The sequence below is a fragment of the Bacillus sp. LNXM65 genome, assembly GCF_002998575.1.
Classification (GTDB): Bacteria; Bacillota; Bacilli; order Bacillales; family Bacillaceae; genus Bacillus.
In genome coordinates this window covers 115,343-212,775 of sequence record NZ_PVRB01000008.1, presented here as the reverse complement: position 1 = coordinate 212,775, position 97,433 = coordinate 115,343, and the positions used below count along the sequence as shown (strand labels likewise).

96 protein-coding genes, 1 tRNA gene, 2 pseudogenes, 1 riboswitch and 3 other annotated features (1 of these 103 cut by a window edge) are annotated in these 97,433 nt (G+C 42.3%); of the genes and pseudogenes, 86 read left to right on the top strand and 13 right to left on the bottom strand.

Annotation, left to right across the window (positions count from 1 at the left end; all coding sequences use genetic code 11):
• Together C6Y03_RS16625 and C6Y03_RS16620 are read left to right on the top strand one after the other, a co-directional pair.
• Positions 1-301 (top strand): transposase (locus C6Y03_RS16625; protein WP_142393305.1); only part of this gene is annotated, 301 nt, incomplete at its 5' end.
• Positions 302-528: 227 nt separating this feature from the next.
• Positions 529-1,851, top strand: a complete 1,323-nt coding sequence (locus C6Y03_RS16620; protein WP_106031188.1) for a CBS domain-containing protein — start codon at positions 529-531, stop codon at positions 1,849-1,851.
• Between the two features lie 65 nt (positions 1,852-1,916).
• On the opposite strand, the gene C6Y03_RS16615 is transcribed toward C6Y03_RS16620, so the two are convergent.
• Positions 1,917-2,219: a YtpI family protein gene (locus C6Y03_RS16615; RefSeq protein ID WP_003216665.1), complete on the bottom strand. Its 303-nt coding sequence runs from the start codon at positions 2,217-2,219 to the stop codon at positions 1,917-1,919.
• 147 nt (positions 2,220-2,366) lie between these two features.
• On the opposite strand from C6Y03_RS16615, the gene C6Y03_RS16610 reads away from it, so the two are divergent.
• On the top strand, positions 2,367-3,308 hold the full coding sequence (locus tag C6Y03_RS16610) for a DHH family phosphoesterase (RefSeq protein ID WP_003216520.1): 942 nt from the start codon (positions 2,367-2,369) through the stop codon (positions 3,306-3,308).
• Between the two features lie 51 nt (positions 3,309-3,359).
• Here C6Y03_RS16610 and C6Y03_RS16605 read toward each other — a convergent pair whose 3' ends face one another.
• The 3 genes from C6Y03_RS16605 to ytrH form a co-directional block, all read right to left on the bottom strand.
• Positions 3,360-3,545, bottom strand: coding sequence for a YtzJ family protein (locus C6Y03_RS16605; protein ID WP_003216400.1), 186 nt, complete (start codon positions 3,543-3,545; stop codon positions 3,360-3,362).
• Positions 3,546-3,654: 109 nt separating this feature from the next.
• Complete coding sequence (gene ytrI / locus C6Y03_RS16600; RefSeq protein ID WP_060596986.1) at positions 3,655-4,158, bottom strand: sporulation membrane protein YtrI; 504 nt, start codon at positions 4,156-4,158, stop codon at positions 3,655-3,657.
• A complete protein-coding gene (gene ytrH, locus C6Y03_RS16595) occupies positions 4,155-4,496 on the bottom strand; it encodes a sporulation membrane protein YtrH (protein ID WP_034661856.1) in 342 nt (113 codons plus the stop codon). Before ytrH ends, ytrI begins: the two co-directional genes overlap by 4 nt.
• Before the next feature lie 137 nt (positions 4,497-4,633).
• On the opposite strand from ytrH, the gene dnaE reads away from it, so the two are divergent.
• The 7 genes from dnaE (at position 4,634) to C6Y03_RS16560 (ending at position 15,066) form a co-directional block, all read left to right on the top strand.
• Positions 4,634-7,969 carry a DNA polymerase III subunit alpha gene (dnaE, locus tag C6Y03_RS16590; RefSeq protein WP_106039644.1) on the top strand — a complete coding sequence of 1,112 codons (3,336 nt, stop codon included), beginning with the start codon at positions 4,634-4,636 and terminating at the stop codon, positions 7,967-7,969.
• A 141-nt stretch (positions 7,970-8,110) separates the two neighbouring features.
• Positions 8,111-9,343 (top strand): NADP-dependent malic enzyme, encoded by a 1,233-nt coding sequence (gene ystJ / locus C6Y03_RS16585; protein WP_034661854.1) that lies wholly within the window; start codon positions 8,111-8,113, stop codon positions 9,341-9,343.
• Between the two features lie 304 nt (positions 9,344-9,647).
• Positions 9,648-10,523, top strand: a complete 876-nt coding sequence (gene accD, locus C6Y03_RS16580) for an acetyl-CoA carboxylase, carboxyltransferase subunit beta (protein ID WP_106039643.1) — start codon at positions 9,648-9,650, stop codon at positions 10,521-10,523.
• Positions 10,508-11,485: an acetyl-CoA carboxylase carboxyl transferase subunit alpha gene (gene accA / locus C6Y03_RS16575; RefSeq protein WP_034661852.1), complete on the top strand. Its 978-nt coding sequence runs from the start codon at positions 10,508-10,510 to the stop codon at positions 11,483-11,485. The genes accD and accA overlap by 16 nt, the downstream gene beginning before the upstream one ends.
• Before the next feature lie 341 nt (positions 11,486-11,826).
• Positions 11,827-12,786: a 6-phosphofructokinase gene (pfkA, locus tag C6Y03_RS16570; protein WP_012010865.1), complete on the top strand. Its 960-nt coding sequence runs from the start codon at positions 11,827-11,829 to the stop codon at positions 12,784-12,786.
• A 27-nt stretch (positions 12,787-12,813) separates the two neighbouring features.
• Positions 12,814-14,574 carry a pyruvate kinase gene (pyk, locus tag C6Y03_RS16565; protein ID WP_066030563.1) on the top strand — a complete coding sequence of 587 codons (1,761 nt, stop codon included), beginning with the start codon at positions 12,814-12,816 and terminating at the stop codon, positions 14,572-14,574.
• 102 nt (positions 14,575-14,676) lie between these two features.
• Complete coding sequence (locus tag C6Y03_RS16560) at positions 14,677-15,066, top strand: FxsA family protein (protein ID WP_060596983.1); 390 nt, start codon at positions 14,677-14,679, stop codon at positions 15,064-15,066.
• 25 nt (positions 15,067-15,091) lie between these two features.
• On the opposite strand, the gene ytvI is transcribed toward C6Y03_RS16560, so the two are convergent.
• Positions 15,092-16,210 (bottom strand): sporulation integral membrane protein YtvI, encoded by a 1,119-nt coding sequence (gene ytvI / locus C6Y03_RS16555; RefSeq protein ID WP_106039642.1) that lies wholly within the window; start codon positions 16,208-16,210, stop codon positions 15,092-15,094.
• Positions 16,211-16,310: 100 nt separating this feature from the next.
• Between ytvI and C6Y03_RS16550 the strand changes: the two genes are divergently transcribed.
• The 20 genes and pseudogenes from C6Y03_RS16550 to C6Y03_RS16450 form a co-directional block, all read left to right on the top strand.
• Positions 16,311-16,775: a DUF441 domain-containing protein gene (locus tag C6Y03_RS16550; protein ID WP_007501699.1), complete on the top strand. Its 465-nt coding sequence runs from the start codon at positions 16,311-16,313 to the stop codon at positions 16,773-16,775.
• A 375-nt stretch (positions 16,776-17,150) separates the two neighbouring features.
• Entirely contained in the window at positions 17,151-18,269 is a 1,119-nt protein-coding gene (citZ, locus tag C6Y03_RS16545; protein WP_034661848.1) for a citrate synthase, read from the top strand.
• A gap of 149 nt (positions 18,270-18,418) precedes the next feature.
• Positions 18,419-19,690, top strand: coding sequence for an NADP-dependent isocitrate dehydrogenase (gene icd, locus C6Y03_RS16540; RefSeq protein ID WP_008346060.1), 1,272 nt, complete (start codon positions 18,419-18,421; stop codon positions 19,688-19,690).
• 34 nt (positions 19,691-19,724) lie between these two features.
• Positions 19,725-20,663, top strand: coding sequence for a malate dehydrogenase (gene mdh / locus C6Y03_RS16535; RefSeq protein WP_034661844.1), 939 nt, complete (start codon positions 19,725-19,727; stop codon positions 20,661-20,663).
• Between the two features lie 186 nt (positions 20,664-20,849).
• Positions 20,850-21,578 carry a response regulator transcription factor gene (locus C6Y03_RS16530; protein ID WP_066030564.1) on the top strand — a complete coding sequence of 243 codons (729 nt, stop codon included), beginning with the start codon at positions 20,850-20,852 and terminating at the stop codon, positions 21,576-21,578.
• Positions 21,571-23,313 carry a two-component system histidine kinase PnpS gene (pnpS, locus tag C6Y03_RS16525; protein WP_106038060.1) on the top strand — a complete coding sequence of 581 codons (1,743 nt, stop codon included), beginning with the start codon at positions 21,571-21,573 and terminating at the stop codon, positions 23,311-23,313. Before C6Y03_RS16530 ends, pnpS begins: the two co-directional genes overlap by 8 nt.
• Before the next feature lie 255 nt (positions 23,314-23,568).
• Positions 23,569-26,208, top strand: a complete 2,640-nt coding sequence (gene polA, locus C6Y03_RS16520) for a DNA polymerase I (RefSeq protein WP_060596979.1) — start codon at positions 23,569-23,571, stop codon at positions 26,206-26,208.
• Between the two features lie 28 nt (positions 26,209-26,236).
• Positions 26,237-27,070, top strand: a complete 834-nt coding sequence (mutM, locus tag C6Y03_RS16515) for a DNA-formamidopyrimidine glycosylase (protein ID WP_106039641.1) — start codon at positions 26,237-26,239, stop codon at positions 27,068-27,070.
• A gap of 174 nt (positions 27,071-27,244) precedes the next feature.
• On the top strand, positions 27,245-27,877 hold the full coding sequence (gene ytaF, locus C6Y03_RS16510; RefSeq protein WP_034661833.1) for a sporulation membrane protein YtaF: 633 nt from the start codon (positions 27,245-27,247) through the stop codon (positions 27,875-27,877).
• Between the two features lie 14 nt (positions 27,878-27,891).
• Positions 27,892-28,497, top strand: coding sequence for a dephospho-CoA kinase (gene coaE / locus C6Y03_RS16505; protein WP_106038058.1), 606 nt, complete (start codon positions 27,892-27,894; stop codon positions 28,495-28,497).
• 172 nt (positions 28,498-28,669) lie between these two features.
• Positions 28,670-29,692, top strand: a complete 1,023-nt coding sequence (locus C6Y03_RS16500; protein ID WP_106039640.1) for a glyceraldehyde-3-phosphate dehydrogenase — start codon at positions 28,670-28,672, stop codon at positions 29,690-29,692.
• Positions 29,693-29,926: 234 nt separating this feature from the next.
• Complete coding sequence (speD, locus tag C6Y03_RS16495) at positions 29,927-30,307, top strand: adenosylmethionine decarboxylase (protein WP_003216492.1); 381 nt, start codon at positions 29,927-29,929, stop codon at positions 30,305-30,307.
• Positions 30,308-30,492: 185 nt separating this feature from the next.
• A complete protein-coding gene (locus C6Y03_RS16490; protein WP_034661829.1) occupies positions 30,493-30,879 on the top strand; it encodes a hypothetical protein in 387 nt (128 codons plus the stop codon).
• A 4-nt stretch (positions 30,880-30,883) separates the two neighbouring features.
• Complete coding sequence (nrdR, locus tag C6Y03_RS16485) at positions 30,884-31,342, top strand: transcriptional regulator NrdR (RefSeq protein ID WP_003216720.1); 459 nt, start codon at positions 30,884-30,886, stop codon at positions 31,340-31,342.
• A gap of 102 nt (positions 31,343-31,444) precedes the next feature.
• Positions 31,445-32,869 carry a replicative helicase loading/DNA remodeling protein DnaB gene (dnaB, locus tag C6Y03_RS16480; protein WP_106039639.1) on the top strand — a complete coding sequence of 475 codons (1,425 nt, stop codon included), beginning with the start codon at positions 31,445-31,447 and terminating at the stop codon, positions 32,867-32,869.
• A gap of 17 nt (positions 32,870-32,886) precedes the next feature.
• On the top strand, positions 32,887-33,816 hold the full coding sequence (gene dnaI / locus C6Y03_RS16475; RefSeq protein ID WP_034662053.1) for a primosomal protein DnaI: 930 nt from the start codon (positions 32,887-32,889) through the stop codon (positions 33,814-33,816).
• Between the two features lie 33 nt (positions 33,817-33,849).
• The gene (locus C6Y03_RS16470; RefSeq protein WP_034661822.1) at positions 33,850-34,488 is read left to right on the top strand and encodes a TVP38/TMEM64 family protein; all 639 of its coding nucleotides are present in this window, start codon (positions 33,850-33,852) and stop codon (positions 34,486-34,488) included.
• Positions 34,489-34,548: 60 nt separating this feature from the next.
• Entirely contained in the window at positions 34,549-35,418 is an 870-nt protein-coding gene (gene ytxC, locus C6Y03_RS16465) for a putative sporulation protein YtxC (RefSeq protein ID WP_034661819.1), read from the top strand.
• Positions 35,419-35,461: 43 nt separating this feature from the next.
• Positions 35,462-35,709 (top strand) — a binding site (T-box leader).
• 45 nt (positions 35,710-35,754) lie between these two features.
• Complete coding sequence (thrS, locus tag C6Y03_RS16455) at positions 35,755-37,695, top strand: threonine--tRNA ligase (protein WP_034661816.1); 1,941 nt, start codon at positions 35,755-35,757, stop codon at positions 37,693-37,695.
• A gap of 121 nt (positions 37,696-37,816) precedes the next feature.
• Positions 37,817-37,963: pseudogene (locus C6Y03_RS16450) on the top strand (methyl-accepting chemotaxis protein); the annotation flags it as partial.
• 56 nt (positions 37,964-38,019) lie between these two features.
• Here C6Y03_RS16450 and C6Y03_RS16445 read toward each other — a convergent pair.
• Positions 38,020-38,799 (bottom strand): HAD family hydrolase, encoded by a 780-nt coding sequence (locus tag C6Y03_RS16445; protein ID WP_060596971.1) that lies wholly within the window; start codon positions 38,797-38,799, stop codon positions 38,020-38,022.
• 175 nt (positions 38,800-38,974) lie between these two features.
• On the opposite strand from C6Y03_RS16445, the gene C6Y03_RS16440 reads away from it, so the two are divergent.
• The 8 genes from C6Y03_RS16440 (at position 38,975) to C6Y03_RS16405 (ending at position 44,551) form a co-directional block, all read left to right on the top strand.
• On the top strand, positions 38,975-40,732 hold the full coding sequence (locus tag C6Y03_RS16440; protein ID WP_060596970.1) for a sensor histidine kinase: 1,758 nt from the start codon (positions 38,975-38,977) through the stop codon (positions 40,730-40,732).
• A complete protein-coding gene (locus C6Y03_RS16435) occupies positions 40,729-41,466 on the top strand; it encodes a LytR/AlgR family response regulator transcription factor (protein ID WP_034661809.1) in 738 nt (245 codons plus the stop codon). The genes C6Y03_RS16440 and C6Y03_RS16435 overlap by 4 nt, the downstream gene beginning before the upstream one ends.
• A gap of 137 nt (positions 41,467-41,603) precedes the next feature.
• The gene (gene lrgA / locus C6Y03_RS16430) at positions 41,604-42,047 is read left to right on the top strand and encodes an antiholin-like murein hydrolase modulator LrgA (protein WP_060596969.1); all 444 of its coding nucleotides are present in this window, start codon (positions 41,604-41,606) and stop codon (positions 42,045-42,047) included.
• 14 nt (positions 42,048-42,061) lie between these two features.
• A complete protein-coding gene (gene lrgB / locus C6Y03_RS16425) occupies positions 42,062-42,757 on the top strand; it encodes an antiholin-like protein LrgB (protein WP_106038054.1) in 696 nt (231 codons plus the stop codon).
• A gap of 129 nt (positions 42,758-42,886) precedes the next feature.
• Positions 42,887-43,018: a sequence feature (ribosomal protein L20 leader region), on the top strand.
• Positions 43,019-43,089: 71 nt separating this feature from the next.
• On the top strand, positions 43,090-43,605 hold the full coding sequence (gene infC / locus C6Y03_RS16420; protein ID WP_024718649.1) for a translation initiation factor IF-3: 516 nt from the start codon (positions 43,090-43,092) through the stop codon (positions 43,603-43,605).
• Between the two features lie 24 nt (positions 43,606-43,629).
• Positions 43,630-43,830, top strand: a complete 201-nt coding sequence (gene rpmI / locus C6Y03_RS16415; protein ID WP_003216324.1) for a 50S ribosomal protein L35 — start codon at positions 43,630-43,632, stop codon at positions 43,828-43,830.
• A gap of 31 nt (positions 43,831-43,861) precedes the next feature.
• Entirely contained in the window at positions 43,862-44,221 is a 360-nt protein-coding gene (gene rplT, locus C6Y03_RS16410; protein ID WP_003216409.1) for a 50S ribosomal protein L20, read from the top strand.
• A gap of 63 nt (positions 44,222-44,284) precedes the next feature.
• Positions 44,285-44,551: a DUF1294 domain-containing protein gene (locus tag C6Y03_RS16405; RefSeq protein ID WP_106039638.1), complete on the top strand. Its 267-nt coding sequence runs from the start codon at positions 44,285-44,287 to the stop codon at positions 44,549-44,551.
• 17 nt (positions 44,552-44,568) lie between these two features.
• Here the strand turns inward: C6Y03_RS16405 and C6Y03_RS16400 are convergent, their stop codons facing one another.
• Positions 44,569-44,973: a hypothetical protein gene (locus C6Y03_RS16400; RefSeq protein WP_003216690.1), complete on the bottom strand. Its 405-nt coding sequence runs from the start codon at positions 44,971-44,973 to the stop codon at positions 44,569-44,571.
• A gap of 180 nt (positions 44,974-45,153) precedes the next feature.
• Here C6Y03_RS16400 and C6Y03_RS16395 point away from each other — a divergent pair, with 180 nt between their 5' ends.
• On the top strand, positions 45,154-46,242 hold the full coding sequence (locus tag C6Y03_RS16395; protein ID WP_060596968.1) for a M42 family metallopeptidase: 1,089 nt from the start codon (positions 45,154-45,156) through the stop codon (positions 46,240-46,242).
• A gap of 351 nt (positions 46,243-46,593) precedes the next feature.
• Positions 46,594-48,390: a carbon starvation protein CstA gene (gene cstA / locus C6Y03_RS16390; protein ID WP_106039637.1), complete on the top strand. Its 1,797-nt coding sequence runs from the start codon at positions 46,594-46,596 to the stop codon at positions 48,388-48,390.
• Positions 48,391-48,431: 41 nt separating this feature from the next.
• Here cstA and sspI read toward each other — a convergent pair whose 3' ends face one another.
• Positions 48,432-48,653: a small acid-soluble spore protein SspI gene (sspI, locus tag C6Y03_RS16385; RefSeq protein WP_003216243.1), complete on the bottom strand. Its 222-nt coding sequence runs from the start codon at positions 48,651-48,653 to the stop codon at positions 48,432-48,434.
• A 113-nt stretch (positions 48,654-48,766) separates the two neighbouring features.
• Here sspI and C6Y03_RS16380 point away from each other — a divergent pair, with 113 nt between their 5' ends.
• The 3 genes from C6Y03_RS16380 to pheT all read left to right on the top strand — a co-directional run bounded on the left by C6Y03_RS16380 (position 48,767) and on the right by pheT (position 53,351).
• Positions 48,767-49,510 (top strand): TrmH family RNA methyltransferase, encoded by a 744-nt coding sequence (locus tag C6Y03_RS16380; RefSeq protein WP_066030572.1) that lies wholly within the window; start codon positions 48,767-48,769, stop codon positions 49,508-49,510.
• A 376-nt stretch (positions 49,511-49,886) separates the two neighbouring features.
• Positions 49,887-50,921: a phenylalanine--tRNA ligase subunit alpha gene (pheS, locus tag C6Y03_RS16375; protein ID WP_034661794.1), complete on the top strand. Its 1,035-nt coding sequence runs from the start codon at positions 49,887-49,889 to the stop codon at positions 50,919-50,921.
• 15 nt (positions 50,922-50,936) lie between these two features.
• Positions 50,937-53,351, top strand: a complete 2,415-nt coding sequence (pheT, locus tag C6Y03_RS16370; RefSeq protein WP_106039636.1) for a phenylalanine--tRNA ligase subunit beta — start codon at positions 50,937-50,939, stop codon at positions 53,349-53,351.
• A 40-nt stretch (positions 53,352-53,391) separates the two neighbouring features.
• On the opposite strand, the gene rnhC is transcribed toward pheT, so the two are convergent.
• Entirely contained in the window at positions 53,392-54,270 is an 879-nt protein-coding gene (rnhC, locus tag C6Y03_RS16365; RefSeq protein ID WP_045210067.1) for a ribonuclease HIII, read from the bottom strand.
• Between the two features lie 179 nt (positions 54,271-54,449).
• On the opposite strand from rnhC, the gene zapA reads away from it, so the two are divergent.
• The 15 genes from zapA (at position 54,450) to C6Y03_RS16290 (ending at position 71,341) form a co-directional block, all read left to right on the top strand.
• Positions 54,450-54,707, top strand: a complete 258-nt coding sequence (zapA, locus tag C6Y03_RS16360) for a cell division protein ZapA (RefSeq protein ID WP_012010831.1) — start codon at positions 54,450-54,452, stop codon at positions 54,705-54,707.
• A gap of 7 nt (positions 54,708-54,714) precedes the next feature.
• Positions 54,715-55,248, top strand: a complete 534-nt coding sequence (locus tag C6Y03_RS16355) for a CvpA family protein (protein ID WP_034661786.1) — start codon at positions 54,715-54,717, stop codon at positions 55,246-55,248.
• A 114-nt stretch (positions 55,249-55,362) separates the two neighbouring features.
• Positions 55,363-57,075 carry a DNA polymerase/3'-5' exonuclease PolX gene (polX, locus tag C6Y03_RS16350; RefSeq protein WP_066030574.1) on the top strand — a complete coding sequence of 571 codons (1,713 nt, stop codon included), beginning with the start codon at positions 55,363-55,365 and terminating at the stop codon, positions 57,073-57,075.
• 21 nt (positions 57,076-57,096) lie between these two features.
• Complete coding sequence (locus C6Y03_RS16345) at positions 57,097-59,454, top strand: endonuclease MutS2 (RefSeq protein WP_106039646.1); 2,358 nt, start codon at positions 57,097-57,099, stop codon at positions 59,452-59,454.
• 14 nt (positions 59,455-59,468) lie between these two features.
• The gene (locus tag C6Y03_RS16340) at positions 59,469-59,873 is read left to right on the top strand and encodes a DUF350 domain-containing protein (protein WP_007501637.1); all 405 of its coding nucleotides are present in this window, start codon (positions 59,469-59,471) and stop codon (positions 59,871-59,873) included.
• Positions 59,874-60,035: 162 nt separating this feature from the next.
• The gene (locus tag C6Y03_RS16335) at positions 60,036-60,491 is read left to right on the top strand and encodes an immunity 63 family protein (protein ID WP_106039635.1); all 456 of its coding nucleotides are present in this window, start codon (positions 60,036-60,038) and stop codon (positions 60,489-60,491) included.
• A 101-nt stretch (positions 60,492-60,592) separates the two neighbouring features.
• A complete protein-coding gene (locus C6Y03_RS16330; protein WP_106039634.1) occupies positions 60,593-62,314 on the top strand; it encodes an AMP-binding protein in 1,722 nt (573 codons plus the stop codon).
• A 167-nt stretch (positions 62,315-62,481) separates the two neighbouring features.
• Positions 62,482-63,066, top strand: coding sequence for a fatty acid metabolism transcriptional regulator FadR (fadR, locus tag C6Y03_RS16325; protein WP_003216590.1), 585 nt, complete (start codon positions 62,482-62,484; stop codon positions 63,064-63,066).
• A 26-nt stretch (positions 63,067-63,092) separates the two neighbouring features.
• Positions 63,093-63,872 carry an enoyl-CoA hydratase gene (locus C6Y03_RS16320; RefSeq protein ID WP_060596962.1) on the top strand — a complete coding sequence of 260 codons (780 nt, stop codon included), beginning with the start codon at positions 63,093-63,095 and terminating at the stop codon, positions 63,870-63,872.
• Between the two features lie 31 nt (positions 63,873-63,903).
• On the top strand, positions 63,904-64,677 hold the full coding sequence (locus C6Y03_RS16315; protein WP_060596961.1) for an electron transfer flavoprotein subunit beta/FixA family protein: 774 nt from the start codon (positions 63,904-63,906) through the stop codon (positions 64,675-64,677).
• A gap of 44 nt (positions 64,678-64,721) precedes the next feature.
• Positions 64,722-65,699 carry an electron transfer flavoprotein subunit alpha/FixB family protein gene (locus tag C6Y03_RS16310; RefSeq protein WP_034661772.1) on the top strand — a complete coding sequence of 326 codons (978 nt, stop codon included), beginning with the start codon at positions 64,722-64,724 and terminating at the stop codon, positions 65,697-65,699.
• Between the two features lie 75 nt (positions 65,700-65,774).
• Entirely contained in the window at positions 65,775-67,253 is a 1,479-nt protein-coding gene (locus C6Y03_RS16305) for an alpha-N-arabinofuranosidase (RefSeq protein ID WP_106039633.1), read from the top strand.
• Positions 67,254-67,498: 245 nt separating this feature from the next.
• Positions 67,499-67,813 (top strand): thioredoxin, encoded by a 315-nt coding sequence (trxA, locus tag C6Y03_RS16300; protein ID WP_007501629.1) that lies wholly within the window; start codon positions 67,499-67,501, stop codon positions 67,811-67,813.
• A 139-nt stretch (positions 67,814-67,952) separates the two neighbouring features.
• A complete protein-coding gene (gene uvrC, locus C6Y03_RS16295) occupies positions 67,953-69,725 on the top strand; it encodes an excinuclease ABC subunit UvrC (RefSeq protein WP_060596958.1) in 1,773 nt (590 codons plus the stop codon).
• Positions 69,726-69,787: 62 nt separating this feature from the next.
• Positions 69,788-69,965, top strand: a riboswitch (Lysine riboswitch).
• A 140-nt stretch (positions 69,966-70,105) separates the two neighbouring features.
• The gene (locus C6Y03_RS16290) at positions 70,106-71,341 is read left to right on the top strand and encodes an aspartate kinase (RefSeq protein ID WP_106039632.1); all 1,236 of its coding nucleotides are present in this window, start codon (positions 70,106-70,108) and stop codon (positions 71,339-71,341) included.
• Between the two features lie 163 nt (positions 71,342-71,504).
• Here C6Y03_RS16290 and C6Y03_RS16285 read toward each other — a convergent pair whose 3' ends face one another.
• A complete protein-coding gene (locus C6Y03_RS16285) occupies positions 71,505-71,948 on the bottom strand; it encodes a YslB family protein (RefSeq protein WP_034661763.1) in 444 nt (147 codons plus the stop codon).
• Between the two features lie 280 nt (positions 71,949-72,228).
• On the opposite strand from C6Y03_RS16285, the gene C6Y03_RS16280 reads away from it, so the two are divergent.
• From C6Y03_RS16280 to C6Y03_RS16260, 5 genes are all read left to right on the top strand, one after another.
• Positions 72,229-72,837 (top strand): succinate dehydrogenase cytochrome b558 subunit, encoded by a 609-nt coding sequence (locus tag C6Y03_RS16280; RefSeq protein ID WP_047945318.1) that lies wholly within the window; start codon positions 72,229-72,231, stop codon positions 72,835-72,837.
• Positions 72,838-72,874: 37 nt separating this feature from the next.
• Positions 72,875-74,635 carry a succinate dehydrogenase flavoprotein subunit gene (gene sdhA / locus C6Y03_RS16275; protein WP_012010817.1) on the top strand — a complete coding sequence of 587 codons (1,761 nt, stop codon included), beginning with the start codon at positions 72,875-72,877 and terminating at the stop codon, positions 74,633-74,635.
• A 1-nt stretch (position 74,636) separates the two neighbouring features.
• Positions 74,637-75,401, top strand: a complete 765-nt coding sequence (sdhB, locus tag C6Y03_RS16270) for a succinate dehydrogenase iron-sulfur subunit (protein WP_060596956.1) — start codon at positions 74,637-74,639, stop codon at positions 75,399-75,401.
• Between the two features lie 121 nt (positions 75,402-75,522).
• A complete protein-coding gene (locus C6Y03_RS16265; RefSeq protein WP_034661755.1) occupies positions 75,523-75,984 on the top strand; it encodes an acyl-CoA thioesterase in 462 nt (153 codons plus the stop codon).
• Between the two features lie 78 nt (positions 75,985-76,062).
• Complete coding sequence (locus C6Y03_RS16260; protein ID WP_106039631.1) at positions 76,063-76,782, top strand: biotin--[acetyl-CoA-carboxylase] ligase; 720 nt, start codon at positions 76,063-76,065, stop codon at positions 76,780-76,782.
• A 27-nt stretch (positions 76,783-76,809) separates the two neighbouring features.
• On the opposite strand, the gene C6Y03_RS16255 is transcribed toward C6Y03_RS16260, so the two are convergent.
• Positions 76,810-77,940, bottom strand: coding sequence for a 2-methylaconitate cis-trans isomerase PrpF family protein (locus C6Y03_RS16255; protein WP_106039630.1), 1,131 nt, complete (start codon positions 77,938-77,940; stop codon positions 76,810-76,812).
• 136 nt (positions 77,941-78,076) lie between these two features.
• Between C6Y03_RS16255 and C6Y03_RS16250 the strand changes: the two genes are divergently transcribed.
• The 10 genes from C6Y03_RS16250 (at position 78,077) to C6Y03_RS16205 (ending at position 85,641) form a co-directional block, all read left to right on the top strand.
• Positions 78,077-78,937, top strand: a complete 861-nt coding sequence (locus C6Y03_RS16250; protein ID WP_060596953.1) for a LysR family transcriptional regulator — start codon at positions 78,077-78,079, stop codon at positions 78,935-78,937.
• 151 nt (positions 78,938-79,088) lie between these two features.
• On the top strand, positions 79,089-80,405 hold the full coding sequence (locus tag C6Y03_RS16245) for a CitMHS family transporter (protein WP_106039629.1): 1,317 nt from the start codon (positions 79,089-79,091) through the stop codon (positions 80,403-80,405).
• Between the two features lie 205 nt (positions 80,406-80,610).
• Entirely contained in the window at positions 80,611-80,835 is a 225-nt protein-coding gene (gene gerE, locus C6Y03_RS16240; protein WP_003184172.1) for a spore germination transcription factor GerE, read from the top strand.
• Positions 80,836-80,984: 149 nt separating this feature from the next.
• A complete protein-coding gene (locus tag C6Y03_RS16235) occupies positions 80,985-81,425 on the top strand; it encodes a MarR family winged helix-turn-helix transcriptional regulator (protein WP_003216546.1) in 441 nt (146 codons plus the stop codon).
• A 7-nt stretch (positions 81,426-81,432) separates the two neighbouring features.
• Positions 81,433-82,251, top strand: coding sequence for a glutamate racemase (gene racE, locus C6Y03_RS16230; protein ID WP_106039628.1), 819 nt, complete (start codon positions 81,433-81,435; stop codon positions 82,249-82,251).
• Positions 82,252-82,352: 101 nt separating this feature from the next.
• A complete protein-coding gene (locus tag C6Y03_RS16225; RefSeq protein ID WP_106039627.1) occupies positions 82,353-83,414 on the top strand; it encodes a GerMN domain-containing protein in 1,062 nt (353 codons plus the stop codon).
• A 151-nt stretch (positions 83,415-83,565) separates the two neighbouring features.
• Positions 83,566-84,294 carry a ribonuclease PH gene (gene rph / locus C6Y03_RS16220; RefSeq protein WP_060596912.1) on the top strand — a complete coding sequence of 243 codons (729 nt, stop codon included), beginning with the start codon at positions 83,566-83,568 and terminating at the stop codon, positions 84,292-84,294.
• A 10-nt stretch (positions 84,295-84,304) separates the two neighbouring features.
• Complete coding sequence (locus C6Y03_RS16215) at positions 84,305-84,907, top strand: XTP/dITP diphosphatase (protein ID WP_181185471.1); 603 nt, start codon at positions 84,305-84,307, stop codon at positions 84,905-84,907.
• A 14-nt stretch (positions 84,908-84,921) separates the two neighbouring features.
• Positions 84,922-85,446 (top strand): YfcE family phosphodiesterase, encoded by a 525-nt coding sequence (locus C6Y03_RS16210; RefSeq protein WP_106039626.1) that lies wholly within the window; start codon positions 84,922-84,924, stop codon positions 85,444-85,446.
• A gap of 121 nt (positions 85,447-85,567) precedes the next feature.
• A tRNA-Arg gene (locus C6Y03_RS16205) sits at positions 85,568-85,641 on the top strand.
• Between the two features lie 154 nt (positions 85,642-85,795).
• Here the strand turns inward: C6Y03_RS16205 and C6Y03_RS16200 are convergent.
• Positions 85,796-85,983: pseudogene (locus tag C6Y03_RS16200) on the bottom strand (hypothetical protein).
• Positions 85,984-86,215: 232 nt separating this feature from the next.
• On the opposite strand from C6Y03_RS16200, the gene C6Y03_RS16195 reads away from it, so the two are divergent.
• The 11 genes from C6Y03_RS16195 to C6Y03_RS16145 all read left to right on the top strand — a co-directional run bounded on the left by C6Y03_RS16195 (position 86,216) and on the right by C6Y03_RS16145 (position 93,437).
• The gene (locus C6Y03_RS16195) at positions 86,216-86,395 is read left to right on the top strand and encodes a hypothetical protein (RefSeq protein WP_060596909.1); all 180 of its coding nucleotides are present in this window, start codon (positions 86,216-86,218) and stop codon (positions 86,393-86,395) included.
• A 336-nt stretch (positions 86,396-86,731) separates the two neighbouring features.
• A complete protein-coding gene (locus C6Y03_RS16190; protein ID WP_106039625.1) occupies positions 86,732-87,184 on the top strand; it encodes a DUF4241 domain-containing protein in 453 nt (150 codons plus the stop codon).
• Complete coding sequence (locus C6Y03_RS19680) at positions 87,165-87,374, top strand: DUF4241 domain-containing protein (protein WP_060596907.1); 210 nt, start codon at positions 87,165-87,167, stop codon at positions 87,372-87,374. The genes C6Y03_RS16190 and C6Y03_RS19680 overlap by 20 nt, the downstream gene beginning before the upstream one ends.
• Positions 87,375-87,544: 170 nt before the next feature.
• Entirely contained in the window at positions 87,545-88,015 is a 471-nt protein-coding gene (locus C6Y03_RS16180) for a hypothetical protein (RefSeq protein ID WP_106039624.1), read from the top strand.
• An 18-nt stretch (positions 88,016-88,033) separates the two neighbouring features.
• Positions 88,034-88,369: a DUF4288 domain-containing protein gene (locus tag C6Y03_RS16175; RefSeq protein WP_060596905.1), complete on the top strand. Its 336-nt coding sequence runs from the start codon at positions 88,034-88,036 to the stop codon at positions 88,367-88,369.
• A gap of 275 nt (positions 88,370-88,644) precedes the next feature.
• Entirely contained in the window at positions 88,645-88,794 is a 150-nt protein-coding gene (locus tag C6Y03_RS16170) for a teichoic acid D-Ala incorporation-associated protein DltX (RefSeq protein ID WP_024427820.1), read from the top strand.
• 14 nt (positions 88,795-88,808) lie between these two features.
• The gene (gene dltA, locus C6Y03_RS16165; RefSeq protein ID WP_106039623.1) at positions 88,809-90,314 is read left to right on the top strand and encodes a D-alanine--poly(phosphoribitol) ligase subunit DltA; all 1,506 of its coding nucleotides are present in this window, start codon (positions 88,809-88,811) and stop codon (positions 90,312-90,314) included.
• Entirely contained in the window at positions 90,311-91,495 is a 1,185-nt protein-coding gene (gene dltB, locus C6Y03_RS16160) for a D-alanyl-lipoteichoic acid biosynthesis protein DltB (RefSeq protein WP_106039622.1), read from the top strand. Before dltA ends, dltB begins: the two co-directional genes overlap by 4 nt.
• Before the next feature lie 21 nt (positions 91,496-91,516).
• A complete protein-coding gene (dltC, locus tag C6Y03_RS16155) occupies positions 91,517-91,753 on the top strand; it encodes a D-alanine--poly(phosphoribitol) ligase subunit 2 (RefSeq protein WP_024423191.1) in 237 nt (78 codons plus the stop codon).
• On the top strand, positions 91,753-92,919 hold the full coding sequence (dltD, locus tag C6Y03_RS16150) for a D-alanyl-lipoteichoic acid biosynthesis protein DltD (RefSeq protein ID WP_066030583.1): 1,167 nt from the start codon (positions 91,753-91,755) through the stop codon (positions 92,917-92,919). Before dltC ends, dltD begins: the two co-directional genes overlap by 1 nt.
• Before the next feature lie 95 nt (positions 92,920-93,014).
• On the top strand, positions 93,015-93,437 hold the full coding sequence (locus C6Y03_RS16145; protein WP_034661711.1) for a YkvA family protein: 423 nt from the start codon (positions 93,015-93,017) through the stop codon (positions 93,435-93,437).
• A gap of 81 nt (positions 93,438-93,518) precedes the next feature.
• Here C6Y03_RS16145 and C6Y03_RS16140 read toward each other — a convergent pair whose 3' ends face one another.
• Positions 93,519-94,562, bottom strand: coding sequence for a lactonase family protein (locus C6Y03_RS16140; RefSeq protein WP_066030584.1), 1,044 nt, complete (start codon positions 94,560-94,562; stop codon positions 93,519-93,521).
• A gap of 432 nt (positions 94,563-94,994) precedes the next feature.
• On the opposite strand from C6Y03_RS16140, the gene ilvE reads away from it, so the two are divergent.
• Both ilvE and ilvB read left to right on the top strand, forming a co-directional pair.
• Positions 94,995-95,909, top strand: coding sequence for a branched-chain-amino-acid transaminase (ilvE, locus tag C6Y03_RS16135; RefSeq protein ID WP_003216381.1), 915 nt, complete (start codon positions 94,995-94,997; stop codon positions 95,907-95,909).
• A gap of 8 nt (positions 95,910-95,917) precedes the next feature.
• Positions 95,918-96,164, top strand: a binding site (T-box leader).
• Positions 96,165-96,286: 122 nt separating this feature from the next.
• Positions 96,287-97,433 carry the 5' portion of an acetolactate synthase large subunit gene (ilvB, locus tag C6Y03_RS16130; RefSeq protein WP_106039621.1) on the top strand. 578 nt of this gene lie beyond the right edge of the window, so 1,147 of the gene's 1,725 nt are visible here — the first part of the coding sequence; the start codon lies at positions 96,287-96,289; the stop codon falls past the right edge of the window.

Here is a 97,433-nt window from a genome sequence, read left to right as displayed (position 1 = left end):
CGTATCGTGTCCTTTCCTTGAGAGCTGTACAAGATCGAAAAATCATCAAAAAGTGATCTCAAGACATGTATGGGAGGAACACAAAGAAAAGATCAGACAAAATCGTCTGTCTGCCTCTGGAAAAGAGATATATATAAAAAGAAAAGAAAAAATAGAGCGAAGCTTTGCAGATTCAAAACAACTGCACGGGCTTCGCTACTGCCGGTTGAGGGGAAAACAAAACGTGAGTGAGCAAGTGCTTCTCACAGCTGCCTGTCAAAACATGAAGAAGATTGCCACACACCTAGCGAAGCTAGGCTAGGTGTGTGGGAGGCCTTTTTCATTAAATCTCATCCATCATAATTACGATGAAAATAAAAAAGATTGTAGAAAAACATGAGTTTCTCTACAATCTGAAAGCCGGCATTCCAATGCCGGCTTTTTTTGTTTACGTGTATCGTGCTGAAAAAGACAAATTGCTATTAAAAGCCTCCTGCCCTTATAATGAAACATAGATGAAAACGCTGAAAACAAAAAGGGTGAACGGGATTGGCGACAAAGCATGAACAAATTTTATCGTATATTGATTCATTAGATGTTGGAGAGAAAATTTCTGTCCGGCGTATTGCGAAAGAAATGAAAGTGAGTGAAGGGACCGCTTACCGGGCCATCAAGGATGCTGAAAATAAAGGATTCGTCAGTACCATTGAACGAGTTGGTACCATTCGGATTGAACAGAAGAAAAAAGAAAATATTGAAAAGCTGACATATGCAGAAGTGGTCAATGTTATTGATGGACAGGTGCTTGGAGGACGAACGGGCTTACATAAAACATTAAACAAATTTGTCATCGGTGCGATGGAGCTTGATGCGATGATGCGCTACACGGCAGCTGGAAACCTGCTGATTGTCGGAAACCGGATCAATGCACACAGACAAGCATTAGAGGCAGGAGCAGCTGTGCTGGTCACGGGCGGCTTCTCAACAGATGATGAAATCATTCAGCTCGCAGATGAGCTTGAGCTGCCGATCTTATCGACAAGCTACGATACATTTACCGTAGCAGCTCTCATAAACCGAGCCATTTATGACCAACTCATAAAAAAAGAGATTGTGCTTGTGGAAGATATTTTAACGCCGATCGAACGAACGGTGTATTTATCACCAGAGGATAAGCTTGAAAAATGGTATGAAAAGAATTATGAAACTGGCCATGGCCGTTTTCCGGTCGCAGACGACCAAATGAAAATTCACGGAATCCTCACCTCAAAGGATATCGCGGGGCATGACCGCTCTACACCGATTGAAAAGGTGATGACGAAAAATCCGCTGACAGTCATTGGAAAAACCTCTGTCGCCTCTGCTGCTCAAATGATGGTATGGGAAGGCATTGAGGTGCTGCCAGTCGTAGATGATTATGCGAAACTAATTGGGATGATCAGTCGTCAGGATGTGCTGAAGGCGCTTCAAATGATTCAAAAGCAGCCGCAGGTCGGCGAAAAACTGGATGATGTTGTCTCAAGAGGCTTTAAAGATACCGATACAGATAAGCCAAAGGCAGATGCTGTGTATCAATATGAGGTCACACCCCAAATGACAAACCAGCTTGGAAACATTTCATATGGAGTGTTCACGCAAATTTTAATTGAATCCGCCAACCGCTTCTTAAAGTCTCATAAAAAAGGGGAGCTGATTGTCGAAAGTCTCTCTGTCTACTTCTTAAAACCGGTTCAAATGGAATCCACGATACAGATCAAGCCAAATATTTTAGAAGTAGGACGCAAGTTTGGAAAGCTGGAAGTGGAGGTTTATCATCAATCGAATATCGTTGGTAAAGCGATGCTGATGGTGCAGCTCATGGAGAGAGGATAATCGTAAAGGCGATGATGAAAAAGACAAAGGGCTAAAATAAACATCATTTTAGCCCTTCTCTCTTATTATGCGTGATCTTTTTCGCCTTCCTTTAAAAAGAGCGGAAGGTAATGCTTGTAGGCTTTATATCCAGCCCACGTACTGCCGATACCGACAGCAACAAAAATAAATCCAATGACAAATGCGAGTGACGAGCGGTTTAAAAATAATTGATTCACACCGAAGAGCAGGACAAAGCAGCCAAGTGCCATACTGGATTTCGCCGACCAGAATTTCTTTTCGACTGGACGGTTCGTACGGACATTCTTTGCTTTGTAGTATAAATAAAACATGGCAGAACAAATAATAAACACAATCAAAACAAGCATGTGCCAAGCCTCCATTGTAAGTGGTTACAACCCTATTTTAAACGTAAATAGGCTTGCTTACTAGAATAAATTGTCTATTTCTCACTTTTCCGTCAGGATAGATTATGATTTAATAATAAAAAGAGTATCGGATAAGAAGGAGTTTTTATGAAAAAAGAACTGATTAGAACCATATCATTATATGACACCATCATCATTCATAGACATGTAAGACCAGATCCAGATGCGTATGGATCGCAGTGCGGCCTTACGGAAATCTTGCGTGCCACCTATCCAGAAAAAAATATTTATGCGACAGGAACCCCGGAGCCATCCCTTTCATTTTTGTATGAACTTGATGAGGTGCCGGATGACGTGTACAAAGATGCCCTTGTCATTGTCTGTGATACAGCCAATCAAGCAAGAATTGACGATCAGCGCTATTCAATGGGCGATAAGCTGATGAAAATTGACCATCATCCAAATGAAGATCCGTATGGTGATTTGCTTTGGGTGGATACAGAGGCAAGCTCTGTGAGCGAAATGATTTATGAATTGTATTTAGAGGGGAAAGAAGAAGGATATCAGCTGAATACAAAGGCGGCTGAACTCATTTATGCCGGCATTGTAGGAGACACAGGCCGCTTCCTTTTCCCAAACACGACGAAAAAGACACTCAAATATGCTGGAGAACTTATTGAATATCCATTTTCATCTTCAGACCTTTTCAATCAATTGTATGAGACGGATCTGAATGTCGTGAAATTAAATGGCTATATTTTTCAACATATTTCTTTGTCAGAGAATGGGGTCGCCTCTGTTTTCATTAAGCAGGATATTTTGGAATCGTTCCAAACAACAGCGCAGCAAGCCTCACAGCTTGTTGGGACACTTGGAAATATTGCAGGGATTAAGGCATGGGTCTTTTTTGTGGAAGAAAACGATCAGATTCGTGTTAGATTCCGCTCGAAAGGCGTCGTCATTAATACCATTGCGAAAAAATATCATGGCGGCGGCCACCCGCTTGCAGCTGGTGCGTCTATTTATGATTGGGCCGTGGCAGATGAGATTTTGCGTGATTTAGAAGAAGTATGTAAATCATCATCATGAGAGAGGGGGGCTTCAAGTCCCCTCTCTCTTTTTTTGTCATGGAGAAAAGGGTTACTTGCATACAGGGATAAACCAGCAGCCGATGTCAGTTGAATCTTCATAGGCTTGGAGATTTTGATGCTTTAATTCTTTTTTAATTAAATGAGCCATCATTTCTGTCTCAGCATAAGCGCACATACCGTCTTTGATCCGGCTTGCTTTGTCTCGTGCCATTTGACGATAGCTGTAAACCTCCATTGTCCTCACCTCTTTCTGTTTTAGATCTCGTTCTACTTTTAGTGTATAAAAATAATGAGGGAAAAGCGATCATTGAGGGCAGAAATTCATAAAAATTCCACATGATCATTTATTCAGCAAATGAAATGCGCACTTCAAGTGAAAGCTTCGTATAAATCGTCAGCTCTGTCACTTTGGCGCGGTATGCCTTTTCCCGAATGGTATATTCTTTGTTTTCCACCGTCCGTTTTAATAATTCCTTTGTTTTATAGACACTTTCAATATCCTTTGTAATGACCTCTGAGATATCCTCTTTGACCTGATCTTCAAATTTCAGTGTATCTGGCTCTGGGATTTTATATTGCTCACGATTGACGAGATGGACATCTACGCTTTGGATCAGCAGCCGTTTCTTATTATCCTCATTTAACTTATGCAAATCTTCCCGATAGAGTGTGATTTGTTCTTTCAGACTGTCCATATGGTGCTGCTGGCTTCTAAGCTGTGTCACCTGCTTTTCCTGAAAGGTTCCGTATGTAAAGAGGAAAATGAGCCAGCTCACAATCGCGCCAAACATCATCCCTGCAAAAAAACGCTGCCAGCCTGGACGTTTGTACAGCTCCGGCACCCTCATGATGACACATGCTCCTGTGTGAGCCACGTAATAATGAGATAACCTGTTTGCGCACCGCCCATGGCAGAGACAATTAATAAAATCTGCTTGAAAATATCACGCGTGTTCCCTTCGAAAATGCCTCTTTCAAAGCTATAAACGGCATCAAAAGTTCCACCGATAGCTGCGACAAGCGCCCAAATCTTTAAACGGTTGGCAAGACTCGTAATAATGGATAAAGGCGGCTGACCAGATAAATAAGCACCAACACCACCTATGATGGCACCGCCCAAAATGACCCCAAGAGCAATAAAATAACAGCTAATAAAATTCGGAATAAAAGCTTCCTTCACATCCATTGTGTCCACCTCACTCTATTCAATATATGGTGTGTGCGGGACAAGTATGAACGGACAGAAAAGAAAGAACATTTGTTTCTCACCGCATCGCGTTTTATAATGAAAGAATGACTTTAGACGAAAGGAGTGGATTAAGCATGTCTTATGTTCATCTTCAGGTCCACAGTGGATACAGCTTATTAAGCAGTGCGGCAAAAGTAAAGGAGCTCGTGCTGAAAGCAAAGGAACTTGGCTGCAAGGCGCTCGCTCTTACCGATGACCATGTGATGTATGGAACGGTTGAATTTTATAAGGAATGTAAAAAACATGGCATCAAGCCGGTCATCGGTTTAACAGCTTCTGTCTTCATAGATGAACAAGAGACAGAGTCTTATCCCTTGGTACTCCTTGCCAAAAACAATGAAGGCTATCAAAACTTGATCAAAATCAGCAGTGTGCTGAAATCAAAATCAAAAGCTGGACTGAAAGAAAAATGGCTGAAAAGCTATCACCGCGGGCTCATTGCCATTACGCCAGGCGCTTCTGGCTACATTGAAACGCTGCTTCAGCATGATCAGATAGAAGAAGCGCATGATGCGGCGAAACAATTGAAAGATATTTTCGGTGAGGGACATGTGTACATCGCACTTCAGCCATTTCAGCAAGACGAATCGCTTGCCGGTAAACTCAGGGACGTCTCAAAAAGTGCGGAGATTCCTCTTGTTGCGACGGGAGATGTCCACTATATCAATCGAGAAGACAAAACCGCCTATACGTGTTTAAAAGCCATTAAAGCAGGGCAGCAGCTGTCAGAGATTGAGGAAGACCGAGGAGAAAAGCATTTCAGAACCCTTGAAGAAATGAAGGAATGGTATGCGCAAGGTGAGGAGCTGCTGACAAGAACGGTGGAGATCGCAGACCGCTGTGAAGTCGATTTAAATCTTGGGCAGACAAAACTCCCTTCCTATCCGACTCCTGATCAATCAACAGCAGATCAGTTTTTACGCAAAGTGTGCGCAGAAGGGATGAAGCAAAGAAAGATTGCTTCAAATGATACGTATGTGAAAAGACTTGAGTACGAACTGAGCATTATCCAAAAAATGAATTTCAGTGATTATTTTCTCATCGTGTGGGATTTTATGAAGTATGCCCATGACCAAGGCATTGTCACAGGGCCAGGACGGGGATCTGCAGCAGGGTCACTTGTTGCGTATGTATTGTTTATTACAGATGTTGATCCGCTCCGTCACGGTCTGTTGTTTGAGCGTTTCTTAAATCCTGAGCGAATCAGTATGCCAGATATTGATATTGATTTCCCCGATACGAGAAGAGATGAAATCATTTCTTATGTAAAAGACAAATACGGAGACATGCATGTGGCACAAATTGTCACGTTTGGAACACTTGCAGCAAAAGCAGCCTTAAGAGATGTCGGACGTGTGATGGGGATTGATTCAAAGGCAGCGGACCGTCTTGCAAAGCTGATTCCGTCAAAGCCAGGAACGACGCTGAAAGAAGCGGTGACTGCATCCCCTGAATTAAAAACGATGCTCCAGCAATCCGAGGAGCTTCGAAAGGTCTTTCAAACCGCTTTAAAGGTTGAAGGCTTGCCAAGACATACCTCGACACATGCAGCCGGCGTTGTGCTGAGCGAGGAGCCGCTGACAGAGGTCGTTCCAATTCAAGACGGCCATGATGGTGTGTATTTAACGCAGTATGCGATGAATTATTTAGAAGATCTCGGACTTTTAAAGATGGATTTCTTAGGACTAAGAAACTTAACCTTAATTGAATCCATTAAAAACCAGATTGAAAGACAGGAAAACGTCCACATTAACTTTAGTGACATTTCATATGAAGATCAGAAAACATTTGAATTGTTATCAGCGGGAGATACAACTGGGATTTTCCAGCTTGAATCACAAGGAATGCGTCAGGTGCTGAGACGCCTGAAGCCCTCTAGTTTAGAAGACATCGTGGCGGTCAATGCCCTCTACCGTCCAGGTCCAATGGAGAATATCCCGCTCTTTATCGACCGAAAGCACGGCAGAGTCAAGGTCTCTTATCCGCATCCTGATTTGTATGACATTTTAAAGGACACATATGGGGTTATCGTCTATCAGGAGCAAATCATGCTGATTGCGGCGAAGATGGCAGGCTTTCAGCTGGGCGAGGCAGATCTATTAAGAAGAGCAGTTTCGAAGAAGGATAAAAAGGTCCTTGATGAAGAGCGAAGCCATTTTGTTGAAGGATGCCTAAAAAAGGAGTATCCTGTTAACATTGCAAATGACGTTTATGACTTAATCGTCAAATTTGCAAACTATGGTTTTAATAGAAGCCATGCTGTTGCATATAGCATGATTGGCTTTCAGCTTGCTTACTTAAAAGCGCATTATCCGTTATATTTTATGTGCGGACTTTTAACGAGTGTGATTGGAAATGAAGACAAAGTCGCTCAATATTTCTATGAGGCAAAGGAAAAAGGGATATCTGTGTTGAAGCCTTCTATTAATAAGAGTGAATTTCCATTTACGGTTGAAAAAGGGGAGATCCGCTACAGCTTAAGAGCGATCAAAAATGTCGGAGTGTCAGCTGTAAAGGATATATACAGGGCAAGACAGGAAAAGCCGTTTGAAGATTTATTTGATTTTTGCGCAAGAGTATCAGCAAAGAGTGTCAACCGAAAAACGATTGAAGCGCTCATTTTTTCAGGGGCGATGGATGAGCTTTATCCAAATCGTGCTTCGTTATTGGCATCAATAGATATTGCATTAGACCACGTGTCATTTTTAAATCCAGATGATCAACTGGACTTTCTGGGGGATACAACCTTCTCCATTAAGCCAAAATATGCGGAGATAGAAGAACTGCCGCTTGTCGATCTCCTGCAATTTGAAAAAGAGGCACTTGGGTTATATTTATCAAATCATCCTGTACAAACGTACCGAGATCGCTTAAGAGAGAATGGTGCAGTGGAAATCATCAGACTTTCTTCCTATATAAAGCGAAAGATCTCAATGGGTGGTCTTTTGACAAAAGTGAAATCGATTCGGACAAAAAATGGACAATCGATGGCATTTGTCACATTTGGGGATGAAACGGGAGAAATGGAAGGCGTCGTCTTTCCAGAGCAATTTAGAAAGCTGTCCCCCTTACTTGAGGAGGGCGCCATGCTTTATGTTGAAGGCAGAATAGATGTCAGAAATGACAGCAGCCAAATCATCGTGCAAGAAGCCGTTCTGCTTGAAGAGATGGGCACACAAAGAAAAGAGTCTGTCTACATTCGGGTGAAAGAAGAAAACCATACGCAGGAACTGCTAGAGCAAGTAAAGCGGGTGATCTCGATGCACAGCGGAGAAGCAGATGTCTATTTGTATTATGAGAAGCAAAAAAAGACAGTGAGACTTCCAGATGCATACAAGGTTCATGCAGATCATGCTGTGATTTTCCAGTTAAAAGAGCTGCTCGGTGAACAAAACGTTGTGATTAAATGATGACAAATCACCTGAATATGTTTTACAAATTCACCTATTGTGTTATCATTTTAAAGATTCTGTGTATTTAAAACTGCCAGTATGTGCTTATCAACTTAGCAATTCATTAAATCATTTTCCACTTGAAGGAGTGTTCTACACATGTCATTAAGAGAAGAAGCATTACATATGCACAAAGAGAATCAAGGCAAACTCGAATCAAAATCAAAAGTACAAGTGAAAAATGCAAAAGACTTGAGCTTGGCTTACTCACCTGGTGTTGCAGAACCATGTAAAGATATTTATGACGACACAAGCAAAGTGTATGATTATACAATGAAAGGCAATATGGTCGCTGTTGTCACAGACGGAAGCGCTGTTTTAGGGCTTGGTAATATTGGGGCAGAAGCATCTCTACCAGTAATGGAAGGAAAAGCTGTATTATTCAAAAGCTTCGCGGGCGTTGATGCCTTCCCAATCGCGCTTGCGACAAACGATGTAGACAAAATCGTTGAAACAGTAAAGCTTCTTGAGCCAACGTTTGGCGGTGTCAACCTTGAAGATATTGCAGCTCCAAACTGCTTCATTATCGAAGAGCGCTTGAAAAAAGAGACAAACATTCCAGTGTTCCACGATGATCAGCACGGAACAGCGATTGTCACAGTAGCAGGACTTGTAAATGCCCTGAAACTGTCTGGAAAATCAATGTCCTCCATCAAAGTGGTGGCAAACGGCGCTGGAGCAGCGGGAATTGCGATTATCAAGCTTCTATATCATTTCGGTGTACGTGATATCATCATGTGCGATACAAAAGGCGCAATTTACGAAGGCCGCCCGAACGGTATGAATACAGTGAAAAATGAAGTCGCTAAATTCACGAACCAAGACCGTAAAGAAGGTTCATTAGAAGAAGTCATTGAAGGCGCAGACGTCTTCATCGGGGTTTCAGTAGCAGGCGCTTTAACAAAAGAAATGGTTGGAAAAATGGCAAAAGATCCTGTCATCTTCGCTATGGCGAATCCAAATCCAGAGATCATGCCAGAAGATGCACATGCAGCAGGTGCAAGTGTTGTAGGAACTGGCCGTTCTGACTTCCCGAACCAAGTGAACAACGTACTGGCATTCCCAGGAATTTTCCGCGGAGCATTAGATGTACGTGCAACTCACATTAACGAAGAAATGAAAATTGCAGCCGTTGAAGCGATTGCTTCTCTTGTTTCAGATGAGAAATTGTCAGCTGAATACGTCATCCCTGAACCATTTGATGCACGTGTAGCACCAGCGGTAGCAAAAGCGGTAGCAAAAGCAGCAATGGAAACTGGCGTTGCAAGAATCAAAGTCGATCCAGAAGCAGTCGCTGAAAAAACAAGAAAATTAACGATTATCGGCGAATAATCAATTGGAAAAGTGTGCACGTTCTTTCTGAAATTGGAGGAAAGACGTGCACCATTTCCTCTCTTACGCGAAAATTTTTTCATCCGGAATGATATTTTTTTGTAGACGTTCACAATTCACATATATCAACTGCTCAGCGCCCCAAACACATACTCATTTCTCATCAATTCCCCATTGAAAAAATTGAATGAAGGATGACAGCGTTTGACAAAAAAAGTACAATAGTTTCGGTACAGTTATGACATGTCCTATAATAGTGGATGTGCGTGTAAAGAAAAAACCCTTCAAAAAGGGAGGTAGTCATTTGTCAATCAAAAATATTTTCAGTAAAAAGAAAAAATATGCATCTGTACCCTCTGAACAGGCAAGCCAAGATGTGCCTGAAGGCATCATGACCAAATGTCCGCAATGTAAAAAAATAATGCTCACCAAAGAATTAGATAAAAATTTACGTGTTTGCATGAATTGCGGCAGACATTTGCAAATGAATGCAAAGCAGCGTATTGATAGCCTTGTAGACGAAGGCACATTTGAAGAATTTAACGGGCACCTGATCTCAGAAAACCCGCTCGGATTCCCAGGCTACGAAGAAAAGCTTGAGAAAGACAGAGAAAAAACGTCTTTGAATGAAGCCATTGTCACAGGTCAAGGTGAAATTGAAGGCCAGCGTGCTGTGATCGCTGTCATGGATGCCACATTCCGTATGGGCAGCATGGGCTCGGTTGTTGGTGAGAAGATCACACTGGCGATTGAGAAAGCAAAGGCGGACAAGGTGCCATTTATCATCTTTACTGCATCGGGCGGAGCGAGAATGCAAGAGGGGATCCTCAGTCTCATGCAGATGGCAAAAACAAGCTCAGCATTAAAACTGTTCAGCGAGGACCGAGGTTTGATTATCTCTGTGATGACCAACCCGACAACTGGCGGTGTATCAGCTAGTTTCGCCTCTCTTGGTGATTACAACTTTGCAGAACCTGGTGCTTTAATTGGGTTTGCAGGCCGTAGAATCATTGAACAAACAATCCGTGAAGACCTGCCAGAGGACTTCCAAACGGCTGAATTTTTGTTGAAGCATGGACAGCTGGATGCTGTCATTCATCGTGCAGAGATGAAAGAAACACTAGGCCGAATCTTAGCATTACACAGCACAGGAGGTGAACGAGAGTGGCTGGAGAACTAGAATTTGAAAAACCTGTCATTGAACTTCGAGCGAAAATTGATGAACTGAAAAAGTTCACACAAAACTCTGAAATGGATTTAAGTGCAGAAATTGAGCGCCTTGAAACACGTCTGAGCAAGCTTGAAGCAGACATTTATACAAATTTAAAGCCGTGGGACAGAGTGCAAATTGCTCGTCATGCGATGCGTCCAACAACTCTCGATTACATTCAAGAGCTGTTTGACAACTTTTTCGAATGTCATGGTGACCGTTTCTATGGTGATGATGAAGCCATTGTTGGAGGAATCGCCACGTTTAAAGGGCTTCCTGTCACAGTCATTGGCCATCAGCGCGGAAAAGACACAAAAGAAAACTTGCGCCGTAATTTCGGAATGCCTCATCCAGAAGGCTACCGTAAAGCGCTGCGCTTGATGAAACAAGCAGATAAATTTAATCGCCCGATCATTTGCTTTATTGATACAAAAGGAGCTTATCCTGGGAAAGCAGCTGAAGAACGCGGACAAAGTGAAGCAATTGCGAAAAACCTATTCGAAATGGCAGGACTTCGTGTACCGGTTGTCTGTATTGTCATCGGAGAAGGCGGAAGTGGCGGCGCACTAGGCTTAGGCGTAGGAAACCACCTATACATGCTAGAGAATTCAACGTATTCAGTGATTTCACCTGAAGGTGCAGCAGCACTGCTCTGGAAGGACTCATCACTTGCGAAAAAAGCTGCAGAGACAATGAAAATTACCGCTCCAGACCTAAAAGAATTAGATATTATAGATGATGTTATTAAAGAAGTGCAAGGTGGAGCACATCGAGACGTGAAACAACAAGCAGCCTACATTAAAAAAACATTAAAACAGTCACTTACATCTTTGCTCAAACTAACACCTGAAGAACTAGTCGAACAAAGATATCAAAAATACAAAGCAATCGGGAAAGTATCGGTTGAAAATCAATATATTGGGGTAAACTAAATAAACGTACAGCCTTTTTGGCTGGCGTTTATTTTTTTCATCCTTTTTCATGAAAACCGTCCTCATGTAAGCGCTATTTGAAAATAATTTTCTTTTGTTTTCATAAAATTTGAAACGTCTGAAAACCTTGATATGATAAGCTTTAGAAGGATCGATCTTCCTCGTTTTTGAAAGAATTGCTTTCATGACTTTCTTAACTTTTGTTTAAAAACGGTTTATTTAATTGTATAATAAGTACGGTTTTAGAAATACGTATTGAAAACATCCGGTTTTGCTCATGATTGTTTTCAAGCAGTGGAAATGGTATGTTTAATTCATATATGGTCTCTGAGGTGAAAAAGATGAAGCGTATAGGAGTTTTAACGAGCGGTGGGGATTCCCCAGGAATGAATGCAGCTGTGCGCGCAGTTGTAAGGAAAGCGATTTACCATAATGTTGAAGTTTACGGTATTTATAATGGATATTCAGGTCTAATTAACGGTAAAATTGAGAAACTTGAAATAGGTTCAGTTGGCGATATCATTCATCGTGGAGGAACAAAACTTTACACGGCAAGATGCCCTGAATTCAAGACAGTTGAAGGTCGTGAAAAAGGCATTGAGAACTTAAAAAAATTCGGTATTGAAGGACTTGTTGTGATCGGCGGAGACGGTTCATTCATGGGAGCGAAGAAATTAACTGAGCTTGGTTTTCCATGTGTAGGTGTCCCGGGTACAATCGACAACGATATCCCAGGTACTGATTTCACTATTGGCTTTGATACAGCACTGAATACAGTCATTGACGCCATTGATAAAATTCGTGATACAGCCACATCTCATGAACGTACATACGTAGTGGAAGTAATGGGAAGACATGCTGGTGATATTGCTCTTTGGTCAGGTCTTGCAGGCGGAGCCGAATCTATTTTGATTCCTGAAGCAGACTATGACATGGATGAAATTATTGCGAGGTTAAGAAGAGGGCACGAGCGCGGCAAGAAGCACAGTATCATTATCGTCGCAGAAGGCGTAGGCAGCGGTGTTGAATTTGGTAAGCGGATTGAAGAGGAGACAAGCCTTGAAACCCGTGTATCTGTCTTAGGACATATTCAGCGCGGAGGTTCTCCAAGCGCATTTGACCGAGTACTGGCAAGCCGTTTAGGAGCATACGCAGTAGAACTTCTTCTTGAAGGAAAAGGCGGACGCTGTGTGGGCATTCAAAGCAACGAACTCGTTCACCACGATATTTTAGATATCTTAGATAAAAAACATACAGTCGATCAAAATATGTACCGACTTTCACAAGAGCTCTCTATATAAAACGAGAAGACCTTAGGAGGAACAGTAATGAGAAAGACAAAAATCGTTTGTACAATCGGTCCAGCAAGTGAAACCATTGAAAAGCTGACTGAATTGATTGAAGCAGGAATGAATGTAGCCAGACTAAACTTCTCTCATGGAGATTTTGAAGAGCATGGTGCACGCATTGAAAACATTCGTAAAGCAGGTAAAACATTAGGCAAGGACATTGCGATCCTTCTTGATACAAAAGGTCCAGAGATCCGTACACGTACAGTTGAAAACGGCTCAATTGAGCTAGTCGCTGGTGCAGATCTTATCGTGAGTATGGAAGATATTGTTGGAAATACGGAAAAAATTAGTGTGACGTATGAAGATTTAATTCATGATGTAGAAGTGGGCTCAACGATTCTATTAGATGATGGTCTTATTGGTTTAGAAGTGAAAGAAATTAACATGGACCGCAAAGAAATCGTCACAAAGGTCATGAATACAGGCACGCTCAAAAACAAAAAAGGTGTAAACGTACCAGGTGTAAGTGTGAACCTGCCAGGTATTACAGAAAAGGATGCCAATGATATTCTGTTCGGAATTGAACAAGGCGTCGATTTCATCGCTGCTTCTTTTGTTAGACGAGCTTCTGATGTCCTTGAAATTCGTGAGCTTCTTGAAAAGAATAATGCAGCTGACATTCAAATCATTCCTAAGATTGAAAACCAAGAGGGTGTTGATAACATCGATGAAATCCTTGAGGTATCAGATGGTTTGATGGTTGCGCGTGGAGATCTTGGTGTAGAGATCCCGGCAGAAGAAGTACCGCTTGTTCAAAAAATGCTGATCAAAAAATGCAATCGTTTAGGCAAACCTGTCATCACAGCTACCCAAATGCTTGATAGCATGCAGCGTAATCCTCGTCCAACTCGTGCGGAAGCAAGTGACGTGGCAAATGCCATTTTTGATGGCACAGATGCGATTATGCTTTCTGGTGAAACAGCAGCAGGAACATATCCAGTGGAAGCTGTACAAACGATGCATAACATTGCATCACGTTCAGAAGATGCACTCAACTATAAAGCAATTCTTTCTCGCAGAAGCGAAGAAGTAGAAGTCAGCATTACAGATGCCATCGGTCAATCTGTTGCACATACAGCGATGAAGCTTGACGTGGCAGCGATTGTGACACCTACGGAAAGCGGTCATACAGCGAGAATGATTTCAAAATATAGACCAAAAGCACCAATCGTAGCGGTCACAGCAAACGAATCAGTAGCAAGAAAGCTGTCTCTCGTATTCGGTGTATTTGCAAAGAGCGGATCAAAAACGACGTCTACTGATGAAATGCTTGAGAATGCAGTCGAGAAGTCGATCGAAACGGGCTATGTGAGACATGGCGATTTAATCGTCATTACAGCTGGTGTGCCAGTTGGTGAAACAGGTACAACGAACTTAATGAAAGTATATGTTGTTGGTGATATCATTGCGAAAGGTCAAGGAATTGGCCGTAAATCTGCATTTGGACCGGTTGTCATTGCACAAAGCGGAAAAGAAGCAGACGAAAAAATGTACGATGGGGCGATTCTTGTCGCAAACTGTACAGACCGTGATATGATGGGTGCTTTAGAAAAAGCATCTGCCTTGATCACTGAAGAAGGCGGCTTAACAAGCCATGCAGCAGTCGTTGGACTCAGCCTTGGTATTCCAGTGATTGTGGGTCTTGACAGCGCAACAACACTGCTAAAAGAAGGCGAAGAGATCACAGTAGATCCGGCACGCGGAGCGATCTACAAAGGCCGAGCAAGCGTCCTTTAAATCATACACACGAGGGGAGTTATCTGACTCCTCTCTTTTTTTATGTTACACTAAAAAAAGTAAAACAGCTTTCGATGAAAGATACCCCATGAGGTGATATGGTTGAAAAAATATTTGCTACTATTATTGATTCTGTTCCCTGCAGTGGAAATCAGTTTATTTTTAATATCAAGTAAAATCATTGGCATTTTGCCAACGATGCTGATGATCGTGCTCACGAGTGCACTAGGTGCTTATTTTGCAAGAAAGCAAGGAATCGAAGCTTTTCAAAAAGTGCAGAGAGATTTACAGTATGGTAAAATGCCAGGCATAGCGATTGTCGATGGTTTTTGCATTCTGATTGGCGGTCTGCTGCTGCTCATTCCCGGCTTCTTATCGGATATCATTGGTGCACTGCTACTCATTCCGATGACGAGAAAGCAAATCAAGCCGCTCTTTGAACGCTGGCTTAGAAACATGTCTAATCGCAATCGCTATACGATTATTCGCTAAAGAGACCTTGAGCTCAAGGTCTCTTTTACTTTTGCATGCCGTACCGAATGTATTGATAGATATCTCTAAAAACACCTGCATTACGAAATGCCTGCCACACGACAAGGGAAGCAGGACCAATGACAAGTCCAAGAAAACCAAAGCATTTTAACCCGACAAATAATGCCACAAGCGTTGCTAAAGGATTAAGCCCAATGGACTTGCTTAAGACTTTTGGCTCTGAAATTTGTCTTTGAATGAGCACGACAATATACAAAATGCCGAGCCCGATAGCGAGTGAAAGATTTCCTGTCATAGCGGAGTAAATGATCCAAGGCAGAAAAACAGTACCGCTCCCGATATAAGGAAGTAAATCGACAAACCCAATACATAAAGCAATGACAAGGGCATGCTCGACTTTTAAGATGATCAGACCAATGACGACGAGGCCGATGGTCATAGCAACAAGCAGAAGCTGCGCCTTCATAAAACCGGTAATGGCTTTTTTGATTTCAGATAAAATGGCGCGTGTATGCTGCATCCATTTTGCGGGAAAGATACGAGAGCCATATTTTTTTAACGTAAACCAATCTTTCGTGATAAAAAAAGTCGCCAGTGCAGAAAACAAAAGGGTTGCGGCTGCATCAGGCAAAAGACCTAAAAAAGCCGGGATAAGCTCGAGCGTTTTTGAAAGAAAAGTCCCTATTTTTGCGGCAGCTTCATCGCCTAGCGCTTGGATTTGTCCTAAAATCGATTCCTTTTGACCTGCTTGAAGCGTATTAAATTGGGCGGTGACATCATGGTACAAAGGCAGAATCTTATCTGTAAAAAACCGTTCGACAATACCAATCATTTGATCAAGGTGTCCAGGCAGAACCTTTGCTAAATAAGCACTTCCTGAAATGATTTCTGCTACTAAGAGTGTGATGAAACCGGCTGCTGCCACTAAAAAGAGCAGTAGTACAATGACTACTACAATTCCTCTCGGCATTCCGGTGATCTCTTCTATTTTGCATACGGCAGGATGAATCAGGCAGGATACAATAAGTGCAATCCAAAAAGGATATAAAAACGGAAAAGACTGATATAGAAAGACAACCGCAATTACAGCAATGCTGATCATCATCAAACTTCGCAGAAAAATGGCCATATAGGCGTGATTCACACAATCCCCTCCAAAAAACAAGCATGTCCGATACTTCATTTTATTCAAAAAGATTAGTAATATGAAAAGGTCGCAATAAAAAGAAAGGAAGGGGCGGCGTATGTTTACTCAAGCAAATTTATTTTTGGTTCTTTTACTCGTTATTGCACTTATTGCAAAGAACAATTCATTAATTTTAGCGGTTTCTGTGCTGATTGCGATTAAGCTGATTGGTTTGGATCAAAAAATTTTCCCGGTTCTCCAATCAAAAGGCATCAATTGGGGTGTCACCGTCATTACAATTGCTGTGCTTGTTCCTATAGCAACAGGTGACATTGGATTTAAGCAGCTTGGAGAAGCCATGAAATCTTCTTATGCTTGGATTGCACTTGGAGCGGGTATATTAGTAGCATTAATCGCAAAAAACGGTATTGTGCTACTCGAAAATGATCCGCATATCACGGCAGCGCTTGTGTTCGGGACAATTTTGGCAGTCAGCTTATTTAAAGGTGTAGCTGTCGGTCCGCTGATCGGAGCAGGAATTGCTTATTTGGCGATGCAGGCTGTGAAATTTTTCAGCGGTTGAAAAGAGAGTGGTTCATGCCACTTTCTTTTTTATTTTTTTCTTGCGTGAGCTTTTGCAAAAAAACATAATTAAATATAATAAAAGAAGCAAAATCCCTTTATTCCATGCCTTATATGGAAGACTGGAAAAAAAAATATCAAAAAAAATTATAGTTAAACATTTAACAAATGTCTGATTATTGTTTATAATGGGAATAGGCTTAATTTTGAACTCATTGATCACACAAGAGATATGAGGCTAAAAGCGCTCTAACCGTATAGGTAAATGTAAGCATTTTCTTTTCTGAACCTGCCGTCTTATTCGGATTGGATAGCGCTTTCAAAAAGCGAGAATTCTGCAACGAAGGGGAATCTTTTTAAAAAGGGGAGATTGAACATGACAGCAACAAGAGGTCTTGAAGGTATTGTGGCAACAACTTCATCCGTAAGCTCAATTATTGATGATACTCTTACTTATGTAGGGTACAATATCGATGATTTAACTGAAAAAGCTACATTCGAAGAAATTGTCTACCTGTTATGGCACTTAAAGCTGCCGAATGAGCAAGAGCTGAGTGAGTTAAAACAGCAGCTCAATGAAAATGCTCACATTCCGCAAGAAATCATTGAGCACTTTAAATCGTATTCGCTGGACGGGGTTCATCCAATGTCTGCGATTCGTACAGCGGTATCCTTACTAGGTTTACTCGATGACGAATCAGAGATTATGGACAAAGAAGCGAATTACAGAAAAGCCATTCGTTTACAGGCGAAAATTTCTGGACTAGTCGCTACGTTTTCACGCATTCGAAAGGGACTTGAGCCTGTACAGCCAAAAGAAGAATACAGCTATGCTGCGAACTTCTTGTATATGCTAAATGGCGAAGAGCCGTCACCAGTAGAAATTGAGGCAATTGATAAGGCACTCATTCTACATGCGGATCATGAATTAAACGCATCGACATTTACAGCACGTGTATGTGTTGCTACACTATCAGATATCTACTCTGGTGTAACAGCGGCTATCGGTGCGCTGAAAGGGCCACTTCATGGCGGAGCCAACGAAGGCGTGATGAAGATGCTTTCAGAAATTGGCGAAGTTGAAAACGTAGATTCCTATATTCATGGTAAGCTAGAGAAGAAAGAAAAAATTATGGGCTTTGGCCACCGCGTATACCGTCAAGGTGACCCGCGTGCAAAGCATCTAAAAGAAATGAGCCAGCGTTTAACAAACCTCACTGGCGAGCCGAAATGGTATGAAATGTCTGTTCGCGCAGAGGAAATCGTGACATCAGAGAAAAATCTTCCACCAAATGTTGATTTTTATTCTGCATCTGTATATCACAGTCTTGGGATTGATCATGACTTATTTACACCAATTTTCGTGATCAGCCGATTCTCTGGATGGATTGCTCACATTCTAGAGCAGTATGACAACAACCGTCTCATCCGTCCAAGAGCTGACTACATTGGACCTGATCTTCAAACCTTTGTTCCGATCAGTGAAAGAGACTAATGTTTATAGAATAAGCGGGGGCTGATCCTCAGGAAGGCCAATCAGCCTCTATATCAACAAAAAACGAATCACGTGAAAAACTTCTTCGCTTGCAGACATCAAGCCAAGAAGTTTCAAATATTCACTACATAACCTGGGAGGTAATATCATTGTCACAAGGCGAAAAAATTACAGTTACTGGCGGCGTATTGAATGTACCAAATAATCCAATTATCCCGTTTATCGAAGGGGACGGAATCGGTCCTGACATTTGGAAAGCAGCATCAAGAGTACTTGAAGCAGCTGTAGAAAAAGCATATAAAGGTGAAAAGCAAATCACTTGGAAAGAAGTATATGCAGGTGAGAAAGCTTACAATAAAACTGGAGAATGGCTTCCTGAGCAAACACTTGAAGACATTCGTGAATACTTAATCGCGATCAAAGGACCACTGACAACACCAATCGGCGGAGGAATCCGTTCATTAAACGTGGCACTTAGACAAGAGCTTGATCTATTCACATGCTTACGTCCAGTTCGCTGGTTCCAAGGCGTACCTTCTCCTGTGAAACGTCCAGAAGACACAGATATGGTCATCTTCCGTGAGAACACAGAAGATATCTATGCTGGCATCGAGTATGCAAAAGGATCAGACGAAGTGAAGAAGTTAATTGACTTCTTGAAAAATGAATTAGGTGTAAACAAAATCCGTTTCCCAGAAACGTCAGGTATCGGAATCAAGCCAGTTTCTGAAGAAGGAACTTCTCGCCTTGTCAGAGCGGCTATCCAATATGCAATCGACCAAGGCCGTAAGTCTGTGACGCTTGTTCACAAAGGAAACATCATGAAATTTACAGAAGGTGCCTTCAAAAACTGGGGCTACGAAGTGGCTGAAAAAGAGTTTGGCGACAAGGTCTTTACATGGGCACAATATGATCGTATTGTAGAACAAGATGGAAAAGATGCGGCAAACAAAGCGCAAAGTGAAGCAGAAGCTGCTGGCAAAATTATTGTCAAAGACAGCATTGCAGATATTTTCCTTCAACAAATCCTAACTCGTCCAGCTGAGTTCGATGTTGTGGCAACAATGAACTTAAACGGAGATTACATCTCTGATGCTCTTGCAGCACAAGTTGGTGGAATTGGTATCGCACCAGGTGCGAACATCAACTACGAAACAGGACACGCTATTTTTGAAGCGACTCACGGAACAGCACCTAAATATGCTGGTCTTGATAAAGTGAATCCATCTTCTGTTCTTCTATCAGGCGTGCTTTTACTTGAGCACCTTGGCTGGCAGGAAGCAGCTGATCTAGTGATTCAATCTGTTGAAAAAACAATTGCATCAAAAGTCGTCACTTACGATTTTGCTAGATTAATGGATGGCGCAACAGAAGTGAAATGTTCTGAGTTTGCTGACGAGCTCATCAAAAACTTGTCTTGATTCTTAAACTTTAAAGTTAAAGGGGAAAAAGGAAATGGCAAACAAGCGTAAAAAAGTATCTGTCATCGGAGCAGGCTTTACTGGAGCAACTACAGCATTTCTAACGGCTCAAAAAGAATTAGCGGACGTCGTATTAGTCGATATCCCGCAGCTTGAGAACCCAACAAAAGGGAAAGCACTTGATATGCTGGAAGCAAGTCCTGTTCAAGGCTTCGATGCAAACATTACAGGAACTTCTAACTACGAAGATACAGCCGGTTCTGATGTCGTGGTCATTACGGCGGGAATTGCAAGAAAGCCGGGAATGAGCCGTGACGATCTCGTGTCAACAAATGAAAAAATCATGCGCAGTGTGACACGCGAAATCGTTAAATATTCTCCAGAAGCCATCATTGTTGTGTTAACAAACCCTGTTGATGCAATGACGTATGCAGTTTATAAAGAATCAGGATTACCAAAAGAAAAAGTCATTGGACAATCGGGCATTCTTGATACAGCACGTTTCCGTACGTTTGTTGCTCAAGAATTAAACCTATCTGTTAAAGATGTGACGGGCTTTGTACTTGGTGGACATGGCGATGATATGGTTCCTCTTGTTCGTTACTCTTATGCAGGCGGTATCCCGCTTGAAACATTGATTCCAAAAGATCGAATTGATGCAATTGTTGAAAGAACGAGAAAAGGCGGCGGCGAAATCGTGAACCTATTAGGTAACGGTAGTGCATATTATGCTCCTGCTGCTTCACTAGTCGAAATGGTTGAGGCGATCCTTAAAGATCAGCGCCGCGTCATGCCGACGATTGCTTACCTTGAAGGTGAATATGGCTACGAAGGCATTTACCTAGGTGTACCAACAATCGTAGGTGGCAACGGTCTTGAGAAGATCATCGAGCTTGAGCTGACAGAAGAAGAAAGAAGTCAGCTTGACCGTTCTGTTGAATCTGTTAAGAATGTCATGAAAGTATTGTCTTAATATGAATAAAAAAGAAGGCTTCTCTCATGAGGAGTCTTCTTTTTGTTTACAAAACAAATCTTGTCGAAATTTTAAATTGTCCTCTTGTTAAGCTTTCGTTAAAATGAAAGAGAAAGCATGACTTCTCGCTTTTCACATAAGATACAAAAAACGGATGCAGGGGAAATCACTAATTGGAGGCACAACATGAATAAAAAAATATTAGTTGTGGATGATGAAGAATCGATTGTAACACTTCTAAGCTATAACCTTGAAAGAGCGGGCTATGATGTCGTCACAGCAAGAGACGGGGAAGAAGCGCTTGAAAAAGCAGCAAGTGAACAGCCTGATCTCATTGTATTAGATTTAATGCTTCCGAAGATGGACGGCATTGAAGTGTGCAAACAACTGAGAATTCAAAAAATGATGTTCCCTATTTTAATGCTGACAGCAAAGGACGATGAATTTGATAAGGTGCTAGGCCTTGAGCTTGGAGCCGATGATTACATGACAAAGCCATTCAGTCCTAGAGAAGTGGGTGCTCGGGTAAAAGCCATCTTGAGAAGAGCACAGCAATCTCAGCCTGCCCCCACGCAAGAGGAGAAGGAAGAGATCATTGCAGACCAAATCAAAATTGGTGAACTGCGCATTTTACCAGAACACTACGAAGTCTATTTCCAGGAAGAACGTCTAGAGCTCACACCAAAAGAGTTTGAACTGCTGCTTTATTTGGCGAAGCATAAAGGACGTGTCCTCACGCGTGATTTATTGTTAAGTGCCGTTTGGAATTATGACTTTGCAGGTGACACTCGTATTGTGGATGTCCATATTAGCCACTTGCGGGACAAAATTGAAAAGAACACGAAAAAACCAACATACATTAAAACGATTCGCGGCTTAGGCTACAAATTGGAGGAGCCAAAGTCAAATGAGTAAAATTAGAACCCGTCTGTTTTCGGGACTCATTTTTCTCCTTTTTATTGTGTTTGTGGCACTTGGTCTTTTCTTGGACCACATGTTCCATGTTTTCTATGAAACCAAATTAACGGAACGAATGGAAAAGGAATCGAGCTTCCTAATGTCTTCCATGAATGGTGACGATCTGAAGGCGAAGCAAAACAAGGAGGTCCTCCATCAGGCAAAGCAGCATTTTGATATGAATGCGTCGATTGTGGACCTGAAGGGGAATATCATACATACAACGGGTCAAGCAGAACAAAGGGCCATCATTCGAAACACGCTGAACAATGAACGTCTCCAAACAAAAGGGGTCGTCATTGACGATGAGAAGGATGCGCTGTTTCATTATGCTGTCCCGATCCTGAAACAAAACGAACCAGCGGGTTATTTATTTCTCCATGCGTCATACGAGCCTTTAAATGAAATTGACGGTCAGCTCTGGCTTGCATTAGCCTTTTGTCTTGGCTCGGCGATTATCATCATCGTTTTCTTTGGGTACCGCATGTCGATGAAATATGTGAAACCAATTGATTATGCTACAAAGGTAGCCAAACAGCTGGAACGCGGGAACTATGATACGAATAACTATGAAGAGTTGATGATTGAAACAAGTGAACTGAATACTTCCATGAAGCGTTTGGCAGGAAGTCTTCAAGAAATGACAAGTGCCGGTGAAATGCAGAGAGACCGGCTGCAAACGGTCATTGAAAATATTGGAGCGGGGATTATTTTGATTGATAAGATGGGTTATATCCACCTAGTCAATCGAACCTTCCGCAAGCAGTTTAAGGTACAAAAGCACATTTACATGCACAAGCTGTATCACGAAGCGTTTACACATGAAGAGATTATCGAATTAATTGACGAAATTTTCATGACAGAAACGAAGGTGCGGAAGTTTTTACGTCTAGCCGTTGACATTGAACGCCGCTACTTCCAAGTGGATGGTGTACCCATTTTAAGTACAGACGATGAATGGAAAGGAATTGTCCTCGTGTTTCATGACGTGACAGAAACGAAGCAGCTGGAGCAGATGCGAAAAGACTTTGTTGCCAATGTGTCTCATGAGTTAAAAACACCGATTACATCGATTAAAGGATTTTCTGAAACCCTTCTTGATGGCGCAATTGATGACAAAGAAGCACTGACAGAATTCCTTTCTATCATTTTAAAAGAGAGTGTCCGTCTAGAAACATTGATTCAAGACTTACTTGATCTTTCTAAAATTGAGCAGCAGCAATTCAAGCTGAATATTCAAGAAGCCAATGCGACAGAAATCATCCAAGAGATTCAAGTGCTGTTAAGTCAAAAGGCTACAGAAAAAGGCATTCAACTACATGTGCGTGTCCCAAAAGAACCGGTCTATGTCATGGCAGACCCGCTAAGGTTAAAGCAAATCTTCCTCAATCTCGTCAATAATGCCCTGACCTATACACCAGAGGGAGGAAGTGTTACCATCTCAGCAAGACCGCGGAAAGGTGCCTATGAATTTGATGTAGCAGATACAGGAATCGGCATGAAGAAAAGCGAGATTCCAAGAATATTTGAGAGATTTTATCGAATTGATAAAGATAGAAGCAGGAATTCAGGCGGTACAGGTCTTGGTCTAGCCATTGTCAAACACCTTGTGGAAGCGCATGAAGGAACGATTTCTGTCCACAGCAAACAAGGTAAAGGGACGACTTTTACAGTGAGTCTGAAATCGACTTAGAGAAAAAAAGGAAAGTCACGTTAAAATTTACATGATCTTTACAATGAATTCATGTTTTGTTAAACATTCATTGATAGGATGAATAGGAACCCCTTCATCCAAGGAGCCAATTTTGGAAGGACGAAAACACTTGTTGTTTTCGTCCCTTTTTTATGCAGGCTCGACTATTTTCTTTTCAAAATAAACTTTGATAAAATGAAGATACAATGTGTGAAAGAGACGGCTGAGATGGCTCAGCCGATGGAGGATTAAAACATGACAGACAAAAAGAAATTAGTGTTAGTGGATGGAAACAGCCTCGCATATCGAGCCTTCTTTGCTTTGCCGCTATTATCAAATGATAAAGGCGTACATACAAATGCTATTTATGGATTTGCGATGATCTTAATGAAGATGCTGGAGGACGAGAAGCCTACCCATATGCTCGTCGCATTTGATGCGGGAAAAACAACGTTCCGCCACGAGACATTTAAAGAATATAAAGGCGGAAGACAAAAAACTCCGCCAGAGCTATCAGAACAAATGCCGTTCATCCGTGAACTATTAGATGCCTATCAGGTGAAAAGGTACGAGCTTCCTCAATATGAAGCAGATGATATTATCGGTACATTGGCTGTCGAGGCAGAAAAAGACGGCTTTGAAGTCAAAATCTTCTCAGGAGATAAGGACTTAACACAGCTCTCAACAGATCATACGACAGTGGCTATTACGAAAAAAGGCATCACAGAAGTAGAATATTACACACCTGCTCATATTGAAGAAAAATATGGCCTGCGACCAGATCAAATCATTGATATGAAAGGGCTGATGGGAGATTCCTCAGATAATATCCCAGGCGTCCCAGGTGTAGGCGAAAAAACAGCGATTAAATTGTTAAAGCAGTTTGAAACAGTTGAGAACCTGCTTGAACATATTGATGAAGTGAGCGGGAAAAAGCTAAAAGAAAAACTTGAAGAATATAAAGAACAAGCAGTCATGAGTAAAGAGCTGGCGACGATTCTTGTAGAAGCACCTATTGATGTGTCAAGCAAAGATTTGGCATATGAAGGCCCTCACATGGATCAAGTGATCTCTCTTTATAAAGAACTGGGCTTTCAAACGCTGCTAGAGCGTCTAGGAGAAGCACCAGAAACAGATGAACAGGTCGAAGTAGATGCATTAGAAGTGAAAAAAATGACAGCTGTAACGGACGACATGCTGACAGATCATGCAGCCCTTGTGGTAGAACAGCTTGGAGATAATTATCACGAAGCGGATTTGATCGGTTTTGCGATCCATAATGAAAATGGTGCGTTTTTTATCACGAAAGAAGATGCGCTTCAATCAGAAGCATTTAAAGAATGGGTACAGGATGAAACAAAGAAAAAATGGGTCTTTGATTCAAAAAGAGCAGTTGTCGCCCTGAGATGGCATGATGTCGATCTAAAAGGTGTCGATAATGATGTTCTGCTCGCTTCCTATGTCGTCAACCCGCAGAAATCATATGAGGACGTCGCGAGTGTAGCGAAGGAATATGGTCTGAATATCGCTCTTTCTGATGAAAAAGTATACGGAAAAGGAGCAAAGCAGGCGATTCCACCTGAAGATGAACTGAAAGAACATCTTGGACGAAAAGCAGCGGCGATCTCAGCCTTGCATGATTTAACACTTGAAGCATTAGAAAAAAATGATCAGCACGAACTGTATGAAGATTTAGAGCTGCCACTTGCTCTCATCTTAGGTGAAATGGAATCTCTTGGAGTAAAGGTAGATATAGAGCGCCTAGAGAAAATGGGTGAAGAATTAACGAAAAAACTCAAAGAATATGAAGAAACCATTCACCGCTTAGCAGGAGAAACGTTTAACATCAATTCTCCTAAACAGCTTGGCGTCATCCTATTTGAAAAATTAGGTCTGCCGATTATCAAGAAGACAAAAACAGGCTACTCGACGTCTGCAGATGTGCTTGAAAAGCTTGAAGATAAGCATGAAATCATTCGGTCCATTCTGCACTACAGACAAATTGGAAAGCTGCAATCGACCTATGTAGAAGGGTTAATGAAAGTTACGCGCAAGGATACACATAAAGTGCATACAAGATTTAATCAAGCACTCACGCAAACAGGAAGATTAAGCTCAACAGATCCGAATCTTCAAAACATCCCGATTCGTTTAGAAGAAGGACGGAAAATTCGTCAAGCATTCGTTCCTTCAAAAGAAGGCTGGCTCATGTTTGCAGCAGACTATTCACAAATCGAGCTGCGTGTGCTCGCTCATATTTCACAAGATGAGAATTTGATCGAAGCGTTTACGCAAGACATGGACATTCACACGAAAACAGCGATGGACGTGTTCCATGTCTCAGAAGAAGAAGTGACTTCCGCTATGAGAAGACAAGCCAAGGCTGTAAACTTCGGTATTGTATATGGAATCAGCGATTATGGACTTTCTCAAAACCTTGGGATCACAAGAAAAGAAGCAGCCGCTTTTATCGAACGCTATTTAACAAGCTTTAAAGGCGTGAAAACCTATATGGAAGAAATCGTCCAAGAAGCGAAACAAAAAGGCTACGTCACGACGCTTCTCAAACGCAGACGGTATATCCCGGATATCACAAGCCGTAATTTTAATATCAAAAGCTTTGCAGAACGAACAGCCATGAACACACCGATCCAAGGCAGTGCAGCTGATATTATTAAAAAAGCGATGATTGATATGGCGCGAAGGCTCAAAGAAGAAAACCTGCAGGCAAATCTTTTATTACAGGTGCACGATGAATTGATCTTCGAAGCGCCGAAAGAAGAAATCGCCATCCTTGAAAAGATTGTTCCTGAAGTCATGGAAAACGCACTTCAGCTTGATGTGCCGCTAAAAGTTGATTTTGCTTCAGGTCCATCTTGGTACGATGCGAAATAAATAATAGAGAGAAAAAGGAGCGAGGAGCATGCCGGAATTACCAGAAGTTGAAACCGTCCGGCGCACTCTCAAGCGGTTAGTCGAAGGAAAAACGATTGAAACGGTCGATATCAAATGGCCAAACATCATCAAACGTCCTGGGGAGCCGGAAGAGTTCGCAAGAAGAATGGTAGGAGAAACCATACAAACCATTGAAAGAAGAGGAAAGTTCCTCCTCTTTCATTTAGACCATTATGTGATGGTCTCCCATTTAAGGATGGAAGGGAAATACCGTGTACATGAAGCGCATGAGCCTTATGATAAACACGTACACGTCGTCTTTACGTTTACAGATGGTACTGAGCTTCGGTACCATGATGTGCGTAAATTTGGCACGATGCATTTATTTCAGCCGGGTGAAGAGGAAAAGGAACTCCCGCTTTCTCAGCTGGGATATGAACCATTTGATGAACAGTTCACTCCTGAGTATTTATGGGAGCAATTGAAAAAAACAACCCGCGTGGTTAAAACAGCACTGCTTGATCAAAAGATTGTCGTAGGACTTGGTAACATTTACGTAGATGAGGTCCTGTTTAAATCAGGTATTCATCCAGAAACGAAAGCGAATCAGCTCAGCCTGAAATCCTGCAAAGTGCTTCACAAACAGATCATCGATACGCTTCAAGTAGCGGTAGATGCGGGAGGAAGCACGATTCGTTCTTATATCAACTCACAAGGAGATATTGGAACATTTCAGCTGCAGCTTCTTGTATATGACCGGCGGGGAGAGCCTTGCCAAACATGCGGAAGCATCATCGAGAAAACAGTGGTCGGAGGGCGCGGCACGCACTTTTGTATGACCTGCCAAAAACGTCCTCAATAAAGTTTAGCCATGAGCATGCTTCCTTTTTGCTATGCATACGATAAAAAACATTCATTTTTCAGCAAGGTGTAGACTGACACACAGCCCACCTGCTCTTCATATAGTGAAGAAGAGTCTAAGGACGCCTAGAGACTCTTGATCATCGTTGCATGAACAGAAAGGAAGAGTTCAGGTATGATTTCGATTTCGCTCCTGTTTTTAGCTATTGCAGTCAGCATCGACAGCTTTTCTGTAGGCTTTACGTATGGGCTTCGCAAAATGAGGATCCCATTTAAAGCCATCGTCATTATTGCATGCTGCTCAGGGATTGTGCTGCTCATTTCTATGCTGATTGGCAGCCTGCTGACGACATTTCTCCCTGTCTCAGTGACCGATAAACTGGGGGGAGGCATTTTAATTGCCATTGGCCTTTGGGTCCTGTATCAATTTTACAAACCAGCGAAAGAGCGTGATTTGCTTCTTCATGAAAAGACATTGCTCAATGTGGAAGTACAATCGCTTGGGCTTGTCATTCACATTTTAAGAAAGCCGACAAGTGCAGATATTGACCGATCTGGGACGATTAATGGAATGGAAGCGGTACTTCTTGGAATTGCTTTATCCATTGATGCATTTGGCGCAGGGATTGGCGCAGCGATTCTTGGCTTTTCTCCAATTGTTATGAGTATCACGGTGGCAGTGATGAGCTCACTTTTTGTGTGTATCGGGCTGCGTGCCGGTCATTACTTGGCAAATTGGCGCTGGATCAATAAACTCGCATGCTTACCAGGGCTTCTGCTCATATTAATTGGGGTTTGGAAGCTGTAAAAGGAGGAAATCAATTGACGCTTGTCATTGGATTAACAGGCGGGATTGCTAGCGGAAAAAGCACAGTCTCGCAGATGATAAAAGAGCAGGGCATTCGGGTTGTGGACGCAGATGTGATTGCAAAAGAAGCGGTCTCCAAAGGAACATCCGCCCTTCATCATATCGTTCAAACCTTTGGTGAGGGTGTCCTCCTGCCAAATGGAGAGCTGAACCGGCAGGAGCTGGGAGCCATTATTTTTTCTAATGAAGAGAAACGAAAGCAGCTGAATGCGATCGTTCATCCAGAAGTGCGAAAGGAAATGCTCAGGCAGCGAGATGAAGGGATCAACAGCCAAGAAACATTCGTTGTCCTTGATATCCCGCTTTTATTTGAAAGTCAGCTGGAAAGTCTTGTCGACCGGATCATTGTGGTGTATACAACACCTGAATTGCAGCTATCACGACTCATGAATCGAAACGACCTCAGTGAGGAAGAAGCGCTGAATCGGATTCACTCTCAGCAGCCCCTTGGAGAGAAATGTAAAAAAGCAGACCGCGTGATAGAAAACACACAAGATCTCGCTTTTATCAGAAAGCAATTGCAGAACATATTAAATGAATGGGAACATACAGATAAGTAAGAGTACATACACGTACTCTTCTTTTTTTATGCTTTATTCTTATTTCCTTTGAAAAGAACAGCCCTTTTTAGAAAATATACGTTTATATACTGGCAATTACATTCTAATGTGATATACTAATTTCATAAATAAATTTATTGAGTATAACACATAATAGAGGAGTGACCTGTTCATGAAGGTAAAAGCAGCGATCAATGGGTTTGGCAGAATTGGACGCATGGTCTTCAGAAAAGCAATGCTTGATGATCAAATTCAAATTGTAGCGGTGAACGCAAGCTATCCTGCCGAAACGCTAGCACATTTAATTAAATATGACACAAATCATGGACGTTACGAATGCGATGTGACAGCAGAAGATGACGCACTGATTGTAAATGGGAAAAGAGTGCTTTTGCTCAATGACAGAGACCCAAAGCAGCTTCCATGGGGAGAGCTTGGGATTGATATCGTCATAGAAGCAACAGGGAAATTTAATTCAAAAGAACAAGCGATGGGCCATATAGATGCAGGAGCGAAAAAGGTCGTACTCACAGCTCCAGGTAAAAATGAAGACATTACAATTGTGATGGGTGTCAATGAAGATGATCTTGATCCTGAAAAGCACGTCATTATTTCAAACGCATCTTGTACAACAAACTGTTTAGCACCAGTTGTTAAATTGTTAGATGATGAATTCGGCATCGACAACGGCTTAATGACAACGGTTCATGCGTATACAAATGATCAAAAAAATATCGACAACCCGCATAAGGATTTGCGCCGGGCAAGAGCGTGTGCCCAGTCCATCATTCCAACTACGACGGGTGCCGCTAAAGCGCTTTCTTTAGTGCTGCCGCACATGAAAGGGAAATTGCATGGACTTGCACTGCGCGTGCCAGTTTCCAATGTATCGATGGTTGATCTTGTCGTCGACTTGAAAAAAGATGTCACAGCAGAAGAAGTAAATGCAGCCTTCTCAAATGCATCAAAAACTTCTCTATCCGGTATTTTAGATTACACGGATGAGCCGCTTGTTTCTACAGACTTTAACACGAACCCTTATTCAGCTGTCGTGGATGGACTGACAACGATGGTGATGGAGGATAGAAAAGTAAAAGTTCTTGCATGGTATGACAATGAATGGGGTTATTCATGCAGAGTGGTGGATCTTGTGAGGTTTGTCGGTTCGCAGATGAAAGAGCTTTCTGCTGTTTGAAATGAAGAAGACGAACGTCCCTTTTCAAGAAATGAGAGAAAATCCCACTAAAAACACAGCTTGCAAAATGGGTCTAAACAAAGTATACTATTTTTCGTGAACTTCTTGTTCGCAGACTCATTCGGGTATACTTAAAGGGTTAGGACCTCTTTGGACTAACTTTCCCCCGTGGTATATGTCCGGTCCGGCTGCTTAGAACTTCACTCTTTCATTCTTGTTTAAGGGGGGTCCATGATGGAAACAATCGGACGTCACGTTATCTCCGAGCTATGGGGATGCGACTGTGATAAACTGAACGACATGGATTTTATTGAAAAAACGTTTGTAAACGCAGCTTTGAAATCAGGAGCTGAAGTAAGAGAGGTTGCTTTTCACAAATTTGCACCTCAAGGAGTAAGTGGAGTTGTCATTATTTCTGAATCTCATCTGACAATTCACAGCTTTCCTGAACATGGTTATGCGAGCATAGATGTTTATACTTGCGGCGACCTAGATCCGAATATCGCAGCAGATCATATCGGAGATGAATTAGGTGCCGAAACAAGAGAAAACATCGAAATTCCTCGAGGCATGGGACCTGTACAAGTGAAACAGGCACAAGCCAAAGCACTGTAAACATAAAAAAGATTGCAATGGGAGCTGGCCAAAAGCATTGAAATGCCTTTGTGTTATGCTCCTTTTTATATTTGTTTGATATACAAAATCCAACATTCCCCAACTTGTCTATACTTTTGTTCTAGGAAAACAAAGGTTTTTTTTATAAAATAAAGAAGAGGCATTATGGCAAAGGGGATACGTATATGACTTTAGGACAAAAGTTCAAACGGTTCATGTCAAACCATACAGAAACATCTGACGAGCATCCAGTGTCAGAACTGAAAAGCCATTACTACAAAACGACGAATGCACAAGTTTTTCAAGCGGTGGAAGCCATGCTTTCCCGAAACGATTCCTATCAAGTGACATCTGTTTCAGCAGAACGAGGTGAAATCAGCGCAAACATCAGAATGCCGAAAAAAGCCTTTCTCGTAGCGACTGTCATTTCAATTCGTCCTTTTGAAACAGCTGTCGATTTTAATGTGACAACAGAAACGGTCCTGCCAACAGATTTTGGTTATAGTCAGAAGGCCGTTTTGTCTCTTTATGATGAACTAGACAAACAACTTCCAAGAATAGATCGGAGCTGATGAAATGAAATGTCCCACATGTCAGCACCTTGGCACAAGGGTGCTTGATTCAAGACCAGTAGATGAAGGGAAATCCATCCGTCGTAGAAGAGAGTGCGAAAGCTGCCAGTATCGCTTTACGACGTTTGAGAAATTAGAAGAATTACCGCTGATTGTGGTGAAAAAAGAAGGGATTCGAGAAGAATTCAGCCGCGAAAAGATGCTGAGAGGACTCATTAAAGCGTGTGAAAAGCGTCCTGTTGCTTTAAAGCAGCTGGAGGATGTCTGCTTTAATATCGAAAAAGAACTGCGTAATCAAGGCATGTCAGAAGTGAAAAGCGAGCTTGTAGGTGAAATGGTGATGGACGAGCTGGCAAAAATTGATGAAGTGTCTTACGTCAGGTTTGCCTCAGTTTACCGGCAGTTTAAAGATATCAACGTCTTTATTGATGAATTAAAAGATTTATTAAAGAAAGAACGCTAAAAAAGAGCTGAAGATTCTTCACGCTCTTTTTCCTGCGTAAAGCGTAAAACGCAAAAAGGGTGTACAATAGAAACAATTGCAATTCATGGGGAGGATCAGCATATGACAGAGCATTGGAAGGAAGTGCTAGCCGTCGATCCGTATGTCGTCAAAAGCGCTTCATTGCTCGGTGACATCGATAGACAGCTCATTACTCTTTTATATCAGCCGCTTATAGGCATGTCCGCTTTCAGCTTATATATGACGCTGTGGGGAGAGCTGGAACAAAATCGTATGTGGGGGAAACCCGCACCTCATCGGCAGCTCATGGTCATGCTGCAAACGAATTTAAATGATATTTTTGAGGAACGTTTAAAGCTTGAAGCGATTGGTTTACTCCGCACATATGAACAGGAAACGGAAGAAGGCAGACTGTTTACATATGAGCTTGTGCCGCCGCTAAGACCAGATGAGTTTTTCCAGGATGGTATGCTGAATGTCCTGCTGTACCATCGTGTAGAGAAAGCAAAATATAAGCAGCTTCGTGATTATTTTTCTTATCCAGGTGTTCCTGCAGAGGCAAAGAACATCTCGCGGTCGTTTGAAGAAGTCTTTCACGTATTGCAGCCAGGTGAACGAAGGATGACAGAAGAAATCAATCAGGCGTCGTCACTTGATCAGGGCTATGAATATGTGACCGTTGGATCGAGTCAGCCGGCTCCGCTCTCAGACGATTCCTTTGATTTCGATCTATTGCTAGCGGGCATGTCTGATATGATGATTCCAAGAAAGGCTTTGACAAAGCAGGTGAAAGAAACCATTAAGAAGTTAGCCGTTGTATACGGCATCACCCCGCTTCAAATGCAAAATATTGTAGCAGGTGCCTGCGGTTCGGATCAAATGATCTCAACAGAAGAGCTGAGAAAAGCCGCAAGAGACTGGTACCAAATTGAATACAGAGGCGAGCAGCCAAAACTCATTGATCAAAAACAGCCGAGACACTTGCGTCAAGATGCTTCAAAGGCGCCAGTGGCAGATACGCCAGATGCGAAATTGATTGAAAAGCTCGATCATATTTCGCCTAGGGAGCTGCTAAAAGATATGGCTGACGGCATTGAGCCAACGTATGCCGACTTAAGAATTGTCGAAGATATTATGCTCGAGCAGCAGCTAGAGCCAGGTGTCATGAACGTTTTGATCTACTATACATTACTGAAAACAGATATGAAGCTGTCGAAAACATATATGCAAAAAATCGCCGCTCATTGGGTGAGAAAGAAAATTAAAACCGTAGCGGCAGCCATGAAAATTGCCAAAGAAGAGAACAAGCAAATGACAGAGTGGGCGCAGCAGAAAAAGCAGCGCAGCACATATGGATCAGGGAAAGTTGTTCGAGAAGAAAAGCTTCCTGACTGGATGAAAGAAACTGAAACGAAAGAACAGCCGGCAAAAGAACAAACAGACAGTCTGTCGACAGAAGACCTCGAACGAGAAAAAGAAAAACTGTTAGATCAGTTTAAAAATATGAAAAAGTACAATGCACATTAAGGTGAGGTGAGATGGGGATGAAACCGATCGGTCGTTCATTTGAACAGTTAAAAGGACGAGTAGATTTTCGTGTGAGATACAATCAGATTAAAGAGAGTGTGTTATCTGATGAAGATGTAAGGGCCTTTTTACAGGAGCATCAAGAAGAAATACACGAAGACATGATCAATCGTAGCTTGAACCGGCTTTTTGAATATGTGCAGCAGTCGAAGGGCTGTTCATATTGCTTAGATGAAGAGAACGTCAATGCGATTTTAGACGGGTATCACCCGAAGCTTGTGATCAAAGGTCAGAGTATTGATATTGAATATTCCCCCTGCCCAGTCAAGCTGCGGCTCGATAGACAGAAAAAACAGCAAGAGCTTATGAAAAGCATGTACATTCCGCAAAATGTTCTTCAAGCGACGTTCACTGATCTGAACGTTGTGGGAAGACAGGAAGTCATTCAAAAAGTAGGTCAATTCCTGCAAAGCTATGATGAGACGGGCAAAGGGAAGGGCTTATATTTACACGGAAAGTTTGGAGTAGGAAAAACGTATATTCTGGCAGCCATTGCGCAGCAGCTAGCGGAGAAGGAATACCCATCTCTCCTAGTGTACGTGCCTGAATTTGTGAGAGAGTTAAAAAATTCGTTAGCCGATCATACACTGGAAGCAAAGCTGAACATGGTCAAATCCACCCCTATTTTAATGCTTGATGATATTGGGGCAGAGTCGATGACAAGCTGGGTTCGAGATGAACTGCTCGGAACGATCTTACAATACCGTATGGCAGAGCAGCTGCCGACTTTCTTCTCTTCTAATTTCTCACCAAGTGAACTGAAACATCACTTTACGTACTCACAGCGCGGGGAAAAAGAAGAGGTCAAAGCCGCTCGTTTAATGGAACGGATTCTTTATTTAGCAGAGGCAGTCTTGCTCGAAGGAGAAAACCGCCGTCATTTATAAAAGCGTCTATCACCTGAAGGAGGAGCAAATGAAATGAACAAAAGAAAATGGCTGCTTTTTCTCGTGATTGCAGGTCTCGCTGCTTTACTTTGGTGGCTGAACAAACAGCACCTTCAGCTGGCGCCGAAAGATGTGAAGAATTGGGTGCTTCAATTTGGGCTGCTGGCTCCCTTTGTTTTTCTGTTCTTATCTCTTTTTCGCCCGTTTGTTCTCGTCCCACTTACGGTCTTTTCGCTGGCAGCAGGTTTAGCATTCGGCAGTGTTCTTGGGACGATTTATGCCCTCGTTGGTGCTACCGCCGGAGCAACAGGCTCCTTCCTGCTTGCCACAACCTTTCGTGCAAAAAAGAAAGGCAGAGAATCAAGCAGCCGGAAGCTGAGAGCGGTGACATCCCGCATTCAGGAGCATGGGTTTCTTTATATTTTGTTATTGCGTATTGCCCCGATCCATTTTGACTTTGTCAGCTATGCGGCAGCAGTTTCACGTGCGAATTATCGTGCATTCACGGCAGCTACTTTTTTAGGCTTAATACCGGGTACAGTTGCATTAAATGTCCTTGGCTCAAGCTTTGTCAGCGGCAATTATGCCGCCTTAGTGATCGTTTGTTTGATTTATCTGATCTTTATCTCCGTTCCGCTCATTTTAAAAAGAAAGATGCCTGATTTATTTTAGGCGTCTATTTTTTATGTTTTCCCCATATATATGTAACAGATGTCGTTAGGGGGGACAAACATGCTTGAAATAATCTTTGAAGATGAATATGATACCGCCGCTTTTTTACATCTTGCTGAACACTTGGACAGTCGGCATCACATGTCAATTCAACAAGGGAAAGACCGGCTTCTCATAGAGGCGAAGGAATCAGAAGAAGGACTTGAGCCCATTGTGCGGCCATTACTGGTTCACTTTTTTTTGGAATGCAAAGAAAATGAGCGCATGCGCAGCATCCTTGAAAACACCTATTTATTTAAAGATCCTGAAGAGCAGCACCAAATTCTTTCAATCGCCCACAGTATTATGAACGGGGATTTAGATGATATTCCCGGCATTCATCAAGAACCGTCAAGAGAAGCCCTGTTAACAAAGGAGCTTGAGACCATTTCTTTACAGCAAGGTATTTTTTCAATTGGTTCATTTATGACATTTAGACTGTCAGAGTATGACAGGAGGCTGAAGAACTATGTTGAAGTCTCCATTGAAGAATACAAAATGGAACAAGAATATCAAAACTTCATTCAATCCCTTCGAGACTATGTGATGGCAAGAGAACCTAAGCTCGAAAAAGTACATGTTGTGCATCAGGACCGCCTGATGATTTGGGAATTTCGGTACGCTTCTGAGCGTGATCAAAAACAATACATAGACAGACAGTTTGTAAGAGAGCATCCAATGTATATTGATTCGCAGCTGATTGCACCACTCGTATCCATAGCGCCGCAAAAGATTGACCTATTTACAAATGATACGGGTCACTCGATGGTGCAGACCATTCAAAATATTTTTCAAGAAAGGGTCGAGGTATTCCCGGCTCATTCATTTCAAGAACAGAATGTTCAATTTGTACATGACCATTTGGAACAGAAAAGTGAAAAGCTTTCTTGATTTTCACGAAAAAACGTTTTATAATACGGTGTAACTTCATACAGAGACCGTATTGATAAGGACATGAACAAATGAACACCCGCTTAAAGAGAGGGAAGCCGCGGCTGAAAGCTTCCTAGCAGAGGACCATTTGCTTTACCACCTTTGAACATCAGCTGTGAACTTTTTAGTAATGGCTGACGGGAATTCCCGTTATCGAACCACAAGCCGTGTTTGCTTATGAAAACGTAAGCTGCAAATACGGGAAAAAGGGTGGAACCACGATTCCGTTTATTCAACCTCGTCCCTTTCCAGGGGGCGGGGTTTTTATATTGCCAAAAAAAGGAGTGACCAGAGATGTCAGAACAAATTCAACTTACATTTCCAGATGGAGCAGTCAAGGAGTTTGACAAAACAGCTACAACAGAAGACATCGCGGCATCAATTAGCCCGGGCCTAAAGAAAAAAGCGCTTGCCGGTAAATTGAACGGCAAAGAAATAGATCTGCGTACGCCACTATTAGAAAGTGGAACAATCGAGATCATCACAGATAAAAGTGAAGAAGCACTCGACATTATGCGCCACAGCACAGCACATTTGCTAGCACAGGCGATCAAACGTCTTTATGGAAAAGAGCATCATGTCCAGTTTGGCGTAGGTCCTGTGATCGAAAATGGTTTCTACTATGATGTCGACATCGATGTTGCCATCACACCTGAAGACTTACCTAAGATTGAAAAAGAAATGAAAAAAATCATTAACAGCAATTTGCCAATTGAGCGAATTGAAGTAACAAGAGAAGAAGCGAAAAAACGCTTTGAAGCGATTGGTGATCAATTGAAGCTTGAGCTGTTAGAGGCGATTCCAGAAGGTGAAGCCGTGACGATTTATGAGCAGGGTGAATTCTTTGACCTCTGCCGCGGCATTCACTTGCCATCAACAGGGAAAATCAAAGAGTTTAAGCTGTTAAGCCTTGCGGGTGCATACTGGAGAGGTGACAGCAACAATCAAATGCTTCAGCGTATTTACGGTACAGCTTTCTTCAGCAAAGAAGATTTAAATGAGCACTTACGCCTGCTTGAAGAAGCGAAAGAACGCGATCACCGTAAACTAGGAAAAGAGCTGAAACTGTTTGCGAACTCTCAAAAGGTAGGTCAAGGTCTACCGCTTTGGCTGCCAAAAGGCGCAACGATCCGCCGTGTTATTGAGCGTTACATTGTCGATAAAGAAGTACGTCTTGGTTATGAGCATGTGTATACACCAGTTCTTGCGAATGTCGAATTGTATAAAACTTCAGGGCACTGGGCGCATTATCAAGAAGACATGTTCCCAGTGATGGAAATGGATAACGAAGATCTTGTTCTTCGTCCTATGAACTGTCCGCACCATATGATGATTTACAAAAACGAGCCGCATAGCTATCGTGAATTGCCAATTCGTATTGCAGAGCTTGGTACAATGCACCGCTATGAAATGTCAGGTGCTTTATCCGGCCTTCAGCGTGTTCGCGGGATGACATTAAACGATGCACATATCTTTGTTCGTCCAGATCAAATCAAAGAAGAGTTCATTCGTACAGTTCGCTTAATTGAAGAAGTGTATCAAGACTTTGGCTTGAATGACTACACATTCCGCTTATCTTACCGTGATCCAGAAGATACTGAGAAGTATTTCGACGATGATGCGATGTGGAATAAAGCGCAATCGATGCTAAAGGATGCAATGGACGAGCTTGGTCATGATTATTATGAAGCAGAAGGAGAAGCGGCATTTTATGGTCCGAAGCTTGATGTACAGGTCAAGACAGCTCTTGGAAAAGAGGAGACATTGTCTACTGTACAGCTTGACTTCTTACTACCAGAGCGTTTCGATCTCACTTATATCGGAGAAGATGGCAAGCATCATCGTCCGGTCGTGATTCATAGAGGTGTTGTCTCTACAATGGAGCGCTTTGTTGCCTTCTTAATTGAAGAATACAAAGGAGCCCTTCCAACATGGCTGGCACCTGTACAATTCCAAGTCATCCCGGTTTCACCGTCTGTCCATTTAGACTATGCGAAAAAAGTACAAGAACGTTTGCAGCTTGAAGGCCTTCGTGTAGAGCTTGACAGCCGTGATGAAAAGATTGGATACAAAATTAGAGAAGCGCAAATGCAAAAGATCCCGTACATGCTAGTCGTCGGAGATCAAGAAGCAGAAAATGGCGCTGTCAATGTAAGAAAATACGGAGAGCAAGATTCAGAAACAATGGATCTTGAAGCCTTTGTGAAACATGCAGTAGCAGAAGCGAAAAAATAATCCTTTCAATGAAGCAGTCAGTGATCTTTCTCTTGAGATCACTGGCTTTTTCTTATGGGAAAAAATTTTCCACTGGTGATCCAGTTTCTTGAATGATACGTTTGGAAAGTACGAAAGTATGGTCAGCAGCGGAACGAGCCGGGCCAAGACAACGGTGTTTACAAATCGCGATCTTGTAAAGCAGGCAAGCGAGGAATTTATGAATGTAGTTAGGAGAAGCAGCCACAGCTTAGACAAGCAAGCGCAAAGTCTAGCCGCCATTGTGTAGTTTGAAAACACAAAAACACCCAAACTCGTTAGGAGAAGGGTGTTTTCTCTTTTGTTCTATTTTAATATATCAAACAATTCATGTAAGTCTTTGATTTCGTAATCTGGCGTTACATCTGTTTCATTCTTTTTGCCATGTCGATTGATCCAAACGGTTTGAATCCCAGCGCGAGATGCCCCAAGAATATCTGTTTTTGGATTGTCTCCAACCATGATCACATCGTCTTTTGTTAGATTTAACAGCTGAAGGCAGTGCTCAAAGATGCCAGGGTCAGGTTTGCCTTTCCCGTAATCTCCTGAAATCACAATTTCATTAAAATAAGGTGCAAGCTCAGGAACACCTGCCAGTTTTTCCTTTTGAAGACTAGGATCTCCGTTTGTTAAAAGGAGCAATTCATAGCTGCCTTTCAGGCGGTCTAAAACAGGATACGTTTCTTCATAGACAAATGGACGTTTTCTCCGCTCGGCTGCAAAGAAATCAGCCAAATATTGTCCAAATGCCTCATCGTCAATTCCTGCTTCTTTTAAGCCATTTGTCCAAGCGTTCTTGCGATACTCTGGTGCAAGGGCATTCAGCTTTTGAAAGCCTTCGCTAATCGGTTCACTAAAATTTGACCACAGTCCTTCGAAAGGATTAATTCCGATCATGACAGTATAATCATATGTTTCATAGGACGAATACAGCTTTCTTGCTTCTTCACGTACAATCTGTTCAAATGTTGCTGGATTCAGTCCATATTTCTTTTCCGCTTCGCGGCATGTTTCCTGGAAAGTTGTGTGAATGCTTTTTTCATCCCAAAGCAAAGTATCATCTAAATCGAAAAATACGGCTTTCATGATCTTCTCCCTTGTTATGTATGTGTTACCTTCAATTGCAAGTGACGGCTCATGTTCATTTTACAATAGAAGATGAGGGCAATAAAGAAAAGATTTGAGAGATCTTGGATCATTGACCGCACATGATAGAATAGAAAGACAGTAGATATAACATACATCAATTGAGGTGGCCGGTTTGCTTCATTTAATTATTATGATGATCGAGCGTGTGGGGATCATCGTTATTTTAGGGTTTGTGCTTGCCCATGTGAAGGGCTTTCGCAATCTATTGCTTCATAATGAAGGGTTTCGAAAAAAGGCAGTCCTTGTCTTTATTTTTGCTTCTTTTAGTATTATCAGCAATTACACAGGAATTGAAATCCAGCAGCAGATGGTCATGAATCATGAGTTTTCCTATCATCTTGGCTCATCAAGCTCGATCGCCAATACGAGAATCATGGGGATCGAAATGGGCGGATTGATAGGAGGGCCGTTTGTTGGCATTGGTGCAGGGCTTCTAGCTGGGCTTCATCGCTATTCATTAGGAGGGAGCACGGCACTCAGCTGTGCGATTTCTTCGATTTTAGCCGGTGTGATTGCAGGCTATGTCGGCAGCAGGTTTAAACGGAAGAATCGAATGGTGACACCTCGCCAAGCCGCACTTTTTGGTGTGGCAATGGAATCCTTGCAGATGATCATTATCCTTCTATTTGCAAAGCCATTTGCTGATGCTTGGGGGCTTGTGAGTATTATTGCCCTGCCGATGATTTTTGTGAATGGAATTGGCAGCTTTATCTTTTTATCGATTTTACAGTCAGTCATTCGGCAAGAAGAGCAGGCAAAGGCGATGCAGACACACCGCGTATTTTCGATCGCCGATCAAACGCTGCCTTTTTTCCGCCAAGGGTTAAATGAACAGTCATGTAAAAGTGTGGCGGAGATCATTCATCGATTAACAGAAACAGATGCGGTCTCCTTAACCGATACAGAAAAGATTTTAGCGCATGTCGGTGATGGGACGGATCATCATATTCCATCGAAAAGCCTAATTACAGGGCTGTCGAAACAAGTATTGATGAGCGGCAAAATTATGAAGGCGCATTCGAAAGACGAAATCAATTGTTCAGTCACTCATTGCCCGCTTCAAGCAGCGATTGTGCTGCCCCTCACCTCCAATGGTCAAACGATCGGAACATTAAAAATGTATTTCAATTCTCCGGTCGGATTAAGCAGGGTGGAAGAGGAGCTTGCAGAAGGCTTGGCGATGCTGTTCTCCACACAGCTTGAACTTGGAGAGGCAGAAACCCAAAGCCGCCTGCTGAAAGATGCAGAGATCAAAGCGCTTCAAGCGCAAGTGAATCCGCACTTTTTATTTAACGCCATTAATACCATCTCTGTTTTGTGCAGAACGAATGTAGAGATGGCAAGGAAGCTGCTGCTGCAGCTGAGTATTTATTTCCGGTCTAATTTGCAAGGCGCCCGCCAGCTGCTGATTCCGCTGCATAAAGAAATTCAGCATGTAGAGGCATATTTGTCGCTTGAACAAGCGAGGTTTCCAAATAAATACCATGTGGCCTTTCAAATTGAAAAGGAGCTGGAGCAGGTGATGATTCCTCCATTTGTGCTTCAGGTGCTTGTTGAAAACGCAGTGAGACACGCTTTTCCTAAACATCAAACGAGTTGTGAAGTCGTCGTTTCTGCTTTGATGAAAGATGGGCATGTTTATATGAAAGTGACTGATAATGGACAGGGAATCGAGAATGACAAGATGGCTCAGTTATTAAAAGCGCCTGTTGAATCCAAAGAAGGAACAGGTACGGCTCTTTTTAATTTAGATCAGCGGTTAAGAGGGATTTTTGGCAGACAAGCCGCTTTATCCATTCATAGCGGCCAAGGCACTGACATCTCATTTCGCATTCCAATGGACTATGTAAAAAAGGATGATTTTCGTTGATAAACGTATTAATCGTAGATGATGAAGTGTTAGCAAGAGACGAATTAAAATACTTATTACGCAGAACGAAAGAGGATGTTCAAATAGAGGAAGCAGAAAATATAGAATCAGCTTTTGACCGGATGGTGGATCATAAGCCGGACCTGCTCTTTTTAGACATTGATTTATCTGGTGAGAATGGATTTGATATTGCCAAAAGGCTCAACCGGATGTCTGATCCGCCAGCGATTGTATTTGCGACAGCCTTTGATCAATACGCGCTGAAGGCGTTTGAGGTAAGTGCGCTTGATTACTTAACGAAACCATTTGATGAAGAGCGGCTTTTGCAAACGATCCAAAAGTTTAAAAAGTGGAAATCTGTTGAGACGCAAGAGCACCAGCTGTCAGATGAGAAAATACCCCATCAGCAAAAATTAGCCATCTCTGTCGATGACTCAATTGTCATCCTGCAAGTTGAAGAGATCATGTATGTAGGGCTCAGTGAGGGGAAAAAGGTCGTGAAAACAAAGGATCACATGTATGAGGTCACAGAACCGCTTGTGGTCATTGAAAAGAAACTGCCTGAGGCTTACTTTATGAGGGTTCATCGAAGCTATATCGTGAACACCTCTCATATGAAAGAAGTACAGCCGTGGTTTAATTCGACGTATAATCTGCATATGACAGACGGGTCGATCATTCCTGTCAGCCGCACTTACGCCAAAGAACTAAAGAAGTCGCTCCTGCTAGAGTAGGACGGCTTTTTTTGTTTGTATTTCAATACTCGTTTTCTGCATTTCATTCATTGAATCCGGCGAGTTTGGTTGTAAACGCTTCATTCATTTATTTCATGCCGTATACTGAGGGCAGTCGAAGAAAGAGGTGAAGGGGCATGAGTGCCACTAAAGTATATGGATTTCTATCTCAAGCATTTATCTTTGCAACCGTAATGTTCGTTTCTAATCTCATTTCAATGTATTTACCAATTCCGATGCCTGCATCTGTGATTGGTCTGGTTCTATTATTTGTTTTGCTGACAACGAAAATCGTCAAACTGGAGCAGGTGGAGCAATTAGGTACATCATTGACAGGGCTCATTAGCTTTCTATTTGTTCCCTCTGGTATCTCGGTTATTCAATCACTAGGTGTCATGCAAGAAGTAGGTGTGCAAGTCGTCGGTGTCATTATCATTGCAACGATTATGTTACTAGCAGCGACAGGGCTATTCTCGCAGCTTCTCATGCAATTATCAGAAAAACCACAGAAACATAAAGAGACAAAGGAGAGCAAATCGACTCCTTCTCATTCTAATAAACCAGCTTCAAGTACGCATTAAAGGAGGAAAGCAAGATGGGTACAAGTACGATGAGTCCTTATTTTGGTATAGTCGTCTCATTAGTCGCCTTTGGAATCGGTACATTCTTATTTAAAAAATCAAAAGGCTTCTTCTTATTCACACCACTTTTTGTGGCGATGGTGTTAGGCATTTTATTTTTGAAAATTGGCGGTTTTTCCTATGCAGATTATAATGAGGGCGGCAAGATTATCAAGTTTTTCTTAGAGCCTGCGACCATTGCTTTCGCTATTCCGCTTTATAAGCAGCGCGCATTGCTTAAAAAATATTGGTGGCAGATTTTATCCGCTATTTTTGTAGGGTCACTTTGTTCCATTACGATCGTGTATGTCGTAGCAAAAGGGATTCATCTTGATACGGCTGTAATGAAAAGTATGCTTCCGCAAGCAGCGACGACAGCGATTGCTCTTCCAATTGCAAAGGATATTGGCGGAATCGCAGATATCACAGCCTTTGCGGTCATATTTAATGCAGTCATTGTGTATGCACTAGGTGCTTTCTTCTTAAAATGGTTTCGAATTAAAAATCCAGTGGCAAAAGGGCTTGCACTCGGTACATCAGGACATGCACTTGGCGTCTCTGTTGGGATTGAGATGGGTGAAGTGGAAGCAGCCATGGCAAGTATCGCCGTTGTGGTCGTAGGAGTTGTGACCGTCATTGTCATCCCAATCTTTATGCAATTCATTCTTTGATGGTGTCATTGTTTTGAAAAAGCCTTGCCCAATTCGTTTAATCATGCTAAAATGAAAAAGTTGTTTCAAGAGTTCGGTTACTTGACGGACAAATGAAAATTGTGTAGAATAATTAACGAATTGAATAGATATCACAAGCAGAAGCACCCGCTTCTCACCTGATTGACACGTGTTTGTAGTTGACAGGTTGACCGTACATTTATTTTTTCATGCAAATGTTCGCAGTGTGGGTGTTTTATATGCCCACACTTTTTGTTTGCCTGTAAAACATACAACGAAATGGTCAAAATGAATTGTGAACTCAATTCAAAATCTCATGGAGGTGGCTCACTATTAGCAAAGATCAATTAGTTAATGAAGGTATTCGTGCGCGTGAAGTTCGTTTGATCGGACAAAATGGCGATCAGCTGGGGATTAAAACCCGCCAGGAAGCTCTGGAAATTGCTACGAAAGCCAATCTTGACCTTGTGTTAGTTGCTGCAAATGCAAAACCACCTGTTTGCCGAATCATGGACTACGGTAAGTTCCGATTCGAACAGCAGAAGAAGGAAAAAGAGGCACGTAAGAATCAAAAAATCATTAGCTTAAAAGAAGTTCGGTTGAGCCCGACAATCGATGAACATGATTTTAACACGAAGCTCCGTAATGCAATCAAATTCCTTGAAAAGGGCGATAAAGTAAAAGCTTCTATCCGCTTTAAAGGCCGTGCGATTACGCATAAAGAAATCGGACAGCGCGTGTTAGACCGTTTCTCTGAAGCTTGCGCTGAAGTAGCAACAGTAGAAACAAAACCTAAGATGGACGGACGCAGCATGTTCCTCATGCTTGCACCAAAAGTCGAAAAGTAAAGTAACAGAGGGAGGAAACATCCAATGCCAAAAATGAAAACTCACCGCGGATCTGCTAAACGTTTCAAAAAAACAGGTTCTGGTAAACTTAAACGTTCTCATGCGTACACAAGTCACTTGTTCGCTAACAAATCTACAAAGCAAAAACGTAAATTGCGTAAGAGCGCAATCGTAAGTGCTGGAGATTTCAAACGTATCAAACAACAACTTGCAAACATCAAGTAATTTGGAATAGGAATCATAGGAGGGAATTACAATGCCAAGAGTAAAAGGCGGAACTGTGTCGCGTCAGCGTCGTAAAAAGGTTCTTAAATTAGCAAAAGGTTATTTCGGTTCAAAACATAGATTATACAAAGTAGCAAACCAACAGGTGATGAAATCTGGAAACTACGCTTTCCGTGACCGTCGTCAGAAAAAACGTGACTTCCGTAAACTATGGATCACTCGTATCAATGCTGCAGCTCGTATGAACGGTCTTTCTTACAGCCGTTTAATGCATGGCCTAAAGCTTTCTGGTATCGAAGTAAACCGCAAAATGCTTGCTGACCTTGCTGTGAATGACCTAAGTGCATTCAATCAGCTTGCTGATGCTGCAAAAGCACAACTAGACAAGTAAGTCATATAAAAGATCATTCCGTCGAGGGGTGATCTTTTTTGCTCATCATGTGAGGTGAAATGAATGAATATCGCGTTGATTGTGCTGCTGATCTTGGTAAATGGCTATGGTTTCTTTCTCATGGGAGAGGACAAGCGCAGGGCAAAAGCGCATAAATGGAGAATTTCAGAGGCGCACTTATGGAGTGCTGCCGTGCTTTTTGGGGCTGCTGGATCGTATCTAGGGATGCAGTATTTCCGTCATAAAACAAAGCATCCTGCCTTTCAAATGGGCATGCCTGTGTTAATCATGGTGCAGTTGATCATATTAGGATATATAAAGTTCATCTGAAAAAGGAGCAGACGCCATCAAGACGGCGTGTCTGCTCCTTTTTTTTGTTTGATTTTTTTAATGGGCTGATCCCAATCAATTTTTGTTTGAGGATAACGTTCGATAATGTTTTCCTCCAATTTTTCAAAGTCTTCTAATGTAAATTCACTTAGCTTCTCGGGTGACTCTGTCCAAACGTAAATGGAGTGGACAAACAGAGGATGATCCTTAGAAGGAACATGCTTCTCCCCTTCAAACAAGACACCTTTATAGACGAAATTAAAATTTTTGCGCGCATTTTGCTGTTCGTCCATAAAATAAAAGCCTTCTTTTAATTGTGCTTGTTTCAGCTTTCTTCTCGGATTTGAGAAGAATTTTACCGCCATGTAGAAGATGTAGACAAGCAGTGCAACAAGAGCAAGTCTAATGAGGATTACAAACATGACAGGATGCACCTCCAATATACCGTTATCTGATGTACTACGAATGAAAAGCCCAAAGGTTTCAACTTTTTTTAAAAAAATATTTCGTTAAACGAAAAAATATTCATAAAAAGATCGTATTGAACGAAAGAGGTTTTGTATAATAAGAATGCACCATGAAGATAAAGGAGGATAAATGGAATGACAAAGCTAGATCAAACATTAACTATGCTGAAAGACCTAACGGATGCAAAAGGGATTCCAGGAAATGAACGTGATGTCAAAAAAGTCATGCAGACATACATAGAATCATATGCAGATGAAGTCTCTAGTGACCGCCTTGGCAGCTTAATCGCTAAGAAGGAAGGAAACGCAAACGGACCTAAAATTATGCTCGCTGGTCACTTAGATGAAGTAGGATTCATGGTGACAAAAATTGATGACAAAGGCTACATTCGCTTCCAAACAGTCGGCGGCTGGTGGTCACAGGTCATGCTCGCGCAGCGTGTCACCATTGTAACGAAAAAGGGAGACATTACAGGTGTGATTGGCTCAAAGCCGCCGCACGTCTTGTCACCTGAAGCTCGAAAAAAATCGATTGAGATTACAGATATGTTTATTGATATTGGTGCATCAAGCAAAGAACAGGTAATGGAGTGGGGCGTTCTGCCTGGAGATCAAATCGTTCCTTATTTTGAATTTACAGTGATGAATGATGAAAAAATGCTCCTTGCAAAGGCATGGGACAACCGTATCGGCTGTGCAGTAGCGATTGATGTCATGAAGAACTTACACAATGCTCAGCATGAGAATATTGCTTACAGTGTTGCAACTGTACAAGAGGAGGTTGGCCTGCGTGGTGCCAAAACAGCAGCGGCTACGATCCAGCCTGATATTGGATTTGCCATTGATGTTGGTGTAGCAGGAGACACGCCAGGCATCACTGAAAAAGAAGCAACAAGCAAGCTTGGCAAAGGACCAACGATTGTTGTATTTGATGCTTCGATGGTATCCCATAAAGGGCTTCGGGATTTTGTTGTCCAAACAGCGGATGAATTGAACATCCCTTATCAATATGACTCAATGCCTGGCGGTGGGACAGATGCTGGCGGGATCCATTTAACAGGTCATGGCGTGCCATCACTATCTATCGGGATACCAAGCAGATATATTCATACCCATGCAGCGATGATTCACCGAGATGATTATGAAAATGCAGTGAAGCTTTTAACAGAAGTGATCAAAAGACTTGATCAAAAAACGGTTGAGCAGATCACGTACGGTTCTTAATAGGTAAGCCTTTCCTCAGTATAGGGGAAAGGCTTTTTTATTCCTTTGAATTTCCCAGGAAATGAACGTTGTTTTTTGATTACGGTCAAAAGAACTGTTTTTAACAGAAGAAGAAAAAATATTCTAGTGAATAAGGCACATGTGATCTGGCTTTTATTTTTGTAAGATGAAAGCAATAAAAAGGACAGAGCCTAAAGAACGCCCTGTCAAAAGAGAGTTTATGGAAGTAGGTGAAGCTATCTTAAGAATAAATATATTATTCCTATTTGTCAACTTGGTTTTAAAAGAAAGAAAAATCAATCAATTTATGTTATATTTGTAACAAATTGTTTGTGCGAAGGGGATGGTTAAATGAATGCGGTTACAATTGTCATAGGATCTATGTGTATTTTAGCGATTGCCTATCGTCTTTATGGCACATTTATGATGGTCAAGGTATTAAAGGTGACAGACGATCATCCTACACCGGCTCACACATTAGAGGACGGGAAAGATTATGTGCCAACCAATAAATGGGTCACATTTGGGCATCACTTTGCTGCGATTGCAGCTGCCGGTCCGTTAGTGGGTCCGATTTTAGCCGCACAATTTGGGTATTTACCGGGTCTCCTTTGGCTGTTAATTGGCGCAGTGATTGGCGGAGCTGTACATGATCTTGTCGTCTTATTTGCGTCGATGCGAAAAAAGGGGAAATCATTATCAGAGGTAGCAAAGGAAGAGCTAGGACCTGTAGCAGGATTTTGTACAGGGCTTGCGATGCTGTTTATCATTACGATCACAATGGCAGGACTGTCTATGGTTGTGCTTCATGCATTAGAACGTAACCCTTGGGGGACATTTGCAGTCGGAATCACGATTCCAATTGCGATGGGGGTTGGTCTTTATTATAAAAAGACAGGCAATTTAAAACTGGCCACAACTGCGGGATTTATTTTGCTGATGGTTGGTGTATTCCTTGGACCGAATATTCAAGGAACGGCACTTGGTGATCTTTTAACACTTGATACAAAAACGCTTGCTCTTGCCCTGCCGATCTATGCTTTTTTTGCTGCGGCATTGCCGGTTTGGCTGCTGCTCGCACCGAGGGACTATTTAAGCAGCTTTATGAAAATAGGTGTTTTTATCGCATTGATTGCTGGAATTTTTGTCGTCAATCCAACGATTCAATTCCCAGCCTTTACGGAGTTTGTGAATGGAGGAGGTCCTGTTTTAGCTGGTCCTGTCTGGCCGTTTATTTCGATTACTATTGCTTGCGGGGCCATATCTGGTTTCCACGCATTTGTTGGATCTGGGACAACGCCTAAGATGCTTGACCGCTGGAGCGATATGAAGCCTGTCGCTTTTGGCGCAATGCTAGTAGAATGTCTAGTTGGCATTATGGCGTTAATTGCCGCTACGGCTCTTCATCCAGGAGATTATTTTGCGATTAACAGTACGCCAGAAGTGTTCCGAACGCTCGGGGTGAGTGTCGAGAACCTTCCGCAGCTGAGTAAGGAAATTGGTCTTGATTTAGAAGGAAGAACGGGTGGAGCTGTGACATTAGCTGTAGGGATGGCGTATATCTTTACGGGAATTCCGTTCTTTAGTCATTTGGCGTCTTATTTTTTCCAATTCGTCATTATGTTTGAAGCTGTCTTTATTTTAACCGCTATTGATGCTGGAACGCGTGTGGCGCGATATTTGATTCAAGACTTCTTTGGCGAAGCATATAAACCGCTTAAACGAAATGACTGGGTAACTGGGTCGGTGTTTGCAAGTGCGCTTGCTTGTTTTATGTGGGGATACTTGCTTTACTCTGGAGACATCGGGTCTATTTGGGCATTGTTTGGTGTATCGAATCAGTTAATGGCATCAGTCGGATTAATCATCGGGGCAACCGTTGTATTAAAAATTGCAGATAAAAGGCGATATATGCTGACTTGTTTAATTCCACTTGCCTACTTATATGTGACAGTGAATTATGCGGGCTATTGGATGGTAGCAAATGTATACCTTAATCCTGAGGCATCAGGTTACAGCGTGCTGAATGCGGTGCTGTCAATTATCATGCTGATCTTAGGATTTGTGATCATTGTGTTTGCAATTAAAAAATGGGTCGACATTTGGCGTGATCCAGCACTTCGGATGGAAACACCGATCACTGGCTAAATGAAAAAGCCGGTTTGCTGTGATAAGCAAACCGGCTTCTTTTATTGCTGCTGATGAGGCTTTAAGCCTTGCTCTAGTGTCTCGAGGATCTCGTTCTTCTCGTTTTCTGATGCTTCTTGCCATAGCACCTCGAACAACACGCCAAGGCCTGGCAGCATTTTTTCCTCGCCGCTTTGAATAGCATCTAAAATCGTATGTTCAAGCTGCTCTTGATTATGGCCAGTGATATTTTGAATGACTGCGCCTCTTAAATTAAAATCCATTGCCCACACTCCTTTTTTGATGGTAATAGCCCTATTCTGTCTCAAAGACAGGTTTATTATGTAGTGTGCATGAGATATAATAAATTCATGATATTTAAAGGAGTTAAAATCGCTTGAAATATATAGAATCAGCTAAAAACACAAACATCAAACAGTGGAAAAAGCTCCATACGAAAAAAGAACGTACGAAAACGGGGCTGTTTCTCGTTGAGGGAATACACTTAGTCGAAGAAGCATTGAAGAGCGGAGTTGTGAAAGAATTAATGGTCACATCGCCTGATAAGCTTCCTTCTCATATCGATCCTGACATTGAACTTTATGAACTGAGCGAAGAAGCCTTTTCTGCCATGACCGAAACGGAAACGCCTCAGCACATCGCGGCGGTTTGTACAGTTCCTGTATTTGAAGAAAAGAAGTATGAACGACTTCTTCTGTTAGATGCAGTGCAGGACCCAGGAAATCTAGGCACACTCATTCGGACAGCAGATGCCGCTGGTCTTGATGCTGTAATCTTAGGTGATGGAACAGTCGATGCGTTTAACGGAAAAACGCTCCGTTCAGCACAAGGATCGCATTTCCACCTGCCAATTTTAAAGCAAACCCTTCAGCAGGCAATACAAGCATGTAAGGAGCAAGGCATACCTGTATACGGAAGCGCCTTGAAAAATGCGAAAGCGTATAGAAGCGTAACGGCAGAAGGTCCTTTTGCATTAATTGTTGGCAATGAAGGAGCAGGGATTGACCAAGAGATTCTGCAAATGACAGACCAGAATTTATATGTGCCGATGTATGGTCAGGCAGAATCATTAAATGTGGCTGTTGCAGCAGCTGTTCTCGTCTATCATTTGCGTGGATAGTGTTGCAACATGCGCTTATTTTCACTATAATGAAACTAATATTTTAAAAACCATGATAGAGGAAGATTGTTTCAAGGAGCGTCCTTATAGGGAGAATGCATCGTAGACTGAAAGTGCATTTAAGGAATGCTGAAACAGGAATTCACCTCTGGAGTTGTCACCGGGACCGCAAGCTTTGCGTAAAGGTGAACCGGATTCGTTTGATTCCGTTATGTCAATGAAGCTTATTCGCACATGCATTTGTGCTCAACAAGGGTGGTACCGCGACCACAACTCGTCCCTTCTTTTTTAGAGGGACGGGTTTTTTTATTGTCTTCAAACGATCAAACAGCCGTTTATCCAGGCGGTTTTGTATATCAAAAGGAGGATTACACTCATGCAAGAAACGTTAAAACAGCTTGAAACAGAGGCGATAGCGAAGGTTGAAGCAGCTAGCTCGCTCAAAGAAGTTAATGACATTCGTGTTCAATATTTAGGGAAAAAAGGCCCGATCACAGAGGTGCTTCGCGGAATGGGCAAGCTCTCCGCAGAAGAAAGACCGAAAATGGGCGCACTCGCAAACGAAGTAAGAGAGCAGATTGCAAATGCCATTGCTGAAAAAAATGAGCAGCTGGAAAAAGAAGAAGTGAAGAAAAAACTTGCATCTCAAACGATCGATGTCACATTGCCAGCAAGTCCAATCAAAATGGGGGCAAGACATCCATTAACGATTGTTGTCGAAGATATTGAAGATTTATTTATTGGTATGGGCTATACCGTTGAGGAAGGTCCTGAGGTAGAAACGGATTATTATAACTTTGAAGCGCTGAATCTTCCAAAGGAGCATCCAGCACGTGATATGCAGGACAGCTTCTATATTACCGAGGATACACTGATGAGAACACAAACGTCACCAGTTCAAGCACGTACACTCGAAAAATATAAAGGACAAGGTCCTGTGAAGATCATCTGCCCTGGGAAAGTATATAGACGAGACAGTGATGACGCGACTCATTCACATCAATTCATGCAGATTGAAGGCCTTGTTGTCGATCACAATATTAGCATGAGTGATCTAAAAGGAACGCTTGAGACAGTCGCAAGAAAAATGTTTGGTGAAGATCGTGAAATTAGACTCCGTCCAAGCTTTTTCCCATTCACAGAACCATCTGTCGAAGTGGATGTGTCTTGCTTTAAATGCGGCGGAAAGGGCTGTTCTGTATGTAAAGGAACAGGATGGATTGAGATTTTAGGAGCAGGGATGGTTCATCCAAATGTCCTGAAAATGAGCGGATTTGATCCAGAAACTTACCAAGGCTTTGCTTTTGGAATGGGTGTTGAACGTATTGCGATGCTAAAATACGGCATTGATGATATTCGCCATTTCTACACAAATGATATTAGATTCACAAAGCAATTCAAGCAGGACTAAGAGGAGGAAATCAACATGTTTGTTTCATATAAATGGTTAGAAGACTATGTCGATTTAGAAGGCATTCAGCCGGATGAATTAGCAGAAAAGATCACAAGAAGCGGAATTGAAGTGGAAGCCGTTGAATATAAAGGAGAAGGCATTAAAGGGGTTGTCGTTGGACATGTCATTGAGCGTGAACAGCACCCAAATGCGGATAAATTAAACAAATGTCTTGTTGATATCGGCGAAGACGCTCCAGTGCAAATTATTTGCGGGGCTCCGAATGTGGATAAAGGACAATATGTGGCCGTCGCAACGGTTGGCGCAGTCCTTCCAGGGAACTTTAAAATTAAAAAAGCAAAGCTGCGTGGCGAAGAGTCTCATGGCATGATTTGTTCTCTGCAAGAATTAGGCGTAGAAAGCAAACTCGTACCAAAGGAATATGCAGAAGGCATTTTTGTTTTCCCAAATGACGTCAAACCCGGAGATGATGCCCTTCAGGCACTTCAATTAGACGATGCAGTACTTGAGCTTGGTTTAACACCAAACCGTGCGGATGCCCTGAATATGCTAGGTGTTGCCTATGAGGTTGCAGCCATTTTAGGGAAAGACATCAAACTTCCTGATACAGCACATGACACCTCTTCAGAAAAAGCAGCAGACTATATCTCTGTGAAAATTGAGGATCAAGAAGCAAATCCACTTTATGCAGCGAAGATCATTAAAAATGTAAAGGTTGGACCAGCACCGCTTTGGATTCAAACAAGATTGATGAATGCAGGCATTCGACCAATTAACAACGTCGTCGATATTACAAACTTTGTACTGCTTGAATACGGTCAGCCGCTTCATGCATTTGATTATGACCGCTTTGGTTCAAAGCAGGTGGTCGTACGTAAAGCGTCTGATAGCGAAATCATTCAAACACTGGATGAACAAGAACGTACATTGTCATCAAAGCATCTAGTGATCACTAATGGGACGAAAGCGCACGCTGTAGCAGGCGTCATGGGCGGTCTTGAATCTGAGGTGCGTGATAAGACGACAACGATTCTTTTAGAAGCGGCATATTTCAACGGTCAAACGGTCCGTCAAGCATCTAGAGACTTAGGGCTTCGCAGTGAATCAAGCACACGATTTGAAAAAGGACTTGACCCGCAGCGTACAAAACCTGCAGCCGAAAGAGCAGCGCAATTGATCAGTCTCTATGCAGGTGGTGAAGTGCTAAGCGGGACTGTGGAGGAAAACCACCTTGAAGCAAGTATGAATGTCATCCACGTATCAACTGAGCGTGTGAATAAGGTGCTTGGCATGAGCATTTCAAAAAAAGATATGATGCAAATTTTCAACAAACTTGGTTTTACAGTGGGCGAATCAAATGACGTTCTTGTCGTAACGGTTCCTTCTCGTAGAATGGATATCACGATTGAAGAAGACCTCATTGAAGAAGTTGCCAGATTATACGGCTATGATAATATTCCGTCTACACTGCCTGCGACAGCTGGTACAGTTGGCGGTCTCACGCCGTACCAAGTGAAGCGCAGGAAGGTCAGACGTTTCTTAGAAGGCGCAGGTCTTTCTCAAGCGATCACGTATTCATTGACAAATCAGCATAAGTCTACAGCTTTTGCACTGAATCCAGCTTATAAAACGAGACTTTCCCTGCCAATGAGTGAAGAACGAAGTGTGCTCAGACAAAGTCTACTGCCAAACTTACTGGATTCTGTTGCATATAACTTGGCAAGACAAGCTGATTCCTTTGGTTTTTATGAAACGGGTTCTGTGTTCTTAGCAGAAGCTGAAGGAGAAAAACCAGTGGAAAAAGAGCATGTGGCTGGTGCGTTGACAGGCTTATGGCACAAAAATCTTTGGCAGGGCGAGAAAAAAGCCGTCGATTTTTATGTAGCAAAAGGAATTGCTGAAGGTCTGTTCGAAAAGCTTGGTGTATCAGACCAAATCACATATGTTCAAGCAGAACGTGAGGGTCTTCACCCAGGCCGTACAGCAGATGTTCATTTAAATGGAAAAGTGATTGGGTTTGTTGCTGCTCTCCATCCAGTCATTGAAAAGGAATTAGATTTAAAAGAAACATATGTCTTCGAGTTTGATTTAACAGATGTGATGACGTCTGAATCGAAGGATATGAAATATACAGCGATTCCGAGATTCCCTGCTGTGACAAGAGATATTGCACTTGTTGTAGATCAGCATATCTCAAGCGGACAGCTGGAGCGGGTCATCTATGAGGCAGGCGGGGATTTATTGACAGACCTATCCGTCTTTGATGTGTATGAGGGTGAACATATGGAAGAAGGCAAAAAATCCGTTGCATTCTCTCTCCAATATTTAAATCCGGAGCAAACATTGACAGAGGAAGAAGTGACGGCTGTTCATACAAAAGTATTGAAAGCATTAGAAGATACGTATCAAGCCGTCTTGCGCGGTTAAAGAAAAAAAGAGCTATGGCCTTATGGGCCTTAGCTCTTTTTTATAACCATTTTTTCGCTTTTTGTGTGTTGGCAAAATGCAGCTTTGTAAATTGACGTAAAGCATCTTCGCCGTGCAGCTTGATGAGCTTCGCTGCCGCCTTGTCCACATGAGGACCGGCTCCTTTTGGAATGTCAAAGCCTGCTGCTTTTGACAACTTATCCATTTCAATTAAAAAGGCGTACCTTGCAATAATGGAAGCCGCAGCAACTGACAAATGAATGCCTTCTGCTTTTGTGCTAAAGTACGTCCGCTCCCGAATGATTTTTTTCCCTGCAAGATGCTTGAAATAAATGCCCGGTTCTGCAAATTGGTCAATCAAAATAGCTTCGGGCTGCTTCCCGTCTAGTTTTTCTAGCACAGAGGTAATGACTTGGTTATGAAGCAGCGCCTTCATTTTTCCTTGACTCATGCCCTTTTCCTGCATCGCATTGTACTTTTCATTTCGGAGCACGAGAAGGCTGAACGGAATGGTTTTGATGAGATCTTTGGCAATATTGATAATCTGCGGGTCCTTTAGACCTTTTGAGTCTTTTACGCCAAGCTCTTTCATGAGAGCAAGCTGGCTGGCATCAACATAGGCGGCACAGACCGTCATCGGTCCAAAATAATCACCTGTTCCTACTTCATCTGAACCGATGACGGACATAGAAGCAATTCCTGACGGCGGACTGTATTTTGTGACAGCAGGTGCTTTTTGACTTTTCGTATCAGCTGCTTTTAAATGGCTGAATTGACTGGCTTCAGCTTCTGCCTTTTGTCCTTGAAACAGCACTTTTCCAGATCGATAGGCTGTAATCGTACAGCCAGGAACCTTTGCTTGAAAAAGGGCGCCTGGTGGTAAAGTATCAGTTAAGTGGTGCGCATACGCGCTCTTCATCTTTTTAAGGTCTTCTGATGTTGCTTTTAAGACGGATTGGGGCACAGTGGATAACTCCTTTTTACCTTGATATCATTGATTTCTAAAGTGTACCATAACAGGGAAGGGCTCGTCTTTCCATTCAATGTCTAAACATGTTATGATAGAGACTAGGATTCTCGTGGAATGGAGGAGAAACGTTGTCTGACGGCGGTAAAACGAAAACAACAGTTGAGATTTACGGACAGTCCTATACGATCATCGGTCAAGAAACGAAGATGCATATGCGACACGTTGCTTCAATTGTTGATGATAAAATGAGAGAAATAAATGAAAAAAATCCATACCTTGATATAAACAAATTAGCTGTACTGACAGCAGTCAATGTCGTCCACGACTACTTGAAATTAAAAGAGCAATACGAAAAACTAGAGATTCAGCTTAAAGAAAAGGAATGAAATTACCGTGATCGATATCATCATTTTGTTTTTGCTTCTTATGGGAACGCTTGTCGGTCTAAAACGTGGGTTTATTCTTCAATTGATTAAATTGATCAGCTTTGTTGTTTCTATCTTAGTGGCTTCCATGTTTTATCAGTCACTTGCACCACAGCTTACGTGGATTCCAGCGCCTAATTTTAGCGGCGGTCAAGCGCAGCTCGCTTTCTTTAGTGGGAATCTAGAAACAGCTTATTATAATACCATTGCGTTTATCATTCTGTTTATCTTGACCAAAATCCTGCTCGCCATCATTGGCGGATTGCTCACAACCATTGCAAGTATACCTGTGATTAAGCAGGTCAACAAACTGCTTGGCGGTGTTTTAGGATTTCTTGAAACCTATCTATTTGTGTTTATTCTCTTGTTTGTCGCTGCATTACTTCCAGTCGATGCACTGCAAACAATGATGAGCAAATCCATATTAGCAGATGTGATCGTAGGCAATACCCCTTATCTGTCCAGTCTTGTCAAAGACTTATGGACGACGTATGGAGTTTAAAAACTTCTCCTTTCTTGGAGAAGTTTTTTCTCATTCCATGACAGAAAGTTGTAGGATGAAGGAAAAGTTTGTATATTTATAAAGGAAGATGCCAAAGCGGCTGGAGGATGAGAGATGAATAAAAAAGATATTATCAAACTTCTTGAAACAATTGCAGTATATATGGAGCTGAAAGGAGATAATCCTTTTAAGATTTCTGCCTTTCGTAAAGCAGCGGCGGCACTGGAACAAGATGACCGCAGCCTTTCTCAAATAGATGATCTATTAGCATTACCCGGCATTGGAAAAGGAACCTTTGCTGTGATCACTGAGTATATTGAAAAAGGACAATCAGAAACACTCGAACAATTAAAAAAGGAAGTGCCTGAAGGACTTGTCCCGCTCTTAAAATTACCAGGACTTGGCGGGAAGAAGATCGCTAAGCTTTACCAAGAGCTTGGCGTCCACGATGCACAGTCGCTAAGAGAAGCATGCGAAGCGGAAAAGGTACAAGCACTTGCTGGCTTTGGCAAAAAAACAGAAGAAAAGATTCTCGCGGCTCTTGAGGAAGCGGGAAAGCAGCCGGAACGACTGCCAATTGGCTTTGCATTAGATGTGGCAGAGCGGATTGATCATGCGCTTGAAGAGACGAAAGGTATCATCCGTTTTTCAAGAGCTGGCAGTTTAAGACGTGCACGTGAAACCGTGAAAGATTTAGATTATATCATTGCGACAGATGATCCTGAGCAAGTCAGAGAGCAGCTCGTTGCACTTGATGATGTGAAAGATGTCATCGCAAGCGGTGATACGAAGGTATCTGTCATTCTTGCCCTTGATTTTGAGATCAGTGTGGACTTCCGGCTTGTGACATCAGACCAATTCGCGACTACGCTGCACCATTTCACTGGATCAAAAGATCACAATATTCGAATGCGTCAGCTTGCGAAGGAACGCGGAGAGCGCATTAGCGAATATGGTGTGGAAACGATTGAAACTGGAGAAGTGAAAACGTTTGAAGACGAGAGCGCTTTTTATGCGCATTTTCAACTTCCGCTCATTCCGCCAGAAATTCGTGAAACCGGAGCGGAGATTGATACGTATAAAGAAAGTATGCAGTTTGTAGAACTGAAAGATATCAAAGGCGACCTTCATATGCACTCGACATGGAGTGACGGAGCATTCTCTATTCGTGAAATGGCGGAAGCATGTATCGCAAAAGGCTATGAATACATGGCCATTACAGACCACTCGCAATATTTAAAAGTAGCCAACGGTTTAACAAAAGAACGTTTGCGTCTGCAAGCTAAAGAAATTGACAAGCTTAATCAGGAATTCGAGCATTTTCACATTTTCAAAGGGGTCGAAATGGATATCCTGCCGGATGGATCGTTAGATTATGATGATGACTTTTTAAAAGACATGGATTTTGTCATTGCGTCTATTCATTCTAGCTTCTCTCAGCCGGAGGAAGTCATTATGGAACGCCTTGAAAATGCCTTGCGAAATCAGCATGTCGATTTAATTGCACATCCAACAGGCCGTTTGATCGGCAGACGGGATGGCTATGCCTTAAATATAGATCAGCTCATAGAGCTTGCGAAGAAAACGGGCACTGCACTTGAGCTCAACAGTAATCCGTCAAGACTTGATTTGAAAACAGAGCATTTAATGAAAGCAAATGAAGCGGGTGTGAACATCATGATCAATACAGATGCGCACAACATCGCCATGCTGGAACATATGGAAGTCGGTGTAACAGCTGCAAGAAAAGGCTGGACACCAAAAGCAAATGTCGTGAATACTTTTACTCTAAACGAGATCAAAAAGTTTTTAACGCGTGACAGGTAGTCGTTAGGAGGCTGGACCATGCTGCAACAAAAAGTGTTAGCATCATTAGAATTTCATAAAGTAAAAGAAAAAGTGATGTCCTATACCGCATCCACATTAGGAAAAGAAAGAGCGCAGGATTTAACACCTCTGACGGATATAGAAACCATTCAGCATTTGCTGGAAGAGGTAGCAGAAGCACAAGATGTGATTCGCTTAAAGGGGTCTGCGCCATTTGGCGGATTAACGGATATTAGACGCGCAGTGAAACGGGCAGAAATCGGCAGTACATTAAGCCCATCTGAGCTGATGGAAATCGCAGGACTATTATATGCGGTGAAAAATATGAAGCACTTTCTCACGTCCATGTATGAAGATGGAGTAGACATACCGCGCCTTCATACATATGCTGAGACGCTGATATTACTGCCTGAAATCAGAAAAGAAATCGAAAGCTGTATTGGTGATAATGGAGAAGTGCTTGATCATGCAACCCCTGCACTTCGTTCATTGCGCATTCAATTACGCTCACTAGAATCAAAGGTTCGTGATAAATTAGAATCGATGATTCGTTCACAATCGGCTTCGAAAATGCTGTCAGACACAATTGTCACCATTCGTAATGATCGGTTTGTTATTCCGGTGAAACAAGAGTACCGCTCGAATTACGGCGGAATTGTTCATGACCAATCATCATCTGGGGCAACACTTTTTATTGAGCCGCAAGTGGTCGTGGATGTAAATAACACCTTGCAGCAAACCCGTTTAAAAGAGAAGCAAGAGGTTGAAAAGATCCTCCAAATGCTGACAGAGAGCGTGTCAGAGCACATTGGGGAACTGCTTCACAATGTAAAGGAGCTGCAGACGCTAGATTTTATTTTTGCTAAAGCTAAATATGCAAAGGCAGAAAAAGCCACAAAGCCTGCTGTGAATGATCAAGGAGAGATCTATTTAAAACGAGCAAGACATCCTCTATTGCCTCGGGATCAAGTTGTCGCAAATGATATTGAGCTCGGCAAAGATTTTTCAACGATCGTGATCACTGGACCAAATACAGGGGGGAAGACAGTTACTTTAAAAACGCTGGGTCTTCTGACGCTGATGACACAGGCGGGCCTCCATATTCCAGTTGAAGAAGGCTCTGAAGTGGCTGTGTTCGACCAAGTCTTTGCTGATATTGGAGACGAACAGTCCATTGAACAAAGCTTGAGTACGTTCTCATCTCATATGGTCAATATTGTAGATATCTTAAAGAATTTGACATCTAACTCACTCGTGTTATTTGATGAATTAGGGGCAGGAACAGACCCAGCTGAAGGTGCGGCACTTGCGATGAGCATTTTAGATGAAGTGCATCAAACGAATGCACGCGTCATCGCAACGACTCATTATCCCGAGCTGAAGGCATATGGGTATAACCGGGAAGGCGTCACGAATGCAAGCGTGGAGTTTGACATTGAAACTTTATCACCAACGTACCGCCTGCTCATCGGTGTGCCTGGACGAAGTAACGCATTTGAAATTTCCAAACGTCTTGGTTTGCCTGACCACCTCATAGACCGGGCAAAAGCAGATATGCATGCAGAGCATAATGAAGTAGACCAAATGATTGCGTCATTAGAAGATAGCAAGAAACAAGCAGAAGAAGAACTGCATGAGACAGAAGTCTATAGAAAAGAAGCAGAAAAGCTTCATAAAGAATTGCAAAGACAAATTCTTGAATGGAATGAGCAAAAGGACAAACTGCTCGAAGAAGCTGAACATAAAGCGAAAGAGAAAATTGAACAAGCATCAAAAGAAGCAGAAGATATCATTCAAGAGCTCCGTTCGATAAAAAGTGAACACCGCTCATTCAAAGAGCATGAACTCATCGATGCGAGAAAGCGTCTTGAAGAAGCGGTCCCTGAGTTTGACCGGAAGAAAAAGCCAGAGCCAGCGAAAAAAGCAGTAAGACAGCTGAAGTCAGGCGACGAAGTCAAAGTGCTCACCTTCGGGCAAAAAGGAACGCTGCTTGAACAAACAGGTGACAAAGAATGGAGTGTCCAAATGGGCATTCTGAAAATGAAAGTAAAAGAAAAAGACATGGAATTTATCAAATCAGCACCTGAATTTAAGCAAGAAAAAGCCATCACGGCAGTCAAAGGGAAAGACTATCATGTCTCGCTTGAGCTCGATTTAAGAGGAGAGCGTTATGAAAATGCCTTAAGCAGAGTCGAAAAATATTTAGATGATGCTGTATTAGCTGGTTATCCGCGCGTGTCGATTATTCACGGAAAAGGAACTGGCGCCCTCAGAAAAGGGGTTCAGGAATTACTGAAACAGCACCGAAGTGTGAAAAATGCTCGTTTTGGCGAACAAGGTGAGGGAGGATCAGGCGTCACCATCGTCGAATTAAAGTAAAAAGGAGAAAACGCATGAAAGCCTTTTGGGAAAATGAACTTGTGGAAATTGCCGCCTATTACAGCGTGGCCGTCCTATGTCTCGTCTTATTTCTAACCATTTTTGAACTCGTCACCTCCTATAAAAACTGGGAAGAGATCCAGCGGGGGAACTTAGCTGTTGCTATGGCAACAGGCGGGAAGATCTTTGGGATTGCGAATGTGTTTCAGCATTCCATCGCACAGCACAATTCCCTTCTTCAAATGGTTGGATGGGGCGTATACGGCTTTGTGATGCTGCTTGTCAGCTATTTCATTTTTGAATTTTTAACACCGCGATTTAAAGTAGACAAAGAGATTGAAAATGATAATAGAGCGGTCGGGTTTATTTCACTCATCATTTCAGTTGGGCTGTCTTACGTAGTAGCAGCCGGCATTTAAGGAGACGACATGGAAAAGCTAGCAAAAGTATTAATCGTAGTTGCCTGCACTTTTGCGGTCATTGGTGCCGTTTATCTGTTCCTGTGAAATGAAGAAAACAACGTTAGAGAGCTGTCAGGGAACCCCTTGGCAGCTTTTATCTCATCAAAGGCGGCGAATGACATGAAGCACATTCTGCAAAAAGACGAACTGATCAAGCGTATTGATACATGTCTTCAAATGACATCCCTTCCAAGAGACATATATGAACCGTATATTGCACGTCCATTTCAAACGTCAGGACTTTTTGATGATTTGAGTCCCTATATTCAGATCGTTTCAAGTGGTTATATCCTCATTCAATATGAACGAGGGATGAAAATGCTGCATAAAAGAACAAAAGTGGCGGATGAAGTCATTTACTGGATTTTAGAAGACATCATTTTTCTCACGGTTTACATTGACATGATGAGGAAGCATCAAGTCGACAACATCCAGACGCATTTACCGAATGACCCTAGTATCCATCAACAGATCGTGGAAAGAGTCAACGAGTCATTTCGTGCAATCGGCGGTTTATATGAACAGTGGCATCATGAAGGAAAAAGAGCCTCTATAGAAACACCGGCGAAAAAGTAAACGTGTGCAATTGAACCAAGCTCTATTAGAAAAAAGCAAACTGTCCTAAGGAAAAGTTTGCTATAATAAAATAGTACGAAAGTTCAGGAAGGAGGGTTTTTATGCAGTCAGATAAACGTTGGCTTCTGCATTACCCGAATCAAATTCCCCACGAACTCACCATCCCAAATGAAACATTACAATCTTACTTATTCAGCTCCGCAGAGGCTGCACCTGAGCATACAGCCATTCATTTTCTAGGAAAGAACATCACCTATGAACAGCTGCAAAAAGACGTATTGAAACTAGCCAGTCATCTGATGAAAATTGGCGTAAAAAAAGGCGACAGAGTAGCGATCATGCTGCCGAACTGCCCTCAATCGGTCATTTCTTATTATGCTGTTTTAATAGCAGGCGGCATCGTTGTTCAAACAAACCCGCTTTATACGGAGAAAGAACTGGAATATCAAATGGAGGACAGCGGCGCCAAAGTGCTGATCACGCTAGATCTGTTGTATCCAAAGGCTTATAAAATGAAAGCGCTGACAAGTGTGGAACACTTAATCATTACCAAACTACAAGATTATTTACCATTCCCGAAAAACATACTGTTTCCTATTGTGCAAAGAAGAAAAAATAAAATGGTCATCCAAGTGGAGAAAAATGACACCATTCATCACTTCTCGCAGATCACGAAAGAATCGGCAGGTGAACAGCAAATTCCCGCACTTGCCTTTGAGCCGAAAGAGGATGTCGCTGTTTTGCAATATACAGGCGGAACGACCGGTTTACCAAAAGGGGTCATGCTCACACATGAAAATATTTTAGCGAATACTGAAATGTGCGCTTCCTGGATGTACAAAACGACCAGGGGGAAAGAACGCATCCTTGGCATCATTCCGTTTTTTCATGTATACGGAATGACGACCGTCTTAAACCTTGCTGTCAAAGAAGGGCATCAATTGATTCTTCTTCCACGCTTTGATGTCGCAGATACCCTCAAAACCATTGAAAAACAGAAACCGACGCTATTTCCAGGCGCACCAACAATGTATATCGCCTTGCTGCATCATCCGAACATTGAAAAGTATGACCTGTCGTCCATCACTGCATGTCTAAGCGGCTCAGCGGCACTTCCTGTAGAAGTCAAACAAAGCTTTGAAAAATTAACAGGAGGACGCTTAGTGGAAGGGTATGGTCTTTCAGAAACCTCACCCGTCACCCATGCTAACTTTTTATGGGGAGCGAACAAAACAGGCAGCATTGGGTGTCCGTGGCCTAATACAGATGCCGGTATTTATTGCGAGGAAACTGGAGGCCTCAAAGAACCATATGAGCATGGAGAAATCATCGTCAAAGGGCCGCAGATCATGAAGGGATACTGGAATCAGCCAGACGAGACAGAGGCTGTATTACGAGATGGCTGGCTTTTCACCGGAGATATAGGGTATATGGATGAGGACGGTTTTTTCTATATCGTCGACCGGAAAAAAGATGTCATCATTGCGAGCGGATATAATATTTACCCAAGAGAGGTCGAAGAAGCCCTTTATGAGCATGAGCTTGTACAAGAAGTCGTCGTCGCAGGTATTCCAGATCCGTACAGAGGAGAAACAGTGAAAGCATTTATTGTGCCGAAAAAGGATGCCTACTTAACAGAGGACGAACTTGATCGCTTTGTCAGGACGAGAATTGCCTCATTTAAAGTACCGCGCGTGTATGAATTTAAAGAATCACTGCCTAAAACAGCCGTCGGGAAGATTTTGCGCAGAGTATTAATTGAAGAAGAAAAAAGAAAGCACGCTTCTTCATCTGAAACGCCTGCCGATCAATCTAAGACATAACGGTCTGCATCATCCGGTCCATCGGCCGGATGATTTGAATGATGACCGTCTGCTCTGGTATGCTAAAGGTGGAAAAAAAGAAGAAGATGACTTGACAAATCACCCGTTTCTTTTTAACATGAAGTTATGAATGAATACTCATTCAATTTAGAAAGGGACGAAGCACATTGAAGCAGAAAAGACCGAAGTACATGCAAATTATTGATGCAGCAGTTGTGGTGATTGCAGAGAACGGCTATCATCAATCACAAGTTTCAAAGATTGCGAAACAAGCAGGGGTAGCAGACGGAACCATTTATCTTTATTTCAAAAATAAAGAGGATATTTTGATCTCATTGTTCAAAGAAAAAATGGGACAATTCATAGAACGGATGGAAACAGATATTCAAAAGAAACCGTCGGCGAAAGAAAAGCTTTTACTGCTCATTGAGGAGCATTTTCGTATGCTTGCGCAAAATCATCATTTGGCTCTTGTGACACAGCTCGAACTCAGGCAGTCAAACCTTGAGCTGCGGCAAAAAATCAATGAGGTGCTGAAAGGGTATTTAAATATGCTCGAGTCGATTTTAGCAGAAGGAAAGAAAACAGGAGAATTTAGACAAAATCTAGATGTCCGCTTAGCGAGACAAATGGTATTTGGGACGATTGATGAGACCGCTACAACATGGGTCATGAATGATCAAAAATATGATCTTCCTGCACTCGCAGAAAACGTACGTGATCTACTCTTAAACGGAATACATCAATCTTAAAGACATTTTGAAAAAGGATGATTGACATGGAAAAGATACTCACCTTACATCATGAAGGACAGACAGCACTTATTACGATTCAGCATCCACCAGCAAACGCCTTATCTTCTCAGCTGCTCACCGAGCTAAATGACATGTTTGACCAGCTCGAACAAAATGAAGAAGTAAGAGCCATTGTGATCCACGGAGAAGGTAGATTTTTCTCAGCAGGTGCTGATATTAAGGAATTTACGACGTTACAGGAAGAGTCTGACTATTCAAGCCTTGCAGACAGAGGGCAGCAGGTCTTTGAACGGATTGAGCAATGTCCAAAACCAGTCATTGCCTCGATTCACGGAGCTGCATTAGGCGGGGGCCTTGAGCTTGCAATGTCTTGTGATATCCGAATCGCAACAAAAGATGCGAAGCTTGGACTGCCGGAACTAAACCTCGGCATCATTCCAGGATTCGGCGGCACGCAGCGCCTGCCGCGCTATGTTGGTTCGGCTAAAGCTCTGGAAATGATGGGTACAGCTGAACCGATTACAGGTGAAGAAGCATTCGCCTGCGGACTTGTTTCAAAGCTGGCAGAAACAGAGGAAGAGGCGCTTGAAGAAGCCAAAACACTTGCGGCAAAATTTGCAACGAAAAGCCCAAAATCACTCGAGTATGTGCTGGATTTATTGAACGCAACAAAATTGTATTCATATGATGGCGGAATGAAACTGGAAGCCAAAAAGTTCGGTGAGATTTTCCAATCGAATGATGCCAAAGAAGGTATCCAAGCCTTTATCGAAAAGCGCAAACCGAATTTTAAAGGGGAATAAGGGATTAGAACGACACAAGGGGGAGAAATGGATGAATATATTTGTTTTGATGAAGCGTACGTTTGACACGGAAGAGAAGATTTCCATTCAGTCTGGTGCAATTCAAGAAGATGGAGCAGAGTTCATTATTAATCCTTATGACGAGTACGCCATAGAAGAAGCCATCCAGCTTCGTGACGAGCACGGGGGAGAAGTGACCGTTGTGACAGTTGGCAGTGAGGATGCGGAGAAGCAGCTGAGAACAGCGCTCGCTATGGGCTGCGATCAAGCCGTTTTATTAAATGTGGAAGACGACTTAGAAGAGTGGGATCAATATTCAGCTTCTACGATTCTTTACCACTATTTAAAAGACAAAGAGGCTTCCTTAATTTTAGCAGGGAATGTGGCAATTGACGGGGGCTCTGGACAGGTTGCCCCGCGTCTTGCTGAATTACTTGGCTTTTCATATGTCACAACGATTACAAGTATTCAAATTGACGGAGGCTCTGCTTCGATTGAACGAGATGCGGAAGGTGACGTGGAAGTAATTTCTGCCGAGCTCCCGCTTGTCGTCACTGCCCAGCAAGGACTCAATGAGCCTCGCTATCCATCATTACCAGGCATTATGAAGGCAAAGAAAAAGCCTTTAGAAGAAGTGGAACTTGATGATTTAGATCTTGATGAAGACGATGTGCCATATAAAATCAAAACAATTGAACGTTTCTTACCGGAGAAAAAAGAGGGTGGCAAGGTGCTCAGCGGTGAGCTTCAGGATCAAGTCAAAGAACTGACAGATCTACTAAGAAACGAAGCAAAGGTCATCTAACTATCCGCTTTACGATATCACGAGAACAAGGGGGAACTTGAAAGATGAGTAAAAAAGTTGTTGTACTTGGAGAAAGTCGTGACGGTAAATTAAGAAATGTGACATTTGAAGCCATTGCTGCCGCTCATCAAGTGGCAGATGGCGGTGAAGTCATTGGCGTGTTAATAGGGGATGACGTCAAAGACCAAGCGGATGAACTGCTTTACTATGGAGCGGATCATGTCATGATTGTGGAGCATCCGCACCTTTCATACTATACATCAGATGGTTTTGCGCAGGCGCTTCAAGCGATATTAGATCAGGTTGACCCAGATGCCGTACTCTTTGGCCATACGTCTATCGGAAAAGACTTGTCGCCGAAAATAGCTGCACGCTTGCAGACTGGCCTAATTTCAGATGCGATTGATGTAAGCGTTACCGGAGAACACCTCGTTTTCACTAGACCGATTTACTCTGGTAAAGCCTTCGAAAAAGTGATTTCAACAGATCGTCTGCTTTTGGCGACCATACGGCCAAACAACGTGGCACCTCTTGAGCGGGATGCCTCACGAAGCGGAGAAATTACACCGGTTTCTGTCGATATTCAGAACCTGCGAACGATTGTGAAGGAAGTCATTAAAAAAACGTCAGAAGGTGTAGATTTATCTGAAGCAAAGGTCATCGTCGCCGGGGGACGCGGGGTCAAGAGCAAGGAAGGGTTTGAACCACTGAATGAACTCGCCGAAACGCTGGGCGCAGCAGTCGGTGCCTCGCGTGGCGCCTGTGATGCAGACTACTGTGATTATGCCCTGCAAATTGGGCAAACAGGTAAGGTCGTCACACCTGATCTCTATATTGCGTGCGGGATATCAGGGGCGATTCAGCATTTAGCCGGAATGTCTAACAGTAAAGTCATTGTGGCGATTAACAAAGACCCAGAAGCCGAGATCTTCAAAATTGCCGATTATGGAATCGTCGGTGATTTGTTTGAAGTGGTACCGCTTTTGAATGAAGAGTTAAAAAAGATGAATATCCACTCGTAACGCTCATACACTCAGAATGCCTAGGTATTCTGGGTTTTTTTGTATGTAATCAATAAACAAAGGAGCGGTTGACAAGTGAAGGGGACAGTAAAAGTCAATGACGTGATCGGACGTATTTCTAAACACATTTATGGACACTTTCAAGAGCATTTAGGAAGAGGGATTTATGACGGGATTTGGGTAGGAAAAGATTCATCGATTGATCATATTGAGGGGATTCGTACGGATGTGCTAAAGGCTCTTCAAGCATTACATATTCCGGTGCTTAGGTGGCCAGGCGGCTGCTTCGCAGACGAGTATCATTGGGCAAATGGTGTAGGTGATCTCAGTGAACGAAAACCGATGGTGAACACTCATTGGGGCGGCACGGTTGAATCCAATGCATTTGGTACGCATGAATTTATGAAATTGTGTGAGCTGCTTGAATGTGAGCCTTATATTTGCGGGAATGTGGGAAGCGGGTCTGTTCAAGAATTAGCAGAATGGGTCGAGTATATTACATTTCCAAAGGGAACACCTATGTCTGATTGGCGTATTCAAAATGGAAAACAAGAACCTTGGAAGCTGACCTATGTTGGTGTAGGCAATGAAAGCTGGGGCTGCGGCGGGAATATGACGCCTGAATACTATGCTGATTTATATAAACGTTATCAAACGTATGTGAGAGAGTTTGCGGGTCAGACGATATACAAAATCGCGTGCGGCGCAAATTCAAATGACGTGAATTGGACAAAAGTATTAATGGAGCGGGCCGCACCTTGGATGGATGGACTCAGTTTGCATTACTACACTGTACCCGGTACATGGGAGAAAAAAGGGTCAGCGACTGAATTTGATGAGGATAAATGGTTTATCACGTTGAAAAAAGCCTATGAGATGGAACGGCTTGTCGTGGATCATGGAGAGATCATGGATCGTTATGATCCAGACAAGCGAATCGGGATGATTATTGATGAATGGGGAACATGGTATGACCCAGAGCCAGGGACAAATCCTGGGTTTTTGTATCAGCAGAACACACTAAGAGACGCCCTTGTTTGTGCTCTGCATTTTCATATATTTCATCGTCATTGCCAGCGGATTCATATGGCGAATATTGCCCAGACGGTCAATGTTCTGCAAGCAATGGTGTTAACGGAAGACGAAAAGATGCTCCTAACGCCTACGTATCATGTGTTTCACATGTTTCAAGTGCATCAAGAGGAAGAAGCACTTGAAGTGGAGTTTGTGTCAACGCCTTATGAACGCAGAGGAGAAAAAATACCTCAGGTTAGTGTGTCAGCTTCGCGTTCGTCAGATAAGATGCATATTAGCTTCTGTCACCTGAATCCGCATGAACAAAACGAAGTATCCCTTGCCATTGAAGGTTTGGATGTTCAAACGAAAGTCACGGGCCGCGTGCTGACAGCGGACCGCATGAATGCGCACAACACATTTGACGATCCTCATGCTGTCCAGCCAGCAGAGTTTCAGCAATTTGCTGTAAAACCCGGTGAATTGACCATAGATCTGCCGCCAATGTCGGTGGTGATGATCACGGTCGATCTGGCTTGATCGCATATTTAGATGTTTGATGAGCAGGATGTTGGGGCATCATACATTGTAAATGAAGCGGAAAGGGAGTTATTTATATGCTTAGAACGATTCTCATGATTATCGGTGCAATTGTTGTCATTGGTGCGATTGTACGGTTTGTTTTTTAATTCATTTCATAAAAAATGATTCGTAAGCATTTCATTCGCAAGTCACATTGGTAGATGCTATACTAAAAAGCATAATTTACATTGGAGGAATGAATAATGGCAATCGTAAAAGCGACTGACGCAACATTTTCACAAGAAACTGCAGAAGGTGTTGTTCTTGCGGACTTTTGGGCACCATGGTGCGGACCATGTAAAATGATTGCTCCAGTTCTTGAAGAACTTGATCAAGAAATGGGCGACAAAATGAAAATTGTAAAAATTGATGTAGACGATAACCAAGAAACTGCTGGTAAATACGGCGTGATGAGTATCCCAACACTTCTTGTTTTAAAAGACGGTGAAGTGGTAGAAACATCTGTTGGTTTCAAACCAAAAGAAGCACTTGCTGAACTTGTCAACAAACATCTATAAACCTGTCTATGCCCGAGTGGCATACTCACTGAAGCGGTTCTCGTAAAGACGAGAGCCGCTTTTCTTTCAACATGGTATAAAACAAATGTTCGTGATACACTAGAAGGAGTGAAAGAGGAAAACAAGGACGGATGAAAATATGAACAAACTGATCAAAGAAAAGCTATCGGTCTTGCCAGATCAACCAGGCTGCTACTTAATGAAAGATCGACAAAATACAGTCATTTATGTGGGAAAGGCAAAGGTCTTAAAAAATAGAGTGCGCTCTTATTTCACGGGATCTCATGACGCCAAAACGCAGCGGCTTGTCAGTGAAATTGAGGACTTTGAATACATTGTCACCTCTTCTAATATCGAGGCACTCATTTTAGAGCTAAATTTAATCAAAAAATACGACCCAAAATACAACGTCATGCTTAAGGATGACAAAACGTATCCTTTTATTAAAATTACGAATGAACGGCATCCTAAGCTGATCGTCACCCGCAATGTGAAAAAGGACAAAGGGAAATATTTCGGACCATACCCGAACGTACAAGCAGCCAGAGAAACGAAGAAGCTGCTCGACCGTTTATATCCACTGAGAAAATGTGCAACCCTTCCTGATCGCGTCTGTCTATATTATCATCTTGGACAATGTCTCGCGCCGTGCGTATATGACATTTCTCAAGAAACGAATAAGCAGCTCGTGGACGAAATCACAAGGTTTCTAAACGGAGGGCATCAGCAAATCAAAAAAGAACTAAACGAAAAGATGCAGGAAGCCGCCGAACAATTAGAGTTTGAACGGGCAAAAGAACTGAGAGACCAAATCGCTTACATCGACTCAACGATGGAAAAGCAGAAAATGACGATGAGCGATTTATCAGATCGAGATGTCTTTGCATATGCCTATGACAAGGGCTGGATGTGTGTCCAGGTCTTCTTCATCAGGCAGGGGAAATTGATTGAACGCGATGTCAGCCTATTTCCTATGTATCAAGACCCTGAGGAAGAGTTCCTCACGTTTATGGGGCAATTTTATGCAAAGAACAATCACTTTCTGCCGAAGGAAATTTTGGTGCCAGACAGCGTAGATCAAGAGATGATTGAACAATTGCTCGAGACGAACGTTCATCAGCCGAAAAAAGGAAAGAAAAAGGATTTGCTTTTACTTGCCCATCAAAATGCCAAAATCGCCTTAAAAGAAAAATTTTCGCTCATTGAGCGTGATGAAGAGCGGTCCATTGGTGCGGTGAAGCAGCTTGGGGATGCACTAAATATTTATATGCCGTACCGGATTGAAGCATTTGATAACTCGAATATTCAAGGTGCAGACCCGGTTTCTGCCATGGTCGTCTTTCAGGACGGGAAGCCGTATAAAAAGGAATACCGAAAATACAAAATTAAAACCGTCACAGGGCCAGATGATTATGCATCTATGCGTGAAGTCATTAGAAGGCGATATACCCGCGTGTTAAAGGATGAGCTGCCGCTGCCAGATTTAATTTTAATTGACGGAGGAAAGGGACAGATCAATGCAGCGATAGATGTGCTTGAAAATGAATTGAATCTGTCTGTCCCAGTGGCAGGTCTAGTGAAAGATGAAAAGCACCGGACTTCGAATCTGATGATAGGAGATACACTGGAAATTGTTGCGCTGGAGCGGAATAGCCAGGCCTTCTATTTATTGCAGCGCATTCAAGATGAAGTGCACCGGTTCGCTATTAGCTTTCACAGGCAGCTGCGCGGAAAAAATGCATTTCAATCTATTTTAGACGATGTGCCAGGTATCGGAGAAAAGCGTAAAAAACAGCTTCTTAAACATTTTGGCTCTGTGAAAAAGATGAAAGAAGCCTCTATCCAAGACTTTCAGGAGGCTGGCATCCCGAAACAGACGGCCGAACTTTTAATGGAAGCATTAAAAAAATAGATTGTACTTTTTCCGAAAGTCTGTTAAGATTGTGACTAATTTAATAAATGAACGTGTTGTTTGTTGAAGATAGAGGTGCGAACTTCAAGAGTAAGCCTTCAGAGATCGATGGGATCTAGGAAGAGGGCTGAAAGGGGAGCGTCGCCGAAGTGAATAAAATCCACTCATTTTATTCGCTGGCTGTACATTGAAGAAATGTAGGGCTGTCAAGAATTTATTTCTTGGAGGGCTATCTCATTGTTTGCATCGTTTAATGATGATTTTAAAGCAATGGGAGATCTGTTCTCTCATTGCTTTTTTATTTGCAGTGAGCAGGCAGTCTCCAAAGCCGCTTCTTGCCTCTTCTCTCACACGTGATCTTTTGAAAAAGGGTGGTAGACATGGGACTAATTGTACAAAAATTTGGCGGAACGTCCGTTGGATCAACAGAAAAAATTCGCAATGCCGCAGAGAGAGTCATCGCTGAACGCGAGGCCGGATTTGATGTGGTTGTGGTTGTGTCGGCAATGGGCAAATCTACGGATGTTCTAGTAGACCTAGCGAAAGAACTCACAGATCATCCAAGCAAAAGAGAAATGGATATGCTGCTCGCAACTGGAGAGCAAGTGACCATTTCCTTATTAACGATGGCGCTGCAAGCAAAAGGCTATGATGCCATTTCCTTTACAGGCTGGCAGGCTGGTATGAAAACAGAGCAAGTACATGGTAACGCAAGAATCGTGGATATTGATGAATCAAGAATAAAAGAGGAATTAAGTGCGGGAAAAGTCGTTGTTGTAGCTGGCTTCCAAGGAATTGCAGATGACTTACATATCACAACACTTGGACGCGGTGGATCAGATACGACGGCTGTGGCACTTGCTGCCGCATTAAAGGCTGATAAATGTGATATTTACACAGATGTACCAGGAGTGTTTACGACAGATCCGCGTTATGTACCATCCGCGCGGAAACTTGCAGGTATTTCATACGATGAGATGCTCGAACTGGCTAATTTAGGAGCTGGCGTCTTGCATCCGAGAGCTGTTGAATTTGCAAAAAATTATCAAGTCCCACTAGAAGTCCGTTCTAGTATTGAAAATGAATCGGGTACGTTAATTGAGGAGGAATCATCCATGGAACAAAATTTAGTCGTCAGAGGCATTGCATTTGAGGATCAGATTACACGCGTGACGGTGTGCGGTCTTTCAAGCGGTCTCACCACATTGTCGACCATCTTTACGACGCTTGCGAAGCAAAATATCAATGTCGATATCATCATTCAGTCCGTCACAAGCACCAATCAGACGTCCATCTCTTTCTCTGTGAAAACGGATGATTTGTCCAAAACAGTTGAAGTATTAGAAGAGTATAAAGGAGCGCTTGGCTACGAACAGATCGAGACAGAAAGTAAATTAGCCAAAGTATCTATCGTTGGATCTGGTATGGTTTCAAATCCAGGCGTAGCCGCTGAAATGTTCGCTGTGTTAGCGGAAAAAGACATACAAGTGAAAATGGTCAGTACGTCTGAAATCAAAGTCTCAACAGTCGTTGGCCGTGACGATATGGTCAAAGCAGTAGAAGCACTGCATGATGCGTTTGATTTATCAAAGGTGAGTGCAGCTGCTCACTCTTAAAAAGGCAGGGAGGTGTATCTCATGAAAGAGTGCACCTCTTTTTTAATGGAAAGCGCCGCATACCAGAAAGGAAAACGTGCGTAAACCCATTCACTAAGTATGCTATGATAGAAGAAGACTACAAAAAGGCGTGACCTGAAGTCCGCGCCTTTCATAAAGAGTGTTAGCTAGGGTCTCTTAAATCCCATTTAACGGTTAAAATGACTTTATCAGCACGCTTTTTCACTTGTTCATAAGATTCAGCCACGTGCTCGTTGAGAAGCTGGATTTGTTCAGCAATAAAACCTGCTTCCATCTGAAAGCATGGCTCCTTTTGATAGGTGATTCGATTTGATACAAGTGGACCTTCGAGCTCAAACTCAATTTCCTGTTTTTTCGAATGGACCATCGTGAGCGTTCCCCATCCGGCATCATGGAAAAATTCGGGGATCTTCTCCCATGACTCTTGAGGAAATTTACGAGCAAGCAGTTTACCCGCAAAATACATCATAGATGAATGATCCTGACCCAAAATATCAGGCAGCAGAACTTCGCGTATCAGCTCGTAGGCAAATCCATTGACTTCAATTTCTTTTAGCTGTTCTAAGTTAGATTCGAATTTATTCATTGTACGGCTCCCCTCTTTCAACAATTTATTATAGCTTATGTAAGCATATGATGACAGAGTTTTCCCTGAAGTCTAAGAAATTCTTATTGTAGTAAAACGAATTTTGATTTAAAACTTTTAAATTTCGGAAAATTTTAATTTATGTACGCGGTTTCTTGACGCTTTTTTGACATAGGAGTAAAATGAAATTGTCAATAAATTTGAATAAAGTGCTTACAATTGAAAGAAGCGGGGGTAAGACAATTTTCAGCAATTGCACTTTTTACTAGGGGGTAAAGTAATGTCGGGGAACAAAGAATTTTTTTATCGGAGATTGCATTCTTTGCTTGGCGTCATTCCGGTCGGTCTATTTTTAGTACAGCACTTAGTGATTAACCACTTTGCGACGAATGGACCAGAGGCGTTTAACAAAGCTGCACACTTTATGGAACAGCTTCCATTCAGATATGCACTTGAGCTGTTCGTGATTTTCTTACCACTGATCTATCATGCTGTTTATGGGGTGTACATAGCCTTTACGGCACAAAACAACACGTCTCGCTTCAGTTACTTAAGAAACTGGTTGTTCAGACTGCAAAGGATTTCAGGTATCATCACATTAATTTTTGTCACTTGGCACGTATGGGAAACACGAATTCAAGCTCAGCTTGGAGCTGAAGTGAACTATGACATGATGGCGAATATTTTAAGCTCTCCATTTATGCTAGGCTTCTATATTGTCGGCGTTTTATCTACTATTTTCCACTTTGCTAATGGCTTGTGGTCATTTGCTGTCAGCTGGGGAATTACTGTTTCACCACGCTCACAAAGAATCTCCACATATGTGACATTAGGTATATTTATAGCGCTTTCATATGTAGGGCTAAGAGCAATTTTCGCTTTTGTTTAAGAGGAAATAGATTAGTAGAAGAGGGAGAGGGGCTACAATGAGTAATTCTAGCATCATCGTTGTCGGAGGCGGCTTAGCTGGTCTCATGGCAACTATCAAAGCAGCAGAAGCGGGAACAGCTGTTAAACTATTTTCAATCGTACCTGTGAAACGTTCGCATTCTGTCTGTGCACAGGGCGGAATCAACGGAGCGGTCAATACAAAAGGTGAAGGGGATTCACCTTATGAGCATTTTGATGACACGGTGTATGGCGGAGATTTCTTAGCGAACCAGCCGCCAGTAAAGGCAATGTGTGAAGCAGCGCCGTCCATTATCCACTTACTTGATCGGATGGGTGTCATGTTTAACAGAACACCAGAGGGATTACTGGACTTCCGCCGCTTCGGGGGAACACAGCACCACCGTACAGCATTTGCTGGAGCTACAACAGGTCAGCAGCTATTATATGCACTAGATGAGCAGGTTCGCCGCTATGAAGTAGCAGGGCTTGTCACGAAATATGAAGGCTGGGAATTCCTTGGCGCTGTGTTAGATGACGAGGAAGTATGCCGAGGCATTGTCGCGCAGAACTTGACGACAATGGAAATTGAATCCTTCCGTTCAGATGCAGTGATCATGGCAACTGGTGGTCCTGGAATTGTGTTCGGTAAATCAACGAACTCGATGATCAACACTGGATCTGCTGCATCCATCGTCTATCAGCAAGGTGCTCATTACGCAAATGGAGAATTCATTCAAATTCACCCAACAGCGATCCCTGGAGATGACAAGCTTCGTCTCATGAGTGAATCGGCTCGTGGTGAAGGCGGACGTGTTTGGACATATAAAGACGGGAAACCTTGGTACTTCCTTGAAGAAAAATACCCAGCATACGGGAACCTTGTACCGCGTGATATCGCAACGCGTGAAATCTTCGACGTATGTGTCGAGCAAAAGCTTGGCATCAACGGAGAGAACATGGTATACCTCGATCTTTCTCATAAAGATCCAAAAGAACTTGATATTAAACTTGGCGGCATCATTGAAATCTATGAAAAGTTCATGGGTGATGACCCGCGTAAGCTTCCAATGAAAATTTTCCCTGCTGTTCATTATTCAATGGGCGGATTATGGGTTGATTATGATCAAATGACGAATATCAAAGGTCTATTCGCTGCCGGAGAATGTGATTACTCTATGCACGGCGGAAACAGACTTGGTGCAAACTCACTGCTTTCTGCGATTTACGGCGGGATGGTCGCTGGACCAAATGCGGTCAAGTACATTAGCGGCCTTGAAAAATCTGCGGAAGACCTATCTTCTGCAACATTTGACAGCGCTGTGAAGAAAGAGCAGGAGAAATGGGACAACATCCTCAGCATGGACGGAACAGAAAATGCATACGTGCTTCATAAAGAGCTTGGAGAATGGATGACGGATAACGTCACAGTGGTTCGTTACAATGACAAACTCTTAAAAACAGATCAGAAGATCGAAGAATTAATGGAGCGCTACAAGCAGATTAACATCAACGATACAGCTTCATGGAGCAACCAAGGCGCTGCCTTCACACGTCAGCTTGACAACATGCTTCAGCTGGCAAGAGTCATTACGATCGGGGCATACAACCGGAATGAAAGCCGAGGCGCACACTACAAACCGGATTTCCCAGAGAGAAACGATGAAGAATTCCTAAAAACAACGATGGCTACGTTCAAAGGGAAAAATCAAAAGCCTGCATTCCACTATGAGGACGTCGATGTATCGTTAATTGCACCTCGTAAACGAGATTACTCGAAGAAAAAGGTGGAGAAATAAGATGAGTGAAAAAAACACGATTCAATTCATTATCACACGTCAAGATACAGCAGATGGAAAGCCTTATGATGAAGAATTCGAAATCCCTTACCGCCCAAATATGAACGTCATTTCCGCCCTTATGGAAATAAGACGGAACCCGGTCAATAAACAAGGGGAAAAAACAACAGCGATTAACTGGGATATGAACTGTCTTGAAGAGGTGTGCGGAGCTTGTTCCATGGTCATTAATGGAACACCGCGCCAGTCATGTACAGCACTCATCGATCAGTTAGATCAGCCGATTCGTCTTCAGCCGATGAAGACATTCCCGGTTGTGAGAGACTTGCAGGTTGATAGAAGCCGGATGTTCAATTCCTTGAAAAAGGTGAAAGCATGGGTACCGATCGATGGCACATATGATCTCGGTCCTGGACCAAGAATGCCTGAGAAAAAACGTCAATGGGCGTATGAGCTTTCTAAATGTATGACATGTGGTGTCTGCCTTGAAGCTTGTCCAAACGTGAATGATAAGTCTTCCTTTATGGGCCCTGCACCGCTTTCACAAGTCCGTTTATTTAACGCACATCCGACAGGTGCGATGAATAAGTCTGACCGTCTAGAAGAAATTATGGGGGACGGCGGTCTTGCGAACTGCGGGAACTCCCAAAACTGTGTGCAGGCTTGTCCGAAAGGAATCCCGCTGACAACGTCAATTGCAGCACTTAACCGAGATACAACTTTACAAGCATTCCGTAACTTCTTCGGAAGCGATCACGCAGAATAACATCACATTCAGTCCTCTTTGCCAATCATGATGAGTGTTTAAGAGGCTGGATGCAACATATAAACAAACGCCTCTTCCAATACGGGAGAGGCGTTTTGTTTCCAAATAAGGAGATGATCAAGTGAGATTGCCGTCATATATTGAAGAACCATTTGAAGAGTGGAGGGCATCCTTTCGATTTTATGTCGAAACCACCGTTCGTTTTTCAGAAACGGATATGTTTGGCCATATGAACAATGTCACCCCTTTTGTGTATTTCGAAGAGGCACGAATTGCCTTTTTTCAAAAGACGGGAATTGTTGATAAACGGATGAAACGTGTGAGGGAGACCATGACAGTCGTCGCAAACCTGCAATGTGATTACATCAAGCAGGTAGAGATTGGGGAGAGGCTTCGTGTGTATGTCAAGCCGGAAAAGGTCGGATCAAGCTCACTCATCCTTCATTATTTAGGAGAAAATGAGCAGCAGGAACCATGCTTTACAGGCTCAGTCACCATGGTGCAAATTAGTAAAGACACAGGCGCATCTGTCCCGTTTACAGAGGAAGAAAAAGAGACGTTTCAGGCGCAGCGAAATGAGTAACATACTGGCTCATCAACATGCACGCTTCATTTTGTTATAATAAAAGCATCATATCAAGAAGAAACAAGAGGAGAACACATGAAGATTTTTCAATATGACACCATTGATAGTACAAATAATGAAGCGAAAAGGCTCATGCAGCAAGGAGAAAAGCCCTCATTTGCTGTCTATGCACGCCAGCAGACAGCAGGAAGAGGCAGACTCGGCAGGTCGTGGGAAACACCTTTAGGGAATGTGGCGGTGACCATGACAGTCTTACCGCCAGCAGAACTCTCCACCCAGTCAACGATCGCCCCGCTGACAGCACTAGCAATCTATGATGTTCTGAAACCACTCATGAGAGCGGAGGATCAGCTGGCGATCAAATGGCCTAATGATATTCTCATTAATGAAGCAAAGGTATCCGGCACATTAATTGAAGCAGACCGCAGTTCCATTTATATCGGTGTTGGCATCAATGTAGAGACGAAGCCGGAGCATGTCCCGTACAAAACCATTTGCTTATCAGAGCTGACAGAGGTGAAAGCCGATCAGCTAGTGAAAGAACTGGCAGCGGCTTTTGAAAAATACCATTCACGCTGGCAGAATGAAGGGTTTGAAGCACTCACTGCCCTCTATAACAAACGGTTATATCGTCTCAACAAGCCCCTTCGCATTTCGTTAGATCGTGAAAAACAAACATGGGAAGAAGGCATTTGCTGCGGAGTCAACCGCTACGGTCATCTCCAGTTAAAAGATGAGAAAGGGCAGATAAAAGCTCATTCTGCTGGAGATATTGATGCCCCGCTTCAACATTAAAAAAAGCAGACGATGTTCTCGTCTGCTTTAGGCTTCTCTTTTGATCTGAGGCTGCACGATATAGTCTTGTTTTGTAAAGACAACCCCGTCTAGAATTTCTCTTGCGGTTCGAATGACTTTGACTCTGTTTTGAGAGATGTCAATTTCAGTTTGCATAATACCAGCAGGATGCCCAATACGAAGTGTGTCGTCATGCCCTTTAAACAGCTGAGCCGGAAGCGTTTCATCCAAGAAACAGCTGGCTGTCACGCAGACAGAGCCGGTAATGGCAAGTGCTTGGTGCGGTCTTTGCATCGATAGCATACGAACGATGATGTCCATATCGGCTGCTCTTCTCAAGATTCCATTAGTATCTACATAATCAGCAGGCTCGCTAATGAGCGCAAGCTTTGGAACAGCTGGAGACTGTAATGTCGCCATTTCTTTTGGTGCAAAGTGACACATTTCAGCAGCGATAGAACGAATTTCTTCTAAATCATCCAGTAATTCGTCTGTAAACTCTTCAGGCAATTCAGTTCCTTTTAATTGAATATCTTTGGCACGAATAAAGGCAATTGGATTTGCAATGTCAACGATCGAGATGGGAATCTCTCCAAACTTTGTTTGAATCGTATCAATTTTGTTTCCAGTCGGAAAAGTTTTACCTGTGACTGCGCCTTCAGGATTTTCAAAAGATAAATAAATGGGAGAACCTGTCCCTTTTACTCCTGGAATTTCTGCCTGTCCTTCAAATTTCACTTCTCCATTTTCGACTTCGACCTCTGCTGTAATCACTTTATTTGTGTTGGTATTGAGGATACGTACAGTCGTAATGGGCTCAACCGCTTGAACAAGTCCTTTAATGATGGCGTATGGTCCAACCGCTGATGAGATATTCCCGCAGTTTCCTTTAAAGTCGACATATCTCTCATTGATGCTGACTTGTGCAAACGTATAGTTCACATCCACATCTGGGTGTGTGGCTTTATCAATAATGGCTACTTTGCTTGTTAAAGAATTACCGCCGCCGATTCCATCGACCTGCAGCCGGTCAGGGCTGCCCATAATGTCTAATAGAAATGCCTCGAGCTCATCGTGTTCAAATGGTGCATTGTTTGCTTGAATGAATACCCCTTTGCTTGTACCGCCTCGCATGATTGTGATTGGAACTTTTCTCATTACTCTCACCCTCAATTTTTTAATGAACTGTTTATCTAACCAAAATGGTAAAGTATAATAAGAAATAAGTTAAATACATTATTTTGAGAATAATCAATAAAAATATTTTATAATTAGTAAAAAAGGAGGGCATATAATGGATGAAAAAGATTGGCGGTTTCTAAAGGTGCTCTATGAAGAAAAGAACATCACAAAAGCGGCAGAAAAATTATTTGTCTCTCAGCCTGCCTTAAGCTATCGATTGAAACAGCTTGAAGAGGAGTTTGATATGAAGCTTTTCTTTAAAAGAAAACGAGGAATTGAATTTACGTCAGAGGGCGAGTACTTGGCTAAATACGCAAATGACATGCTCAAACAGCTCCAGCAAACGAAAGATGGCATGCTCAATATGCAAAAAAAGGTCAAAGGAACAATTCGGTTAGGGGTCTCAAGTAACTTTGCCCAGTATAAACTGCCAGAAATTTTAAAAGAATTTTCTAAGCAGTATCCACATGTTCAATTTATGGTGAATACAGGCTGGAGCACGAAAGTCATGGACTTATTAGGCACATCAAGTGTCCATTTAGGGATTTTAAGAGGGGATTACGACTGGAATGGAGAGCGGTTTTTGCTCGATAAAGAGCGGCTTTGTATCATTTCAAAATCAGAAATCCAGCTGAAAGACCTCCCAAAGCTGCCGCTCATTGACTATCATACAGATAGTTCATTAAAACGATTGATTAACAGATGGTGGCAGGAAACGTTCACAATGCCTCCGCTTGTGACGATGGAGACAGACCGTCAGGATACATCAAAAGAGATGGTCAAGCATGGTTTAGGCTATGCCATTGTCCCAGAAATTTGCCTCAGACCAAGTGATGAGCTATTTGTAAAAGGTCTTTCGTATAAAGATGGACAGCCCGTTTTAAGAGATACATGGCTTATGTACCAGCCAGACTCCCTTCATTTATCTGTTGTGAAAGCATTCATTGAGTTTTTAAGAAGTCAGCAAGGTTGATTATAAAAGAATTTTATAGAATATACGAAAAAATCAATATTTTCATTATAAAAAGAGCTATTATATCCTTGAAATAGAAAGCGCTAACATTCATCGCAAGTGCAAAGGGGCGCTTGCTGATCGCGTAAAGAAGAGGATGGAGGGATATAAAGTGCTAGCTATTTTAGGGATCTTGATGGTCTTGACATTTACATTTCTCATTATGACAAAACGTATGCATCCGGTGGTGGCTCTAACCGTTGTACCTATCATATTTGCATTGATCGGTGGTTTTAACCGCGGATTAGGGGACATGATGCTTGATGGACTTAAAACTGTTGCACCATCAGCTGCTTTATTGTTATTTGCGATTTTATTCTTTGGTGTCATGCTGGATGCTGGGCTGTTTGATCCACTGATTAAACTCATTTTACGTATTGTGAAAGGTGATCCTGTCAAAATTGCTTTTGGGGTAGCAATTTTGTCTATGCTTGTTGCATTAGATGGTGATGGAACAACAACTTACATGATTACCGTATCAGCTATGCTGCCACTTTTCTTAAGAATTGGGATGAACCCGTTAATTTTAGGAACAGTTTCATTATTATCATTAGGAATTATGAGCGGAATGACGCCATGGGGCGGTCCAGCTACTCGTGCAATTGCTGCGCTTGGCTTGGATGCAGGCGAATTTTTCATTCCATTACTCCCAACGATGGTTGGAGGCGGTCTTTTTATACTTTTTACTGCTTATGTACTTGGGAAAAAAGAAAGAAAACGGATTGGGATCGCAGAGATTCAGCACAAAGAAGAGGTGTCCATTTCTCCTGAATTGGCTGCGTCAATTGAGGATGGCGTAGAAGACATGAAGAGACCAAACCTCATTTGGATCAACTTCTTCCTCACAATTGCTGTCATGGCCACACTAGTCCTAGATATTATACCAATACCTGTACTCTTCTTAATTGGATTTGTCATCGCTCTCATGATCAACTATCCAAAGGTTGAAGATCAGCGCGAGAGAATCTTATCGCATGCAGGAAACGCATTAACGGTCATCACACTTGTATTTGCAGCAGGGATTTTCACAGGGATCTTTTCGGGAACAAAAATGGTTGAGTCCATTGCCAATTTGGTGATTTACATGATTCCGGATTCCTACAGCTCATTTTTCCCGCTGATTGTTGCTTTGACGAGTATGCCATTTACATTTGTTCTTTCAAATGATGCTTATTATTTCGGGGTGCTGCCAATCTTGGCAGAAGCTGGCGCAGCTTACGGGATTGATCCAGTGGAAATTGCACGCGCCTCTATTTTAGGACAGCCTGTCCACTTGCTGAGCCCTCTTGTGGCTTCAACGCTGCTTCTTGTCAGTATGCTGAACAAAGATATTGGCGATTTGCAAAAATACGCACTGCTGTGGACTGTGTTAACAGCCCTTTTTACAACATTGATCGCTTTGTTAACAGGAGCCATTTCTATCTTTTAAATACGTGTATGAAAAGGACGATGTCTCGGATAGGAGACTCGTCCTTTTTTGTGCGGATAAAAGCGCACAAATTGGACGCTCATATGCGGGAATTCTCGATTTTAACGTCACCTACCTCGGGCACCCGGCATATGATATCTCGACTATACAGAATCCCATTCTATAGAGACTAGAGCTCTCACCTTAGCAAGGAGGGTTACAATACTTGAAGGAGAAAGAGTTTCAATCCAAGCCGCTATTAACCAAAAGAGAAAGAGAAGTATTCGAATTGCTCGTCCAAGATAAAACAACTAAAGAAATTGCAAGCGAGCTTTTTATTAGCGAAAAGACTGTTCGAAATCATATTTCGAATGCCATGCAAAAGCTAGGAGTCAAAGGTCGTTCACAGGCCGTCGTCGAGCTTCTGCGTATGGGTGAGCTAGAGCTCTAAAGTCAGCCGGTTTTCCTTCCACACTAGGGAGGAACCGGTTATTTCTATATGGTTTCCATGAGTCTCTTCTTGCATTTTCTCTGAAAAACGAGGAAAATAGGAATGTACGTTTTAATCAAAGTGAGATGCTATAGTGAGGTATCAATGAAATGGAAACGAATGAGTTCGACCATGTAGCAGAGATTGAGAAATCATTGCGCCATATTGCTGCAATTATTAAGCAAAAAGGCAGAGAAATCCTGAATCAATATACGATTACACCTCCTCAATTTGTAGGGCTTCAGTGGCTTTATGAATTCGGAGATATGACAATAGGTGAGCTATCACAAAAGATGTATTTGGCTTGCAGTACAACCACCGACTTAATTGATCGAATGGAGAAAAGTGAACTTGTTGAACGAGTAAAAGATCCTTCTGACCGCCGCGTGGTTCGCATTCATTTATTACCTGAAGGCGAGCGGATCATTCAAGAAGTGATTGTCAAACGCCAAGAATACGTCAGTGAACTTCTAGGGGCTTTCTCAGAAGAAGAAGCCATCGTTTTCAACCAATCCTTAACGAAACTACAGCAGCAAATGAAAAGAAAATGAGGCGATTTTGTTGGATCAACCAATCGGCGTGATTGATTCCGGCGTCGGCGGTTTAACCGTTGCAAAGGAAATCATGAGACAACTGCCAAAAGAAAAGATCATTTACGTAGGCGATACAAAACGGTGTCCGTATGGCCCGCGGAAAGAAGAAGAGGTTCTTCAATATACTTGGGAAATGGCACACTACTTATTAAGACATCACCATATTAAAATGCTCGTCATCGCATGCAACACAGCGACGGCGATCGCACTTGATGAAATCAAAGCAACGCTTGATATTCCGGTCATTGGCGTGATTCAGCCCGGCGCCCGTACAGCCATCAAGGTGACAAACAATCAGCAGATTGGTGTCATTGGTACAGCCAATACGATCAAAAGCGAGGCATACAAAGAAGCACTGCTATCCCTAAAAGCAGGACTAGCGGTTCAAAGTCTGGCATGTCCGCTGCTTGTCCCATTTGTGGAAAGCGGTACGTTTTTAGATCAGACAGCAGATGAAGTGGTGAAAGATTCCCTTGAACCAATGAAAGAAACAGGAATTGATACGCTCATTCTTGGCTGCACGCACTATCCGATTTTAAAAGAGCCGATTCAGCGCTTTATGGGCAGTGATGTGAGCATTATTTCATCAGGGGATGAGACAGCTAGAGAAGCCAGTACGATTCTTTCGTATAAAGGGCTGTTAAACACTTCTCAAGAAGCACCTGTTCATACATTTTATACAACAGGGCAGCAGCAAAATTTTGAAAACATCGCTCGTGACTGGTTTGGCTACCTCCCAGGGAAGGTCGAAACCGTATCACTTGAACTGGTCTATCAGCAATAACCCGCTTCTTCTTGAGGTGGGTTATTTTTTTATGAAAAGGGTCTAATCCACATGAGGAGCTCGTATACATAGTAGTACAAACTACTAGAGGAGGGTGAAGTATGCTGAAAAAAGGATCTACAGCAGCTGTGACGTGTATCGCGTCAGCCATGCTTTTGTCAGGATGCGGATTGTTTCAAACAGACCAAGCGAAAACAGAGATTGACCCGCCACAAAACGTCACATATGTGAAAGAAAATAAAGAAGATAAACAAACAGCCAAAGAAGGAAAAGAAGAGAAGAAGGCAGATACAGTCATGAGAGAATTATATTTAATTGATAAAAACGGGTATGTCGTCTCTCAATCCATTCCGCTGCCGAAAAACGAAGGAAGTGCCAAACAAACCCTTGAATATCTCGTGGACGGAGGACCGATTTCTAACCTCATGCCAAATGGGTTCCGAGCTGTTTTGCCGGCCGACACGACCGTATCTGTCGACATTAAAGACGGAACGGCCGTAGTGGATTTTTCAAATGAATTTAAAAACTATAAAAAAGAAGACGAACAGCGCATCCTGCAATCTGTCACTTGGACGTTAACGCAGTTTGATTCTGTCGCCAAAGTCAAATTGAAAATGAATGGACATGAACTAAAAGAAATGCCTGTGAACGGTACACCGATCTCCGATGATTTAAGCAGAGAAGACGGTATAAATATTCAGCACGAGGCTGCCGCTGATATGACATCGACAAAGCCAGTGACGGTTTACTACTTAGCTGAATCTGATGAACAGACGTACTATGTTCCTGTGACCAAAAGAGCGCCAAAAGACGAGGATGATCCGATTACAGCAGCCATTGATGAGCTCGTCTCTGGACCAAGCAAAAAAAGCCATTTGCTCACAGACTTTGATCAAGATGTAAAGCTGAATGATATCCCGAAAGTAAAAGACGGACATGTGACACTTGATTTCAACGAATCCATTTTTGGCAGTGCAGATGAAAAGAAAAAGGTCATTTCACAAAAAGTTCTTGATAGCATTGTGCTCACATTAACAGAGCTGCCGGACGTCAAAAGCGTATCGGTTAAGGTAAACGGCAAGGCTGAGCTTGTGAACGAAAAAGGAGCAGAGCTGACAAAGCCGGTTTCAAGACCAGAACAAGTGAATACAGGTAGTTTTTAACGGCACACATTGATATAATGGAGAAAAAGAGGCATGCATATTCGCTGCCTCTTTTTTATTCCAAGCGATTAGAACGAGCCTAGGTTGTCAAAGTTAGTAGGAGAACCCCGCTGGCACCCGCGCGGAATGTATATCGTAATGGAGGTAAATCATGAGATTAGATGAAAGACAATATGACGAATTAAGAAAAGTTGAAATAGAGGCAGGCTACATTAAGCATCCAGAAGGCTCTGTCTTAATCTCATCGGGAAATACGAAGGTGATTTGTAACGCATCCATCGAAGACCGTGTACCTCCTTTTTTAAGAGGAGAAGGAAAAGGCTGGATTACAGCAGAATATAGCATGCTTCCAAGAGCAACCGCACAAAGAACGATGAGAGAATCTTCTAAAGGAAAAGTGACAGGACGTACAATGGAGATTCAGCGCTTAATTGGACGAGCACTCCGTGCAGTCGTTGACTTAGAAAAGCTTGGCGAACGCACGATTTGGATTGACTGTGATGTCATTCAAGCAGACGGCGGAACACGCACAGCATCCATTACCGGTGCTTTTGTCGCCATGACACTTGCGATTCAAAAGCTTCGAGCAGAAGGAGTTATCAAAGAAAACCCGATCACTGATTATTTAGCGGCGATATCCGTCGGAATTGATTCTCAGCAGGGTCTTCTGTTAGATTTAAATTATGAAGAAGATTCTTCAGCTGAAGTAGATATGAATGTCATCATGACAGGCGCTGGACGCTTTGTTGAACTTCAAGGGACAGGCGAAGAAGCGACATTCTCAAGAGAACAGCTAAACGGACTGCTTGATTTAGCCGAAAAGGGCATCAAAGAATTAATCGAAAAGCAAAAAGCAGTGACAGGAGAAGTCATCGAATAAAAAGAAGGGTTTGATCAGGATGAAAACAGCCATCATTGCAACGCACAATGCGGGCAAAGCGAAAGAATTCAAAGCCATTCTTGAGCCAAAAGGATTCACGGTCAAAACACTAGCAGACATCGGCTTTACTGAAGAGATTGAAGAAACAGGACAAACCTTCGAAGAAAATGCCATCATCAAAGCCGAGGCGATTCAAGCCAAAGCAGGTGAAATGGTCATTGCAGACGATTCCGGTTTGTCGATTGACTATCTTGGCGGAAAACCTGGCGTATATTCAGCGAGATACGCTGGTGAGCATAAAAACGATGCTGAGAATGTGGAAAAAGTGCTGAGCGAACTGCAAGGAATTGAAAAAGAAGACCGCACAGCCAGATTCAGATGTGCCCTGGCTGTCAGCATACCGGGCAAAGAAACAAAGACGGTAGAAGGATCAGTAGAAGGCTTCATCGCAGAGGAACCAATCGGCGAAAACGGCTTCGGATACGACCCCATTTTCATCGTCAAAGACAAAGACCAGACGATGGCCGAGTTATCACCAGAGGAGAAAAACAAGATCAGCCATCGAGCGGTCGCGCTTCAAAAGCTTTCATCACTGCTAGACGCAAATGAATAAGGGGGAATGAAGCCATGAAGATACTCATCATGAGTGACAGTCATGGACTCACAGACGAACTTCAAACCATTGCCAAACGGCACGCGGCTGAAGTCGACATGATGATTCACTGCGGAGATTCAGAACTCGAAACGAACCACCCAGCACTCGAAGGATACAAAGTCGTCAAAGGAAATTGTGACTTTATGGGCGATTTTGAAGAAGAGCTCCTGCTCCCACTTGATGGAGGCGGAAAACTATTTCTCACTCACGGACATCTGCATGGCATCAAACAATCCTTGCTTCAAGTCTACTACCGTGCAGAAGAGCTAGGCGCAGACATTATCTGCTTTGGTCATTCGCACATCCCAGGCAGTGAACTGCTAAGAGGAAAACTGCTCATTAACCCAGGCAGCGTGCACCTGCCAAGAATGCGTAAAGAGCGCAGCTATGCGATACTGACACTAGATGGAAGCGAAGCAAACGTACAGTTTTTCACAGACGAAGGTCTGGTCATACAAGACCTCGAAAACACTGTCACATTGGAAGGTATTTCATAAGGGTGCAGCATTTGCCCCTTATGAAAAAAACTTTCGAAAAACCGTTGACTTTAAAGAACAATAGTAATATAATAAATCTTGTCGGTGAGGTACTCACCAACAGAACACTACATAACAACATGTCCCAGTAGCTCAGCTGGATAGAGCAACGCCCTTCTAAGGCGTCGGTCGGGAGTTCGAATCTCTCCTGGGACGTACTATTTTAAAAGCCTGAAATCCTTGGTATGAAAGGATTTCAGGCTTTTTTTTGTTTTGAAATTTAAGTTTAGCTTTTGCTTTAAATTAGAATTTTGAAAGTGTATACCAAAAGAAAGGGAGCTGCATAAACAACAGTTCCCTAGATGAAGAGTTAATTTTTCTTTTTCTTGTAGTCCTTTATTAAGCTCGAAACCACTAAACCCATAACACTAAAAGCCAAATATAAAATAAAACATTTGTTACAGGTGTATCAATTTTCCCTAAGATCATCACTAGGGCAATAATAGCCCCGGGTAAAGTAATTAATAACGTTTTGGATGGCTTGCTTTGCTGTGTCATTGAAGGACCTCTCGGTTGATCCATTATTTAGGTATTTTAGTTAATTTTAGCATATAGAGATTATACGAACAATATAAGGAAGGGGAGCAACACGCTTTTAGACGAAACAAGGAAACCCACTGCTGCTTGTGGTCGAAATCAATCTAGACTTGCGTATATCCGATTTTGTGGAAATTATTTCAATTGAACCTTTTGTGTAATAAAATGTATATGATTTATACAAAGGGGTGAGATGGCGGTGAAGCATTTTTTAACGGCAATCGTAGTGGCTGTGATTGTGGGGATCATTGTTTATGTTGCAGATGATCGGTTAAGCATGTTTCCGTTGATGCTGATTTTAGCGGTTGCGATCTATATCGTAAGCAGGATTAGCGAAACATTGATAAAAAAATATTCCAAAGAAAATAGTTAATAACACAGCCCCTCCATTGGAAGGGTGTTTTTTAATTAACCTTCCATTTATTTTTAACTAATGAAAAAGACATTGCAAAGCGGTAAATATTCAAAAGAGAGAATATTCTTTCTCCAACTAAAAAAATTAAGGTGTATAGTAGAAGGAGAAGATGAAGCGAGTGTTAAGTGAGAGCTTGCATTATCAAATGGACAGATAGAAAGCGATTTACAGGGGAAATTCTTTTCAGGGTATGGAGTTGATACTGGAAATGGATGTTCTATGGATGATCATGCTTTGAAATTGAAAAATACATAATCTCAAACGTCTCAGAAAAATAATGAAAGGAATGATCCCTTGTACAACATCGATCCAACAAACTTAATTTTTGAAAATGGAGAGAACAAAAGCAGCTCAGAAGGTGATCAATTATTTGTCAAACAGTTAGGACATATCGAGATCACAAGCGGTCATATCGTTGTCTGTGATCCTTTTGTTTCAGAGGGAGACCAATCTTTTTCTAAGAAGGTTCATCCGGGAAAATATCCTATTCTACTTATGGTTAAGCGATTAGAAAGCGGTGACGAACGCGTCGCCTATGCAGTAATCAAGTTCACAAACGAGCAAGCAATAGAATGGGAGCTTGCCACAAGAGCAGGTCAGGAACCCGTTCAATTAACAAAAGATGAGTTCTTCGGCTACGGTGTGAATACGGGTATGGGCTGTTTCATGGATGCGGAAGCAGCACTATATTTACAAGCCTATGAGGATAAGCGATATAAAGAGGACAATGATTTTTTATCTTTATGAGGAATTTGCAGAAGCTCTTGCGCAAAACTACAAGCACACATGGGACTGGCTCGTCACCCGTTTTCATGACAAAGTGGACATTGCCATGTTTACAACAGGCTTCGGTGACGGGATGTATCCAAGCTTTTGGGGGATAGATCAAAACGGAGAACCCACTTGTCTTGTGACGGATTTTTTTATAATGGATTGATGAGATACCCATGAAACTATGGGTTTTATCAAGATATAATGGAGGAAATATTTACAGAGACGTTAATATAAAACAAATTTTCTTAAATTTACCTTAAAATTGTTGAAAATCTAATTAATATAATATCTTTATTCAAGTAAATTTCTAATAAACTATAAGGAGTATTTAACATGATGAAAAAAATAATTTCCACACTATTAGCTATATCCGTATTTACCTTTGTTTTACAAGCACCAGCAAAGGCATCAGAAAATGAAACTGTTGTAATTAACACAAATGATTTTGTATCATCTGAAGGAGAATTAAATCCTGATCAACTTGCAGAAACTAAATTTGCCATCCCACTTCCTTTCTTCTTTATTCCAGGGTTAGGACAAGCTGCAGTATTAGCAACTGGTGCTGTCATTGTAGGTGGTATGATATTTTCTTCAAACTCTTGGGAGGCTCAAGTTGTCAAACATCATAAAATGACAGCAGACCAATTCATCTCTAAGAATAGAAAAGGGTCAATCAGAAAAGAGTTTCCAAGTGAATACTTAAATAAAACGATAGAACAAATCAACAAAGACGCAAAAAAGGGAAAAAAGAATGCTAAAAAAGCTAAAAAACTGTTAACAGACAACAGATTTAAGAAAAAATGAAATGAAAGGTGATAATTTATGTACGATATTTATTCTGTAAAAGTTTTATTTGAATCAACAACTTCGCCACGATTAAGCCCTGAAAAAATATTTGAAGAGAGAATTTTTCTAATAAAAACAAAAAAACCAGATGAAATTGAAAGTATCATACACGAAAACTTTCCAGAAGAAACTTATGAAAATTCAGAGGGTGGAATGACTACTAACAAAGTAGTTGCAATTTTAGATACCTTTGAATTAGTAGATAATTTAGAAGAATCAGTACATCTAAAAGAAGTTTATAGTCGTTATCTTGTGTTTGATAAAGAAACGTCTCCAGAAGAAGCTATTGAAAGATATTCTCTAGATAAATAAAATTCGCACAAATTCAATGTAATTGAAATCAAAGCCATCTAGGCAAACTAGGTGGCTTTTGCGTTTATTCGACAGCTTTCAGCAATTTTAAGGCAAATTTAAGCTCGAATTTCATTTCAAATACATTAAATCTTTGTTACAATAAGACAGCTTTGCCTAAAGACACGCTTATCGATTCGACATCTTTTTTCATCATTTCTTAAAATTTTTATGTTTTGGTATGAAACTCTTTTAATGATTCATGCGTCTCTATAAGTGTCAAAAGAAAAGAGGTTATCAATATGCTATTCAAAAAGCTATCAGAAAATAAGTCTGTAAAATGGATAGGATATACGAGTTTTTACTTACTTATTTTGCTATTATTGTTCTTTATTTACGGATTCCATACAGCAAATACGGGATCATTCATTTACAACGATTTTTAATTGGAGATTAAACTATGAAACTATTACACACGATTCATGAATACCAACAAACGAAACCAACACAGCCAGCATTTGTTTCTCAACATGCTTCGATCACATATGATGAGCTTTGGCATCTATCAGACCAAATGGCTGGTGCGATCGATGCAGTCGCAACTGGCAGTGCACCTGTCATTGTATACGGTCATATGGAGCCAGAGATGCTGATTTCTTTCTTAGGTAGTGTGAAATCAGGCAGACCTTATATACCGGTCGACATCTCAATCCCTGCCGAGCGTATCGTCTCAATTATTGAAAGCTCAAAAGCCAGTCTGTTAATTTGTGCAAATGAGCAGAATGTACTAGATGTAGAAGAACACATTGAAGTGAAAAGTGCGGCATCTCTTTTAGCTCTTGAAAAAGAAGCACCGCCATCCTCGCAGTGGGTTCAACAGGATGATGTTTTTTACATCATTTATACGTCTGGCAGTACCGGAAAACCGAAAGGCGTTCAGGTAACAGCCAATAATTTAGAAAGCTTTACAGAGTGGATGTGCCGAGACTTCCCAATTGGTGAGGGGCGCACATTCTTAAATCAAGCACCGTTTTCTTTTGACTTATCAGTGATGGATTTGTATCCAGCGCTTCAATCAGGCGGTACTCTGTACTGTTTAGTGAAAGATCTAGTGAATAAGCCGAAGGATATGTTTGCAGCACTTGGTCAATCTGACGTTGAAGTGTGGACATCAACACCTTCCTTTGTGCAAATGTGCTTAATGGACCCTTCCTTTACAGGGGAGCTTTTACCAGAGTTGAAAGTTTTCTTGTTCTGCGGAGAGGCACTTCCTGTATCTGTAGCAACTGCGCTCCTTGAGCGTTTTCCAAAAGCGCAGGTCTTTAATACGTATGGTCCGACTGAAGCAACTGTTGCGATCACATCGATTGAAGTCACGCAGGCGATTCTTGATCAGCACGATTCTTTACCAGTCGGCTACGCCAAACCGGATACAGATATCGTCATTTTAGATGAAGAAGGCAAGACCCTTCCTGATGGTGAAAAAGGGGAAATTGTCATCGTAGGGCCAAGCGTCACGAGAGGCTACTTAGGTGAACAAGCCTTAACAGATAAAGTGTTCTTTGAATACGAAGGACGCCCTGCTTACCGTACAGGTGATGCAGGTGTGGCGCAGGATGGTTTGATTACATGCCACGGTCGTCTGGACTATCAAATTAAGCTGCATGGATACCGAATGGAGCTTGAAGAAATTGAATATCATGTGAGCGAGACAACGTATGTCAATGCTTGTGTGATTGTGCCGTTCCAGCCAAACGGTCATGTGGAGTACTTAATTGCAGCCATTGTTCCAGCAGCGCATTCTTTTGAAAAAGAATATCAGCTGACAAGTGCAATTAAGAAAGAAATGGCGGATTCACTGCCTGCGTACATGATTCCAAGAAAGTTTGTCTATCTTGAGCAGCTGTACATGACGCCAAACGGGAAGGTTGACCGTAAAAGAATCGCGAAAGAGGTTCTTCTATGATTCCGTTTAGTTCATTCTTTTTCTTCATTCTAATTGGTGTTCTTCTTTTGCCGACGATCATTCTTGGTCTTCGCGGCAAAAGAATGCAGGGCTACAACATGTTTGCAACGGTTGTGGCGCTCGCGCTTATTTTCTCAAAGGATGCACATGGCGCATTGCTGCTCTTCTTGTTTACAGTGTGGCAAATCTTGATCATCCGCTTGTACCTTTCGTACCGGCTGAAGGCGAATCAAGCGTCTGTCTTCTATATGGCAGTGGTGGCATCTATTTTGCCGCTTGTGCTATCGAAGATTTTACCGTTCTTTTTAACTCATCAGCCGCATCAACCGCCGCCAATGAACTGGCTGAGCTTTTTAGGAATCTCGTACCTAACATTTAAAGGTGTCCAGTTAATTATCGAGACAAGAGACGGCTTGATTAAGAAGAAAATTCCGATTCATCGTTTGGTCTATTTCATTGTCTTTTTCCCGACGATTTCATCAGGTCCGATTGATCGTTACCGCCGGTTTGAAAAGGATATGGATACGCCGCCTGAAAAGGAAGCGTACAGTGATCTTCTATACGCCGGTATTCATAAAATTTTTATCGGCTTCTTATATAAGTTCATTATTGGTTATCTGATTCACACGTATATTCTCATGAATATTCATCACATTAGCAGCAGTCACTTTGTTCAACAGTTAACGTATATGTATGCGTACAGTATGTATTTGTTCTTTGACTTTGCTGGATATACAGCATTTGCTGTTGGTGTGAGTTATATGATGGGCATTAAATCACCAGAAAACTTTAACAAACCGTTTATCAGCCGGAACATTAAAGACTTCTGGAATCGCTGGCACATGTCCCTCTCCTTCTGGTTCAGAGACTACGTGTTTATGAGATTTGTGTTCTTTATGACAAAAAAGAAGTGGATCAAGAACCGTATGGCTGTATCAAATATTGGGTACTTTGTCCTCTTTCTATTGATGGGTGCTTGGCATGGTCTAGCACTTCAATATATTATTTACGGACTATATCACGCAGTTGTGATGTCCGGTTACAATTTATTTGAGAAATGGAATAAAAAGCACAAGTGGTGGCCGGATAATAAGGTCACAATGATTGTGTCGATCATTATTACATTCCATGTGATTTGTTTCGGATTTTATATTTTTTCAGGAAAACCATTTCATCATTAATCATTAAGGGAGTAGAAAATTATGGAATTTAAAAATCAAGTATACGGTATTATTGCAGAGGTTTGTCAGGACGACGTTGTGAAAGAAAATCCAGAGATTGCAATTTTTGAAGAAGGTCTTCTAGATTCATTTGGTACAGTAGAACTGCTTATGGCAATTGAAAGTCAGCTCGGAATCACTGTTCCGATTACAGAGTTCGATCGTGATGTGTGGGATACACCGAATCACATTGCTGAGCAGCTGGCAGAGATGAAGTAATGAAAAAGCGTTTTTTTGGGCCGCTTATTTTAGCGGCTGTTCTATTCATTGGTGTTCTTCTTGTACCAAATGCATGGCTCTCACATCTGATCCCAAAAGACAAATTACAAAAGTCAGCCACAGAATTAGATCCAGGGATGTTTCAGGGGCTTTATTTACAAGATGAAATGCTAAAAGATCCAACTTATTTGCCGATCTATGGATCTTCTGAACTATCACGTTTTGATCCATATCACCCTTCGAATTTCTTTCATGAGAATCCTCAAGGGTTTACACCTTATCTTATTGGAAAAGGTGGGTCACAATCATTAATTCATGCGATGAACTTCGCATCGCATATGGATGAATTAAAAGGGAAGAAGCTTGTGTTTATCGTGTCCCCGCAGTGGTTTGTGAAATGGGGATCAGACGAGAATCACTTTGCACCGAACTATTCAGCGCTTCAAGCGCTTAATCTCGCTTATAATAAAGAAATTGATCCAGCTGTGAAAAAAGAGCTGATCAAGAGAATCATGACGTTTAAAGCTGTAAAGAACGACATGGTCATCACAGAACTTTTTAAAGCAGAGCTTTCTGGGAACAAATTCGCTTATGGCGCGATTTCTCCTATTGCAAAAATGTATTATGGCATGCTTCAAAAGAAAGACATGTACTATACAATTGGATCGGGGAAAGAGCGTAAGCTTCATCCGTCTCCTTCTGTCAAAGGAAAAACATGGACTGAGCTTGAAAAAGAAGCAAGTGTCTTAGGTGCGGAAAAAGCAGGGAACAACCCGTTTTATATTAATCAAAAACTATTTGACCGCAAGCTGAAACCGATCATGAAAAAGATGAAAGATTCTCGTGAAGACCACTCTTATGCGGAATCACCAGAATACAAAGATTTTCAAATCATGCTGGATATTTTAAAACAGGCAGGGGCGAAGCCTTTGTTTGTGACGATTCCTGTCAATGGAAAATGGTATGATTATACCGGTTTCCCGAAAGAGGGGCGTACAGAGTATTATGAGAAAATCAATCGTCAAATTCGAGATAATGGGTATGAAGTCGCAGATTTGACTAAACATGAATACGATCCTTACTTCTTTAAAGATACAATTCATGTGTCTTATAAAGGATGGGTCTACATCGATAAGGCGATCGAAAAGTTTTACAAAGAGCAGTAGAATGCAGCAGCTTTCTGCTGCTTTTTGTTTGTCGAATCGGCGGATATCTTGTATAACGAAGGGAAAAGGGCTATGCTGTAGATGGAGGCGATATGATGAACCGTTCTGAGAAAAAAGAACTATTAAAGCGTTCGAAGAAGCATTTTAATGATCATGCCTTTTGGGAAAAGTTAAAAAAGACGGCACAAAAGGCTGGTGTCTCTCTTGTCTATGCTGTGCTATTACTTTACTATACATTGCAAAAACCCGAAGTGCCTGTCAAAGCAAAAACCCTTATTATTGGGGCACTCGGATACTTTATCCTTCCTATTGACCTCATCCCTGATACATTGATTGGTGTCGGCTACACAGATGATTTAGGAGCGATCACATTTGCTCTGCTCCAAGTAGCGATGTACATTGATGATGATGTGAAAGGAAAAGCGAAGGACAGGCTGTCAAAATGGTTCGGTGAAAAAACCGATACGTCTCTTATTGATCAAAAGCTTGAAGATGGCGGGATGCCGTCTGCACGCTGAAAAGAAGACAAAGGGCTAAAATAAAAATCATTTTAGCCCTTTGTCAACAAGCTGAAGCCCCCAAAACGGAGGCTTTTTTCATTATCCTAAAAATTTCACGCAAACTGGATGAGGAACAGTGATGTCTGATTGTAAGACAGTGAGTCGTCCTGTTTCTTTGTCGCGTTTGTATAACACTAGGTTGCTAGATTCTTGGTTTGAACCGACGAGGAATTCTTCAGTTGGATCAAGCACAAAGTCTCTAGGCCAGTTTCCTTCAGATGAAGCAATCTCGACAAGACTTAATTGGCCGTCGGCGTCTGCTTTAAAAATCGCAATGCTGTCATGTCCGCGGTTTCCTGCATAAACAAATTGCCCGTCTGAAGAGACGTGAATGGCACTGCCTTGATTGTTCTCTGTAAAGTCGCTTGGAATGGTTGCGATCGTTTGGATCTCTTCGAAATGACCATCTTCAAAGTAACGAAGCACAATCACCTCTGAGCTTAGCTCTGTCATCACATATGCCACAGGTTTCGTTGGATGGAATGTGATATGGCGAGGACCGGTGCCTGGTTTTGTTTCAAATGTATGAGCGAGCTCGAGTTTGCCGCCCTCTTTCTTATACGTATAAATGCCATCTGTCCCAAGGTCAACAGCCACTGCAAATTGTTCATCTGGTGTCAGACCCATAAAGTGAGTGTGCGGTTTTTCCTGACGGTCTTCGTTTGGTCCAGTTCCTTCATGCTGCGCCTGTGACAGCGTGCGGATGACTGAGCCATTTTCAGCATCGATTTCATACATCTCTGCTGTTCCTTTATGATAGTTTGCTGTAAAAGCTGTTTTTGTTTGATTGTCCACGCTGACGTGGCAAGGAGAAGCGCCATCGGCAAGCTCTTGGTTGATGAAACGAAGTGTGCCGGTTTCTGCATCAATTTGATACGCAGCCACGCCGCCCTGTGATCCTTCTTTCACAACAGAATACACAAATTTTTGAGAATCTGAGACGGTTAAATATGTAGGATTTTCAAGTTCAGCAGCTACTTTTACTTGTTCGATCTGCTGCTTGTCCGTATTTAATGTGAAAGTATAAATGCCTTTACTGTCTCCCTTTGTATATGTTCCGATATAACCTCTGATGTTAGCCATGTATTGCCCTCCTTCTATAAGATGCTCTCATTCTATCATAAATTCATAGGAAAACGCTTTAGAAAGGCATGCCGAAAGAAAATCAAAAGCGTTGAAATCTACCAGTATTCATTAAAAACGATGTGAAAAAATATGACAAACGTTTTCTCAAAAGAAAAGCGTTCAGGTAAACTAAATAAATTGAAGAAAAAATACAAAAAATTTTAAGTTTTTTCATTCCTTGTCTAGCAAAGGTGTAAGCGTATACATTTAATTTTGATTAGTCTAAATTGTCTAATAATTTTAAAAATGCTGTTGACACTGTATGGAAAGCGGCGTAAGATGGGTTCAACAAAAGCTAAACAAACACGCAGAGCAAGCGTGAGAGGCTTCAATAAAAAGTGTCTGAAAATTCAACTACTTTTTGCTTGAAAGAGAGGGTGCTCACTGAAAATGGAAGACCAAAAGGAACAGTGGATCTTTTTAAACGATGAACTCGTGAAAAAAGAGGATGCAAAAATTTCAGTTTATGATCATGGCTTCTTATATGGTGACGGTGTGTTCGAAGGGATACGCGTGTATAACGGAAATATCTTTCGAATGAAAGAACATTTAGACCGCCTGTATGATTCCGCCAGATCCATTATGCTGAACATTCCATATTCACTTGAGGAACTCACGGAAAAAATGATTCATACAGTTGAAAGGAACGGCCTAAAGGATGCCTATATTCGTCTTGTTGTCTCAAGAGGAGCTGGTGATCTTGGTTTAGATCCAAACAACTGCGGGAGAGCCAACACAGTGATCATTGTAGAGCCGCTGGCCATCTTTCCAAAGCACCTATATGAAACGGGTATTGATATTGTAACGGTACCGACGAGACGAAATCGTCCCGATGTACTGAGCCCAAAAGTGAAATCATTAAATTATTTGAATAACATCCTTGTCCGAATCGAAGCCCATATGGCCGGTGTGAGTGAAGCGCTGATGCTGAACGATCAAGGGTACGTGGCAGAAGGTTCTGCAGACAATGTGTTTATTTATAAAAAAGGTAAGCTTTATACACCGCCAGGTTATATCGGCGCTCTTGAAGGCATCACAAGAAATGCCATCATGGAGATTGCGGAGGACTTAGGCTACGAAGTGAAAGAAGAACCATTCACAAGGCACGATGTGTATACAGCAGAAGAAGTTTTTCTGACAGGAACCGCAGCCGAAGTGATCGCTGTTGTAAAGGTTGACGGCCGTACAATCGGTGAAGGGAAACCTGGGGTCCACACAAACAAACTTCTTGAACAATTCCGCAAGCGAGTGGTTGAAGAAGGAGAAAAAGTCGTATTTACAGATGAAAACATTCACGCAAGCTAAATAGATATCGATAAACGTTGAAGAGGACTAGTAGCTTTAGAGTCAGTATCTACAGAGAGCCGGTGGTAGCTGGAAACCGGTGTTACTTTCTAAAGTGAACTCACCTCTGAGTGTCTGCTTGAAATGATAGTAGGGCAGACCGAGTGACATTGCTCACTCGTTACCAAAATGGATGAAAGATGTCCATGAGACGGCAGCAGATTTTGCCGTGAACAAGGGTGGTACCGCGAAAAACAAAGCTTTTTCGCCCCTTTGACCTAGTGAAAAGTAGTGTCATTGTGGGGTGAGAAGGCTTTTTTATATGGTCTAAAATCTCGATCTTGAATAGAAAAGGGTGAAAAGACTTGACTGAAGCAAGACAAAGAGGAGGAAATCAAATGGGGACAAATGTACAAGTGGAGACGGAAACATCTAAAGCACCACAAACGATGAACGGTGCACTCATGTTAATTGAAGCACTCAAAAGAGAAAAAGTAGAAGTCATTTTCGGATATCCAGGCGGAGCGGTTTTACCGATCTACGATAAAATTTATGATTCTGGTTTATTTCATGTTCTGCCAAGGCATGAGCAGGGAGCGATTCACGCAGCAGAAGGATACGCAAGAGTATCTGGCAAACCGGGTGTTGTCATTGCAACATCAGGACCTGGAGCGACAAACCTTGTCACAGGAATTGCAGATGCAATGATTGATTCACTTCCTCTTGTTGTCTTCACAGGACAGGTGGCAACCTCAGTCATTGGATCGGATGCTTTCCAGGAAGCAGATGTGCTCGGCATCACAATGCCAATCACAAAGCACAGCTACCAAGTAAGAAATCCAGAGGAATTACCGGGTGTCATTAAAGAGGCGTTCCACATCGCAACAACAGGCAGACCTGGTCCAGTCTTGATTGATATTCCAAAAGATGTGGCAGGCATTGAAGGAACGTTTGAATATGATCAGCCAATTGATTTACCTGGTTATCAGCCAAAAGTCGAGCCGAACTATTTGCAAATTCGCAAATTAGTAGAAGCTGTAAGTAGAGCGAAGAAACCAGTCATTCTAGCAGGAGCTGGCGTTCTTCATGGCAAAGCATCTGAAGAATTAAGGCAGTATGTAGAGCAGCAGCAAATCCCAGTCGCTCATACACTGCTTGGACTTGGCGGATTCCCAGCAAAGCATCCTCTATTTCTAGGGATGGCTGGTATGCATGGCACATATGCGGCGAATATGGCCCTTCACCAATGTGATCTGCTCATTTCCATCGGTGCAAGATTCGATGACAGGGTAACTGGCAACCTCAATCACTTTGCGAAACATGCGAAGGTAGCACATATTGATATCGATCCAGCGGAAATTGGCAAGAACATTCATACCCATATCCCGGTTGTTGGAGACAGTAAGCTAGTCCTTGAAGAGCTGATCAAGCAAGACGGGAAGCAAGGGGAATCAAATGAATGGAAAAACCAATTAGATGAGTGGAAGGCAGAATATCCGCTCTGGTACGTTGAAAACGAAGCAGAAGGCTTTAAACCTCAAAAGC

Coding starts and splice junctions, on each gene's coding strand:
- sdhA (WP_012010817.1), top strand. CDS start 72,875: ATGAGTAATTCTAGCATCATCGTTGTCGGAGGCGGCTTAGCTGGTCTC.
- cstA (WP_106039637.1), top strand. CDS start 46,594: ATGAATGCGGTTACAATTGTCATAGGATCTATGTGTATTTTAGCGATT.
- nrdR (WP_003216720.1), top strand. CDS start 30,884: ATGAAATGTCCCACATGTCAGCACCTTGGCACAAGGGTGCTTGATTCA.
- mdh (WP_034661844.1), top strand. CDS start 19,725: ATGGCAAACAAGCGTAAAAAAGTATCTGTCATCGGAGCAGGCTTTACT.
- C6Y03_RS16290 (WP_106039632.1), top strand. CDS start 70,106: ATGGGACTAATTGTACAAAAATTTGGCGGAACGTCCGTTGGATCAACA.
- lrgA (WP_060596969.1), top strand. CDS start 41,604: ATGAGTGCCACTAAAGTATATGGATTTCTATCTCAAGCATTTATCTTT.
- dnaI (WP_034662053.1), top strand. CDS start 32,887: ATGAAACCGATCGGTCGTTCATTTGAACAGTTAAAAGGACGAGTAGAT.
- dltA (WP_106039623.1), top strand. CDS start 88,809: ATGAAACTATTACACACGATTCATGAATACCAACAAACGAAACCAACA.
- C6Y03_RS16140 (WP_066030584.1), bottom strand. CDS start 94,562: ATGGCTAACATCAGAGGTTATATCGGAACATATACAAAGGGAGACAGT.
- C6Y03_RS16180 (WP_106039624.1), top strand. CDS start 87,545: ATGATGAAAAAAATAATTTCCACACTATTAGCTATATCCGTATTTACC.
- ystJ (WP_034661854.1), top strand. CDS start 8,111: ATGTCATTAAGAGAAGAAGCATTACATATGCACAAAGAGAATCAAGGC.
- C6Y03_RS16330 (WP_106039634.1), top strand. CDS start 60,593: ATGCAGTCAGATAAACGTTGGCTTCTGCATTACCCGAATCAAATTCCC.
- thrS (WP_034661816.1), top strand. CDS start 35,755: ATGTCAGAACAAATTCAACTTACATTTCCAGATGGAGCAGTCAAGGAG.
- C6Y03_RS16145 (WP_034661711.1), top strand. CDS start 93,015: ATGAACCGTTCTGAGAAAAAAGAACTATTAAAGCGTTCGAAGAAGCAT.
- C6Y03_RS16335 (WP_106039635.1), top strand. CDS start 60,036: ATGAAGCACATTCTGCAAAAAGACGAACTGATCAAGCGTATTGATACA.
- C6Y03_RS16175 (WP_060596905.1), top strand. CDS start 88,034: ATGTACGATATTTATTCTGTAAAAGTTTTATTTGAATCAACAACTTCG.
- rpmI (WP_003216324.1), top strand. CDS start 43,630: ATGCCAAAAATGAAAACTCACCGCGGATCTGCTAAACGTTTCAAAAAA.
- rplT (WP_003216409.1), top strand. CDS start 43,862: ATGCCAAGAGTAAAAGGCGGAACTGTGTCGCGTCAGCGTCGTAAAAAG.
- ytrH (WP_034661856.1), bottom strand. CDS start 4,496: ATGGATGTGAAGGAAGCTTTTATTCCGAATTTTATTAGCTGTTATTTT.
- C6Y03_RS16470 (WP_034661822.1), top strand. CDS start 33,850: ATGAACAAAAGAAAATGGCTGCTTTTTCTCGTGATTGCAGGTCTCGCT.
- pyk (WP_066030563.1), top strand. CDS start 12,814: ATGAGAAAGACAAAAATCGTTTGTACAATCGGTCCAGCAAGTGAAACC.
- sspI (WP_003216243.1), bottom strand. CDS start 48,653: ATGGATTTTAATTTAAGAGGCGCAGTCATTCAAAATATCACTGGCCAT.
- C6Y03_RS16615 (WP_003216665.1), bottom strand. CDS start 2,219: ATGCTTGTTTTGATTGTGTTTATTATTTGTTCTGCCATGTTTTATTTA.
- C6Y03_RS16225 (WP_106039627.1), top strand. CDS start 82,353: ATGCTGAAAAAAGGATCTACAGCAGCTGTGACGTGTATCGCGTCAGCC.
- ytaF (WP_034661833.1), top strand. CDS start 27,245: ATGATTTCGATTTCGCTCCTGTTTTTAGCTATTGCAGTCAGCATCGAC.
- C6Y03_RS16405 (WP_106039638.1), top strand. CDS start 44,285: ATGAATATCGCGTTGATTGTGCTGCTGATCTTGGTAAATGGCTATGGT.
- C6Y03_RS16500 (WP_106039640.1), top strand. CDS start 28,670: ATGAAGGTAAAAGCAGCGATCAATGGGTTTGGCAGAATTGGACGCATG.
- ytxC (WP_034661819.1), top strand. CDS start 34,549: ATGCTTGAAATAATCTTTGAAGATGAATATGATACCGCCGCTTTTTTA.
- C6Y03_RS16320 (WP_060596962.1), top strand. CDS start 63,093: ATGGAAAAGATACTCACCTTACATCATGAAGGACAGACAGCACTTATT.
- sdhB (WP_060596956.1), top strand. CDS start 74,637: ATGAGTGAAAAAAACACGATTCAATTCATTATCACACGTCAAGATACA.
- rph (WP_060596912.1), top strand. CDS start 83,566: ATGAGATTAGATGAAAGACAATATGACGAATTAAGAAAAGTTGAAATA.
- C6Y03_RS16550 (WP_007501699.1), top strand. CDS start 16,311: ATGTTTACTCAAGCAAATTTATTTTTGGTTCTTTTACTCGTTATTGCA.
- C6Y03_RS16260 (WP_106039631.1), top strand. CDS start 76,063: ATGAAGATTTTTCAATATGACACCATTGATAGTACAAATAATGAAGCG.
- lrgB (WP_106038054.1), top strand. CDS start 42,062: ATGGGTACAAGTACGATGAGTCCTTATTTTGGTATAGTCGTCTCATTA.
- C6Y03_RS16315 (WP_060596961.1), top strand. CDS start 63,904: ATGAATATATTTGTTTTGATGAAGCGTACGTTTGACACGGAAGAGAAG.
- dnaB (WP_106039639.1), top strand. CDS start 31,445: ATGACAGAGCATTGGAAGGAAGTGCTAGCCGTCGATCCGTATGTCGTC.
- pheS (WP_034661794.1), top strand. CDS start 49,887: ATGCAAGAAACGTTAAAACAGCTTGAAACAGAGGCGATAGCGAAGGTT.
- C6Y03_RS16250 (WP_060596953.1), top strand. CDS start 78,077: ATGGATGAAAAAGATTGGCGGTTTCTAAAGGTGCTCTATGAAGAAAAG.
- citZ (WP_034661848.1), top strand. CDS start 17,151: ATGACAGCAACAAGAGGTCTTGAAGGTATTGTGGCAACAACTTCATCC.
- mutM (WP_106039641.1), top strand. CDS start 26,237: ATGCCGGAATTACCAGAAGTTGAAACCGTCCGGCGCACTCTCAAGCGG.
- C6Y03_RS16445 (WP_060596971.1), bottom strand. CDS start 38,799: ATGAAAGCCGTATTTTTCGATTTAGATGATACTTTGCTTTGGGATGAA.
- polX (WP_066030574.1), top strand. CDS start 55,363: ATGAATAAAAAAGATATTATCAAACTTCTTGAAACAATTGCAGTATAT.
- C6Y03_RS16255 (WP_106039630.1), bottom strand. CDS start 77,940: ATGAGAAAAGTTCCAATCACAATCATGCGAGGCGGTACAAGCAAAGGG.
- pheT (WP_106039636.1), top strand. CDS start 50,937: ATGTTTGTTTCATATAAATGGTTAGAAGACTATGTCGATTTAGAAGGC.
- C6Y03_RS16285 (WP_034661763.1), bottom strand. CDS start 71,948: ATGAATAAATTCGAATCTAACTTAGAACAGCTAAAAGAAATTGAAGTC.
- C6Y03_RS16400 (WP_003216690.1), bottom strand. CDS start 44,973: ATGTTTGTAATCCTCATTAGACTTGCTCTTGTTGCACTGCTTGTCTAC.
- pfkA (WP_012010865.1), top strand. CDS start 11,827: ATGAAGCGTATAGGAGTTTTAACGAGCGGTGGGGATTCCCCAGGAATG.
- C6Y03_RS16340 (WP_007501637.1), top strand. CDS start 59,469: ATGAAAGCCTTTTGGGAAAATGAACTTGTGGAAATTGCCGCCTATTAC.
- rnhC (WP_045210067.1), bottom strand. CDS start 54,270: ATGAAGAGCGCGTATGCGCACCACTTAACTGATACTTTACCACCAGGC.
- dltB (WP_106039622.1), top strand. CDS start 90,311: ATGATTCCGTTTAGTTCATTCTTTTTCTTCATTCTAATTGGTGTTCTT.
- pnpS (WP_106038060.1), top strand. CDS start 21,571: ATGAGTAAAATTAGAACCCGTCTGTTTTCGGGACTCATTTTTCTCCTT.
- C6Y03_RS16530 (WP_066030564.1), top strand. CDS start 20,850: ATGAATAAAAAAATATTAGTTGTGGATGATGAAGAATCGATTGTAACA.
- dltD (WP_066030583.1), top strand. CDS start 91,753: ATGAAAAAGCGTTTTTTTGGGCCGCTTATTTTAGCGGCTGTTCTATTC.
- dnaE (WP_106039644.1), top strand. CDS start 4,634: ATGTCTTATGTTCATCTTCAGGTCCACAGTGGATACAGCTTATTAAGC.
- trxA (WP_007501629.1), top strand. CDS start 67,499: ATGGCAATCGTAAAAGCGACTGACGCAACATTTTCACAAGAAACTGCA.
- C6Y03_RS16195 (WP_060596909.1), top strand. CDS start 86,216: ATGGCGGTGAAGCATTTTTTAACGGCAATCGTAGTGGCTGTGATTGTG.
- ilvE (WP_003216381.1), top strand. CDS start 94,995: ATGGAAGACCAAAAGGAACAGTGGATCTTTTTAAACGATGAACTCGTG.
- C6Y03_RS19680 (WP_060596907.1), top strand. CDS start 87,165: ATGATTTTTTATCTTTATGAGGAATTTGCAGAAGCTCTTGCGCAAAAC.
- C6Y03_RS16490 (WP_034661829.1), top strand. CDS start 30,493: ATGACTTTAGGACAAAAGTTCAAACGGTTCATGTCAAACCATACAGAA.
- speD (WP_003216492.1), top strand. CDS start 29,927: ATGGAAACAATCGGACGTCACGTTATCTCCGAGCTATGGGGATGCGAC.
- C6Y03_RS16610 (WP_003216520.1), top strand. CDS start 2,367: ATGAAAAAAGAACTGATTAGAACCATATCATTATATGACACCATCATC.
- C6Y03_RS16605 (WP_003216400.1), bottom strand. CDS start 3,545: ATGGAGGTTTACAGCTATCGTCAAATGGCACGAGACAAAGCAAGCCGG.
- dltC (WP_024423191.1), top strand. CDS start 91,517: ATGGAATTTAAAAATCAAGTATACGGTATTATTGCAGAGGTTTGTCAG.
- polA (WP_060596979.1), top strand. CDS start 23,569: ATGACAGACAAAAAGAAATTAGTGTTAGTGGATGGAAACAGCCTCGCA.
- ytrI (WP_060596986.1), bottom strand. CDS start 4,158: ATGAGGGTGCCGGAGCTGTACAAACGTCCAGGCTGGCAGCGTTTTTTT.
- C6Y03_RS16235 (WP_003216546.1), top strand. CDS start 80,985: ATGGAAACGAATGAGTTCGACCATGTAGCAGAGATTGAGAAATCATTG.
- C6Y03_RS16280 (WP_047945318.1), top strand. CDS start 72,229: ATGTCGGGGAACAAAGAATTTTTTTATCGGAGATTGCATTCTTTGCTT.
- C6Y03_RS16210 (WP_106039626.1), top strand. CDS start 84,922: ATGAAGATACTCATCATGAGTGACAGTCATGGACTCACAGACGAACTT.
- C6Y03_RS16395 (WP_060596968.1), top strand. CDS start 45,154: ATGACAAAGCTAGATCAAACATTAACTATGCTGAAAGACCTAACGGAT.
- uvrC (WP_060596958.1), top strand. CDS start 67,953: ATGAACAAACTGATCAAAGAAAAGCTATCGGTCTTGCCAGATCAACCA.
- C6Y03_RS16310 (WP_034661772.1), top strand. CDS start 64,722: ATGAGTAAAAAAGTTGTTGTACTTGGAGAAAGTCGTGACGGTAAATTA.